Source organism: Tardiphaga sp. 20_F10_N6_6 (genome assembly GCF_052076045.1).
In the GTDB taxonomy this organism is placed as follows: Bacteria; Pseudomonadota; Alphaproteobacteria; order Rhizobiales; family Xanthobacteraceae; genus Tardiphaga; species Tardiphaga robiniae.
The window spans coordinates 4,435,105-4,550,447 of the sequence record NZ_CP197239.1 but is presented as its reverse complement, the minus strand read 5'-3'; the positions used below and the strand labels follow the sequence as shown (position 1 = coordinate 4,550,447).

Below are 115,343 nucleotides of genomic sequence, written 5' to 3'. Positions count from 1 at the left end.
GTCAACGACGCATCGGGCCTGGTGCTGCTGCGCTTCGCCATCGCGGCAGCGCTGACCGGCTCGTTCAGCGCCACTGCGGCCACCGTGAGTTTCTTCTCGGTCGCGATCGGCGGCCTGCTTGTTGGCATCGTCTTCGCCTTCGCCGCCATCCTGGTGATCAAGCGCATCAAGGAAATCGACCTTGCGATTGCATGGACCTTCCTGGTCGCCTGGATCTCCTATATCGCCGCGGAAAAGCTCCACGTCTCCGGCGTGCTGTCCACCGTCGCCTGCGGCATGATCCTCGGATGGAAGCAGCACGAGTTCTTCGGCGCTGCGACGCGCACCCGGGCCACCGCAGCGTGGAGCGTCGTCGTGTTCGTGCTGGAATCTCTGGTGTTTATCCTGATCGGGCTGTCGCTGCGCGGCGTGCTGTATCGCCTCGGCGGCTATGACGCCGTGGTGGCGCTGTTGCCGGTGACGGCTGCTGTCATCGCAGCAGTGATCCTCGCGCGCTTCGCCTGGATGTTTCCGGGCACCTATCTGCCGCGCATGCTGATGCCGAAGCTGCGCGCCCGCGACCCCGCTCCGCCATGGACGGTGCCGTTCATCATGAGCTGGGCCGGTTTGCGCGGCGTGGTGAGCCTCGCTGCCGCATTATCATTGCCGGAGGAATTTCCCGGCCGTGACGTCATCCTGGCGATCACCTTCGCAGTCATCTTGGTGACGGTCCTTGTCCAGGGCTCGACGCTGGCACCGATCGTGCGCCGTCTCATCAAAACTGACAATGTCCGCACACCGCATCACTCCAAACTCAGCGAGGCGCAGGCGCGCGCGCGCGTTGCGGCCGCGCAATTTTCAGCTATCGAGAAGGCGTCACGCAATGATGACGGCACACATCGCCATCCGCGCCTGTTCGAGCAATATACCTATCGCAAGGGCGCCGCAGCGCGCTATGCCGAAGAGGCCGAGGCACTATCGCCGCACCGCATCGACCATTACACGACCGTGCTGGCCGCCATCGAAGCCGGCCGTGCAGAGCTTCTGAAGATGCACCGTGAGGGTGAAATCCACGACAGCGTGCTGCACGCCATCGAGGAAGGCCTCGATCTCGAAGAAGTCAACGCAAGACGCTTCCTGTAAAAGCCACGCTTCCTTTAGCAGCCATTCGCCGTAGCGCCTTCACAGCCGCCACCATCGGCTCTAACCTTGATCGTCAAGCGCCAGCCAAGGCGCAAAATCCGGGAGAAAACAACATGCGACTTCAAGGCCTATCCACCATCGTCACCGGCGGCGCATCGGGTTTCGGCGCCGAGATCGCACGATCTTACGCGCGCGAAGGCGCCAAGGTCGTCATCCTCGATCTGAATGCCGATGGCGCGAAGAAGGTTGCGGCCGAGATCGGCGACAGCGCAATCGCCCTCGGCGGCAGCGTCACCAGCAAGGCGGATGTTGATGCCTCGGTGAAGCTCGCGGTCGAAAAATTCGGCAAGCTCGACGTCGTCGTCAACAATGCCGGTTGGACCTTTCGCAACAAGCCCTTGCTCGAAGTGACCGAAGAAGAATTCGACAAGGCGTTCGACATCAATGTGAAATCGATCTTCCTGATGACCAATGCCTGTGTGCCGGTGATGAAGAAGCAGAAGAGCGGTCGCATCATCAATATCGGCTCGACAGCCGGCGTCCGGCCGCGTCCGGGCCTGACCTGGTACAACGCCACCAAAGGCGCGGTGAACCTGATGTCGAAATCGATGGCCGTGGAACTGGCGCCCGATGGCATCCGCGTCAATTGCATCGCGCCGGTGATCGGCGAAACCGCGCTACTGGAATCCTTCATGGGCGTGCCGGATACACCGGAGAACCGCGCCAAATTCATCGGGACGATCCCGCTCGGCCGCATGTCGCGCCCCTCGGATATCGCCAATGCCTGCGTGTATCTGGCAGGCGAGGAATCCGAGTTCCTCACCGGCGTGATCCTGCCGGTCGATGGCGGGCGAACAATCTAGAACGAGGAAATTCATAAACCATCGAATCCGGTCAGATTCGATTTACCACTCGCGTTAAGCAGTTCACCGGTCATTCATGCGATGGTCGCGTCATGATCGAGGGACACACCTCGGCAGGGAAGGCGTCAGGGTCAGGCCGGTCAACGGTCTGACCCCTCTCTTTGGGGATCATCATGGCAGCAAAGAAGAAACCGGCTCCGCGCAAGAAAAATGCTGCGCCCGATGTGGCTCACCCCGCTTCTGCAGTCGTGACAATGGCAGCCCGTAATCTGATCAATATGGCGATTGTGTCTGCATCCTGCGCAACCACGTTGTTGACGCTGATGGCCGTGCTCAAGTTCCAGACCGCCTGAGCGGTCACTTCATCTCGTTGAGCAGTGTCGGGATCAGTTCCGACACTGTCGGATGGATCGGCACCGCCCATTGCAACTGGGTATAGTCGGCGCCGGCATTCATGATGTCGAGGATGCCATGGATCGCCTCGTCGCCTCCGGTACCGAGGATGGCGGCTCCCAAAATCTTCTTCGTTTCAGCATCGACCACAACCTGCATCATGCCCGCGGTCTCGCCCTTCTCGACGGCACGGCCCACATGGGTCATCGGCCGGTTGCCGATCAGCAATTTCTTTCCTGTGGCCTTTGCCTGAGTCAGCGTCATGCCGACGCGGCCAAGCGGCGGATCGATGAACAGCGCATAGCCGGGAAGCCGATCGCTGACGCGGCGGCTTGCGCCATCGAGCAGATTGGCGGCGATGATCTCGAAATCGTTGTAAGCCGTATGCGTAAAGGCGCCGCGACCGTTGCAATCGCCCATCGCAAAAATGCCCGGCACATTGGTAGCGAGACCGTCATCGACCTTGATATAGCCCCGCGCGTCCACAGCGACGCCAGCCTTGTCGAGACCGAGATCGTCGGTATTCGGCCGTCGCCCGACGGCGAGCAAAACATCACTGCCGATGATCTCCGGCGCGCCTTCGGTGCAGTCGACACCGACAGTCACGCCATCGGGATGTGGCTTGAAGGTGATGCATTCGGCATTGGTTCGGATATGGATGCCCTCGGCGAGCAGGATATCGCGGATCGCCTCTGAAATCTCCACATCCTCGCGCGAGACCAGATGCGCGCCTTTCTCAACCACCGTCACTTCGGCGCCGAAGCGGCGATACATCTGCGCAAATTCGAGCCCAATATAACTGCCGCCGATGACCACCAGATGTTTCGGTACCCGGTCGAACTGCAGGATGCCTGTATTGGTCAGATAGGTGACGTCGTTGATCCCCGGCATATCCGGCACGACGGCCCGCCCACCGACATTCAGGAAGATCCGCCGAGCCGTCAGCAACTCATCGCCGACGCGGATCGTATCCGCAGATTCGAAGCGCGCATGGCCGTTGATGACCGTGCATTTGTCCATGCCGCGCAACCAGCTTTCGACGCCATTGCGCGAGTCGCGGATCACCTCGTCTGCCCTCGCCTTCACGCGAGCCATATCGATCCGCACGGGCGCGTCAATCATCACGCCATAGTCGCTGCCGCGGCGCGCAAGATGCGCAGCATAGGCGGAGGCGACCAGCGTCTTGGTCGGTTTGCAGCCGGTATTGACGCAGGTGCCACCAAACAGATGACGTTCGACGATCGCGACCGACATGCCTGCGGATGTGAGCCGACCCGCGAGTGAAGGTCCGGCCTGCCCAGCGCCGATGATGATAGCGTCGAAGCGCATGATTTCAGCTCCCAACCGGCAGAGCCAATGCTCCACCGCGGCGAGAGACTAGCGTTGGAAACGGCATCAGCCAACGGATGACCGAAGTTCCAGCGCCGCCAGCTCCCGAGCCGCTTAGGGCTTGCCGGCAACCGCAGGGCCGCGCCAACGCGCCCAGAGTCGTTCAAACAGCGGCAACAGCCCGCGCGGCGTCACCAAAATCACCGAGATCACCACGATGCCGTAGATGAAATAATGCAGGCCGGGCAGCGTGCTGCCGAGCTTGCCGCGCAGGATTTCACCAAGTGGCACCAGCAGCAATGCGCCAAGCGCGGGGCCATAGGCGCGGCCGAGCCCGCCGACGGTTGCAAACAGCACGATCTCGATGGTGATGACGGGCGAGATCAGCAGATAGGGATCGGCAAAAGTGAGATAGCGCACATAGGCGGTACCAACGACGGAGGCGAGCATCGCCGAGATCACCATCGCGGTGATCTTGTAGCGCAGGATGTTGACGCCAATCGCCTGTGCCGCCTTTTCGTTGTCGCGGATGGTGCGCAGATAATAGCCAAGCGGCGAATTGAGGATCGCAACATTGACCAGCACGCAGATCGCCGCCAGCCCCAGCATCATCCAGAACGCACCGTGACCGCCGCCAAACTGGAACGCCAGGAAATTACCCGTGTCCTTCGGCAGCAGCAGCCCGGACGCGCCGCCGAGGAAGTCCCAGCCCTCGACAACGATGCTGCCCATTTCCGCGAAAGCCAGCGTGATTAGCACGAAAGAGAGATGGCCGAGCTGAAAGCGGAAATCGATCCAGGCAATCACGGCGCCCAGGATTCCGGAGATCACCGCCGAGATCACGAGACCCAGCCACATATTGATGCCGAGCTTGAGCAACAGCGCGGCCGAGAACATCGATCCGATGCCGATAAACAGGCTGTGCGCCAGCGAGATCTGCCCGGCCATGCCGCCGACGATGTTCCACGACGAAGCCAGTGCCACATAGACCAGCGCCAGCGTGAGAATGTGGACGTAATAGCTCGACAGCACGAACGGCATGATGGCGGCGATGACCAGCGCGCCCCACCAGATCGGCGATGCGAGCGTCTTGTAGAATTCGTCTCTCATCGTGCCGAGCTCCAGGTCAGGCCCTTCGGGAGAAACAGCATGATCGCCACGAAGATGATATATGGCAGCAGCAAGCCGATCGGGCCGTCGAGATAGATCGTGCCGAAAGCTTCGGCGATGCCGATGATCAGGCCGCCGAGCATGATGCCGACGAAATTGGTCATGCCACCGAGCACAACGACCAGCAGCGTGATCACGGTGTAGCGCAGACCCTGGGTCGGCTGGATCGGAGTGCCCGGCAGCAGCAGTGCGGCAGCCAATGCGAGAATGCCGATGCCGAGCGCGAAAGTGAGCACCTGGACGCGGCCGACATTGATGCCCATCAGGGCCGCGGCATGGGCATTCTGGTGCACGGCACGGATCGAGCGGCCGAAATCGGTCGAGCGCAGCATGATGTAAAGGCCGATCGCCAGCGCGAAGGAGACGACGAAAGCCACGATATGCGGCACCCGTAGCACCACGTCACCGAGAATGATCAGCTTGGATTCGACGAAGGAGGGCGTACGTGCCGGCTCGCCGCCGAACACCATCAGGATGCCGTTCTGCAGCACCAGGCTCAGACCGAGCGTAAGCTGCACCACCATCAGGAACTGATGTCCGACCATCGGCCGTATCAGGAAGATGTAGACCAGTGCGCCAATGGCGGTCATCAGCGGCACCGTGATGATGATCGACACATAGGGGTCCATGGCGAAGGCGGAGTACAGCGCGAGGCACATGAACATGCCGAGCGAGATGAAATCGCCATGCGAGAAATTGACGACGCCCGACACGCCGTAGACAAGCCCCATGCCCAGCGCCAGCAAGCCATAGGTGGCGCCGATCAGAAGGCCTTGGGCGAGAGCCTGATAAAGTTCGGTCACATCACTCTCCGATCACAGACCAAGATAGGCGCTGCGGGTGCGCGGATCGTTTTTCACGGTCTCCGCATCGCCCTCGACCGCCACCTGCCCGCGCTCCAGCACGTAGCAGCGCTTGGCGTGGCGCAACGTCAAATTCAGATTCTGCTCCACCAGCAGGATGGTCAGCCCATCGGCATGCAACTTGTCGATGATCTCGAAAATATACTGCACGAACAGCGGCGACAGACCGAGCGAGGGCTCATCGAGCATCAGGAGCTTGGCTTCCGCCATCAGCCCGCGGCCGATGGCCAGCATCTGCTGCTCACCGCCTGACAGTGACCCGGCACTCTGCGTCAGCCGCTCGCCGAGCCGCGGAAACAACCCGATGACTTTTTCCATCTGTTGCGGACGATGCTTGCGCGCGTGCGCATTGATGCCGCCAAGCAGAAGGTTTTCGCGGATGCTCATTTCCGGAAACACCAGACGGCCTTCCGGCACCTGCACGATGCCGAGCTCGACACGCGCCTGCGGCGTCAATTTGCTGATGTCCTCGCCCAGAAACAGAATCCGGCCGGATATCGGCTTGACCATGCCGGACAGCGCATTGATCAGCGTGGTCTTGCCGGCATTGTTGGCGCCGAGCAGACCGACGATCTCGCCCGCAGCGATCTTGGCGTTGATGTCGCGCAGCACCGGCACACCACCGTAGCCTGCAACCAGATTATCGATCTCAAGCATCGAGATGATCTCCGAAATAGGCATCCACGACGCGCTGATCCCGAAGGATCTCGTCGGGCGTGCCCTGCGCGATCTTCTCGCCGAAATTGATAACCACCATACGCTGCGCCAGCCGCATGATGACCGGCATCACATGCTCCACCATCACGATGGTGACACCCTGCTTGTTGAGCTCCTCGATGATCGCGATCGGCGCGGCGGTCTCGGCCATGGTCAAGCCGGCCATCACCTCGTCGAGCAGAATGCAGCGCGGATCGGTAGCGATGCACTTCGCCAGTTCCAGCAGCTTCTTGTCCTGCAGCGACAGTGTCGCCGGCGTCTTGTGCTCCTTGCCGCCAAGGCCGACACGCAGCAGCGCCTGCGCCGCATAGTCGATGGCCTCGCGCATCGGCCGGCGCGTCAACGCTGCGGTCGTGACGACGTCGAGCGCCGTCATGTCGGCAAAGGACTGGACGATCTGGAACGAGCGCATCAATCCACGGCGCACCAGCCGATCCGGCGACACCCCGATAATGCTTTCACCGTCATAAACGACGTCGCCCGCAGTCGGCGGAATGAAGCCGGAGATCACACCGAACAAAGTGGTCTTGCCGGCACCGTTCGGGCCAATGATGCCGAGAATTTCGCCTTTCTCGACGTCGAAGCTCACCGCGTTGAGCGCGACCAGCCCGCCGAACCGCCTGGTGATGTTGGAGACTTCCAGAAATGCCACAGCCGTCCACTCTTTATGTTGCGCCGAGCCTCAGTGCAGGACCGATCAGGACTTCGGCCGCGGCGGCACCTGGGCGAATTCCTTCGGGAATACGACCTGCTGATCCTGCTCGGGAGTCCATTGGATGAACATCGCAGAGCCATCCTTGAGCAGACGGTCTTCCGCGAATTGGAGGCCCTTCGGCTTGGCAATGTAGAGGTTCGGATCGCCTGCCGGAATGTTGACGTTCTTCAGCGCCTCGAGCAATGCATCGCTCTGCAGCGACTTGGCATTCTCGAGCACCTGCTGCAGCACGCGCGCCGCCTGGGCGTATTGCACCGCGCCCTGGCCGATTTTTTCGAGCTTGGCGACATCGCGCAATTCCGAGACGATCTTCTGCATCGACTCGATCTTGGCGCCCGCGCTGAAGCCGGTCATGCCGAACAGGTTCTTCGTCAGCACGGCCTTGCCGATCTCGGGGCCGAGATCCTTCCAGAGCGACAGATCCGAGTAGCCGCCGGTGCCACCGCAGAAGATGCTGCCGTGATAGTTCAGATTGTAACGCGCCTGATGCAGCAGGATGCCGTCGCGCGGCGTCACGAGGCCGACAACGACGTCCGGCTTGAGCGAGCGGATACGAACCATGGCCGCCGTCTGGTCCTGCGCACGAATATCGAGCGCGGCTTCGCCGATGATCTGGATGCCGCTGGCCTTCAGCTTCTCGACCAGGAATTTGTTCGACTGCTGGCCGGCCTCGTAATTCGAATAGGCCATGACGGCAGTCTTGATCGGAAACTTGAAATCATCGCGCAATGAGATGACGAAGTCATGCATGGTCTGCGCATAGCCGCGATCATAGGGATAACCCAGCGTGAACATATAGTTCGACTGCGACCCACCAGCCCAGACCGACAGCGTCGGAATCTTGGCTTCGTCGACCACCGGCGTCAGCGCCAGCATCTGTGCGCTGAGAATGGTGCCGGTCAGAAGCTGCACCTTTTCCTCGGTGATCAGGCGCCGCGCTTCGGCAGCGGTCCGCGCCGGCTGGCTGGTATCGTCCGCCAGCACCAGCTCGATCCTGGCGCCGCCCTTGCTCTTGATGCCGCCTTCGGCATTGATCTTCTTGATGATGTATTCGAAAGCCGGCTGGCCTTCCTGCGCGTAAGCCGCAAGACCGCCGCTCATCGAATTGACCATGCCGATGCGGATCGCCGGCTCGGCAGCGCCTGCGCTGCGAATGAACGGCGCGGCGATCGGCCCCGCCAGAACGGCAGAGGCACCAAGTCCAAATGTGCGGCGGGTCATGGTCATGTCATATCCTCCGATGCGCAACGACGCTGAAGCGGCGCGCTTTCTTGTTCTGTTACTGGGCGCTGGAGTGTCGAACACTGCGTTACAGATTGGGAGTCTGCATATCGCAGTCGGGCAGCGTTTTTCGGACTTAGCCGCGTTTGCGCAGCTGCGTCAAATTGCGGCGCATGGAAATCGCGAATGAGGGCCATGCATCCGTGACGGGGCTTTCACAGTCGCGCAATCGCAAAGCCTGCACGCGGGAAGTGTACAACCGTCGCGCCGAGATCGGGATCCTCACGCCGCAAAGCGATGCTGTCATGACCCGCAGAAACAAACGCACCGATGACGGGATCGAAACCCCAATCGGTCGGCATGACCGATACCATTACGCCTTCCTTAAACGGCAGACCTTGATCATCTGCAATATCGTTATGAGGAGAAGCAGATGTCGCCATAGGCTGACAGAGCCGCGCTATGTCCAGCGCCTGCTCGGGCGACAGCTCCTCAACCATTCCGTGCCCCAGCGCGGCAACCCGGTCCATCCACGCGAGAACGCGCGGATGCTCGGCAAGACCTTCGCTCTCACCGAGATTGCGGCGCGCGTACCAGAGCGGATGGTAGACGGCGATGTCAGCAAGTGATGGCGCGTTGCCGAGCAGGAATGCGTCGCCATGCGCAAGCCAATCGCTGAGCCAGGCTAGATGAATGCGAAACCGGTTGCGGAGCGCAGGAATCTGCTCACGCATCTTCACGCTGTCCCAGCCATCGAACTTGCCTGACGTGAAACTCGCGCGATCGGCATGGAGCTCTGGCGGAAAACGATCGCCGTTCAGGCCGAAGACCAGTCCAAGAGCATTGGCAAAGAGCGCGCAATCGGCCCAGGCCGCGATGATATCGGCCTGACCGCGCGTGCCCGTCGGATAAAGCGTCGTCTCGGGAAAACGCCGCTCAAGCTCCGCAAGAATGCGGCGCGTATCGCAATAGATGTCGGCCCCGACCTGCAGCACCGGAACGCGGCGATAGCCTCCGGTGAGCGCCACGAGCTCTGGCTTCGGCGCGATCCGCGGCTGGATCACTGACTGCCAATGCAGGCCCTTCAATCCGAAGGCGACGCGCACTTTCTCGGCAAACGGCGAACGCGGATAGTGATGCAGAACAAGATCGGTCGCCGTCACTGCATCCCTTGCCTGTCAGCTATGTCGCATGCACCGCAGTCGTCGCGCCGATGGAATACATCGCCTCGAATTCGGCAATCGGATGCGGAAGTCCATCCGGACCGGTGATCTCAACATCCCAGCTGCCGTCATCGAGCAGCTCCCTGGCCTTCTTGACAGCTCCGGCCGCGTTGTCGCGGCGGAGTGAAACAGTCCCTGACGTATCGGTTCCCCTGACGAAAAACGGCAAGTCACGTCCTCCCTGTGTGAGGCGCCCCGCAATGCGAGACCGCGCGCGACGTCTTGATCGCGTCACTCTGCGCATCAGACCACAGGACTCACGGCAATTCCAGCAACTTGCCGTCGCAATCATCATGAACCTGTTATGCAGCCCCGCGCTGCGCTGCGGGACGCGTCAACACGAAGAAGACGAGGGTGCATAGGGTCAGGAATACCGCCATTGAGATTAAAACTGCGGGCAATCCCCAGGCGGCGGCAATCGGACTGGTAGCCGATTGCATCACGGCGGTGCCGAGGAAGAATGACAGGTTTGCTGCAGAGAGCGCTTTGCCAATATTCTCGGCAGCGACGACCTGGCGGATCATCGCATAGACGAGCGGCTGCATCGCGACGAGAAGGCCGACGACCACAAGCAGGCCGGTATCGACTGCCACGGGCATCACTGGCAGGCCGAAAAGCGTGGCCAACGGATAGCCCGGTGCACCGAGCGCCATCACGAGTAGCAACGCGGCGGCGCACAAATGGACCGCAAACAGCAGCATGCGGCGATGACCCAGCTTGCGATCGAGCAGGCCCGACAGCGCCGGTCCGATCACCAGCGCCACCGTAAACAACGCCAGCACATTGCCGGCCTCAATCCGCGACAGTCCCTTGATATTCATCAGCCAAGGGCCGGCCCAAAGGCCACGCAACACAAGCTGAACCGCAAGTGACACGAAAGCAAGGATCACGATACCGCGCACAGCACGTGACACACCGAGTTGCAGAACCGAAACCATCTCGCCCAGAAGCGCGCGCGGCTGGCCTTCGGGACGCGATGCCGGCACCATGACCGCGATCAGCATCGCCACGACAATCGCCGCTGCGGCGGCAATCCAGAATCCGGCGCGCCATCCCCAGCGCTCGACGACGTAAGCAAGCGGACTGGCCGACAACAGCAGCCCCGCATTGCCGAATGACAGAATGATGCCGGACCACAGACCGAACTGCGCTGGTGTCAGCCGCTTGGCCGCGAGTGTCATCGGGCACATCAGCATGCCCGACGTCGCCATGCCGATCGTTGCCTGCGACACGAAGAACGAGAGCGGCCCGGTCGACAGCGCCGCAATCGCCGCGCCGCAAACCGTACCGGCGAACAGTACGAGCGACACCGTACGGATGCTGTAGCGATCCAGCGCGACGCCGACCGGAATCTGCAGGAGCGCGAAGAAAAAATGATAGGCGGAAGTCAGCGCGGCCAGCGTCTGCGGCGTGACGCCGAGATCGGTCGACATCACATCGATCGCGACCGCAGGCGTGGTGCGCAGCATGTTGGACAGTACATGCCCGCAGGTCAGAATGAGCATCGCGGCCACGAGCGCTACGCTCACGGGCGGATCGATGGCAACGCGCTTGAAGGCAGAAGAGTCGGCGGCACTGGTCATGGCGCTCGCCTACGCGGAAACACGGCGCGCATCAACCGCCACGAAAGCCGTGGCGGTCATGCTCTCTCAATGCTGCGGTGCAGCTTAAGCTGCAGATGCCTCGATGCGGATCGGGATCGATTTGTAAGCCGGCGTTCCCGACTTCAAATCGTGCTGGTCGAGCGACACGAGCACATTGGCCTCGGGATAATAGGCCGCTACCGATCCTTGCGGGATGTTGTAAGCCACCGCCGTCACCCGACGCAGTGCGCGCGGTGCGCTGTCTGGACGGTCCAGCACGATGTCGATCAGATCACCGTGGCTGAGCCCGCGGCGGGCGAGGTCCTGCTCGTTGACGAACACCACATCGCGCCGCCCGGTGATGCCGCGATAGCGATCGTTCATACCGTAGATCGTGGTGTTGTACTGGTCGTGGCTGCGCAGTGTGGTCAGCGTCAACGCGGTCTCGGCGGGGCCGTCCTCATAGAGGCCGGAGAAGACCAGGAACTGCGCCTTCTTGCTCGGCGTCAGCCATTCCCGTTCCGAGGCGGCGTTGCGCAGCCGGAAGCCACCCGGCTTCTTGATCCGCGCATTGTAGTCCTCGAAGGCCGGAAAGACCGACTCGATGGCGTCGCGGACCTTGCTGTAGTCGGCGACGTAGTCCAGCCACTTCACCTTGGTATTCGGCAAAGTCGCGATGGCCATATCGGCAACGATCGCAGTCTCGGACTTCAGATGCTCGGACGCCGGCTTCAAGCCGCCGCGCGAGGCGTGCACCATCGACATCGAATCTTCCACCGTCACCAGTTGCGGACCCGTCGCCTGCACGTCGATCTCGGTGCGGCCAAGGCATGGCAGGATGATCGACTCCTTCGCGATCAGAAGATGCGAGCGATTGAGCTTGGTGGCGATATGCACCATGAGATCGAGGCTGCGCATCGCCGGATAGGTCTCCTCGGGATCGGACATCGCGACCGCGAGATTGCCGCCAAGACAGATCAACGCCTTCGAACGTCCATCGCGGATCGCCTTCACCGACGCGACGGCGTCATGACCATGCGCAGTCGGCGGCTTGAAGTTGAAGGTGCGTTCGATGCCGTCGAGCAGCGCAGCGTTGGGTACTTCGGTGATCCCCACGGTGCGATCGCCCTGTACGTTGGAGTGCCCGCGCAGCGGCGAGATCCCGGCGCCGGGACGGCCGATATTTCCGCGCAGCATCAGGAGATTGGCGATCTGCTGCACGTTGCCGGTGCCGTGGCGATGCTGGGTGATGCCCATGCCGTAATTGATGATGACGCTCTTGGCCGCGGCGTAGATGTTGCCGAGGTTTTCGATATCGGCGCGCGGCAGGCCAGACGATTTCTCGATGGCCTCCCATGAGGTCGCGTCGAGATCGGCGAGCAGCGCCTCGATGCCGTTGGTATGTTCGGCGATGAAGGCGCGGTCAAGCACGCCGGGGCCGCCTTCGGCAAGGCTCGCGGCGTCGAGCGCCACGACGGTCTTCATTATGCCCTTCAGCACGGCAATGTCGCCGCCGACCTTGACCTGGTAATAGGTCGACGAGATCTGCGTAGAGCTCAACGTCAGCATTTCCGCTGGATGCTGCGGGGATGTGAATCGTTCCAGCCCGCGCTCGCGCAGCGGATTGATTGAAACGATGGCAGCACCGCGCTTGGAGCATTCGCGCAAGGTCGTCAGCATGCGCGGATGATTGGTGCCGGGATTGTGCCCGATACAGAACACCGCATCCGCATGATCGAAATCCTCGAGCGTCACCGTGCCCTTGCCGACGCCAATGGATTCCGGAAGGCCCACGCTGGTGGCCTCGTGGCACATGTTCGAGCAATCGGGGAAATTGTTGGTGCCGAACTCGCGCACGAACAACTGATACATGAACGCTGCTTCGTTAGAGCAACGGCCCGACGTGTAGAATTCGGCCATGTTCGGATCGGGCAAAGCGCGCAAGCCGGCACCGATCCGCGCCATCGCATCTTCCCATGAGATCGGAAGATACTTGTCGCTGGCCCGGTCATAGGCCATCGGATGGGTGAGGCGTCCCTCATTTTCGAGGTCGTGATCATGCCAGTCCCAGAGTTCACTCACCGTATGGGCCGCAAAGAATTCCGGCGTCGTGCGCTTGGCCGTTGCTTCCCACGACACCGCCTTGGCACCGTTCTCGCAGAATTCGAAGGACGATGTATGCTTTGGATCAGGCCAGGCGCAGCCCGGGCAATCGAAGCCGTGCGGCTGGTTCATCGTCAGGAGGCCATGCGTTTCGTTGACCACCGCCAACTGTCCGCGCACAGCGTCGGCCACTGCTTTCAACGCGCCCCAACCTGCGGCGGCACCTTTGTAGTTTTCGACGCCCTGAACCTGCTTCTTCGCCATCGCGATCCGTCCTTCGTCGTCAGGGCCCATATGGCCCAACCTAATTCCGCCTCGTAGCATTAAAGGCTGTAATACAGCGAATAGATGCCATCAACTTTGATTGACCGACCCCTGCGCTGTATTGAACGATACGAATGCCGCGACACCTGTTCACCAAGGCTATCGCCCGATTGATATTTTGAATGGAGCGCCGATGACCTCTTCTTCCCTGTTCCAGCCGCTGCAAGTTGGCCCGTATCAACTCAGCCACCGGGTTGCGATGGCGCCGCTGACGCGCATGCGGGCCGAGAAGACAACGCTCGCGGCCTGGACCCTCAACGCCGAATATTACGCGCAGCGTGCGACCGAAGGCGGACTGATCATCGCCGAGGCCTCGCAGGTGATGCAGGAAGGCCAGGGCAACCCGAACACACCGGGCATCTATACGAAGGAGCAGATCGCCGGCTGGCGTCAGGTCACTGACGCCGTGCATGCCAAAGGCGGCATCATCTTCCTGCAGCTCTGGCATGTGGGCCGTGCCTCACATTCCTCATTCCAGCCCGGCGGTGGGCTTCCGGTGGCACCGTCAGCCATTGCGATCGACGCTACCACGCGGACGGCTTCAGGCGAGACGGTATCTTACGAAACACCCCGCGCCCTGGAGACCAGCGAGATTCCCGGCATCATCGACGCCTACCGGCAGGCCACGCGCAACGCCAGGGAAGCCGGCTTCGACGGCGTCGAGGTGCACGGCGCCAACGGCTATCTGCTCGAACAATTTCTGCAGACCCGCAGCAATCAGCGTACCGACCAATATGGTGGCTCAATCGAGAACCGCGCTCGCCTGCTGCTCGAAGTGACCAATGCCGTCATCGACGCCTGGAGCACGGATCGTGTCGCCGTCCGCCTGTCGCCTTATGGTGTCTCGAATGACTCCGGCGAAACCAATCCGATGCCGCTCTACAGCTATGTGGTCCGTGAGCTCGACAAGCTCGGCCTCGCCTACCTCCATTTCGTCGAGCCGCGCACCAGCGGCGTCGGCCGCGCGGAAGTGTTTCATAACAATGTGCCTAAAGCCTATGAGCTGTTCCGGCCGATGTGGAGCGGCGTGCTGGTCACGGCCGGCGGCTTCGACGGCACCTCCGCCGAGGAGGCCGTCGCTTCCGGCAATGTCGATATTATCGCCTTCGGCCGCCCGTTCATCGCCAATCCGGATCTGCCGGAGCGTATCAAGCGCAAGGCGCCCTTTACGCCTTATAACCGGGCGACGTTTTACGGCGGCGATGTGGCTGGCTACACCGACTACCCGGTGCTTGGCGCAGGCTAGTCTGCGGATTATTCAATAGAAAGCACTTCTGGCGCGCTATAGGCTGTGTATGGGCCCGTAGCGGGTCAGGAGTATCGCCCCATGGATTCCACCCTATCAGCCGCCGAGCTCGACGATCGCATCGCCATCCTTCGCGACAATATCCGGCAGTTGATCGAGCAGGCCACCGCGGCTTCCGGCGAGAGCAACGAGGAGCGCACCGCGGATCGGCTGGCTCAGCAGAATGAGGAGCTGGACCGGCTGATCGCCCAACGCGACGCCTTGGGCAAATAGCCGAGAGGACTACGGACTGGAAGCCTGCCCGGTTGTCGGGCGGGATGCGTAAAACCGCGGCTTTTCCTCCAGTAAACTTTTGGCTAGCTTGGCTGCATGAACGTTCAAGCCAAGATCGACATCAAGCACTCCACCTGCCCGCATGATTGCCCCTCCGCCTGCGCCCTCGACATCGAGGTGATCGGCGGGAACAGCATCGGCCGGGTCCGCGGCTCCAAGGAGCAAAGCTATACCGCCGGCGTGGTCTGCGCGAAGGTCGCGCGCTATGCCGAGCGCATCCATCATCCCGAACGGCTGATGTATCCGATGCGCCGCACCGGCCCGAAGGGCTCCGGCCATTTCACCCGCATCAGCTGGGACGAGGCGCTCGACGAGATCGCTTTGAGGTTCAACGAGGCCGAGCGCGACTTTGGCGCGGAGTCGGTGTTTCCCTATTACTATGCCGGCACCATGGGCCTGGTGATGCGCGACGGCATCAACCGCCTCGCCAATGTGAAGAAATATTCGCGCTTTTACTCGACGATCTGCGCAACCATTGCCTGGGCCGGCTTTGCCGCCGGCACCGGCAAGGTCGCCGGCGTCGATCCGCGCGAGATGGCGAAGTCGGACCTGATCGTGATCTGGGGTACCAACCCCGTCTCGACGCAGGTCAATGTGATGACCCACGTCTCGCGCGCGCGGAAAGAACGCGGCACCAAGCTGGCGGTTGTCGACATCTACGACAACGACACCATGAAGCAGGCCGATATCAAGATCCTGCTGCGGCCAGGTACAGACGGCGCCTTCGCCGCCGGCGTCATGCATGTGCTGTTCCGCGACGGCCTAGCTGATCGCGACTATCTCGCCAAATACACCGATGCCTCGCCGGAGTTCGAGGCGCATCTTGCTTCGCGAACGCCGGAATGGGCGTCAGACATTTGCGGCGTACCCGCTGCGGAAATCGAAGCCTTCGCGCGCCTGGTCGGCGAGACCAAGCGCAGCTATTTCCGCCTCGGCTACGGCTTCACCCGCAGCCGCAACGGAGCCGCGCAGATGCATGCAGCGCTGTGCGTGCCCACCGTTACCGGCGCCTGGCAATATGAAGGTGGCGGCGCTTTCTTCAACAATGCCGCAATCTGGAAATTCGACAAGACGCTGATCGAGGGCCTCGACGTGCTCGACGAGAGCGTTCGGCGTCTTGATCAGTCGAAGATCGGCCGCATTCTGACCGGTGACGCGGAAGCCTTGCACAACGGCCCGCCAGTGAAGGCGATGCTGATCCAGAACACCAATCCGATGACGGTGGCGCCGGAACAGGCCTTGGTACGGCAGGGCTTTGCCCGCGAAGACCTGTTCGTCGCGGTGCATGAGCAGTTCATGACCGAGACCGCCATGATGGCCGATATCGTGCTGCCGGCGACCATGTTCATGGAGCACGACGATCTCTATTACGCCGGCGGCAACCAGCACATCTCGGTCGGTGCCAAGCTGATCGACGCACCGGAAGAATGCCGCTCGAACCACGACGTTCTGCAGGGCATCGCCACCCGCCTCGGCGCGAAACACCGCGCTTTCGACATGCATCCGCGCGACATCATCGACGAGACGCTGCAAGTCAGCGGTCGCGGTGGCATCGAAGGGCTGGAGGCCGACAAATGGCGCGACATCCAGCCGGATTTCCGCACCTCGCATTATCTCGACGGTTTCGCCCATGCCGACGGCAAGTTCCACTTCAAGGCGGACTGGTCGACAGTGCCGATGCCCAATGCCGGGCTGATGGGGGCGTGGGACGAGATGCCGTCGTTCCCCGACCACTGGGCGGTGATCGAACAGGTCGATGAGGCGCATCCGTTTCGTCTGGCCACGAGCCCGTCGCGCAGCTTCCTCAACACCTCGTTCAACGAGACGCCATCATCGCAGGCCCGCGAGGGTGCACCCAGTGTGATGATGCACCCCGTCGACGCGGCGAGGCTCGGCATTGCCGATGGCGATGCCGTGACACTCGGCAACACGCGCGGCGAGACGACCCTGACCGCGCGTATCTTCGAGGGCCTGCGGCGCGGCGTGCTGATTGCGGAATCGGTGCACCCCAACAAGGCGCATATCGGCGGTCATGGCATCAATATGCTGACAGCAGGCGAAGCCGTCGCGCCCTATGGCGGCGCGGCGTTTCACGACAACAAGGTGTGGGTGAAGAAGGCGGGATAGCCCGCCTTCTTACGCCGTCGATACCTGCACCAGGATGTCGGAGAAGGTCGGCGCACGTCCGAGATCGGCCATCGCCGGCGAAGTCAGCGCATGCACCGTTGCACTCTTGCGGGTCGAGCGTTGCCAATAGCCGCTCGGTGCCACCACCACGCCGGGCTTCACATCCGCCGAGATGGTGACGAGCGCCTCGAACGAGCCGCGATCGTTATAGACACGGATCGGCGCGCCCGCTTCGATGCCACGTACTGCAGCATCGTCGGGATGCAGTAGTACGGCCTGCTCGCCGGCATGATGGAGCTGCTTCGGCATATTGCCGAAATTGGAATTCAAGAATGCGTGGCTCTTCGGCGAGATCAGGCTGAGCGGATATCTCTTCGCCAGCTCGGGATTGGTCTGCGGCGATTCTCGTGGTGGAATATAGGACGGCAACGGATCGACCGGCTCGCCGGACTGTTGGCCACCATAGCCCTGCCGGAACAGCGGCACGACGAAATTGCCGCCGGCGGCGATCGAGGATTTGAATTCGCATTTGCCTGACGGCGTGAAAAAATTGCCTTCGCGATGTGGCGCGTAAGTATCGGATCCCTCGACTTTCAAGCGCGCATAGCCGGTTTGCTTCAATTGCTCGATGGTGATGTTTTCCAGCACGGGACTGGTCCAGTCCATCGAATCCGCAATCATCTCGTCATCGCTGCGGAAGAACGACGGATCGTCGATGCCCATGGCGGCGGCGAGCCTGCGAAACAGCTCAGTGTTCGATACGGCTTCGCCGAGGGGTTCGATCGCCTGGTTGTTGTAGGACAGATAAAGATGCCCCCACGAGAACATTAGATCCTTCTGTTCGAGCTGCGTCGTCGCCGGCAACACGATATCGGCAAAGCGCGCGGTGTCGGTCATGAAGTGTTCGCTGACGACGGTAAACAGATCCTCACGCGCCAGGCCAGCCTCGATCTTGCCCTGCTCTGTGACCATGGCCATCGGATTGGCATTGTAGACGCACAGCGACTTGATCGGTGGATCGAAACCAAGCTCGCCGGTGAGCACCGGGCCGAGTTGCCACAGATTCACGATGCGCAGATCCTCTCCTTGTAGGTCCGGGCGCATCAGCACGTCCCATTTCACCGGAAACGCCCAGATCGGCAGCTGCAGCAGACCGCCGCCGACGTGACGCCAGGCACCGATCAGCGCGGGCAGACATGAGATCGCGCGCACGGTTTGGCCTCCGCCGGCATGTCGCTCGACGGCGACGCCGATGCGGATTACCGCGGGCGGCGTGGTGGCATATTCACGCGCCAGCGTGCGGATGTCGTCCGCCGCGATCCCGGTGATTCCAGACACGTAGTCGGGCGTGTAAATCGCGGCACGTTCGGCCAGCTCGTCATAGCCGATCGAATAGTTGTCGACGTAATCGCGATCGATCAGCCCCTCGGTGGTGATGACGTGGATGAGGCCCAGCGCCAGCGCCGCGTCTGTCCCCGGCCTTATAGCGATGTGCCAGTCCGCCTGCTGCGCGGTCCGCGTCCGCACGGGATCGATGACCACAAGCTTGGCGCCGTTCTTCATCGCCTGCTTGATATAAGGCCAGTGATGCAAGTTGGTGCTGAGCGTGTTGCAGGCCCAGAGGATGATGTATTTGGAATGGACGAAGCTCTCCGGATCGGTACCCGGCGTATGGCCTATCGTCATCAGATAGGCAGTACAGGCGCCGGAATCGCAGAACGTACGTTCGGCCACCGTGGCGCCGAGCTTGTTGAACAGGGGATCGCCGACATTGAGGCCGTTGATGATGCCCTGGGTGCCAAGATAGCTGCACGGCAGGATCGCCTTGGCGCCGTCCTCAGCGATGATCGTCTTCCATTTGCCGGCGATCTCGGACAGCGCGGCACCCCATGAGATGCGCGTAAACTGGCCACTGCCCTTCGGCCCCGAGCGCCGCATCGGATAGAGAATGCGCTGGTCGCTATAGACGCGCTCCTGATAATCGTTGACCTTCACGCAGAGCCGACCTTGCGTGAACGGGTGATCCGGATTGCCCCGCACGGACACGGCACGGCCATCTTCGACCGTCGTGATCATGGAGCAGGTGTCGGGGCAATCATGGGGGCATGCACCAATTACGGTTATCTGGGTCAAGCTGGCCTCCGCTGGCTACCGATCTGGGTCGATGCCGAGCATGCTGAGCTGACGGGCTGTTGGCTTTTCCGAGCCTGCTGTTCTGTTTGCAAATCCTGCTGACCACGCGGCGGGTTCCGCCCCGCGCCCATGGCACAGGAATTGAATGTTAAGCGACGATCATTTCAGCGAGTGGGGGTTGGCTATGACGATTGCAGGCCACGGCGCGGAAAAGTATGTCACCGGACATCTCATCGATGGGTCTCAGGACCGGAATTGGCCCCATCTGCTCGCGGAGCGCTGGAGCCATCGGGCCGGCGATCTACCCTCGGTGCTGCCACGAGATACCGAGATTGCCATGTTCCTGCGCGGCAACTCGGTCGTGGAGCGTCAGGGCGGCGGTATGCGGCAACGGACGTCGGGCCATCGCGGCACCATCTGGCTCTGCCCCGCCGGCATTCGCGAAGAATATATCAACGTCTCCGAACCGGTCGCGGACTGCCTGCACATCTATCTTCCCGGCCAGCCCTTTGAGGACACGCTTCTGCAGGATCTGGAAATCGATCCATCACGTATGACCTTGCGCTATGAGAGCGTCGATCATGATCCATTCATCGAACAGGTCGCCGAGCTGATCCTGCAGGAGCTGAATACGGAGACCTCCGCCGGCCGACTGCTGATTGAAACACTCAGCAGTGCATTGTCCGCACATCTCGTTCACAAATATGCGGCGAACGCGATTCCGCTGAAGCGGCCACCGTCGTCCGACAAGCCATTGGATCAACGGCGGCTGGCGCGGGTAATCGAATTCGTTGACGCCAACATCTCGCGCGAATTCGCGGTCGCCGATATGGCCCGCACGGCCTGTCTCAGCCCGGCGCATTTCGCGCGGGTGTTCAAGGTCCGAACCGGTCTCACACCGCATCAGTTCGTCAGCGAACGGCGGCTGACACTGGCGAAACAAATGCTGGCGGATCTGTATCGACCAATCGTCGATGTCGCCTATACCGCGGGCTTTTCATCTCAAGCCAATTTTACCCGCGCCTTCCGCCGGGCGACCAACATGACGCCCGGCCAGTTCCGCGGCCAGACAGCCGCCTATCGGATGTCCGACGAACTGTAGCGCTGGAGCTCGCAACTGGAGCTACCGCGCATCCTCTAGGATCATATCCGACGCCTTCTCGGCGATCATGATCACCGGCGCGTTGGTGTTACCCGACATCAGGTCCGGCATGATCGATGCATCGATCACGCGCAGACCTTCCAGCCCACGCACGCGCAGGCGCTGATCGACCACCGCTTTCGCATCATTGCCCATCCGGCACGTCGAAGTCGGATGATAGACCGTGCTGCCGCGCTGGCGGCAATAAGCGAGCCATTGCTCGTCGGTCACCGTGCCCGGACCAGGCTCGACCTCCTTGGTCACGAATGGCTTCATCGCCGGCGCGTTCAGCATCTTACGCAGGATTTTCAGGCCTTCGACATTCGCCGTACGATCCGTTTCGGTCGCCAGATAGTTGATGCGGATCGCCGGCGGCACCGAGGGATCAGCGCTCTTGATGCGCAGCGAGCCGCGGCTTTCCGGGCGCAGCTGACAGACCGACGCCGAGAAGCCGGAAAACGGATGCAGTTTCTCGCCCATCTTGTCGGTGGAGAACGGCAGGAAGTGGATCTGGATATCCGGAGACGCCATGCGCGGATCGGTCTTGAAGAAGGCCCCGGTGGTGCCGGCAGCATAGGTCAGCGGACCGGTGCGGAACGCGGCATACTGCAGACCCATCATCGCCCGGCGAACGGGATGATTGACGAAGTCATTGAGCGTGATCTTCTGCGGGCATTCCATCACCATGCGGACCTGCATGTGATCCTGCAGATCACTGCCGACGCCGGGGGCATCAAGAAGGACCTCGATGCCGTGTTCCTTGAGCAGATCGGCGGGACCGACGCCGGAGAGCTGCAGCAGTTGCGGTGAATTATAGGCGCCACTCGACACCAGCACTTCCTTGCGGGCGCGCGCCTTGCGCACCACGCCATGCTGCTTGAATTCGATGCCCACCGCGCGCTTGCCTTCGAACAGGATACGCTGGGCCAGCGCTTCGGTTTCGACGCGGACCTTGCCCTGCTTCTGTGCCGGGCGCAGATAGGCCCGCGCTGTCGAGGCGCGGCGGCCGCCCTTCGTCGTGGTCTGGAACCAGCCGGCGCCTTCCTGCCTCGCGCCGTTGAAGTCATTATTCACCGGAATGCCCGTCTCGGCAGCTGCAGCGATGAAAGCTTCCGACAGCGGATCGGGGCAGCGCGAGTCCGACACCGGCAGCGGGCCGCCAACGCCGTGATACTCGCTCGGCCCACGCGTCTGATTTTCCGCCTTCTTGAAATAGGGCAGCACGTCGTCATAGCCCCAGCCGGTATTCCCGAGCTGGCGCCAGCGATCGTAGTCCTCATGCTGGCCGCGCACATAGAGCAGACCGTTGATAGAGCTGGAGCCGCCGAGCACCTTGCCTCGCGGTTGGAAGACCGAGCGTCCATCGAGGCCCGGTTCGGGCTCGGTCTGGTACATCCAGTTGACGGTCTTTTCCTTGAACAGCTTGCCGTAACCGAGCGGAATGTGAATCCAGATATTGCGATCCTTCGGCCCGGCTTCCAGCAGCAGCACCGAATATTTGCCCGAGGCTGAGAGGCGATTGGCCAGCACGCAACCGGCGGAGCCGGCACCGACGATGATGTAATCAGCCTCAATGGCGTCAGCCGACGCGCGATGCGTCGACGCAGTTTGACCGCTCATGTTTCCCCCGATTGTTTTCAGCAACTGAAAACGGAAATGACGGGGATGTAAATGGGCGCGGCCGGAAGCATGGCACGCATGCGGCTAGAACCGTCGCAATGCGAAAGCCGGAGACTGCTGAGGTAAGCTCCCTCTCACCGCCCTGCGCGGGGAGCGGTTAAGAAAGAGCGTTGCTTCAGTTATAGCGGCTGATCGCCAGATCCTTCACGTCCAGCTCCGGTGCCTTGCCGGAGATCTGGTCGGACAGCACGCGGGCGGTGCCGCAAGCCATGGTCCAGCCGAGCGTGCCATGGCCCGTATTGAGATGCAGATTACCCAGATGCGTCGGGCCGACGATGGGCGGACCATCCGGTGTCATCGGGCGCAGGCCGCTCCAGAAGGTCGAGCGCGAGAGATCGCCGGCGGTCGGAAACAGGTCGGTCACCGACTTGTCGAGCGGCATCCTGCGCGGCGCAGTCGGCACCGGGTGATAATTGCCGACTTCGGCGGTGCCGCCGACGCGGATGCGGTCACCAAGGCGTGTGATTGCCACTTTGTAGCTTTCGTCCATGATGGTCGACTGCGGCGCGACGCTCTCGTCGGTGATCGGAACCGTGAGCGAATAGCCCTTTACCGGATAGACCGGCGCATCGATGCCAAGCGGGCGCAACAACAGCGGCGAGAAGCTGCCGAGCGCCATCACGTAACTATCCGCGGTGAAGACACCCTTGTCGGTCGTCACCTGCGCGACGCGGCCACCCGTCACATCCACCGACTTGATGGTCGTCTCGTAGATGAACTTGACGCCGAGCCCGGCTGCGATCTTTTCCAGCCGCTGCGTGAACAGATGGCAATCGCCGGTCTCGTCCTCGGGCAGGCGCAAACCACCGACGAACAGATCCTGCACGCCGGCGAGGCCCGGTTCATATTTCACGCAACCGGCACGATCGAGTACCTCATACGGCACGCCATATTGCTTGAGCACATCGATATCGCCGCCGGTCGCATCGAGCTGCGACTGCTTGCGGAACAGTTGCAGCGTGCCCTGGCTGCGATCGTCATAGGTGATGCCGGTCTCCGCGCGCAGCGCACGCAAGCAATCGCGGCTGTATTCGGCAATGCCGACCATGCGCGACTTGTTCAACGCGTAACGCGCGCTGGAGCAGTTGCGCAGCATCTGCAGCATCCAGCGCCACTGATGCGGATCGGCCTGCGGTCGCACCACCAGGGGACCGTATTTGTCCATGATCCAGCCGAGCGCCTTCTTCGGCACGCCGGGGCCGGCCCAGGGCGAGGCGTAGCCGGGCGAGACTTCGCCGGCATTGCCGAACGAGGTCTCCAGCGCGGCGCCGGGCTGCCGGTCGATCACCGTCACCTCGTGGCCTGCCTTGGCCAGATAATAGGACGTGGTGACACCGATCACGCCCGCGCCAAGAACCAGAACCTTCATCGCACCGTGCCTCCAGACCGGGCGGTCCACCGCACATCGATCTCATCCGAGTAAATTCTCTCATAGCGCTGACCCAGCGAGGTCAGCATTTCGTAGCCAATCGTGCCCGCGGTTGCGGCCAGCGCATCGAGCGACTGATGCCCACCGATGATCTCCACTTGCGAGCCCCGTGCCAACATGCCGGGCGGCAGATCGCCGAGATCGACGGTCAGCGAGTCCATCGAGACGCGCCCGGCAACCGCCAGCCTCCGCCCGCGGAAATAGACCGCGCCGCCATTGCCGAAGGCGCGCTGCAATCCGTCGGCGTAACCAATGGCCAATGTCGCCAACCGCGTCGGCTTCGTCGCCCGGAAAGTCCAGCCATAGCCGACATGGGCATCGGCTGCGACCTCGCGCGTCTGGATCACCTGCGCGGTGAGCCGCAGCACCGGCAGCATCGGATTGCATTGCGCGGGATTGGGATTGAGACCGTAGAGCGCAGCACCAGGGCGGACGAGGTCGTGATGGTACTCGCGGCCAAGGAAAATGCCTGAGGAATTGGCGAAGGATTTTCGCGCGCCGGGAAAGCGCTTCGCAAGCGCCTGAAACGCCGCAAGCTGATGCGCATTGGCCGGATGCTCCGGCGTATCGGCGCAAGCGAGATGACTCATCACCACCTGGATATCGAGAACTGAGGTGTCCTTGCCGGCGAGGTCGGCGATTTCGCGTGGCGACATCCCCAACCGCGACATGCCGCTATCGACCTGAACGGCCGCTGGCAGAATCCGGCCGCGTTGCCGCGCCTGATCGGACCAAGCCTGAAGCTGTTCGCGCGAATTGAGCACCGGGATGATGCCGGCTTCGGCGCAGTCGCGTTCGCCGCCTGAGGGCAGACCGTTGAGCACATAGATCGCAACGTCGTCGGGCAGATGCGTCTGCAGGTCCACCCCCTCGTCGAGATGCGCGACGAAGAAGGCGCGGCAGCCGGCCCGATAGAGTGCCGGCGCGACGCGATCGGCGCCGAGGCCATAGGCATCGGCCTTGACCACGCCGGAACAGGTGACGCCAGGGCCGACCCGCTCGGCCAATAGCCGGTAATTGCGTGAGATAGCTTCAAGGTCGATGGTCAACACCGCGCTCGCATGCCGCGTGCCCGTTCCGCCTGTCCAAGGTGCCAGCATCACATCCCCCGCCACGAATGATCGCAACGGCAGTATCTCACCTTCCGCATGGCGCTTTACGGCGATTCCGGCCGCTGCTACGGTCATAAATGGTGATTATCGGCGTAAATTTACGTCCCTGTAGAGAAATCCTGCAAAACTTTGGCGAGAACCATGGCAAGCGACCTCGATTCGACCGACCGGAAGATCCTTCGCGAGGTTGTCCGGGATGCCCGGATCAGCCAGATGGCACTGGCAGAGAAAGTCGGCCTGTCACCCACCGCCTGTACCCGGCGTCTCACGGCCCTGGAAAAGAAGGGCGTGATCAAAGGCTATGCCGCCGAGATCGACGCATCCGAGCTCGGCTACATGATGACGGTCCACGTCCACATCACGCTCGACAAGCAGAGCGAGGATGCGCTGTCCGCCTTCGAGCGCGAGATCGCCAAATGCCCGGATGTCGTGTCGTGCTACCTGATGTCGGGCAATGACGACTATCTCGTCCATGTGCAGGCGCGCGACATGGAAGACTATGAGCGCATCCACAAGCAGCACCTCTCGCGGATGCCCGGCGTGGCGCGGCTGCATTCAAGCTTCGCGATGCGCAGCGTGGTGAAGCGCGGCGTCTCGGTGTCCGCGCTGACGGGCTGAACTTGCTTAACCTCTCCCGCGTGCGGGGCGAAGGAAACAGGCGCGCTTAATTCGGATGCAAACCCGGCGCTTCCTGGCCGGTACGTTCGACATATTCAGTATAGCCGCCGCCATATTGCTGGATGCCGTCCGGGGTCAGTTCGAGCACGCGGTTCGACAGCGCCGCGAGGAAGTGGCGGTCATGCGACACGAACAGCATGGTGCCTTCGTAATCGCCGAGCGCCTTGATCAGCATTTCCTTGGTGGCCATGTCCAGATGGTTGGTCGGCTCGTCAAGCACCAGGAAATTCGGCGGATCGAACAGCATCTTGGCCATCACCAGACGCGCCTTCTCGCCGCCTGACAACACGCGGCAGCGCTTCTCGACATCGTCACCGGAGAAGCCGAAGCAGCCGGCGAGCGCACGCAGCGTACCCTGCCCGGCCTGCGGGAATGAGTCTTCGAGATTCTGGAAGATCGTGCGCTCGCCATCCAGCAGATCCATCGCGTGCTGCGCGAAGTAACCGAGCTTGACGCTGCCGCCGATGGTGACGTTGCCGTTGTCCGGTTCGGTCGAACCGGTGACCAGCTTCAACAGCGTCGACTTGCCGGCGCCGTTGATACCCATGACGGCCCAGCGTTCCTTGCGACGCACCGAGAAGTCCAGCCCTTCATAGATGGTGCGGCTGCCATAGGCCTTGTGGATGTTCTTCAGGCTGACGACGTCTTCGCCCGAGCGCGGCGCCGGCAGGAAATCGAACGACACGACCTCGCGGCGTTTCGGCGGCTCGACGCGCTCGATCTTGTCGAGCTTCTTGACGCGGCTCTGCACCTGCGCGGCATGCGAGGCGCGGGCCTTGAAACGCTCGATGAACTTGATCTCCTTGGCCAGCATCGCCTGCTGGCGCTCGAACTGCGCCTGCTGCTGCTTCTCGTTCATGGCGCGCTGCGCTTCGTAGAATTCGTAATCGCCGGAATAGGACGTCAGCGAGCCCGCATCGATCTCCATGATCTTGGTGACGATGCGGTTCATGAATTCGCGGTCATGCGAGGTCATGAGTAGCGCGCCCTCGTAGCCCTTCAGGAACCCTTCGAGCCAGATCAGGCTTTCGAGATCGAGATGGTTCGAGGGTTCGTCGAGCAGCATCACATCGGGGCGCATCAACAGAATACGTGCCAGCGCGACGCGCATCTTCCAGCCGCCGGACAGCTTGCCGACGTCGCCGTCCATCATTTCCTGCGTGAACGACAGACCGGAGAGCACTTCGCGGGCACGACCTTCCAGCGCGTAACCATCGAGTTCCTCGAAGCGGGCCTGGACCTCACCGTAGCGCTCGATGATTGTGTCCATATTGTCGGCCTGGTCCGGATCGGCCATGGCCGTTTCCAGTTCCTTCAGCTCGGTCGCGACCACGCTGACGGGGCCGGCGCCCTCCATCACCTCGGCGACGGCGCTATGGCCCGCCATTTCACCGACATCCTGGCTGAAATAGCCGATGGTGACGCCGCGCTCGACCACCACTTGCCCCTCGTCGGGCAGTTCGCGGCCGGTGACCATGCGGAACAGGGTCGTCTTGCCGGAACCGTTGGGCCCGACCAGACCGATCTTCTCACCCTTCAGCAGCGCGCCGGCGGCTTCGATGAAGACGATCTGATGACCGTTCTGCTTGCTGATATTGTCGAGGCGGATCATGGGAACTACGGGCTCACGAGACAGGGATTGAGGCCTGCCAATAAGGCATCCGGCCCGCTCAAGGAAGGATATTTTGCACCGCAAAAGAGCTAAGTGCCTGCCCGCATCTCGCTCAGGCTCTTCATCAGGATTTCCGCGAAAGTCGCCGCGGCTACCGGTAGCGTGCGACCGCGCAGCTGGCACAGCACCAGATCGGCGGTGGGCACATCGCGGGTATCGATCGGGCGGCCGACCAGCCCCATTCCGAGGTTCCCGGTGGGGGCTCCGATCTCGATCTGGAAAGAGATCATGTTGCAGCGGAACACCAGCCCGCGCAGCATCTCGAAGGAGTTTGACTCCGCGAGCATGTTGAGGCGCAGATCGCGCCGGGTCGTGACCTCATCGAGAATCTGGCGGCCACTCAAAGTCCGATCCGGCAGGGCTGCGGGATAATCGACACAATCGGAGAGGCGCAGCATCTTCTTGGCTGCCAGCGGATGATCCGAGCGGGTGATCACCACAAGACGCTGGGGAAGGCTGGCGATGACGCGCAGTGACGGCCACATCGCCGGACGATGCACCAGAGCGAGATCGACGTCGTAAGCCGCCAGCGCGGCCAGCGCGCGCTCGTGATCCATCACCTTGAGGTCGAACACCACTTTCGGATGCTTCTTCTGGAACGCAGCGACGCGCAGCGCCAGAAAATCCAGCGCCAGCGCCTGGCTGCAGGCGATCTGGATCGGACCGCGCCGCAGACCTCTGAGATCCTCGACCTGCGATCTCATCCGGTCGGCATCGGCAATCTGGCTGCGCGCGTAGCGCACGAACATTTCGCCGGCAGTAGTCAGCTTCACGCCCCGTGGCCGGCGCTCGAACAAAGGCGTGCCGATTTCGGCTTCGAGGTCCTGAATGCGCCGGTTCATCGCGGAAGGCGTCAAGTTGAGCAGTTCCGCGGCGCGGCGGATCGAGCCGGTGCGGGCCACTTCGACCACATGGGTCAGCAACCGCAGATGCCTCATTGCCCTCGCCTCTCAAGTGATGCCTTTTTCACACCGGTCACTGGAAAAGATAGCAGCAGATGTGACCACTCGAATAGGTCTATCCTGATTCACACAGGAAGATAGTCGCGAGAGCGACGTCGCCCACCGACCAATCATGTCACGTTTCGCAACAGGAAAGCATCGATGACCGAACGCCGGGCACTTCGTGGATTACTGACGCTCGTATTAGCCTTGGGCGTAGCCGCAGGAACGTTCACTCTTGCCCAGGCTGCCGGGCCAACCAAGATCAAGTTTACCCTCGACTGGAAAATCCAGGGTCTGCATGCGTGGTACTACTGGGCGAAGGCCAAAGGGTACTTCAAAGATGAAAATCTCGACGTGACGATCGATCAGGGCGAAGGCTCGGCGGCGACCGTTACGCGGATCATGTCGGGCGCTTATGATGCCGGCTTCGGCGATATCAACGCCATCATTCAGAACGCCGCCACCAAGCCGGACGATGCACCGGTGATGGTCTACATGATCTATAACAAGACGCCGTTCGCGCTGCTCAGCAAGGCGGATGGACCGATCAAAACTCTCAAGAATCTCGAGGGATCCAAGCTTGCCTCGCCTTCCGGCAGTGCGTCGCTGAAACTACTGCCGCTGCTCGCCAAGCAGAACGGTATCGATTACAGCAAGATCAGCATTCTGCAGGTTTCGCCGGCCTTGCAGGAACAAATGCTGCTGCAGGGCCAGGTGGATTCAATCGCGGTGTTCGCGGCCACCAGCTATCTCAACCTGGTGTCGCTCAAGGTCGATCCCGACAAGGACTTCCGCTGGAATTTTTATTCTGACGCCGGCCTCGACCTCTATTCCAATGGCGTAATGGTGTCGCAAAAGCTGCTGAAGGAACATCCGGAGGCGGTGAAAGGTCTGCTGCGCGCCATTAACCGCTCGATCAAGGAAACCGTCCAGGCACCGGACGCCGCCATCGACCTGCTCGCCACCGAGGAACCGCTGATCAAGAAGGATATCGAGAAGCGGCGCCTGACCTACGTTTACAACAACTTCATCAACACGCCAGAGGTCGGGGATCTGGGCCTCGGCGAGCTCGATCAGAAGCGCCTGACTTCAGCGATCTCCACCATCGTCACCTCGTTCGAACTGCCGCGCACGCCGAGGCCCGACGACGTGTTCAACAATACGTTCCTGCCGGCCAAGCCCGACCGAATTCCCCCGACCATCGCGCCGTAATGACAACGGCTCGCTCCACCGCCGCGCCGCGTCGCATCACCTGCGCTCATGCGCTTGGCCCGGACGGGCCGATGCCCGGCGCACAGGTGATCGCGCTGCACGACGGCAAGATCCAGTCGATCGCGCTGACAACTGAAGCAGCAGAGCCGATCATGGCGCTGCCCGCCTTGGTCAATGCCCACGACCACGGCCGCGCGGTCCGCACCAGCTCCATCGGCGCCGACGCCAAGCCGCTGGAGTCCTGGATCCACTATCTCGCATTGTTTCCTGCGGTCGATCCCTATGTAGCGGCCTGCGTCGCGTTCGCCAGCAGCGCGCTGGGCGGTGCCGGTATCGTCATGAACCATTACACCCGCGTGCAGGGCTTCACTGATCTGCCGACCGAACTGGCCGAGGTATCGCGCGCGGCACGCGATGTCGGCGTGCGCGCCGGCCTCGCCGTGGCAATGAGAGATCGCAATCCTTTGGTCTACGGTCCCTCGGAACCTGTGCTGGCAGCGCTGCCGCCGGACGTTCGGGCGGAGATCGCGCAGCGCTTCACGCGTCCGCCGCTGTCACCGCGCGATTACATGACGCTAGTGGACGAGATTGTCTCCGCCGCCGATGGCCCGACATTCGATGTGCAATATGGTCCCAATGGCGTGCAGTGGTGCAGCGACGCGCTGTTGCAGGTGACCGCCGACGCCTCGGCACGCACCGGCCGCCGTGTCCACATGCATCTGCTCGAGACCAAGTATCAACGCCAGTGGTGCGACGCCAATTATCCTGGCGGCGTAGTCCGCATGCTGGACGAGATCGGTCTGCTGTCCCCGCGGCTGACGCTGGCACATTGCGTCTGGGCCCGGCCCGATGAACTCGAACTCCTGGCCGAACGGGGCGTCGTCATTTCGGTCAATACCAGCTCCAACCTGCATCTGCATTCGGGTCTGGCTCCCATGACCCGGATGTGGACCGCCGGATGCCGGATCGCCCTCGGCATCGACGGCAAAGCATTCGACGACGACAACGATGCACTGCGCGAGCTCCGATTGTCACATCTGCTCCATGCCGGCAGCGGTTTCGATCAAGTCGTGACCCGCCACCGGGCGCTGCATGAGAGCGTAAGCAACGGCCGTTTCGCCGTCACCAATATCGCCAGCGACGGCGGCCTGCGGGACTGCGCCGATGCGGACATGCTGCTGCTGGACTGGAACGCCCTCAACGACGACGCGCTGCGCAGCGATCTCGACCCGATCAATCTGCTGTTCTCGCGGGCAACCGCGCGCCATATCCGGGAGGTGATCGTCGCAGGCCACACGATCGTGCGCGATGGGCATGTCACCGGGATCGACTTCACGGCCGCGCGGCAGGAGATTCTGGCGCAGATGCGCGCCGGCATGCCCTCTGGCCAGAACCTGGCTGGGGCCCTCGCTGCGCTCGACGGCGTGATTGCCGCAAGCTTTTGCGGATGCTGCTGACGCACCTCCGCCTCACGGTTCTGCAAGCGCCGGCCCGAACAACGCGTTATCTGGACAGCTCCAAGTGAGGCCTTTTTTGCACCGCTTAAGCAAAAAGATAGCAGCAGATAAGTTCACTCGGATGGGTTTAACTTTGCTCCTGAGGGCGGCCGCAGGCAGAAACACCCCACCGGCCGATCGTGTCACTCTTCTCAACAGGAACACACCGATGACCGGACGCCATGCATTTCGTGGATTGCAGACGCTTGCCCTGACACTGATCGTGACGGCCGGATCGTTTGTCGCCGCGCAGGCCGACACCAGGATCAAGATGGTCCTGAACTGGAAGTATGAAGGTCCGCAAGGCATGTTCTTCCTGGCGCAGGATCGCGGCTACTTCAAAGCGGAAGGCCTCGATGTCAGTTTCGACCAGGGTAACGGCTCTGGTGCGGCGGTGCCGCAGGTTGCCAACGGGGCCTATGACATGGGGTTCGGCGACATCAATGCGCTGATCGAACTTGCCGCCAGGAAGCCGGACGAAGCGCCGATCGGCGTCTACCAGATGTACAACCGCCCGCCTTTCACCGTGGCCGTGAAAGCCGACAGCCCAATCAAGACCCCCGCTGATTTCGTCGGACGAAAGCTGGGCGGTGCGGCCAATGACGGCGCGCTGAAGCTATTCCCGGCGCTCTGCGCGGCGACCAAGATCGACTGCACCAAGGTCGAGGTTACCAACATGCAGCCGAACCTGCGCGAACAGATGCTGATGAAGGATCAGGTCGACGGCGTGTTCGGCTACATCACCACCATCCGCTTCAGCGCCAGGCTGATCGGCATCGATCCTAAAAAAGAGATTCGCTTCATCAAGTTCGGCGACTACGGCATGGATCTGTATTCCAACGCCATCATCGTCTCGCGCAAGTTTGCCAAGGAAAACCCCGACGCCGTGAAAGGCTTCCTCAAGGCGCTCAACCGTGGCGTCAAGGATGCCATGGCCGATCCGAAAGCCGCCATCGAGGCCGTGCAGAAGCGCGAACCGCTGATCAAGCCGGAGATCGAACGCGCGCGCCTGGAAGCCACGCTGTCCGACGAAATGACTTCGCCGGAAATTTCAAAGATCGGCCATGGCGACATCAACGACGCACGCATGAGCAAGGCGATCGATATCCTCGTCGGCGCCAAGGAGCTGCCACGCACGCCGAAGGTCGGCGACGTATTCGACCGCAGCTTCATGCCGCCGCTGGCCGATCGCCCAACGGCCATCAAGGCCGCGATGTAACGACGAACCGGCCCCTCAGCATCATCGCCTCTCAACCGTCATTGCGAGCCCTGGCGAATTGGCGAAGCCAATTCGTTGGGCGAAACAATCCAGTCTTCTTCCGCTCGTGGCTTCTGGATTGCCGCGTCGCCTTCGCTCCTTGCAATGACGTGGAGGGGCCAGAGCAAACGACCCAAGAAAGATAACACCATGAAACTCTCCCTCGAAAACCGCGTCGCCATGATCACCGGCCCCGCCAAGGGTATGGGCGCCTCCATCACCCTCGCCTTTGCCGAACAAGGCTGCAAACTGGCGCTGCTGGGCCGCGATACCTCGGCGATTGAGCCGGTTGCCGCCGAGGTGAAAGCCAAGGGCGGCGAGGTGATCGTCATTCCCTGCGATCTCACGAAGTCCGAGCAATGCGAGGCCGCGGCGGAGAAAACCAAGGCGGCGTTCGGCGGGCGCATCGACATTCTTGTCAATGTCGCCGGCGGCTCCGGCCCGATCGGCAAAACGGGGGTGCAGACCACGCCGGAGGAGTTCGACGAGATCGTCACGCTCAACATGAACGGTTGCTTCCACTCCATGCGCGCGGCGTTGCCGACCATGATCGATCAGCGCTACGGCAAGATCGTCAATGTTGGCGGCACCTTCGGCATGCGCGGCCGCGCCGGCCGGATGGCCTACTCGGCCTCGAAATGGGGTCTGCGCGGCATCACCAAGAGCTTCGCGCTCGAGGTCGGCCCGCACAACATCAACGTCAATTGCGTGGCGCCTGGCATGGTCGATGGCCCGCGCTTTCGCGACAAGGTCTGCCGCGACATGGCGCTGAAGCTCGGCATCACCGAACAGGAAGCCGCCGAGCGTCACGCCATGGACTACGCGCTGCGCCGCGTCACCGTCGATGCCGACGTCGCCAATGCCTGTCTGTTTCTGGCCAGCGACGTCTCGCGCCAGATTACCGGCGTCGACCTGCCGGTCGATGGCGGTTGGGCCATGCTGTGAGCGAGGGGGCTAACATGAGCGACAAGGTCGATCTGGTCATCAATGGCGGCACCATCGTATCGCCCGATGCAAGCTACAAAGCCAGCATCGCCATCAAGGACGGCGTGATCCACGCTATCGGCGCGCCGGAGGCGATGCCGCCGGCGACGCAGATACTCGACGCCACGGGCCTTCATATTCTGCCCGGCGCCATCGACGTGCACGTGCATTTCCGCGATCCCGGCTATCCGCAGAAGGAAGACTTTGCCAGCGGCACTGCCGCGGCGGCCTTTGGCGGTGTCACCACCGTGTTCGACATGCCCAACACGCTGCCCACCATCAACAATGCGGAAGCACTGGCCGACAAGCACAGGATCGCCTCCTCAAAAGCCTATGTCGACTACGGGCTCTATGCGGTGCTGGGCGAAGACAGCATCGAACATGTCGACGCGCTGATCGATGGCGGCGTGATCGGCTTCAAGCTCTATATGGGCAACACTTTCGGCCGCATCCCCTCGCCGACCACCGGCGCGATGCTCGAAGCCTTCGAAGTGGTGGCCCCGACCGGCAAGCGCATCTCGCTGCATGCCGAGACCAATTCCATCATGGAGCGCCGCGAAGCGCGGCTGCGTGCCAGCGGACGCATCGAGCCGATCGCGCATCTGGCAGCACGGCCCGCCGTCGTCGCCGTCGAGGCCGTCGCTCGCGCGGCGATCCTCGCCGAATGGACCGGTGCGCGCATCCACGTGCTGCACATTTCCTCCGCTGCCGAATTGCAGCCGCTGGCCGAAGCCAAGGCGCGGGGCGTCGACATTACCGGCGAGACCTGCCCGCAGTATCTGCTGCTGTCGGAGACCGATTACGAAAAATTCGGCGGCGTCGTGCGCGTCAATCCGCCGGTGCGCGAGAAGCCCAACCAGCAGCCGCTGTGGAACGCGCTGATGGATGGCACGATCGACATGATCGCCACCGACCATGCGCCACATGCACCGGACGAGAAGACCCGGCGGGACATCTGGACGGTCGACTGCGGCTTTCCCGGCGTCGAGACCCAGATGCCGCTGATGCTGACCGAGATCAACAAGGGCCGCGCCACCATCAACGACTACGTGCGCTGGAGCGCCGAGAGCCCCGCCAAAATCTGGGGCCTGTATCCACGCAAGGGTACGCTGACGGTGGGGTCCGATGCCGATATCGCCATCGTCGACCTCAAGCGCGAATGGACCGTCGACGACGCGATGATCCAGTCGCGCGCGAAGATTTCGCCGTGGCATGGCCGCAAGGCCTCGGCACTGCCGATCCATACCATCGTGCGCGGCCGCTTCGTGATGAAGGACCGGATCTTGCAAGAGGAAGCCCGCGGCACCGGGCAATCGGTGCATGCGATCCAGCAGATGCCGCCGGCGATGCCGGCCAACACCGACTCGACCATGGCCGCGATCACCTCCGTGCAGAAAGCCTGACCCGATGAACGCACCGCTCGCCCACCCAAAGCCCCGCGCTGTGGACAATGTGATCGAGCTCGAAAAGGTGCTCGTCACCTTCGGCACGGCGAAGAACGCCGTGACCGCGCTGGCCGAGACGTCGCTACGCATAGACAAGGGCGAATTCGTCGCCCTGGTCGGTCCGTCCGGCTGCGGCAAGTCGACGATTCTGAAACTGGTGGCCGGCACGCTGAATGCGACCCAGGGCAACGTGTTCGTTGCCGGCCGCGAAATCGGCGCGGGCGCGGCACGGATCGGCATGGCGTTCCAGAACCCCACGCTGCTGCCGTGGCTGAATATCCGCGACAATGTCATGCTGCCACTGAAGATCGTGCCGCCGTTCAAGGAAAGCTTCAGCGCCAAGCGCAAGAACGAATATCGCGACCGCGTCGAGGCCTCTCTGACGCAGGTCGGCCTCGGCGGCTTCGGCGACAAGTTTCCCTGGCAGCTCTCCGGCGGCATGCAGCAGCGTGCCTCGCTGTGCCGCGCGCTGATCCATGATCCCACGCTGCTGCTGCTGGACGAGCCGTTCGGCGCGCTCGATCAGTTCACCCGCGAGGAATTGTGGGAGATCATGCAAAATCTCTGGATCGAAAAGCGGCCGACGGTGCTGCTGGTCACCCACGACCTCAAGGAAGCCGCCTATCTGGCGTCGCGCATCTGCGTGATGCAGGCGCGGCCCGGCCGCATCGTCGATGACAGCGCGGTGCCGTTCGCGCGGCCGCGCACCATCGACGTGTCGTTCGAGCCGGATTTCGTCACGCTGACCCAGCGCCTGCGCCAGCGCATCGTCGCGGCTCGCGCCGTTCAGGAGATCGTGTCATGAGCGAACGCGTCCGCCGCCAGGTCATGTCCACCGCCTGCATCATCGGCTTCTTCGTACTGTGGGAATTGTTGTGCCTGATGTTCCATGTCTCGGACATCGTGCTGCCGCGGCCGAGCCAGGTGCTTGCGACGCTCTGGACGCGCTTCCCCGCGATCTGGCCGCATGCGCTGCAGACGCTGTACACAACCATGGTTGGGTTCGGCTTCGGCATCGCGATCGGCATTCTCTTGGGCATGCTGATCGGCTCGTCGAAGCTGGCCTATGACGTCGCCTATCCGATGCTGGTGGGATTCTCGTCGATCCCGAAAGTCGCGGTGGTGCCGATCTTCGTACTGTGGTTCGGCGCGGGCACCGTGCCGGCGATCCTCACCGCGATGATCATGTGCATCTTCCCGATCGTCGTGAACGTCGCCACCGGCCTTGCGGCGACAGAGCCCGAATTGCAGGACGTCATGAAGACGCTGCGCGCGACCAAGCTGGAAATTCTGTGGAATGTGGGCCTGCCGCGCACCATGCCGTACTTCTTCGCCTCCCTGAAGGTGGCTGCGACGCTGGCTTTCGTCGGCACGGTGATTTCGGAGACCGTGGCCTCCAATCGCGGCATCGGCAATCTGATGATGATCGCGTCGTCCAGCTTCGATGTGCCGCTGGTGTTCGCCGGCCTGTTCATTCTGGCTGCATTGGGCGTCGGCTTGTATATTGTGTTCTCGCTGATCGAGGCGCGCGTCACCGGCTGGGCCGTGCGCAGCGACAGTTTTGCCGCCGGCGGCTGAACACAGGACATTCCATGACGCAGACACTGCTTCCGAGCCCGACGACCGTTCATTGGGGTTATTTCGACGCCACGCTGAAGCCGATCGCCGCCATCGATCCCGGCGAGACGGTCACGATCACAAGCGTCAGCGGCACGCGCGAGAACCTCCCGACAGAAGCGGGCATGACCATCCGCCCCGAACTTGTCGCCATCCTGGATGCCGTCACGCCAGAACTCGGGCCGCATATCCTCACCGGGCCTATCGCCGTGCGCGGCGCCCAACCGGGTGACGCATTGCGTGTCGAGATCCTTGATGTCCAGCTCGCGGATGACTGGGGCTACACGCTCTTCAAGCCCGGCATGGGCACGCTGCCCGACGACTTCGACTATTTCCGCCGCGTCCATATCGGACTTGATCGTGCCAGCGGCGCGGTAAAGACCCCATGGGGCATCACGCTAAAGGCGCAACCGTTCTTCGGTGTGATGGGTACCGCGCCGAAACCTGCGGTTGGCCGGGTCAGCACGACCATGCCCTCGCATTTTGGCGGCAATATCGACAACAGGGAGCTCGGCGCAGGCTGCGTTCTCTATCTTCCTGTCTGGGCCGAGGGTGGCCTGTTCTCCTGCGGTGACGGTCACGCCGTGCAGGGTGATGGCGAAGTCTGTGTGACCGCCGTCGAGACCGGCCTCACCGGCACATTCAAGATCGATCTCGTCAAGAATACGCAGTTGGAGGCACCTTATGCCGAGACGAAGGATCACCTCATCTCGATGGCCTTCGATCCCGATCTCGACGAAGCCGCGCGTATCGCGCTCCGCCGGATGGTTAGCATGATCGTCGCACGCACAACGCTGACGCCCGACGATGCCTATATGCTCTGCAGTCTTGCGGCCGATGTCCGCGTCACCCAGCTGGTCAATCTCGACAAGGGCATCCATGTGATGATGCCGCATGCGGTTCTGAACCAGTCGAAGCGCTAAACCGCGCGTTCGGCCGGCTCAAACGCGACCCCTTCGTCGTCGATCTTGTCGACGAAGGTTGCCGGTACGAGGCGCTTGCGATTGATGGTCAGATCGAACACGTCGAAACGATTGTAATAGCCGACCACGTCGTGGAACTGCTTCGGCTCGATGCAGCGCCGCAGGTCGAATTCGGCATAGGCGATGCCCTCCTCGTCCTGCAGCATGTCGCCGAGCACTTCGCCGGTCGGGTCGACGAAGAAGCTGGCGGCCCGCTGCGTGCGATCGATCACATCGACCACGTCGGGATCCCGCGCTATCAGGAAGTCGCGCATCGCCTTGTCCATATAGCCGGCGGTGACGATGCCGAAGGCCTTGGCCTCGAACGAATGCGCGCTGGCGCGAATGCGATTGGCTGCGACATTGTTGAAATTGCCGCCGCTGCTCGGGCGGCGCGTCGGCCACATCGGCGGCCAGCTCGAAATGTGAATCTGCTCGGCCTGCGCCATCAGTGTATAGCGGGCCAGCGGATTGGTGTTCTCGCCACAGATGAGATTGCCGACACGACCCACGGGCGTATCGGCGACACGGAGGCCCGCGCCATCGCCGGCAGCCCAGACCAGCTTCTCATAGAACGTCGGCACCAGCTTGCGGTGATGATTGAGAATACTGCCGTCGGGCCCGATCAGGACATTGCTGTTCCAGATCAGGCCGACGCTGACCGGCGAGCTTTCGCTGATGCCCATCGAAACCGTCACGCCAAGCGCCCGCGCCTCGTTGCGCAAGGCGGCCATTTCCGGACCTGTAATCGAGACCGACTGTTCGGCCATCGTCACGAACAGATCGTGATTCTCGATTGGCGCCCATAGTGCCGCCCAGACCGGAAACGCCGGGATATAAGTTTCAGGAAATGCTATCAGCTGCGCACCCGCGGCCGCAGCCTCGCGAATGATCGAAATCGCCTTCGCCGTGGTGGCCGCGCGATCGAGAAATACCGGCGCAGCATGGACCGCAGCGACTTTAACCTGTGACGACATCGTCATTCTTCCTCTTGCATCGATGCAGCGATGTCTCAGGCTCGTCGGAAGGCCCCGAAATGTCGCTGAACCATGTTCGAGGAGGAACCTATCCATTCAGGGCCGCGGGACCACCGGGCATTTCTGCAACCCGGGGTGCACGGACCACCATGCTTCGAGGATCGACCGGGCCTGGCTGGGCGCCTCGCTTCACCACGTCTGGTTTCGGGAGTTGTCGCCGATGCCGTAGCCATAGCTTGTCGGCGCACTCGCATAGGAATCCATCGGCCGCACCGGCGGAGCAACGGAAGGAACCGTCACGCGGGCGGGAGCATGGACACGTCGCTGCTGTACACGGCGGGCTGCGCTGATGTCGGTGGAGAGCCGGGGATCTCCGATCCAGCGATAGGCCTTGTCGGACGCCGCCGAGCTCTCCGCCATGGAGGTCAACATCACGAAAGCCACGGATGCGGGCACTAAGAGCCACCGCCGGGCCGATTTCATCATCGTGTTGCGCGCAGACATTTGAGCGATCCTTTCATAGTGGTTGAGATAGCGAGATATTTTGGGGTGGAGCATTGATGCGAACTATTCGTCAAAGGCGGGGCGATCATGCAAGCGTCCGTGGCCCGCTTCTGGATACTCCCCGAGGAGCATCACTGCTGTGTTGCGAGTGCGGACATCATCATGTTGTCGCGGCGCCAGACGTTGGGGCTGGCCCCGGTCGCGCGGCGAAACTGGCGGCACATATGGGCCTGATCGGAGAAGCCACAATCGATGGCGATCTCGCAGAGTGACTTGCTGGTGGATGTCATCAGCTCCATCGCACGCGTCAGACGGCGGGAGACGATATAGGCATGGGGAGACTGGCCAAAGGTGGTCTTGAACGCATTTGAGAAGTAACCGCAACTCAGGCGAGCGAGACTCGCGAGATCCGATACTTGGATCGCCTCATCCAGATTTGAATCAATGTGGCGCTTGATCCGCTCCGCCTGCCAGCGTGCGAGGCCGCCCCTCGCGGGGCTGACGGGCGACGGTTGGGAGGGCGCCTCGAGCAGCGATGCAGCCTGCCTGATGCAGCGAAGAGCCGCACCGACATCCGATCCAATCGCCTGCCGTGCATCTAGCAGGAGCTGGGCGACCGTCGTAGAACTTGCGTCAGACAATACACCGGCAAACGAGTCAGAATTCTGGGACTGTGAATCGAGCAGCATATCGGTCTCCTTTGGGTGGTGAATGCCATCGACATCGCGATGACTTCGACGATCCAAGGATGAGAGATTCCGGCCGCGCTAACCATTCTACGAGAATAGAGATTCAAGAAACGAAGGTAATCCCGCCCTATACCAAGGTTTATTTCGGGCGAGACGCCACAGACTTCGGACGACTTCACCATTCCCTGCAGGACGCACGCCCTGCTTCCTATTTTGCGGCTCAAATGACCAATTCTGATCGGGTGCACCGCCCCTCACAGCTGCCCATGGCCATTGCGACAGCTATCCTTGCTGCGGGTATTTTCGCGTTCGACGCCTTCAGCACGTTCGAGATCGCCGTCGCGGCGCTTTATATCGTCGTGCTGCTGATGGCGCTCCGTTTCACCAATGTCACGGGCATCATCCTGATCGCTCTGGGCTGCATCGGCCTGACAATCCTCGGCTATCTGATCGGCCACGCGAACGACCCCAATGAGGGAGCAATGCTGCGCGGCGCCGTCAGCGCGCTCGCCATTGCCATCGCCGCCGTGCTCTGCGTCCAGATCAGGATGTCGGACGCAAGGCTTCGGCGGAGCGAAGAGCGCTATCGCAACATCTTTCAGGGCACGAGTGTTGCCATCTGGGAGCAGGACTTCACGGAAGCGGCCAATGCCTGCGCGCCGATCCTGCAACAAGGCATTCCCCGATTGCGCGACTATCTCATCGCCAATGAGGGCTTCCTCAAACATTGCCTGTTTCTCGTCCGGACCCTCGACGCAAATGACGCCGCGAAGCAATTGATCGGCGATCTCGACCAGAAGAACGTTCGGCAGTCCTGGGATGCGGCACTTGAGCCGGAGACTTTGGTCGCCTTTCGCGAAATCCTGCTCGCATTTCTTGCGGGAGAAAGCTCATTCACGATTGAAGCGGCCATCCGTGCCGTCAACGGCGAGTTGCGCACGACCATCGTCACGGCAACCTTCCCCACCGATCGGTCTCGCTCCGTCCTGATCAATTCGCTCGATGTCACCGCCAAGATCGCAGCCGAGCAAGCGCTCCAGCAGAGCATCGCAGAACTCACCCGCGTCTCGCGCATCGCGACATTGGGGGCCCTGACGGCATCGATCGGCCATGAGGTCAACCAGCCGCTTGCCGCCGTGGTGACCAATGCGGAGGCCGCCTTGCGCTGGCTGTCGCGGGAGCGGCCCGATCTCGGCGAGACCACGGCCTGCCTCAAGGAAGTCGTGCAGGAGGGCCGCAGGGCCGGCGACATCATTCACCGGCTGAGGTCGCTCGCCGTGAAGGGCGAGTTGGCGCGCGGCCAGGTCGACGTCAACGCTATCGTCACGCAGGTACTGGCGATGGTTCAGCGCGATCTGGCACAGCACCAGATTTCAGCAGTCCTCGACCTGACACCCGATCTGCCCACCATCGTGGGCGACGAGGTGCAGCTTCAGCAGGTGCTGATGAATCTCGTCAACAACGCCGTCCACGCCATGAAGGCGAGTGCGACGAAGGAGCTGAGGGTGTGGTCGGCACTCGATGCGACGCGGGGAATTCTCGTCTCGGTGCGCGATTCAGGATCAGGTATCCCGGACGACCATATGCAACGCCTGTTCGCGCCGTTCTTCACGACAAAGGCCGAGGGAATGGGCATCGGCCTCTCGATCTCCCGATCCATCATCGAGTGGCATCACGGACGCATCTGGGCGGAACGAAACGAGAGTGGTGGAACCACCTTCCATTTCGTGATACCGACGGCCACCGCAGAAGGATCCGGCAACCTTGCCTAACGACGCAGAAGCACCTTTGGTCGTCGTCGTGGACGACGAAGCCGCCATCCGCACTGCGGTTGGCAGTCTGCTGCGCTCGGTCGGATATGAAGTCAGCTTCGCCTCCTCGGCGGTCGAGCTTCTCGAGAGCGACATTCTCACCAGGGCCAGCTGCCTTGTCCTCGATATTCGGCTGCCGATCGTCAGCGGCCTTGATTTCCAGAAGCGCCTGGCCGATCTCGGCGGCAATACGCCCATCGTCTTCATGACCGGCCATGCCGATGTGCCGATGACGGTGCGCGCCATGAAGGCCGGAGCCGTCGATTTTCTCGCCAAGCCGTTTCGCGATCAGGAAATGCTCGATGCCGTCGCGGGCGCCGTGGAGCGCGACCGCAAGGCGCGGCAAGAGCGCGATGGACTGGCCGATATCAAGGAGCGTTTCGGCACTTTGAGTGCGCGGGAACGCGAGGTGATGGAATTTGCCACCGCGGGGTTGCTGAACAAGCAGATCGCCGCAAAGCTGAACCTCAGCGAAATTACGGTTAAGATCCATCGCGGCAAGATGATGAAGAAGATGGACGCAAAATCCTTCGCCTCCCTGGTGCGCATGGCCGAGGCAATCGGCATGAAACCAGCTCCCGGTACCTCCCGATAAACCTCAGTATGATTTCGCTGCACGGCGTTATTTGACAATATTCTGGGCGAAACGGCTCAACACTGGGGTCGCTGTCAAAGCCGCCGTGTGGAGATTGCGTTGAACTCTGAACATGCCATTGCCATCATCGACGATTCCTCGTCGGTTCGCCGCGCGCTTGAAAGCCTGCTGCGATCGCTGGGCTTTATCGTCCTCAGCTTCGAATCCGCCGAAGCGTTTCTGACATCGCCGTCGGTGCTCGCTACGTCATGCGTAGTGACCGACGTCGAAATGCCGGGCCTCACCGGCATCGACCTCTATGAGCGCATGCGCTCGGACAAGAACCAGACGCCGGTCATTTTCATCACGGCCAATTCCGAAGAGAAAGTGCGCGCGCGACTGGGCAGCACGCCCTGCGTCCTCAACAAGCCGTTCGAAGTCGACGAACTAGCCGCCTGCATCAACCAGGCCATCGCGGCGCCATAGCCGCCCGCACCGCCCCGGTCGTCATGGCGCCGATCCCCCATGAATGACGGGCTCGCATGCCCTGCACGCCGTCACGCGGCGGTTTTAACCCGCGTAGGTGTCGGATAGTGTGCGCGCACTTACATGGGGGAATGACATGAGTTTGTCTGGAGTTTTTGCGCGCGTCGTTGCGGTCATCGGCGGCGCGGCGCTGCAGTGGCGCCGCCTGCAGGGCAATACACACGCGCCCGCCTGGGGCAGCGCGCCCGTTGTGCCAGAGGCCAAGCCGCAAGGCGCCATCCCCACGCTGAAGATGCCGACCGCTCAGGGCTGGGCCGCGGGACAGAAGCCAGTTGTCGCGCCCGGGCTCAAGGTCAATGCCTTTGCCTCCGGCCTGAAACATCCGCGCTGGATCAACGTGCTGCCCAATGGCGACGTTCTGATCGCCGAGGCGACGCAGGTTGCCGGTCCCGTCCGTAACATGTTCGGCTATGCGATGCAGGCCACGATGCGGCGGGCCGCGGCGCTCGGCGTCAGCGCCAACCGCATCACGCTGCTGCGCGACCGGGATGGCGATGGCGTCGCCGAGACCAGCCAGACCTTCATGGAGGGACTGAACCAGCCGTTTGGCATGGCGCTGCTGAACGACACGTTCTATGTCGGCAATGTCGATGGCGTGGTGGCCTTCCCTTATGTGGCGGGCGCTGACAGCATCACCGCGCCGGGCAAGAAACTCACCAATTTCAAGTCGGGCGGCCACTGGACGCGGAGCATCCTGCCGAGCCCCGATGGCAGCAAGCTGTATATCGGCGTCGGTTCGCTGAGCAACATCGCCGAAGGCGGCATGGAGGTCGAAGAAGGCCGCGCCGCTGTCTATGAGCTCGATATTGCGACGGGCAAGAGCCGCATCTTCGGCGCCGGCTTGCGCAACCCCGTCGGCCTCGCTTGGGAGCCGACGACCGGCGCGCTATGGACCGTGGTCAATGAGCGCGACGGCCTCGGCGACGAGACGCCGCCGGATTACCTGACCTCGGTGCGTGACGGCGGCTTCTACGGCTGGCCCTATTGCTACTGGGGCAAGACAGTCGACGACCGCGTGCCGCAGGATCCAGCGCTGGTCGCCACCGCGATCACGCCCGACTATGCATTGGGCGGCCATACCGCCTCGCTCGGCCTCTGCTGGCTGCCCGCCGGCACGCTGCCGGGATTTCCGGACGGCATGGTTATCGGCCAGCACGGGTCGTGGAATCGCAGCACGCTCAGCGGCTACAAGGTCGTCTTCATCCCGTTCGTGAACGGCAAGCCGTCCGGACCGCCGCGGGATATCCTGTCGGGCTTCCTCGCACCGGACGAGAAGGTGTCCTATGGACGCCCCGTCGGCGTCACACTCACCCCGGACGGCGCGTTGCTGGTGGCCGACGATGTGGGCGACGTGATCTGGCGTGTGACGGCCGCGGCCTAAGGGCGCGGAATAGACCGGCAGGCTCGTGGAGCACGCGTTAGTCGCGCGCCCCACGCTCCGACCTTACTTCATTGTCGGCATCACGAATTCCGGACCTTGCGCAATGCTCGTTGGCCAGCGGCTGGTGACGGTCTTGAGGCGGGTATAGAAGCGAACGCCTTCCGGTCCGTGCATCGAGTGATCGCCGAACAGCGAGGCCTTCCATCCACCGAAGGAATGGAACGCCACGGGCACCGGGATCGGCACATTGATGCCGACCATGCCGACGCGGATGCGATGAGCGAATTCACGCGCGACGTCGCCGTTTTGCGTGAAGATGGCCGTGCCGTTGCCGTATTCGTTGTCGTTGATCATGCGCGCTGCCGTCGCATAGTCCGGCGTACGCACCACCGCGAGCACCGGCCCGAAGATCTCTTCCTTGTAGATCTTCATGTCCGGCGTCACGTGATCAAACAGCGAACCGCCGATGAAGTAGCCGCCTTCGTTGGACCGGAAGTCCCGACCATCGACGACCAGCTTGGCGCCCTGTTCGACGCCGGAATCCACATAGCCGCGCACCTTGTCGAGATGCTGCTGGGTCACCAGCGGGCCCATTTCAGATTCAGCATTGAAGCCAGATCCGACCTTGAGCGCACGAATCTTTGGCTCCAGCTTGGAGATCAAGGCATCCGCCATCTTCTCGCCGACCGGCACCGCGACCGAAATCGCCATGCAGCGCTCGCCAGCTGAGCCATAGGCGGCACCCATCAACGCATCGACGGCCTGGTCGATGTCGGCATCCGGCATCACCACCATGTGGTTCTTGGCGCCGCCGAGTGCCTGGCAACGCTTGCCGGTGCTCGTCGCGGTCGAATAGATGTAGCGCGCGATCGGGGTCGATCCGACGAAGCTGATCGCTGCAACATCAGGATGATGCAGTAGCGCATCGACGGCTTCCTTGTCGCCATGTACGACGTTGAACACGCCGGCTGGCAGACCGGCTTCGGCCAGCCATTCAGCAATCAGAAGCGATGCCGACGGATCACGCTCCGAGGGCTTCAGCACGAAGGTGTTGCCGCAGGCCAGCGCCACCGGGAACATCCACATCGGCACCATGACCGGGAAGTTGAACGGCGTGATGCCGGCCACGACACCAAGCGCCTGACGTACGCCGTAGCTGTCGACGCGCGTGCCGACATTCTCGCTGACTTCGCCCTTCAGCAGCTGCGGAGCACCCACCGCGAATTCGACCACTTCGAGGCCGCGCTGGATTTCGCCCTTGGCGTCCGACAGGGTCTTGCCGTGTTCGGAGGTGATCACAGCCGCGAGATCGTCGATGCGATCTTCACAGATGCGCAGGAATTTATTGAGAATACGGGCACGACGCAGCGACGGCGTATCGGCCCAGCTCTCTGCTGCCGCGAGTGCGGCAGCAACCGCGGCACCCACTTCGGACGTGCTGGCGAGGCCCACCTGAGCGGTCTGCTCTCCCGTCGCAGGGTTGAAAACCGGCGACGTCCGGCCGCTGCGACCTGCCACCTCCTGTCCGCCGATATAGTGCTTGATTTCCGAAGCCATCGAACTCTCCTTTGATGCTCCGGCGGTCTTGCGCCGCTTCCCCGGCCCGGACAACGCGAAGTATTGCGGCTTCGATGTGCAGCAAATAGAGTCCAACGATGGATTGGGACAAAGTTCGGATTTTTCTGGAAGTCGCCCGTACCGGCCAGATTCTGGGTGCCGCCAAGCGGCTGAAACTCAACCATGCAACAGTGGCGCGCCAGCTCACCGCCCTCGAAAAAGACCTGAAGACAAAGCTGCTGAACCGGCAGACAACGGGCTCGTCGCTGACACCATCAGGGGTTGCCCTTCTCGCAGCGGCAGAGCGCGCCGAATCCGAACTGCTCAAGGTCGGATCGCAGCTCACATCGGCCGCCGACAAGGTGGCCGGCACGGTACGGATCGGCGCGCCGGACGGGCTCGGCAATTATTTTCTGGCTGACAAGCTTGGCGGCTTTGCCGCAGCCAATCCGGATCTCATCGTCCAGCTCGTGGCGCTGCCGCGCACCTTTTCGCTTGCCAAGCGCGAGGCCGATATCGTGGTGACGCTGGAGCGGCCCGACGAAGGCAAGCTGATCTGCACCAAGCTCACCGACTACACGCTCAGCGTCTACGCGTCTGAGGACTATCTGGCTCGGTCGACGCCGATCCGCGAGCCCGGCGATCTCGCCGACCACCTGCTGATCACTTACATCTACGATATCATCTACAGCCGCGCGCTGGACTATGCATCGACCTTCAGCGAACTGATCACCCGCCGCTTCGAATGCGGCAGCGTGGTCGGCCAGCTTGAAGCAGTTCGTGCGGGCCACGGCGTCGGCATCCTGCACGACTACGCGGCGCAGCTTTATCCCGAGTTGAAGCGCATTCTGCCGGCCAGTCGCTTTACGCGAAGCTACTGGCTGGTGTCACATCCTGACACGCATGATACGAGCCGGGTCCGCGAAGTGCGCCGCTATATCGTCGCCAAGGTGCGCGAGGCGCGCAACCAGTTCATCGTGCAATAGGTCACAGCCGCTGCGCTCAGATTGCGGAAACGACCGCGCCGAATTTGGTGAAGAACTCACCCGCCAGCTTCTTGGCTGTGGAGTCGATCAAGCGCCCACCGAGCTGCGCCAGCTTGCCGCCGATCTGGGAATCGACCTCATAGTACAGGATCGTTTCACTGTCGCTCACCGCATCGAGCCTGATTGCTGCGCCGCCTTTGGCGAAACCGGCGACACCGCCGGAGCCTTCACCCATGATCCTGTAGCCGTTTGGCGGGTCGAGATCACTCAGCGTCACCTTGCCCCCGAAGGTCGCTTTCACCGGGCCCACCTTGATCACGACCGTTGCCGTCATCTCGGTCGGTGACGTCATATCCAGCACCTGACAGCCGGGAATACACTGCTTCAGCACAGCGGGATCGTTGAGCGCGGCCCAAACCTTGTCGCGCGAGGCCGGAAGGGTTTGGCTGTCTTTCATCTGCATGGGAGTGACCTGTCTGCAAGCATGCGCGTCAGACCGCGCAATAACGTTCCTGGATTTCCTTGTCGGCAAGCAATGCCGCCGAGCTGCTCTCGTAAACGACCTCGCCCTGGTCCATGATGATCGCGCGATCAGCAAGGCGCAGCGCCCATTCCACATTTTGCTCGACCAGCAGCAGCGTGACGCCCTGATCGCGCAGCTTGCGGAACAGAACGCCCATCTCTTCGACCAGCACCGGCATGATGCCTTCCGAGGGCTCGTCCAGCAGGATCATCTTGGGTTTGGCGATGGTGGCGCGGGCGATGGCGAGCATTTGCTGCTCGCCGCCGGACATGGTGACGCCTTCCTGATCGAGGCGCTCCTTGAGGCGCGGGAAGCTCTCTGCGATTTCCTCGATGGCTTCGCGCTCGTCGATCTTCCCGCGGTTGGCAACGAGACCAAGCTGGAGATTTTCGCGCACCGTGAGTCCCGGAATGATCCGGCGCTCTTCGGGCACATAGGCAAGGCCGAGCCTGAAACGATCATGGGCGGGCATCGACGTCAGGTCGTTACCGTCGAATGTCATGCCGCCCGTGGTTTTCGACATCAACCCCATGACCGAACGGATCGTGGTGGTCTTGCCGGCGCCGTTACGGCCGACCAGCGCGACGACTTCGCCCTGCGCCACCGAGATCGAGACCCCATGCAGCGTATGGCTGGCGCCGTACCAGGCGTTCAGGTCTTTGGTTTCAAGCATAGCCATCGTTCTGTCCCAGATAGACGCGACGAACCTCGGGGTCCGTCTGAATGTCGTGCGGCGTGCCATCAGCGATCAGCCGGCCATGGTGCAGCACCAGAATCCGGTCGCTGAGGCCGAGGATCATCTTCATCTTGTGTTCAACCAGGAGGATGGTGCGTTCCGCCGCCAGCTTCTCCAGCAGCGCCACCATTTCCTTGGTCTCTTCCGGACCCATGCCGGCGGTCGGCTCGTCCAGCAACAGCACTTCCGGATTGGAGATCAGCGCGATGGCAATCTCCAACGCACGCTGCTGGCCATGGGCTAGAAACTTGGCGGTCTCGTCGCGCTTGGTGACCAGACCGACAGCCTCCAGCGCCGCATCGGCTTTGGCATCAAGCTCTGTGAACTTGTTCCGGTTGGTCCAGATATTGTAGCGCGAGCGACTGGCCTGCGCGGCGACACGAACGTTCTCGTGGACGCTCAGATCGGGAAAGATGTTGGTGATCTGATAGGAGCGCGCGATGCCGCGATGCACGAATTCGTGCTGCTTCGTGCCCTTGAGATCGTCCCCCTTGAAGCGGATCGATCCGCTGGAGGGGGTAAGCACGCCGGACAGCACATTGAAGAACGTACTCTTGCCGGCGCCATTAGGGCCAATGATAGAGGTGACGCGACCCGGCCGGAACTCCGTCGTCACGCCTTGCAGCGCGACGAAGCCGCCGAACCTCACTCCGATATCGTTGACGGCGAGAAGCGGCGCGTTCATCGCATGACCCTTGTGAGAAATGTGCCCCAGATGCCCTTGGGCAGGAACAGCACGAACAGCACGAAGATGGATCCGACGATGATCTGCCAGTGCGACGTCCACAGCGAGAACACGTCTTCCATCACTAGGAACACCAGCGCGCCGATGAACGGCCCGAAGAAGCTGCTGGCGCCGCCGAGCAGCGTCATCATCACGATCATCCCGGAGGACAGGTAGTGCAGCGAATCCAGTGGCACGAAGGCCAGATGCAGCGCCGACATAGTGCCGCCAAGGGCGCAGATCGTGCCTGACAGGGTAAATGACAACAGCTTGGTGCGCTCGACATTGTAGCCGCAGGTCCGCGCACGACGTTCGTTCTCGCGGATCGCCTCGATAGCTGCGCCGAATGGCGAGTTGAGAATGCGCGAGACGAGCCACAGCGCTAGCGCTGCGAATACCATCAGCACGTAGTATTTGTTGACCGGGTCGAGAAAATTGATCTCGAATCCGAACAGATTGATCTTGTTGACAGTGAAACCGCGCAGTCCGTTCTCACCACCTGTCCAGGACGGTGTCTGGAGCGCCACGTAATAGACCAGCTGCGCGAGCGCGAGCGTCACCATCGAGAAGTAGATGCCGCGCGTGCGCGTGGACAGCGCGCCCATGACGAAGGCCAGCAGCGCACCGCCAATAACACCCATCAGCACCGCGAGATACCAGGGCACACCGAACTGGCCGATGGCGATGCCGGTGATGTACGCCCCGGTGCCGACAAAGGCCGCGTGGCCGAACGACAGCAAACCGGTATAGCCGAATAGCAGATTATAGCCGACGGCGACCGTGCCGTAGATCAGGACGTTCACCGCCAGCGCCTTGGACGGCAGCAGCCACGGCAGCAGGCATAGCGCGAGGATCGACAGCGGGACGCGATATTTGGTCACGAGCGATTTGAAGCGCGCAGGCTTTCGCGCACTGGCGGAAGGAGAAACGGCGAGCGCCGGTGATGTCATGGTCCGCTCCGTTACGCGAGTTTGCCGAACAGGCCCTGCGGCCGGATCAGAAGAACGATGGCCATCAATGCGAACATCACGATGGTCGCCATTTCCGGTGCGAACAGCGCGGTCATGCTGATCACGACGCCGACCAGAAGACCCGCGATGATCGAGCCGACCAGCGAGCCGAGGCCGCCGATGACAGTCACGACGAAGGCTTCGGCCAGCACCAAGGCGCCCATTTCCGGATTAACTGACCGCATCGGCCCGGACAGCACGCCGCCGAGCGAGGCGAGACCGACACCGAGCCCGAACACCAGCAACCAGACCTTGCTGATATCGACGCCGAGCACCTTCATCATGGTCGGATCGCGCGCGCCGGCGCGCACGATCAGGCCGAATTTGGTCTTCTCCAGCCCCATCCACAGCAGCACCACGACCAGGAAGACGACGCCGACGACGAAGATGCGGTAGATCGGAAAGAAACCGACGCCGAGATCGACCACCCCGGTCAGTGATGACGGCGTCGGGAATGGAATGCCGTCACTGCCGAATACGATCCGCACGCCTTCCACCAGCACGTAGCTGAGACCGAAGGTGAGCAGAAGCGGATCGTCGATCGAACGGCCGTAAAGCGGACGTATCAGGACATATTCGATTGCCATCCCGAACACGCCGATCATGATGGGGGCAACGAGCAGCCCCCACCAGAAACTGCCGGTCAATGAGGCGACCCATAGCCCGGCATAGGCGCCGACCATGAACAGCGCGCCATGCGCGAAGTTCACCACACCGAGCATGCCGAAAATGATCGACAAGCCGAGCGCGGTGATCACGAGGATCGCACCGAGGGCAACTCCGGAGAAGAGTTGCATCAGAATGAGTTCTGTATCCATGGACGACGAATGCCTTCGTTAGGCCGGGAAGCCGAGTTCAGTGCAGCTGCGCAGCACGTTTTCCGAAGCCGGCTCATTGGCCACGATGCTGAACAGATCGCTGTCGCCCTTCATATCGGCCTTCTTTTTGGACTCGAGCACGAGGACCGACTGGACCGACTGGTGATCACATTTGCGATAATATTGCGGGCCCTTGGCGACATCGTATTTCAGGCCTTCCAGCGCCGCGATCACCTTGTCGGTGTCGGTACCGCCAGCCACCTGCATCGCCTGCAGCAGCGACGAGACGCCGGTATAGCCATAGGCGCCGTAGTCGGTCGGGATCGCGCCGCCATTGGCCGCGCGATAGGCGTCGTTGAACGCCTTTGCGCTCGGCAACTGGCTCTCAAGGCCCCAATAGTAATTTGAACCGCCAACGACACCTTCGAACACTTCCGGGCTCACCGCCAGCCGCTGGTTATGCAGCAACACTGGCACGACGATCTTGGCCTGCTGCTTGAGGCCGAAATCCACCGCCTGCTTGATCGAATTGGCCTGGTCGCGGCCGAAATTGCTGATGCACAGGATATCCGGACGCATCGAGCGCAGACGCGGCATGAAAGTCGAGTAATCCGCAGCACCGAACGGGTGCATGATCTCGCCAACGGTCTCGGCGCCGATTGCGGCCTGCGCACGCTTGAAGCCGCGCAGCATTTCATGGCCATAGGCATAGTCGGCCACGAGATGCGCGACCTTGGTGCCCTTCTTGAACGCATGGCGCGCCACGGCACCTGCGGTCATGGTTGGGTTGAGAGCTTCATGGAAGGTGTATTTGCTGAAGTCCTTGACCTCATTGATGGTGTCGGACTGGCTGATGGAGACATAGAGCACGCCGCGGGCACGCGTCACTTCATTGACCGCGAGCTGCACCGCGCTGGACAGCGATCCGACGATCGCATGGACCTTGTCTTTTTCGATGAGCTCAAGCGTGCGCGTTGCCGCCTCGCCGCCATTGAGCTTGTCATCGCGCACCAGCAGCTCGATCTTGCGACCGTTAACGCCGCCCTTGTCGTTGAACTGCTTGACGGCGAGCTCTGCGCTCTTGACCTGATCCTTGGCTTCCGCCGCGAACGGGCCGGTCAGCGGTGTCGGAAAGCCGATGCGGATCGTGTCATCGGCAGCGCGTGCGATCCACGGCATGGCGACGACGCTCGCGCCGGTGCCGAGCGCGGCCAGCACGTGGCGGCGCGAAATATGATTGCGTTTGGTGTCTCGAATGTCCTTCGTCATGATGTCCTCCGTTTGATTTCTTTTATGAGTCAGATGTGTCCAAGCGCCTTGAGTATTCGTGCAGGTGTCATTGGCACCTGCGCGAGCGTGCCTCCGAATGGCTTCATCGCATCATTCATCGCATTAAGTGCTGCTGCCGATGCCGCAGCCGTGCCGGCCTCGCCGACACCCTTGGCGCCGAGCTGGGTATCCAGCGTCGGCGTCTCGACATGTCCGATTTCGATGTCCGGCATCTCCACCGCCATCGGCACGAGATAGTCGGCGAGCGAGCCATTGGTGAGCTGGCCGTTGTCTCCGTAGACGCATTCCTCGAAGAACGCCGCGCCAAGGCCCTGCACGACGCCGCCGCGGATCTGCTCGTCGACCAGCAGCGGATTGATGACCCGGCCGCAATCTTCGACGACCCATAGCTTGAGTATCTTGACCAGACCTGTCTCGACATCGAGTTCGAGATGGCAGGCCTGAACGCCATTGGTGAAGGCGAAGGGATAGCCCTGCGGCGCATAGTGGTGCGCGACGGACAGCTGCGCTTGGGTGCCGGGCGGCAGTGTATCGGAACGGAAGTAAGCGATGCGCGCGATCTCGGAGAGTTCGATACGCTGCTGGGCGGTCGCGACATCTACGATCCAGCCACTATGAATATCGAGCTTCTCCGGTTCGTCCTGCAGGATCGCCGCAGCCACCGCGAGAACATTGGCTTTTAGCTTTTTCGTCGCTTGCAGCGCCGTCTCGCCGCCAATGCCGGCGCCGCGACAGGCGTAGGTCGCGCCGCCATGTGGGGTAGTGTCCGTATCACCTGTCATCACCTTGATGCGATTGCTATCGACACCGAGATGTTCGGCGACGATCTGCCCGATGATGGTCTCGGTGCCCTGCCCGAGTTCGGTCACTGAAATCGAGCAATGGACATCCCCCGACGGCGTGATCTTGATGATGGCGCCATCCTGCGACGAGATGCGCGCACCGCCGACGCCATAGAAGGCCGGACCGGGATTGGTGATTTCCACAAAGGTGGCAATGCCGATGCCGCGATGAATGCCTTTGGTCCGCAGTTCCACCTGCTCGGCGCGCAGCCGGTCGTAATTCATCATCTCCTTCAGCTTGGCGAGACAGGCATGATGCGACAGTGCTTCGAACTGATAGCCGGTCGGCGACGTGCAGGGATAGGCATCGTCGGGGATCAAGTTGCGGCTGCGGATGTCGAACACATCCTGCGCGGTCTTGTCGGCGATCATGTCCACCAGACGCTCGGTGACGGTGCAGGCCACCGGATGACCGACGGCGCGGTACTGGCTCATCTGCACCTTGTTCTGGAATACCACTTGGAGATCAGCCCGGTAATTCCTGAACGTGTAAGGCGCGCCCATCAGGCGATAGACCTGATTGCCTTCGACCACACTGGTGCGCGGATAGGCCGAGAACGCGCCGATGCCGGTGACATCCTCCACATCCATCGCCAGGATATTACCGTCGATATCCGCCGCCATGCGCGCGCGGACGCGGTGATCGCGCGCATGGATGTCCGACACAAAGGATTCAATACGGTCGGCGACATATTTGACTGGGCGGCCCAGCATCATGCTGAGCCCGACCACCGCCATGTCCTCGTGATACATGTGCAGCTTCATGCCGAACGAACCGCCGATATCCGGTGCGATCACGCGGACGCGGGATTCAGGGAGGCCGTAGTGGCGGGCATAGATGTCCTGGAACTGATACGGCGTCTGCGTCGCATGATGCACCGTCAATTGCCCCTCGCTGGCATCGTAATCAGCGATGATCGCGCGCGGCTCCATGGTGACCGCCGTGTGGCGGCCGAAGTGAAACTCCTCCTCCACCACATGCGCGGCGCCGGCGAAGACATCCTCGACACCACCGGTATCGATCTTGCCATGGAAACAGAGATTGCTGCCGAGTTCCGGTGAAATCACCGGCGCATCCGGTGCGCGCGCAGCGTCGATATCGACAACGGCGGGCAGTTCATCGAACTCGATATACACCGCCTCCGCTGCATCTTCAGCCAGTGCGCGCGCATCGGCCACGACCGCGACAACCGCCTGGCCGGACCATACGACCTTGTCGATCGGCAACGGCAGCTGCGGCGGTGACTTCATGCCCTTGAAGTGATCCATGGTGCCGATCCATGGCGCGCACAGTTTTGCGAGATCCTCGCCGGTAGCCACCAGTCGCACGCCGGGCATCTCGCGCGCCGTCGTCGCATCAATCGAGACGATGCGGGCGTGCGCATAAGGACTGCGCACATAGGCGACATGCAGCATGCGCGGCAGAGTGATATCGGTGACGTAACGGCCGCGGCCGGCGAGCAGCCGCTTGGCGTTCGGGCGCGGCACCGAGCGGCCGATATAGGAATTCGGACGATCGAGTGGAGTCAGCACGCTCATGCGCCAACCTCCTCGGGAGCCGAAGCATTCGCGCCCGCATGACGATCGCGCGCGACCTTCTCGATCGCATCGACGATTGCCTCATAACCGGTGCAACGACAGTAATTGCCCGACAGTGCGTCGCGAATGTCCTCACGCGACGGCACACCTGGCTGCGACAACAGGGCGTGGGCTGTCATCAACATGCCGGGCGTACAGAAGCCACATTGCAGGGCGTTACGCTGATGGAACGCCTCCTGGATGTCCGCAATCACCGCCCGATCATTGAGACCTTCTACCGTCTCGATGGCCGCCCCGCTCGCCTGCACCGCGAAGGTCAGACAAGAATGTACGACGCGGCCATCCAGAATAACCAGACAGGCGCCGCAAACGCCCATCTCGCAGCCGGTATGGGTGCCGGTCAGTTCCAGCGTCTGGCGCAGGAAATCCGCTAGCGTGATGCGCGGCGCGATGCTGCGCGACACCTCAGCGCCATTCACCGTCATGGTGACATTGACGAGATCGCTCATGCGCCCTGCCTCCCGATCTCGCCCAGCAGTCGACCGAGAAGAACGCGCGCAAGATGGCGCTTCATGGCAGGCGGCGCGTGCTCGTCTTCAGGCGGATCGAGATCGTCGCCAACGACGGCCTGCGCCGCAGCGATCGCGGCCTGATCCAGCCTCTTGCCGACCAGACTGTCCTCGGCCTGCCGGGCGCGCAGCGGCGTGCTGCCGACGGAGAAGAACGCAATACGCACCTGTTTGACGACGTCATCGACGAATTCGGCGAGAACACCGCAGCCGACCAACGCAAAGTCGCCACGCCGACGCGCAAGCTCATGAAAGGCCCAGCGATGATTGGGCTGAACCACCGGCACATGAATCGCGACAAGAAGCTCGCCCGGTTCGATCGCTGTCTGAAACAGATCGAGGAAGAAATCGTCGGCCGGCACGCGGCGTACGCCGTCGCGGCTAGCAATTTCGAGCTCGGCGCCCAGCGCCAACGTCATCGCCGGGAATTCCGACGCAGGATCGGCATGAGAGATACTGCCGCCGAGGGTGCCTTTGTTTCGTATAGCCGGATGCGCCACATGCGGCGCGGCTTCGCTGTAGAGCGGCGCGTGCCGGCGGATCAACGGATCGGTCAGCACTTCGTGATGGCGGGTGAGCGCGCCGATGCGCAACCAGTCACCCTGCAGGTCGACACCACGAAGCGTCGAGATATGCGCGATGTCGATCAGCAATTGCGGCGCCTGCAACCGCAAGGCAAGCGCCGGCACGAGGCTCTGGCCACCTGCGATGTAACTCGCATCGTCGCCGGCTTCCTCGAACGCTTTCAAAGCCTCCACCACCGTGGAAGCCCTCACATAGTTGAACGCCCTCGCCTTCAACGTCTTCTCCCTAAACGTCTCGCGGACGTCCAGTTGTGACCATTTGGTCGGAAATCTAGAACACGTCGATTTCCCCGGGTCAACTTAAAATGACCATTTGGTCTCTTTTTCGAATTGAGCTATTCAGAACTCCCGCAACGCGAAGAAAAAATGGCAAAAAAGCCCATCAAATCAGTCGAAAGGCCACCGCGTCGCAACATGCGCGCGGCGGAGCGCGAGCGCTTCATCGTCGATGAAGCCGTGAAATTTTTCGCGGAACACGGCTTCGGCGGGCAGACGCGCGAACTGGCGAAACGCATGGGCATCACCCATTCGGCAATCTATCGCCACTTCCCGAGCAAAGAGGCGCTGATCGAACGCGTCTATGAAGAGATCTATCTCAGCCGCTGGTCGCCGTCCTGGGCCGGCCTGATCCAGGATCGCACGCTGTCGCTGCAGGCCCGGCTGTCGCGCTTCTATCTCGAATATGTCGAGCAGGTCTTCGAATACAACTGGGTGAGAATCTTCGTCTTCTCCGGGATGAAATCGTTCGACATCACCAAACGGTATCTTCAGATCGTCCGCGAACAAATCATCGAGCCCGCCTGTTGCGAACTTCGTCACGAGTTGAAGCTGCCTTCAAGCGATCAGGTCCCGCTGTCGGAGCGCGAAGTCGAAATGTTCTGGGGTTTGCACGGCCGCATCTTCTATATGGCCATCCGGCGTTTCGTCTACGACACGCCGACACCGGAGCGACTGGACGACATCGTCAACGACGCAGTGAGGGTGTTTCTTGATGGCTCAAAACAGCTGATGCCTGAGCTTGTACAATCGGCATCATGACATTTGTAGCACAGCCACGCCGGCAGATTGATCAAGCTGCTCGAGCGCATGAAGTGCAGCTACGGAGCCAGGTTCTGCCGCGGCATTGATGTGACCCGGCACCGGCGCACGCATTTTGCGTCGAAAGAGTGAGATCGCGCCACACCGACATTACGGGCTTTCCGAAGTGCAACGCCCGAAATGGGCACCCGAGGTCGGAGAGAAGCTTGCTGTCGTCGTCACGAGTGCAACTGCAGCAGAGGAAAGCGAAACGCGCGTCACCGAGTATCATTTCTCTCAGCGATACTTATGCGCGCTTGTGTAGTTCCTTCACCGCATCGGGACTATCGAAAAGTACCGCTGCGAACAGATTGAATCGTTACGCACCGTGCTAACACTTCTCTGATACCAGCCTCCAAGTTTTAGCACAATAAACTCACTGTTTCGTCCGGTGCTGCGACAAACTCCCGCCTCAAACGTAAACAAACGTTAATCCATGGGCGCTTCGATCAAAGCTAACGCAGAACTGTAGTTACATACCTGCATTTACTTTTACGAAGATTCTTGGGGGCCTCGTCAACGTACTACAATACAGGGGAACGGTATTGGCAACATTACACTACGCATCAGGCGACAACATCGACGCACAAGGTAACTTCACCCCAGCTCAAGCAGGCTTCAATCTTGCCGACGTTTCGTCGGTGGAGCAAGTGAACGCTTTGCCGGCAGGCGTGAAGGGCCTCGTCTGGCTCGATCAGGGTGACGGCGTCACCCAGAGCTTCATCGACGCTGTGAAACCTTACATCGGTAATCCCAACGTCTACGGTTTCTTCCTTAAGGACGAGCCAGATCCCACGGGGCAGTGGAATACCCTCGTGACCGCTGCAAACCTGAAGGCTGAGTCCGATTGGATTCACGCCAACGTTCCGGGTGCGAAGACGTTCATCACCATGATGAACATGGGATCTTCGGATAATCCCAGCTTCGCGAATACGTACACCCCGGAGAACACCCATATCGACCTCTTCGGAATCGATCCGTATCCGGTGCGGTCGGATAGCTCGACAGTCGACTACAGCATGATTGACAAGGCTGTCGCTGCCGCCAAAGCCGCTGGAATTCCGGAGGCCAGCATCGTCCCGGTATTTCAGACATTCGGCGGCGGTAACTGGGTCACCGATCAGGGTGGTCACTATGTGATGCCGACCGCCGCGCAGGAACAGCAAATGCTCGACCATTGGGCATCTGTCGTTCCCAATCCGGCTTTCGACTACGCCTACGCCTGGGGATCGCAGAACGGAGACGTGGCGCTGGAAAACTCGCAAGCGCTCCAGAACGTATTCCTGCAGCACAATACGAGCACGACGACGGATTCGACGTCGACTGGAAGCACGACTCCGGTTGACACGTCGAGCAGCAACCCGACGACGCCGGTCGATACGTCGCATAGCGGCACCTCGACGGATACGACGTCTTCGAGCGATTCTTCGACGACGCCCACGGCCTCTCAGCCAACGACGACGGCGCCGACCACCGATACCAGCGGCTCCGGGCACAACCACCATCACAAGGCTGACTCCTCCCAGTCGACAGATGGAAGCACATCGTCCGGTTCCGGAGGTGGACACCATCACCACGGATCCGCGGCAAACGCGTCCGTGAGCACTGCAACGGATACCGCTTCCAGCAGCGTTACCGACACAGCGTCGGTCGACACCTCGACTGCGCCCACGACCACCGAGCCAACGACGACGGCGCCGACCACCAACGCCGGCCACTCCGGGCATAACCACCATCACAAGCTGGACTTCTCCCAGCTGACCGATGGAAGCACCTCATCCGGAGGTGGACACCATCACCACGGATCCGCGGCAACCGCGTCCGTGAGCGTTGCAGCGGATACCGCTTCCAGCAGCGTTGTCGACACCTCGACTGCGCCTACGACCACCGAGCCGACGACGACGGCTCCGGCCACCGACGTCGGCAACTCCGGGCACAACCACCATCACAGGCTGGACTTCTCTCATCTCACGGATGGGAACAAATCTTCCTGGGGTGGTCATCATCAGCACGCATCCGCTTCGCCCGCTGCAACCGCAGCAGCGACGGCTGCAACGGATACGGCTTCGAGCGACGTCACCGACGCAACTCTGGCGCCGCATCTGGACCTCGCCAGCCTCCACAACAACCATCACGTGGATCACCATTCGTGGCACTGGTAAACCCGCAGAACTGAGTCTGCGACAAAGAACGACATATGCGCGGTGATCCGCGCATATGAAAGCGACTTGGGGGGCCTTCATGGCCCCCCATTTGGGGATCATCGCGGCCAGTATGGTCGCGAGAGGAATGCCGTCTCGCGCAGTGCGGGATGTGTTGCGTACGAGCCAATTCGCGCTCGCTTCTTCGCATATGGCTTCTCTAACGTTAGCGCCGTCCGATCCGGGCGGCCTGGATGCACACATGTATACTTCAGCAAGACCGCCCGCGCTTGCGGACGCTTTCCGCCAGATACGTCCAGGCCTGCTTGCCGCTGGCGGGCTGTCTATCTTCATAAATCTCTTGGTGTTCGTTTCGCCGCTTTATACGATGCAGATCTACGATCGCGTGCTGACGAGCCGAAACGCGATGACGCTGTTGCTGCTTTCGCTGATCGCGCTCGCGCTTTTCATCAGTTACGCAGCACTCGAGCACTTTCGTAGCCGTGTTCTCGTGCAAACCGGAATTCGCTTCGACCATTTGCTGTCAGGAGAAGCTTTCGAAACGGCTCTCGCACAGGCAGTGCGCACAGGAAGCTCGCATCATGTTCAGCTGTTGCGCGACGTCGACACATTGCGCGACGTTCTATCCGGCGGCGTGATCACGTCTCTGATGGACGCACCCTGGACTCCGATTTTTCTCGGCATGTGTTTTCTGCTTCATCCATCGATCGGCATGGTTGCTCTGACAGGCGCGCTGGTCATCCTTGCGCTCGCCTTTCTCAATGAGCGCGCCACCAAAGCGCCGCTGATGGCGGCTTCGTTCAAGAATCTCCACGCTCTGGACCGATTGACGTCCTCGCTTCGTAACGCGGAAGCGATCCGTGGTCTCGGAATGGGGCCTGCCATACGCGCCGCCTGGGGCGCCACGCATGGACAGGCGCTCGTTGAAAGCGCCAAGGCCGGAGAACGCGGCGGAACGCTGCTCGCAATCTCGAAATTTCTGCGGATGGCGATTCAGGTGGCGATTATGGGCGTCGGGGCTTACCTGGCAATTCATCAGGAGATCTCGGGAGGCGTTCTCTTCGCTGCCTCCTTGATCATGGGGCGCGCGCTCGCACCGGTAGAGGCGGCTGTCGCGCAATGGAGAGCGTTCGTGTCGGCGCGGACGTCTTTTTCCCGCCTCGACGAGGCTCTGCGGACGCGGGCGACGGAAAGACAACCGACGCGATTGCCGCCCCCGGTCGGCAACATCTCCGTCGAGGCTTTGACCGTTATGGTACCGGGATCGCAGCTGGCGGCGATTTCCGATGTCAGTTTCCGGCTGTCACCTGGCGAAGTTGTTGCGATCGTCGGTGCGTCCGGTTCCGGCAAATCTTCCCTAGCGCGCGCGCTGGTTGGAGCCTGGCCAGCCGCACACGGTTGCGTACGCGTCGATGGAAATGACATCCGGCATTTCGAGGCCAGTTTCCTTGGACAAAGTTTCGGTTACTTGCCGCAGGATGTTGAATTATTCGCCGGGACCGTCCGCGACAACATCGCTCGCTTTCGTGACGGCGCGTTGGATGAACAGGTTGTCGAGGCGGCGCAGCTGGCTTCGGCGCATGCCATGATCCAGCGGCTGCCGCAGGGCTACGACACTGTCATCGGGGAAAACGGGGCGGGTCTTTCCGGCGGCCAGCGACAACGCATCGGGTTGGCCCGCGCACTTTTTGGCAGGCCCGTCTTTGTCGTGCTCGATGAACCGAACGCCAATCTGGACGGTGACGGCGATCGTGCTCTGGCTGATGCCATCCAAATGCTCCGTCAACAGCGTGTAACGATCGTGATCATCAATCACAGACCAAATCTCCTTTCATTGGTCGACAAGATTGTTTTCATGCATGACGGACGCATCGGGCGCGCGGGTACGCGCGAAGAGCTTCTTCCCTTGCTTCTTGGTGAGACCGTTGCGCCCATGCGCCGCGAACCGCGGATCGCAACAGAAAGCCACCGAGTTGATGGGGCCTCGCGCCACGCGCCGTTCCCAAGTTCGGTTCGGCCTGTCCATGTCACGAGGCAATGATGAAGATTCCCAAATTGCGAGCAGAGATTGCTGCTCAGGACGAACTGGCGCGACTCCTCAGACGTTTGAGCGATGGTGGCCACGCGTTTCGCAGGCCTGATGTCTTGCAACGATTTGTGGAGATCAAGGCGCAGTTGCTGATCTGGCTATCAAAGGTATGGCTGTCGATATTCCCGAATCGAGACGCCGGGAACGCAAATGGCGATCCATCGGGCGATTGGCGCACTCCGGCGAGACGCGGCTTTGGTATCGTGTTCCTGACCTTCGTAGTGTTTGGTGGTTGGGCTGGCCTGGCCTCCATCGATGGTGCCGTCGTGGCTGCAGGCTCGATCGTCGTCGAGAGCGACCGTAAGTCCGTTCAGCACCTGGAAGGTGGCATCGTCCAAAGCCTGATGGTGAGGGGCGACGCGCATGTCGAACAGGGACAGGTGCTGTTGCGACTCGATCCAACACAGGACCGGGCGCGGGAGGAGATGGCGCGTTCGGCCGTGTATTCGGCAATCGCGGAAGAGGCGCGTCTGCTTGCGGAAGCCGATGGGGCCGATACGATCACGTTTCCATCCGAACTGACGCAGAAGGCCTCCGATCCCTCTGCGCAGCGTGCCATGGGCGACCAGAAGCGGCGGTTCGAGGAACGCCGCGTCGCGCGAAAGATCGAGGTTTCGATCCTTGAAGAAAAGATCGGACAGGCGCAGCGCCAGATCCAGGGAAACGCTGCGCAAAGCAAGGCTGCACGCGCACAGTTCGACAGCATGGCGCAGGAATATACCAAGCTCAAGCCGCTCGCCGACCAGGGGATCGTTCCGTTCGCGCGGATTGCGACTCTGGAGCGTTCCAAATCCGACCTTGAGGGCCGAATTGGTTCATACGACGCCGACATCGCGCGCTTCGGACGGATCATCGACGAAGCACGGTTACAGATCAATCAGGTCGGGCAGAAAGTTCTGGAGGAAGCCACCGGTAAGCTTGCCGACACCCGCGCTCAGCTCGCTGACGCGCGCGAGAAGCTGCGCATGGCCGCAGACGTTCTCGGTCGGATGGACGTTCGCGCATCTCGCTCCGGACGTATCGTCAATCTGAAAGTCCACACGGTCGGCGCGGTGATCAAGCCGGGCGACGTCTTGATGGAGATCGTGCCGGACAACGACGTCCTCGTGGTTGCCGCGAAAATATCCTCTCTCGACGTCAATCACGTACAAATCGGCATGCCCACAGAAGTGCGGCTTCCCTCGTTCAAGGCTCGCTCGACGCCGATCGCCATCGGCGAAGTTCTTTCGGTGGCAGCCGATGCGCTTCGCGACGAAGCCACGCACCAGCCTTACTACGAAGTCAAAGTTTCAGTGCAAGTGACGAAATTTCCCGACAAAATTCGCGAGAAGCTCAAACCCGGCATGATGGCCGACGTCCTGATCGCGACTGGTGAACGCACCGTTCTTGCCTATCTCATGCAACCGATGACCGATGCGATACGGCGTGGCATGCGGGAGGACTAAGGCGGCCAACCGGCGTCGCGACTTGCCGAGGCATCGCCGGCGGCTTGGTTCAGCACAACCATCGTTGCCGCAACGCCTAGACATTGCAGATGTTGGAGCGTTGGATGAACGAGCGGGTGCGAAGGCAGCTGCGCATGCGGCGAGGCGACAGATATGTCGGGCTGGTATCTTCGCAACGGAGGTGAGGGAACTGGTCGCGTTGTCCTGCACTCGTACGCGCGTCGGTCAGGGCGCGGGCCAGTTGCATGCCGTCGCCATCTTGCGTCGGACGGCATTCAAGCCGACCAATTGAAACGTACTTTCATATGGTGGACCTTTCCCAACGTGGACTTTAACGAGAAGCTGGCCACCATCCGGCATTGAGCGGAGCAAGCGAACAACGTCGCCTGGAAAGGCAAGACCTTTCCCCGTTTCTAACGCCCGCCAGCGCTGTTCAACAACTGGCTCTTCGTTGATCCGGTGCGCGACCTTCACCTCGCCATCCGGGACCGGCTTCCAGGATCCCGTTGTGGAAATTATCAACTCCGTGCGATGGGCGCGACAATGGATGGCGAACGCGGAGGCAGCATTTTGCGATGCTGTGCGCGCTGTCATCAGCGCCTCAATCTGCGGCTGATAATCCACCGGAGAGGTGGTCTCGCTGATGATCCAGTTCGGACTTGGAGACGGCGTGGTAGCGTGGGTTTCGGTCATCTCCCCCAACAGCTCATCGACGCACTTCAAGCGCTCCATGCCTTCAAACTGTGAGCAGGTCTTCAGGCGATCTATGGCGCCACCGGTTTGAGCACACACAGTCTGGCTCATAACCAAGAGCACAGCCAGACCGAGAGTACCCGTGTCCTTCATGGGGACCGTCCCGCTGTTACGGCTTGCGGAAGATCAAGCCATTCCTGCGCCGGCTTAAACCGGCCGAGGCTCGGCACGCTGGCCCGCAGATTGACCTCTTTCCATTTCGGATCGAAACCAGGGGACTGCAACCGGTCGAAGCGACCAAACAGGTGATCGACAAGGCGCGCCACGCGCCGGTATCGGTCAGACTGTTGTGGCCAGTTATAGGCCGCAAGAATGGTGGGGACTGCAATCGTCGCTATCCGCTCACCTTTCGGCACCAGACTCGGATAGTCCGCCGCATCGATAGACGATGGAAGATAGTAGTCCTCAAATTTGGCGCCGTATTCGACGGGGAGGAACTTAAATCCGGGATCCCAGCGTCCCTTCAGAAAGGCGTCGACGGGCTTTGACGTCACAAACACAACGGCCGCGATTTCTCCGCGCTTCATTTGCTCCAATGCGACCTGGTGCGGAATGAACATTTTTTCCACGTTTAGTCCCAGCCGACTGAAGATCAGCGGACCGGAATAGGCGGCTGCCGTACCTTGCGTATTGAAATTGACCTTTTTTCCCTTGAGCTCTTCGAGCGACCGGATCTCCGGGCGGACGAATATGTGCAGTTCGGACGGAAAGAGGTTCAGAACGTAAACGATGCGCCGTTCGATAGACGGAACTTGAGCTTTATATTCCTCAAGAGCATCCGTGTTGATGATCGCCGCATCAACGCCTCTAAGATACAGCAGCGAATTGACGTTTTCCGTTGCTCCGCGCGTCACGATCGGGAGGACGTGAAGCTTATCCTCCTCGTTTACGACGCGAGCAATCTCTGCCGCGAGACGAAGCGGAGCCCCTTCAATGAGCCCGCCGGCGAGGCCGACAGTCCATGCATTGATGCGCTCTTTCGCGGCCGTTTCGGTCCTTTTCACCGCCGCCATAGCCTGCGTCTCGCGCGTCGGGAGAGATTGGGCATTGGCAGCCAGTTGCAGCCCGAACGCCGCTAATGCCATAGCAAATGAGAACTTGATGAGCGACATGCGAGTCTCCATTCTCGGAATGACCATCTACGCGTCACGAGCTGGCTGCTATTTCAGCGACTCAATCCTCGCCTTCGCATCCTCAATGCCGCCCGCCTGTGCCTTTTCATACAGTTCGAGTGCCTTTCTGGAATCACCGAGGACCCCACGTGCGCTCCACGATTTCAGCACGCGGGCGTCGTAGGTCTCCGCGAGCATAAAGGCGGCTCGCGCGCTACCATGTCCAAGAGCGTGTTCAAGCAATGGGCGCGCTCCGCTGATGTCAGCTTGCCGGAGCAATGCGTTCGCCCGAACAAGCAGTCTCTGTTCGTCCGCCACAGAATAGGGAGCGACACTCGCCAGCACGGTTGCCTCTGATGCCACGGGGACTTTCGACTCCACACTTGGTACGGCTTCGCGAGCGGTCGACCGTGCTTGCGGTGGCGTTTCCAACACGGACGATCGTTCCGCATATGAAGCGACGGCCTGAGTGGAAGCCCACTGCGGCAAGGCGCTCTTTCCCTCGGTCGTCTTCGCACGGGGCTCCGCCGCGTCTTCGTTCCGGCCAGTAGGGGCGGGTTGGCGCGAAGCGAGAGTCTGAGAAGCACTCACGGCAGCAAGCTGCTGGTTTCGAGCCTCCAGTTGGTTCTTAACAAGAGCAAGCTCCTGTACAAGTGCGTCAGCACGCTCGCGCTCGCTGGCAAGAGCTCGCTTCTGCTCTGCTGCCGTGGTGTTGCTGGCCTCCGTCGCCCGAAGCACCTCAGCGTGTGCCGCCGCGAGACGGCTGGCATGCTCCTCGATCTGCTGACGCGCCGAGGAGAGCTCGCGGGCGACTGCCTCGGTCCGGCTGCGCTCCTTTGCAGATGCGCGCTCTTGTTCGACCTTCGCAGCCTCGACGATCCGCGCAGCCTCCGGCGTCGCGGCACGCGCCGCGTCGAGTTCGGTCCGGAGAGAGATCAATTCACGCTTGAGGGCTTCCGTCCCGTCTTGCTGCTGTTTGAGCTGCTGTTCGAGCGCCTGCTTTTGCTCGATCTCTGCCGCGGTGGCTTTTGCGGCGTCCGAAGCTGCGATCCGCACCGTATCGAGTTCCGCCCGAAGGGAAGCATGGTCATGGGCGGGCGCGTCTGCCTTCCACCGCTCCTGCTGTTCGAGCGCCTGCTCTTGCTCGATCTCTGCCTCGGTGGCTTGCACAGCTTTCGAAATTACGATCCGCGCCGCGTCGAGTTCGGTCCGAAGGAAGGCAAGCTCACGCATAAGGTCGATTGTTTTGTCTCGCTCGTGTTCGAGCGCTTGCGTTTGCCTGATCCCTACCTCGATGGCCTGGGCAGATTCCTTGCCTGCCACCCGCGCCGTCTCGAGTTCCGCCCGGAGGGTCGCAAGTTCACCCGCAAGGGCGTCTGCCCTAGCTCGCTCTTGATCAAGCGCCTGTCTTAGCGTGGTGCTGGTCGCTTCAGCCGTCGACTGGGCCGCATTGAGTTCTGCTCGGGGGGGCGCGACAAGCACAGGTGCAAGGGCTTCAGCCCTGTTCCGCTCCCGTGTTTGAGAAGATTCGGAGGCCTGCGCGCGGAATTGGCTTTCACCGCATAGCCCATCCTCCGCAGCCCCAATGAGGACCCACAGAATGCAAGCTCCTACTGCAGACGAGGCACGCGCAGCGGTTCTGCTTGTTGCGCGGGAGCCCTCAACAGCTTTGGATCGCGGTAGCCAATGCGATGCTACCTCAACTGCCTGTGACCACATCGTGACAACTCAGGTGAGCTTTTATGTGTGTCCATTTTGATGACACAGCCTTCATCGGCCGTTTGTCGATGTAGCAATGGAAGTAGTCACAACGAGGTAGGCGCACCAATCGCGGCAATTAAGTAGATCACGCCTGCATTGTCTGAACCATTCTTGACCCGCCTGTTCGCGCGCGATTACGCTATCGCGCACACTTGAGCCCGCACTCCCAGCACACTCAAGGAAACAACATGAACAGATCACTCGTCGTCTTCGCCAGCATGGCCGCCGTTGGGAGTATCTTGATGCTGAGCACCCAAACCAGCGGCGCTGTAGAAATCAATACGTCTGCCAAGACTTCTGCCAAAATGAACGCCAACGCCAAGGTGACCACTGCCGCCATCCGAATGCAGCCCCATCGGCTCGTTGTACAGGTTGACGTCAATGACCCCGCGACAATCAATCTCGCTCTCAATAATGTCAGCAATGTAGCTCAGCACTACAGCGAGATCGGTCAAAAGGTGGGGATCGAAGTGGTCGTTTTTGGACCCGGACTGCATATGCTGCGAGATGACACTTCTCCCGTCAAAGCGCGCATCAAATCCATGAGCGAAACCATGCCACAGCTGACCTTTTCAGCATGCGGGAACACCCGCGAGAACATGGCAAAAGCTGAGGCGAAAGATATTCCTCTCATCCCGCAGGCCAAGGTCACCAAATCCGGAGTGGTACGGATCATGGAGCTGCAAGAGCGAGGCTGGAGCTACTTGCGACCTTGATCCAAAGGGGCCTTTGCGATCAGCATCGCCTCGTTCCAATCTGTTGGATCTGTTGGTCGAAGATCAGGAACAGGACGACGTGATCGCTCGTTCGATGACCGGTCGGTTGACGGTCAAATGCGGGTCGATCACGAGATCGAGATGGCCGCCAGCAATCGGAATTACCTCCAGTTTTGCAAACAGAGAGTCCCATCCGAGGTGTGCTGGTGACCCTCGCCGGTTGCAAAGGAATAGCGTTCCGGTAATTGGCAAGCGAGATTTGGCACTCGCCACCCAGCGGCCGAATTCCTGCATCCGGAGAATCTCCTCAAGCTCCAACTTGAGCATGAAGCGGGTGCCGGCCAAACGCGTCCAGATCCTCGCATCGAGAATTCGACAGAACTTCACCTCCCAGTGGAGTCGAGCAACACATTTTGCGATAGCGCGACACAGCATTCGGTACATCGTAACCCGGTGTGATCTAACTCGTTGCAGCGTACGTGACAGGGTCTCCCGATAGTCACTCCTGCGGGGGCCGATATTCGTATCCAGAATGCCCAAAAATTTCACCGACCGGCCTTCCGCAATCAGCCGGGCTGCCACTTCAAATGCGACGCCGCCACCCAGCGAATAGCCGATCAGACGTATGTCGCCGCGAGGATGAACGGCGTTAATCTGTTCCAGAGCCAACGTCGCCATGTGGTCGACCGAGCCGCATCCGGTCAGGGCAGACGTCAGATCCGGGTAGCGGATCGGGATCACATGAGCCGTCTTGCTCAGCTGCGCCCCGAACGCCGCCAGACTCGGACCGTAACCTATCGAGCCTGGCAACATCACCAGATGAGGCAGGAATTCCCCGGCGGCTTGTTGCCGCTGCGATCGGCCACCTGCAGCGACGATCTGAATCATATCGGCTGCGCTCATGTCCACCGTGAAAGCTTCCATGTTGAGCTCTTGGCCGACCAGCTCTTCCAGCTCCATCACGCATCGCAGAAGCTTGAGGGAATCGCCACCTGCCTCGTCCCAGCGGCTGGCAACGTCGGTCGTACCTAGGATCCGCGTCCATACCTGCGCCACTATTTTTTCGGCTTGCTTCACTTCACCCGCCCCTGGGGGCTGAGGTGAGGCTGGACCTCTTCGGCTCTCGGTATCCAGCACCTTGAGTTTCGCGACGTCTATCTTTCCGCCGGCGAGCCGCGGAAGCTCTGCGATTTCATGCAATCTGGTGGGATGCAATGCGGTCGGAAGCGTCTGCCTGATGACGTCCCGAACATCAGTCGTGAATGTTGCTTTGGCCTCGACACCTCGCGATGCAAAAATAACCAGCTCGCTTGAATCGGTGACGATGGCGACGGCGTCGCTCACATAGGGAATTCTGCGTACGACGACCTCGAGTTCAGCCGGTTCGACACGCCGTCCATTGATTTTGAGCTGACGCCCCTTTCGTCCCAGCATCTGCATCAATCCGTGCGCATCGACAGTAACAAGGTCGCCTGTCGGGAAGATGCGGCAACGGTCGTCATCTGGATCCGGTAATGCAGGGAGCACCTGACCGTTCTCCCAGTAACCAAGCAGCACATGCATGCTCTTGATGATCAGCTCTCCGACCTCGCCGGTGGGCACAGGCACTCCGTTGTCGTCGACGACGGCAAACGACATTCCGGGAAGCAAATAGCCAACCGGGGGTATGCTGAAATCACTTTCCTTGCAGTCGTCGGGAAGAAACCACTGCGTGCCGGTGGTTTCGGTCGACGAATAGCTGATCTGAATGAAGCAGGAGGGCTTCACGACCTTTCGGACGAGCGCGACATCCGTCCACAGCACCTTCTCGCCGCCGATACGGACAACCCGGAGCGACTCGAAATCACCGGTTTCGCTCGCGGTAATCACTGCCCGCAGAAGAGCGGGAACGATGTAGGTGATCGTTATCTGCTCCGATCGGATCTGACGCAACACGCCGCGAAGGCCAAGGGCCTCGACATCCGCCATATGCAATCTTGCGCCGGTCAGCAAGGCCGTGAGCATCTCTCTGGTGCCCGCAATGGTCGTAGGGCCGCTCAGAGGCATGAAGACGTCAGTGGCGTCTATGTGGCATGCATCCGCATATTGCTGGACGCGCTGGAGCAAGCTGCGCTGGCTATTCACAACACCCTTTGGCTGTCCGGTACTACCCGAGGTGTAGAGCACAAGGGCAGGTGCATCCACCGAGATCGGCTCAAGCGATGGGGCGTCATCGAAAAGTTCGTTCGCGTGCGTAATATCGATCCAACGCAGGCCGTCTTCGTCGATCCATTTGGTTGAGCTACTGTCCCCCTGGCCGATCAGTACAGAAATCTGTGCATTTGCAACGATGTGGGCAAGTCGCTGGTCCGGATCGCGCGGATTGAGCGGCACCAGGGGGCGCCCTGCGGCCATACATGCAAGCATGGCGATCGGATGCCAGATCGAGTGGCGCAACAACAGGCCGACGGCCCGCCCCTCGGGAGCCACCGCTGCAATCGCCTGGGCCAGCGTCAAAACTCTGATCAGAAAATCCGAATATGTGATTTGGCGGGTGTCATCGCTGATGGCTACGTTGTTCGGAAATCTCTTTGCCACCGCATCCAGATGCGTGATCGCGGGCACGCCGGCAAATTCGACGCCCATACGATTGAACGGGCGATCGACAGGCCCGCCCAGGTCGAGGGGCAATTCGGGAGGTTTCATCCAGAGGGCTTGTGCAGGCTCGCTTGAATCTCCGGAAAGTGCGCGCCCGCCAGCGAACGTTTTCGCGCGTTTCGCCAAGGATCCATCGGGAAATCTCTGAAGTTGCATGACGGTACTCACCGTTGCGGGATGGAGATCGTAGGCCACACGTCGGCTATTGACGTCCTTCGAGTGAATGATAGGGCTGCACCAATTTTCCGGCCTCTATCCAATTACCGCGCTATTCAGCGGCGGCGGGCCGACGAAACTCTACAAAGGCAAAGAGCAGGCCGGCCGTCATGTTCACGCGTTTGTAGATGTAGATCGCCATTGCCATGTTCCAGGCTACATTCGTCACGGCCGTCGCAACGGCGGCACCCATCACGCCAAAGAAAGCAATGCCGATCGCACAAGCGACGACGTTCATGACGGCTCCGATCGCCGTGATTGCGGCTGCTGCCCGCTCGTGCCCTGTCATGGTCAGAAGATTTTGCTGGGGACCAGTGGCAGCGGCAAAGATCTGTCCAACGACGAGAATTTGGGCGACCGGAGCTGTCGCAACGAATTCCTCGCCAAAGAAGCGGAGTAACGGTACCGTCAGCAACAAAAGTGGAAGTGCCAGCACGACTGTCCCCGCCAGCGACAGAACAGTCGCTCGGGCAAACAGACTCTGAAGCGCTGCCTCATTCCGATGCGCGTGAAGCTTCGAGACGTTTGGTGAAAAGAAAGTCCCTACTGCCATCCGGGGGAGAACAAGAAAAAGAGCTAAATTCAACCCCAGTGCAAAGATGCCGGCCTCGTGGGCATCGCCGGTCCAGCCGAGGATAATCACGCCGGCGCGGCTCATGAGAACCTCAACTCCAATCAGGATCATGACAGGACAGGCGAGATGCCACCAGTCGCGAGGTGCATAAGCCGGCACCGCCGAGCGTAGTTGTGGCGGCCAAAGCTTCCGCATGCTCAGTCCGACGATGGCCGCTGTGACGGCAGAGCTTGCCATCAAAGCGATCAAAACCGTTGTCGCATCGATTGGCGTGACGTTGAGTGCCACGGCAAGCAGAAGCAGCGCGACCATAAGGCCATCCCGAACGAAGCGTTCGGGCGCAATTGCCGAAATGACGCCACCCAGCGCGCGTACCGTAGCGGAACCGAGAACGTAAAGCGCGACCAATGGGACGGTCGCCATGCCAACCGCCAGACTGATAGTCAGCTCCCGATGAAGCGTCTCCGACAGGAATAGTGCGGTGGCGACTCCGCAGATCGCAATCAACATCCCAACCAACAATGATCGTCCGAATGCAAATTGAATGACCCCGCGCGCCAATGGCCACTTTCCGGTCGCGCTATAGGCCGGCACATATCGTAGCAGAACCGTGTTGAACCCGAGTCCCGCGATGTAAGAGAGAAGGGTCGTCCAGGCCAAGACGTATGAATAGATACCGTAACTCGTCGCTCCTATCGTACGGGCAATGACAAGTTGAGCCACGCACGTCAGCCCGGCGCCGCCAACATAGATAACGAACGCCCACAGACTTGCGCTGGCCATGCGCCGAGCGAGCTCGGGTTGAGCCGGAGCTGTGAAAGCTCCGATTGTCTCGGGCGTCGGCAGGGGTGGCGTGAACTTCTCGGCATAAGGTTCAAAACTTTCCTCCCCTGGGTCGGGTGACGAGCTGACCGCTCCGTTGGGCCTGAACTTACTCGAGACCTCTTCTTCGATACGGTCGAGAGCCCTGGACATCAGGCCGGGATCAAGCGAGTTGATGCAGATCACCCGTTGATGCTCGGCCGCGAGTAATGAGCCAACGTAGTCAGTAATCGGCTTTGCCTTGAGAAAGGTCGCTACGTCAGGCTCGAACCATTTCTCCATGTAGGTTTTTTGGTGTACTCGCTCATGGAGGCGCTTTTCCAACAGCTCCTTCGGAGCATCAAACCGGATCAGCAGATCGGATTGTGTCCTCATGCCGATTGCACGAGCGATCGTCTTCTCGTCTGCTCGGCTAAACAGGGCCAAGGTGCAAACGATCTGCACAAAGCCCTGGTCGAACAAGACGATGCGATCTGACTTGTGCGAATCTCTCCACACGCAGGAGAATCGGACGACGTATTGGCTAAGCCTGATCCTCCAAACGGGATTATTGGGTGGCATTAGTCGGAGCAACTCTTTCGCTAGACGCAACCCTCGGGCATTTGCGATAGGACGGCACAAGATTGCGATGGTGGCGAAGATCGCGAGAGTGACGCGCTGCAGCGCTGGAAGAAATCCACCAAAGTTCAGAAGATGATTGGATAGATGCGGCAACGTAAGTACGAGGTCGACCTCATACCCGCGGTCACGCAGGCGTTGAGCGAGTGCCCGACTAAAGGTTGTTTTGCCAGCGCCTGGTGGACCGAAGGTCTCGATAATCATGCTGCCCTCAATCGCTTCTCAACCAATTGCGGGGGTTCAGTTTGGGTGATCCGGAGCGTTTCAGCTCGATTGCGTCTCCGCGCCACGTTCGCCACGTGATTGCTCTCTTCGACCGCCGGCAGAGTGCGCCCCAAGTCCTCTTGACCAGCTGCTGTGCGCGCTCACCGAACTGGTCCTGCTGTAGCGGCTCGACACGAGTTAAGACCGACGAGAATCTCGTGTTCTGGGCAGGGTTGAGATGTTCTGTCCGAACAAGTTGATGCAGCGCAGTCTGCGCCGCCTCACGATCGGTGCTTCCAGAGTGAATGGCGAGCAAAACGTGGTCAGCCCAACTCGCCAGAAGTCTTGCTTCCGGGGCTTCCAGCAGCGAAGGTCCGTCGATGATCACGAAATCATAGGTGTCGCTCAGCTGTCGGAGCAACGAAGGAATCTTGGGGTCGGCGAGAATCCGAAGCCGATGTCCCCCAAACGATGTGGCGGGCAGGTAGTCAATTCCGGACTCATGGATATGTTCGATCGCGTCTGCAAGTGGACGGCCATACGCCAGTACACTGAGTAAGTTGGCGCTCTCGCCACTCGGTCGACGAGTGAATTGGCCAAAGTCAAGGAGTAGAGTGCGCCACCCGAGCCGGGCAGCGTAAAGACCAAGGCTCCATGCAAGTGTGGTCTTGCCTTCCCCACCGATGCTGGAGCTGACGAGGACAACACGCTGCGATCGTGGGGTTGCCGGGTCGGAGGCCAGTATGGATACCAGAATGGAGCGGATTGCTCTGGCATAGTGGCTCGCAGGCTCCTCCAAAACATAATGCGGCTGCTTGCCTGGCTCCAGTGGAATCGAAGGTATCAGTCCGGCGCATGGAATACGCAGAGCTTCAGCGGCGTCGGCTTCCGTGTGCAGGGTCCGATCGAAGTGATTCAATACGACTGCGAGAACACAAGCCAGCAGAGCGAAGATAATTGCCGCAGGAGGAATCATAAGTAGCGGGTGTAATGAGGTCGGTCGTTCTGGCGGTGTGGCCGTGGCGAGAATACTGACGTCTGATTGCGCGGTCAGACCTTTTGCGGTGAGCTCCTGCCGCCGCCGCAGAAGCGTTTCAAACTGTTGCGCCAGCGTGGTGACCTGCCACTCCAGCGCGGCGTCCCGTGAGGGAGAGGGCAGGCCAAGACGGGAGGCTTTTAGTTCCTCCTCCGCCTTTGCAAGGTCACGCTGAACTTTGGATGATTGTGTCGCAAGGGAGCTCAAAGCATACTCCACATCGCTTTGCTTCTGACGCGCGACCTCGTCGACATACGATTGTGCCACCGTATTGGCGATTTCCGCCGCTCGTTGCGGATTGGCGGCCATAGAAGTAACGGCGATGATTCTGGAGCGCCGCTCCTGACCAACCTTCAAGCTGCGCTTTAGAGCAGCGAGAGCCGACCCGTCATCGGGCTCGTGGTTCTTGCCAAGTAGCAGCTCCTTGGTTGCTGACCATGTACGACCAAAGAGCGTGCGCAAGCTTTGCATCCACGTTCGTGACCCCGTTTCAGCACCGTGCCTCGCATCTTCGAGAGCGCGGAGCGTTGGAAGGAGTCTCCGCAGATAGGCGTCGGAAAGCAGCACCGTGACATGTGTGTCGATGGTGGATTCCTCGGCGGCCGGTGTAGGTGCTGCGGATGCGCCACCGGCATTCAAGGCATCGACTGCGCCGGACTGTCGGACGTCAACAGCAAGTTGTGCCGTCGCCAGATAAGAAGGAGACATAAGAAGGCCGGCTACTCCAGCTAGCAAGGCGCCGACGACAATCATCCTGACGACAAGCCGCCTGTACTTCCGCACGCTATCCAGCACGCGATTCAAAGACTGGAGACCGTCATTTGAAGCCAGGGATTGTTCCGTCAGGCGCCGCCCAAGTTCGTCCTCTGCCATATCCGGCGAAAGAGCCTGCAGGGATCGAATACGTCTTCCTACTAACGCTTCCATAGCTCGCTCCTCTACTGTGCGGGCTCGAGGGTATCTGTCGATCGGCACGTACTCTGTTCAACCATCATTCCTAGCCATGATTGCAACATCAGGACGGCCCATAGCATTCGCGAGTGATCGCGATTGCCACTCAGATGATCCTGCCAGCAGCTCTGGACCCGTTGTACGTCCAGCAAATTCTGGCGGTTAAGGCGTGATTCGGAGAGCAGGTCTGCAGCCCATGAGCGCAGGGGGCCTTTCAACCAGGCGCCGACAGGCACGTCGAAGCCCTGCTTGGGTCGATCTATCAAGTGGCGCGGCAAGTAACGGCTGAGAACCTGCCGCAAGATCCACTTGCCCTGTCCGTCGCGCACCTTGGCCGTGTTCGGCAGCCGCCAGGAGAATTCCACGACGCGATGGTCGAGAATTGGACAGCGCGCTTCCAGGCCTGTCGCCATGCTGGCGCGATCGAGCTTCACCAGAATGTCGCCGGGGAGATAACCGATCATGTCCCGCACAATGAAGTCGGATAGAAGATCGTTCAGCGGCGGCACCTTAGCCGAATCGGTTACCTGCTCCGGGGTCAATTGCAGCTCGGAAAGCCGCATAACTTTCCGGTACATGTCGTCGGCGTCATTGCCTGCAAACAGTTGTGCAAGGCGGTTGACCCGGTCACTTCCGATCATCCGTCGTAGGCGGCCAGGAAGAGGCAACGCGTCAGCGATGTCTTCCCGCAAACCGCGGGCGAGCAATGACACACCCATTGCCGCCGTTCGCCGAAGTGCTCGATTGGAGTTAAGGAGGGGAGCTAGACGGGCGGTCAAAAGATGCCTGGAATATCCAGCAAAACATTCGTCTCCGCCGTCACCGGAGAGGACAACAGTTACATCCCGGCGGGCGAGGCGAGATAGCAGCAGGGTCGGAATCTGCGATTCGTCGGCGAACGGCTCATCCCAAATACGGGGCAGTTCGGGAATGACATCCATGGCCTCCGAGGGAGTGAGACGTAGCTCCGTGTGGTCCGTGCCGAGGTGACGAGCCACGGCCGCGGCACTGGCCGCTTCGTCGAAGGCGGGCTCGCCGAAACCGATAGTGAACGTGCGGACGGGCCGGGTGGATTGGGATTGCATCAGGGCGACGACAGTTGAACTGTCGATGCCGCCGGACAGGAACAGCCCGATTGGCACGTCGGCAACCATGCGCTCACCGACAGCCTCGCGAAGTAGGCCATCAAGATGCGACACGAGCTCGCCATCGTCAGCGGAAACGGGGTTTCTTCGGCCGTGCTTTGCGATGTCGGTCAGCGACCACCAAATGCGCGCCTTTGCCCGAAGCGCTGCAGCATCCCGAGATGCCCGAAGTTCATCGGCGCCGAAAGATAGAATGTTGCCGGGCGGAAGTTTGAAGACATCTTTCCATATACAATGTTCATCCGGTAGCCAGCCGCGGGCGAGAAACTCAGCGACCCCGCGCGGATTGACCTCCGCAACGAAATCGGGGAACGCGTCGATCGCCTTCAACTCTGAAGCAAAGACAACGGCATTTCTCGTTCTGGCGACGTATAGGGGCTTCTTTCCCATTCGATCGCGGGCCAGATGGAGCGTACGGGTCTGCCGATCCCAGAGGCCGATTGCGAACATGCCGTTGCAGCGCGCCAGGGCAGCCTCGAATCCCCATCTCTCGATCATCGCGAGCAAGACCTCGGTATCGCTGCTGCCGATGAAGTTCTGGCCGAGGCGTTGAAGCTCCTGTCGCAACGACGGATGATTGTAGATCTCACCATTGAATGTGACGACGAATCGGCCGCTCTCGGAAAGCATCGGTTGTCGCCCCGCGTCGGTGAGGTCAACGATGGAGAGCCGACGATGCCCGAATGCAATCCCGGCGTCACGATCGCACCACGAACCGTGGGCATCGGGTCCGCGATGGTGCAAACGATTCGTCATTCGGCCGATCGCATCCAGATCGGCGGATCGGGAAGCTTGTGGCATCTGAAGAATTCCGGCGATTCCACACATGATCTAGCTTCCGATACGCGTGTGCGGCGACGGCGGGCGCGCCGATCCGAGGATCAGGCTGAGAGCAAACGCGAACCACACGATGGGATGACGCAAGATGAAATGGCTGATGCTGAAAACGGCCAGCGCAGCGAACAATGCTGCCAGGGCATCGAGCTTCGCGCGGAACATAAGCATGAACGTGCCTGCGAAGAGGCCGCAAACGGCAATCACAGCGAGCAGGCCACCTTGCGTAAATATATCCAGCAGTGTGCTATGGGCTTCGAAAGGAGTTGGAAGCGCCTTGTTATTGGCGACGTTCGGCTTCTCGAGATGCGGGCCTGGCCCCAGCCCGAGCGATCCGGTTTCCAGCCCTCGACGGAGTGCATCTTCCCAGAGTTGCAGTCGCAGGGACGCGGTGCGCTTCGTTGCCTCGCCGCCACGGTCCTTGGCCAGACTGATTGCCAGACCTTCAAACTCATCGGCGGTCGCAACGGCATACGGTGCTAATGCGAGCGCCAGCGGGACGGCGGCGGCGATGACCAGAACCGCGACCACCGACCGGAAATTTAGTCTGTGCTGTGGCGAGGTCAGCCAACTGCGCAAACGCAGCAAAGAAAAGATCGCGGTGGCAATCACCATCGCAACAAGAAATGTATCGCTTTTGGTCAGGCGCCCGACGGCGAAGGTTAGCAGGCAACTGAATGATGCCGCGATGCGGCCAAACCCTTTGGCCGATAGGGCAAGGCTGAGAGACAGCGGCGTCAAAACGGCGCAATAGAGAGCGATCTGATTGGGATTCTCCGCCCAGCCTCGAAATCGATCCCAATACCATGGATCGACCGACGGCAGGCTGATGATGGACCAGCCCGCAGCGATCTGAAGGACCAGTGCGATGTTCCAGAAAGCGAGCAGGAACCATTGGGTTTGACGTAGGGCAGCGTCGGCTTCCATCGTTGCGACGATGAGGCAGGTCAAAGCTGCCACCAACAGATACGCGAAGGTGTCGTGCAACATCGTAGGAAGGTCCAGCTCCTGGCTCAGATAGGCCACGCATGTCCCTATGCTAAGGGCGAGTGCAAGACAGGCCCAAAACGCACCGATTCGGAGCAAAGCTGTCGCGTTGTAAATCTGGCCGGTAACGATGACTCGCAATGAGACGAAGGCTAGCCACAGGACAAGACAGACCTCGCCAACACCCAGCGGAATTCCGGGAAGGCGCAGCTGTGAAGCTGTCGTAAGCACGATGCCAAAAGAAAGAAGCGCATTGGCGATCATGATGATTTCCCGCTGTGCTGGCTAACCCTTCGATCTTCATGGGCGTCGCGAGACAAAGCAGCCGGATCTTCGCTTCGCCTCCCGGTGAAAATCAGCTTCCTGTAAAGATCGGCGTAGCGGTCAGCCACGACGTTCAGGTCGAACTCACGGCGCACGAGCGCGATCGAGCGCTGTCCCATGCTCTTTGCGCGGGCAGGATCCTGGAGAAGATCGAGAATGGCTGCGGCGAGCGCACGCGGGTCCCGGGGCGGCACCAAATGGCCATTGCAGTTCTCCACCACAACATCGCCGCAGCCTGGCATACGCGTGGCGACAATAGGCACACCCGCCAATCCTGCTTCCAGCAGAACACGGGGGATTCCTTCCCGATACTCCGTCGGGAAGGCAAAGACATTCGCGATTCCGAGAAGCGCAGGAACGTCGGATCGCGCACCGAGAGCGATTACGTGTGGTGCGTATCGATCAATCAAAGCCTGATCCACGGCAAAAGGACCTTCGCTCTCCCTTGGACCGACAAGCAAGAAACGAACGCGGGGCCGCGCTTCGCGGACAATCGCCGCCGCATCCAGAAGCGTGGGTATGCCCTTTTGTACGGTCAGTCGGCTCACAGTCATGACGACTTCGTCGTCACCGAGTCCGAGTTCTGTACGAAGTTGTGCGGTGGACGGCGCCTGAGCCCGCGCTGTGTCGAAAGCATCGACATCGATTCCCGAACTTCCGATCAGTACAGCGGGGCTGCTGCCAAGCAGACGATAGCGGCGGAAAAAGTCGCCATCCTCCTTGTTTTGAAATACCGTTGCCGAGGTCCAGCAGGCGGCCAACCGCTGCAGCGCTAGGTAAGCTGGCCTGAATGCAAGAGCTTTCAGCTGTGCCGAGGAGAATACCCAACCCATTCCGTTGATGGTGCGCACAATGGGGACTGCGCCTCTCACCGCAAGAGGAGCAAGCAGATTTGGTTTGGTATCGAACGTTTGAACAACGTCCGGTCGAATGCCACGCACAAGCTGTGAGAGCTGGCCGACAGCTAGGCGGTCAGCAACCCGTGCACCGAATCTATTGAAGTCATAGCGATGATACTCGATGCCGCTATTTGAGAACGGGAGTGCGGCGCCAGTACCGGCAGCGCTCACCCGAAAGCCACGACTGCGCAAAGCTGCCAGAAATGGGATCCGTAGGGCATGATCCTCGCCTCCCACACAAAGCACATGCAACGTCATGCTAATCCTTTCGGTCGCAATCGGAATGCAGCCCAGTCGATCCGGAGAATCGGCTACAGATGAATTTCGATGTCCTCGCGTATGAGCGGACGATGTGAGCTTACGAGGCGATCACAAAGTGTCTTCATTCGTTCGAATGACGGCCGCGTCGGAAGTATTCGGCGATCCTGAAGAATTGAGACATCGACACCAAGAGGATTACTCCGAAGCGCGTTTGGCATCATGCACGCAAGCTGAAGCGTCGTGTCGTCAGATCCAGAATCAGTTCAAACGTCGGAGCAAAGCAGGCCTGTCGGCGACCCGTTTCACTTGCCGCTGTGTTTGTGCCCGGATGAACAAGGAGGCTCGCCTGGGTGCCTATCGTCAGACTCAATTACCGGGAGAAGGCAGGACGGCGACACGCCCGAGTAATGCAACCAGCTCCGCCTGCCGCCGTGTCTGTGTCTTGACGAACAGGGAGGCCAGATGTGAGCGGATCGTCGTCCGGCTCAGCCGTCGGGCGCGAGCAATATCAAGCAAATTATGGCCGCGCGCCAATTCGACTGCAAGCTGGGTTTCCGCGGCTGTGAAGCCGAACAAACACCGGAGCGCTTGGGGCGTCGGCTCCGGATGAGCGTCGAGATCGAGCAGAATGATGGTGCTGGTTTCATCCGTCCAAACATTGACCATCTGGCTTACAAGGCTGGTGACGCCCTCCTTGAAGGAAGTCGCGAGCCATGATGTCGAGCCAACGGGAATTTGGGCTCCCGCGCGGTTCACCAGCTGCTTGACGGCGCTGTAGAGCGTTTCAGGGCTGGTGGTGAGGTTGCATTCGCGTTCCAATATCGCACGTCCGATTGCACTCACGTCAAGCACACAGCCACGCTTGAGCAGAACTTGCCCGCAGCCAATACGCGCCAAAACCGCGTGTAGGACGTCACGTTGCTCGCCAAGGTCGGGCTTCTTGCCTGGGTCAGCGTCTGGCCGGATAGCGGGAGCACGATTCGAAATGTTGAAGATGGATTCCCTGCAGGGATGAAGCGATGCAATTGCGCCGGGCAATGTGGCACTCTGGTTCAAATTCAACATGTCGTCATTCCCTTCGCCTACTACTTCAATCGAATGACAAGGATTGATCGGAGGGAAAGCATTCCAATTTCGATGAGCCATGTAAATGTTCAAGTTGGGGTAATCCGACTGCACATTTGGCTGAGGCAGTCTACTATTCGTGGGGCCTCTAGCGGTCTGAATGACATGGAGGAAATGTCGGCTGGAAAAGCGATGCGCGCCTCAGCGCGCAGTTTTGTGCAGGCGTCCGGCCAGAGGTCGTAAGCGCGGTATCCTTTGTGGGTACCCCCGCTTGTGCCAATGGCTCAGTTAGATGCGCTGGCTACTCCCGAAGGGCGCAGCGCAACTTCGACCACATCTCCCGGCTCTACATCGAAATCAACTGATGCGACGATCCTGTTCCACTGCTGGCCGACCTTTCGTGCGATCGTTACCTCTGCTCGGAGATCGCTGGTTCCGACAGGTAGTGCTCCCGCACCGCCGACAGGCTGCAATTTTTGACTCAACGCCTGCAATTTAACCCGCAAGTCCGCCATGCGAACGGTTGAATCCTTCAACTCGCGCAACAGATTGATGGTTCGCAGATTGGCGACCCGCTCGATCTGGCGCACGAAGTCGTCGCGCTGACGTTGCAGCCGCATGACTTCGACCATCGTCTGAAGACGCCTTGTCGACGACAACAGAAGAGCGCGTCGGCTTTCCGTAACACGGGGGCTTGGCAATGATCCTGCGCCAAACAACTTGGCTACCCGATCCAGCTCATCCTCATCGGCCTGAACACCCTTTTCCTCACCGTCCTGCTGCTTCCTGAGGGTTACGAGCTGAGCCTCCGATTGTTTGACTGCATCCTCTAGAAAGCTTCGTTCCTTACGATAGTCGATTTGCGCGGTCTTTAGCGACGCCGACTCGGATTGCATGATCGACTCGATGACGGAGACCGGCAAAGATACTTCGCTGGGTATCTTCTGATCGAAGCTGTCATTGCCCTGGAGTTCCGCATTGGTGCGGATCACGTGGATATACTCTTTGATGTACTCGGTCGACAAAGATTGGTAATCGCGCAACAGATCCGCCGGATCGATAGCACCGACCTGACCGCGAGAACGCAACAGGCTAAAGCCACCGGCGACTGCAACGGCTTGGCGTACAGTCATGGACGCGCGATACACCAGCTGTCCGGGCGTGAGAACGTCGCCTGTGACGTAGATCGGTCGATATTCCACGACGCTCGTGATCACGTCCCCAGGCTTGATGACGAGCGCCTGCTCGCGCCCATCCGGTGAGCGCTGACGCAGAATCCTGGACTGCAGCAGCGTCTCCATGCGGGTCTGAAGTTCCGACGGGGTCAGACCTGCAACCGGCACCGTACCGACCCCGGGAAGAGCAATGGTGCCGTCAATCTGGATCTGAGCTCTATTGCGCTGTTCAGGCGCTCCACCGACCGACACCTCGACAGTATCGCCCGGCGCGAGGCTGTATTGAGCTCCGAGGCAAGCGTCGCTGCCCGCCAAGACAACGATTCCTGCCCAGAAGCCGATGGAGACATAGCCGAAAGTCTTACTGCGCCTGTTGCCCTTCATGACGATCTCCTTGCGCTAAGTCGTTTCCGCTGTCTCGATCAGCCCAGTCGATGCGGGAAACAAAATCAAATACCGGCCCGCCTCGTTGCCCCCAGTTGCTCGACCAGATGACTTGCGATCCATCAGGAGAAGGTGAGCCATGCGTTTCGCTCCAATAGTCATACGGAGCATTGCGCGTATGCGCGATACGTCGAAATTCGCCACTGCCATCGATTTTAAGTGCGATAACTTCCTGAGCGAACGGTGCCACTTTCTTGCCGCCGGCGGGAGCGAGCGCGGCGCCGGCATAACTCATGAAGACCCAGCCGGGACGGCGTATCGCTCGCATCGATGCATGCTGAGCTTCTCCATAGGGAGCGAGCGCCGTGACCTGTCCGTCTTGGAGTCTCCGTTTGATGACCTGATACTTGTCGGGCGCCGACTTACTGATGCCGACATAAACTTCATCACCGCCGGCATCGACGGTCATGTCGCCGTGGCCGGGCCGGTGATGCTCTGTCCAGCTCTGCAGGAGATCACCCTCAATGCTGAAGACAAATGCTTGATCTGTGAAGTCAATGAGAGACTGCTGGCAGAATATGTACTTGCCCAGCGGCGAGATTCCGCAATAGCTGTTTTTGCCGGGAATTCGCGCCAGCTCAATATCAGGAAATTTCCGGCGATCCGAAAGATCCATCGCAAATGCGACAAGCGTGCCCTGCTGGCCGATGGCGCGCACCACGATACGGTTGCCGTCCCATGAGGGATTGCCTTTGTACGGGCCGAATTGAAGCTCCCGATATACTTCCGTCTCAAGAATTACATCTTCGGCGTTGCTTCGCGGCGACCATCGCGAAATGCGGCGCCCGGCGACACAAATCATGAGCTCTGGATCTTGCGGATGCCATTCGCATTCACCCCCGCGCTGTCGCCGGAACAGTGGAGCATAGGTGTGCCCATCAAGAAAGCACAGTCCATTGCATCCGTTGACAATCAAAAGCAGGCTCTGGTCGGCGTTCCACGCCTGCGCACTCGAATAGCGATGGGTGCAATAGGAACGCTTGCAAACCATGCCGTTTCCCATCGGACTTTCAGGCGTGGTCACACGAACCAAGGTCGTACCTAGGGACGCATCGACGACTGGCGCGAGATAGCCAGGCAAATCCATGGCCGGCGCCGGGAGGAATTGGGCGTTTCCGAGCGATTCCGTTGAGGCGGGTCTTGAGGAAGCGAGCAAGACAAGGGCGCCACAGCACAGGAGAGCTCGGGCATAACTTAGCCGGGCCATCATGTGATGAAATCCCTTTGCCGCCGGACTTGCTTTCCCGATAGGCGATGACGCCACCAGTCAACTGTCCGCTCCAACCCTTCCCGCAGCGTGACCTGCGGTGACCATCCCGTTGCATGGACGAAGCGGGTGCAATCAGCGAGCAACGCGCGCACTTCCGAATTTGTCGGTCGCAGACGCTTCTCATCCTGAAGCACAGGCTTTTCGCTGGAAGTAAGATCGACGATGACATCAATCAGGTCGCGGATCATGATCGCCCGCTGACTACCTGCGTTATATGGCTGGCCGTATTCGATGCCCTCGGCCAGTCCGGCAGCCATGAACGCGGCCGCGGTATCTGCAACGAATGTAAGGTCACGTACGGTTGTTGCATCTCCGATCATGATCGCGGGGCAGGAAGGATCTAGCGCTTGCCGTATGATGGCAGCGATGATCGCCCTTTCGCTCTGTCGTGGCCCAAACGTATTGAATGGCCTGAGGATGACGACTGGTACGCCGAACGATTTCGCAAAAGCCCCTGCCATCATGTCCGCGGCTATTTTGGAAGCGGAATACGGCGATTGTCCCTGCAGCGGATGAGTTTCATCGATCGGCATTGTTATGGCTGTGCCGTAGACCTCGCTGGTCGACGTGTGAATGACCCGCTCGGTGCCGCACTGCCGCGCGGCCTCGAGCACATTCAAGGTGCCGAGCACGTTTGTTTCGACATAGGATTGCGCAGCGACGTAGGAATAGGGGATCGCGATCAGTGCCGCGAGATGAAAGACGATTTCGTGGCCGGGTACGAGACGACCGACGAAAGCCGCATCGCGGATGTCGCCGCGAACCAGGTTGACTTTCTTTCGGGTCGAATCCGGAAGGTCATCCAGCCAACCATGGCTATCGAAGGAATTGTACTGGGCAAGAGCGGTAACGTTGGCCCCTGCCGAAACAAGCGCTTCGGTCAGGTGCGAGCCAATGAAACCGTCGGCTCCCGTGACGAGAATTCTGGCACCAAGGTAATTCATGGCCGTCAATGTCCGGTTTGTTGCTTAGATTCTTTCGATTGATTCTTCCGCGTGTATTCGGTCCACGATCCCACCGCGATTGCCCAGGCCGCACGAACAATCCAGCCGAGATCAGAAGCCAGTGTTCGGCGCGGGAAATAAGCGAGATCGATTTTCGCTTTGGTCGGGAACAGAACTTGTCGATAGAAATCCACAGCCGCAACGTCAGCGGGATAGAGCTTGCTTTCATGTCGAAACATGACCTGGCACGGACCAACAAGACCGGGCTTGTGGTCGAGAAGCTTCTCGAACCCACCGTGAAAGCAGTCGAAGAATGCAAGCGATTCAGGCCGCGGTCCCACGAGCGCCATGTCGCCACGCAAAACGTTCCAGAGTTGCGGTAACTCGTCCAGCTTGCTCGCGGCAAGGATGCGGCCAATCCTAGTCAGGCGGCCGTCTCCCTCCATTGTGAGCGGACATCCATACCGGTCGCAATCCGGCCTGAACTTGCGAAATTTGTACATACGGAATGGTCGTCCATTTTGCCCGAGACGAAGTTGCGAGAACAAAATCGGCCTTCCGCCTTCGATCCAGATAGCAAGTGCTACGATCAGGAAGAGAGGAGCGAGAGAGGCTGTCGCAGCACCGGCAAACAGAATATCAAGGGCGCGCCGCAAGCCCACCTGCGTAACAGGAGTTGACGCCAGGAGCTGGTTCGCTGCCCCGCGCATGGCTACGCGATTGCCCCTAATGGAAACTCCGTGCCAAGTGCGGCGGCAAGAGAATTCACTACCTGTTCCACGTCGGCCGGGTTCATCCGGGGGTGCAGCGGCAGCGTGAGCTCCCGTTGGGCAAACTCCTCGGTGCGCGGCAAGAATGTATCGGGATAGAGTTCTCTGTAGAATGTCAGGTGGTGGACGGCGGGATAGTGAATCGTAGTCTGTATGCCGCGCTTGCGTAGCCGATCGATCACAGGCTGCCGATCGGTTGCCGTCGGCAGGACGACCGGCATCAGATGGTGCGCCGATGGCCAAGGATTCGCGAATGGTATCATCACCGCTGGGCAATGCTCCGCCATCAACTGACGATAGCACAGTGACAGGCGTCGCCTGGTGTCATTCCATTCCGGAAGTTTCTTGAGTTGGGCAAGGCCAACGGCAGCGCGCAAATCGTCCATACGATAGTTGAATCCGAGGATCGTAACGTCGTAGTCGGGACGACGACTGGTGAGGCGCTGTCGCGTGCTGCTTGTCATGCCATGGGACCGTGCTCGCTTGATGGTTTCCCTCAAAGCGCGGCTGCGGGCGATAATGGCGCCGCCCTCGGCGGTCGTCATGTTCTTGTTGCCGTAAAAGCTGAATGCTGCCGCCTCGCCATAGGTCCCAACTGCGGGCAGTCCGGGCGCATGAGCTGCATCCTCGATCAGGAGCAGGCCCTTGCGACGAGCGAAAGACTGCCAAGTGTCGCGATGCGCGAGGTAACCGGCGAAATGGACGAGAATAATCGCTTTTGTTCTCGATGTGCATTTGGCTTCAGCATCATCCAGCGACATCAACGGAATCTCGGCCGAATCGATATCGACGAAAACGGGGCGCGCTCCCACATAGAGAACGCTATTGGCCGTGGCGACGAAGGTCAGCGATGGAACGAGAACTTCGTCGCCCGGCCCAATGCCGAGCGCGTGCAGGATGAGGTGGAGGGCTGCCGTGCACGAGCCGACGGCGATTGAATCCTCGGCCTCATGAAGATGAGCAAACGCTTGTTCGAATTCCCGGACCCGGTCTCCCATCGTAACCCAGCCGCTCTCGATGACAGAGGCTAGGGCTGTTTGCTCGTCCGGACCCAGGACTGGCTCTGATACCAATAACATGTGTTCATCTCCAATCCCGGATTCGACGATACGTTTGAGATTGCACGAGCAGCAGCCGTGACATGCAGCGTCTTCGTCAGGCCGCGACGGTTGCCACGAATGCCGGGGGCGACTGCTCGTCCCATGCAATATCCTGAGCCTTGAGGAAGTCGTCCACCCGCCCGATGTCGAGCCACATGCCGTTGTGCTTGAATACGTTCACGGGTATTTCCTCTTCCAGCATCTGGGCCATCAGATCGTCGAAGCCGAATGGAACACCTGACGGAATGCGGTCCAGCACCGAGGGATCCATGCAGTAGATGCCCATACTCACCAGATGCGACAGTTCGGGCTTCTCACGGAATCCGGTGACGCAACCGCCCGTCTCGTCGATCACGCCAAAGTCCATCTTGGTAGGACGTGTGGCGGTGGCGATGGTGAGGGGACCTTGGTGTCGGCGATGACAGCTCACGAACTGACTGAGATTCAGGTCCGTGAGCACGTCGCCGTTGAGGACCAGAAACGGCGTGTCGAGTTGTTCTCGCAAAAGCGACAGCGGGCCCATCGTTCCAAGCGGTTCCACTTCCTGCGTGTAAACGATCTGCATGTTCCACTGATTGCCGTCGCCGCAAACACTGCGAATAAGGTGGCCCAGATATCCAGTCGTGATGAAGACTTCTCTGATGCCATTTCGCCTGAGCCATTTGAGCAGGAGCTCGAGGACGGGCCGCGATCCGATCGGCATAAGCGGTTTCGGCAAGATGGATGTATGCGGACGCAAGCGCATTCCCTTTCCGCCGCATTGAATGACAGCCTTCATATTATCCTCCTGTGTTACTGAAGCGCGCAATCGTTCATCATATCAACGCGACAGCCCGGCCTGGTGCTGATGGCCAAACCGGAATGCCATTGACGAGAAAACTAGACGCTGACTATCCGCGCGTCTTCGTGCGTTTGCATGAGATGTCGGAATGATAGTTGGATTGCACGCGAGCACTGTATTGCAGCGGCAAAGCTGCAGCTCGCAGTGGTGCATGATGGGACGAGACAGACCGAACCGGACTTCGGCTGCATCGCTGGCGCACGATATCGCGAGGCCCGATTGACATCGCTACGCTTGGAATGACGACAACAGCGCAACGAGCCGGCTTTTCAGAAAGCCTGTTAGAAACTGACGCCCGGCATCCCTCACGCGCGCGAGCGACATCGCACTAACCGTTGCCCAAGATCGGTGGAGTGATTTATTGAAGCGCGTCGCAAGAGCACGCGCGATCGTCAGCGCCTCACGTATCCATGTTCGATCGTTCACCGGCGCGAGCGCCACGCTCCGACGACCACCGGTCGGCGCGACTTGCTCGCCTACGCCAACAATCGCTGACTATTTGCCGACTCGTGCCGCGCCACAGATCTTTCCGTTGATGCCCTTACGGATCAGACCGTCGATGCGCGAGACCTCAATATGATTTGGCTCGTGGTTGATCACACCCAGTGGCACTGGCGTCTCGTTTTTCTTGATCTCGGAGATCATCGCAACGGGATTTGAAAGCCGACCATTCGAATCGCCAGCTAAAGGCGGAGAGTTGCTGTTTGCCGGTTCTGCCAGTGATCCGTTGTTCATCCCCCAAATCGCTGCCTGTGTCCGATTCTGGACACGGAGCTTGCGAAGGATCGCCTTGACGTGGACTTTTACAGTTGCTTCGGCGATATGGATCGTCCGCGCGATGCTTTTGTTGGAGGCGCCTTCAATCAGGCAGTGCAAAATTGATTTTTCCCGCGGAGAAAGCTGCGGCGTGGTCATATCTTCTGTAGCGATAAGAATCGCCTGCGTCTTGTTTTGGTCACGCGACCCCGTCTCGCCTGGGTGACTGCCTTCGGGAGCAAGAACAGATGATAGAAATGCTGGAGGAAAGATCGTTTCACCCATCATTATCAGTTCGATGGACTTTATGAATACATCGCAGGTCATAACGTTGACAAAGTAGCCGTTGGCACCTGCCCGAAACGCAGAAGCCAGTTCGTCCATTCGATAATGATCGGCCACGATCGCAATGCGCCCGCCCGGATGGTAGTCCCTGAAAAGTTCGATTTGTTCAATCGCGGCGTCAAAATCATCGCCGGTGTGAGCAATAAGAAGCAGAGGCTGGTGTGCTTGCGGTTGACCCGGGAGCAAATCATCCACGCTTGATACTGAGGCTAGGATACGAAAATTTGCTGAGCGTAAAATCCTGGCAAGACCTTCTCTGAGTAAAGTATTTTTCCCAACGAGAATTGTAAAAAAAGATTGTTGCCTCCGCATCGCGACCCTCCCAACCATACGCAACTGATTTAAAAAAAAACTGAGCGCTTGAAATTCAGCTCATTCTTGGTGATCTGTCGGCGGTTAAGCCCCGCTTCTTCGGCAGAAATTTTGGCATTGGAATATTTTCAGTCGGCAAGAAACTCTGTCTTTTTAGAAGCATTTCGTCGTCGAATTGAAGACGCCTCCCTTCTCGTTTGCGACGATTTTATGAATGTTAGATGCGAATTCTCGATCTCCCTATATACCTTTAGTTATAGGCGATGGGCCGGTACTGAGGGATGTCGTTCATAATAGTAAACGGGGGATTCACCGCAAACTTCGCAGAGGGAGTGCGTGCTTCGTCATACGGGACGTCTATCCTTGAGTGACAATTTCAGATACGTCCACCCAAAGTTGTTACGTGTTTTCTTTGTTGCGTTGCGATGTAGCGTAACGAATTTGAGCCTCCAGAAAATTAGGCTAAGAAGGGAATATCCGGGGTCGCGTGGAGTTTAAGTTTTGGGGGGCTAGGCTGAGGACCGCCCATGCGTTGCACCAGTGTCGTGATCGCAGACCGCCATCCTGTGGTTCTGCAAGGTTTGACGAGCGTGCTTGAAGCGCAAAACGGCTTCAAGATTGTCGCGTGCTGCAGCACTGGCCCGAGCTGTATCGAAGCGATTCGAAATTTAACGCCGGACATCGCCATTATAGACATCGAAATGCCGGGCCTGACCGGGCTGGAAATCGTTGCCATCGCCAACTCCGAGGGGCTTTCAACGCGGATCGTCTTTTTCACCGCTGTCGTTGAAGATCGCCAACTGGCTTTATCGGCCGCTGCTGGCGCCTACGGTGTCATCCTGAAGGACATGCCGCTCGAAACCCTGATGCAGTCCCTGCGTGAGATCGCGACTGGCCAAAGGCTATTGCCGCTTCCCGCGGTCAATCACGTTATACCTTCCGAACAGAAGAGTATCGCGATCACGGAGAGTGTTCTGGCGGTGCTGACAGAGCGCGAGCGTCAGATCATGCGCCTGGTCTCTGAAGGGTTGTCGAACAAGGAAATTGGGCGGCGGCTGAATATTGCTGACGGCACCATCAAGCAACATCTCCATCACATCTATCAGAAGCTTGAAATCAACAACCGGACAGTGCTTGCGGCGCTTGCCATATCGCACAACGAACGTGGGGGCTTTCTTGAGGATCGGGCTCTGTCGGTTCATTGTGATTGAGCGTCTGCAGTCGCTGCTGACCCGTGCACCACTTCCCGCTGATACGGGCACTGATTGGCGCACAAGCCTCGTCGGCGACATCCACCTCGCCGCCATCGCGGAGGCCGAAAGGACCCTGATGCGTGGCTTCACCACCCTGCCCGACATCGGTGGGCCTTCTTCAGCAAATCGCTGAGGAACCTGCATTGCCAGTCGCGCGGCGCCAAGCCCCGCGGCAATCCGGTCGCAGCGGAAAAGATGCGGGTGAAGTGGCTTTGATCGGCAAAGCCACAAGCCTGTGCAACATCGGCCAACGGCATATCGGTCTTCATCAGAAGATTTCGGGCCAACTCGACGCGCTGGGACAGGATAACTTAGAAAGACGCATTTAGGGTCGCGCTCGCGTCCAAATCATCGCAGATAGCTCGCCAGGTTCAGGCTCTGAACCTTGGCAATCGCGGCATAGGATGCCGTAAGCTGGGCCTGATAGGTCGACTGTTTGGCGGTGACCGCTGCAACGTCGACACTGGTGAGATCGCTGCCGAGCGTCTTGGCATAGGATTGATACTCGGTCTGGTAGGCACTGGCCCGCTCGATTGAGGCCGATGCGTTGGATATCCGCGTCTGCACCACACCAAGCTTGTCGATGGAATCGACCGCCAGATCGAGCGCCTCATTGAGCGTGTCGGTCGAAAGCGGCGAATTGCTCGCTACCAGATTCATGGCCCGCATGATCTGCTCGAAAGCGGTATTGTCCGCCGTGACGCCGTAAGAGACCGTCTGGTTGTCCGAGACGCGTACAGCGCCGAGCTGACTGTCGCCCTGATAATAGCTCGTGTCTGCGGTGGACGGCGACGATGCCGCGGCATAGGTCGCACTCGATATATCCACCGGCGCGGTTTTGGTGGCAGAACCGCCGAACAGATAGCCGCCATTATATTGCGTGTTGAGTAGTGACGCCATCTGCTCCAGCATGTTCTTGGCGCTCTCCGTGACGCTGGCCGCATCCGTGCTCGAAGCGCTCGATGCACCCGTCAGCAGAGTGCGGAACTGTGTCACCAGATCGGACACCGAATTGACGGCCGAGTACATCACCTGGATCTTGCTGTTGGTCTGTGTGGCGGCATCGATATAGGACTGCGCCCGGGTGACTGAGACCTGAAGATTGAGCACCTGCTGCGCCGATGACCCCAACCCGCCAAAATCCGACGAGATCAGCCCCGAAGCCTCCTGGATCTGCTGATTGGCCATGGTGCTTTGCGTGCGCAAAGCAGACGCGATCATCTGGTCGTTGATCGCAAAGGTGGCAACGCGCATCTGCATCAAGTCGGCTCCCGTCAGCTCGCGCTCTGCACGGCGGTCAGCAGCGATGAGAACATCTCGTTGATGACCTGCATGAGCTGCGACGCGGCCGTATACTGATTCTGCAATGTGCTGATCTTTGCGGTTTCTTCGTCGAGATTGACGCCCGACTGCGACGCCAGCGCATTGGCAAATGACGATTGTGCCGTCGACTTTGATGTATAGGTCGTGGCCGCGAGCGTTGCCTTCGACGCGACATTGGCGATGACCGTGGCCGCGTAGTCCGCAAACGAACCGGTCGATGACCCGAGCCCACCTGACGCGCCAAAGGTACGGGAATCCGTGAGTGCCGCGTAGATCGCATCGACCACGTCGGTCACGCCGGCGGTGATTACCTTGGTGCCCGTCGTCAGCGTTGCCGATGCATCGAGGATCGAGACGGCGAACAAACCTGAATTGGCCAGGATGTCGCTGCGCACGGCGATGTTGGATGCCCCGGTTCCGGTCACGAGGTCATTGAGGCCGAGATAGTCGGACAGGCCGATTCCGCTGCTGCCGACGGCGCTCGTCATCTCATTGATGGCGACCCCGTTGCTGCTGCTGGAACTGGCGATCACCACCTTCCCGCTGGCATTGATCGATGCGCTGAGGCCGGAAATGCCGTTGATGGCCGAGACCAGGTCGCCCACCGTCGCATAGGTCGACAGATCGAGATCGGCATAGGCCACCAGACTTCCCGACTGGTCGGCAACAGCAATGCGGACCGTACCGGTCGCATCCAGCGCAGTCGCCGCCGTGACCGTCGTGGTGCCGGTCAGCGTTGTTGGCGGCGGCAACGACGTGCCCTGATTGCTTGCGGCATTCAGGGTGTCTGCCAGCGTATTGGCAAGCTGGTCGAGCTGCGACTGCGCTGCGGGCAAGACGCTATCGCGCAGGCTGAGCAAAGAGCCGATTTCGCCAGATGTGATCTGCGTAGTGACATCGACGCCGTTGACGGAAATGCCGCTGAGCCCGCTGGACGAACCGGCCGAGTAGCTGGCATTGGCCGTCACGGATGATGCCGCCGTGAAGCTAAGCAGATGCGCACTGTTGTCCACGAGCGTCTGGCCTGACGCCGTATAAACCTGCATATCCCCCGTCGATGAAATGAAATAGCTGACATTCATCTTCGACGCGACGGTCTGCAGCGCGACATTGCGCTGATCCTCGAGATCGCCCGTCGATTGGCCAGCAGCCGCCGCCTGTTTGATCTGGGCGTTCAAACTGGCGATGGCCTGCAGGCTGGCATTGACCTGATCGACATCGGAGGAAATCGCGGCATCGGCAGTGCCGCGCAGTTGCTGAATTCCCGAGGACGTCTCGCGCAGTTGCGATGCGAGGCTATCAAGCGTACTCACCACATTGGCTTGCAGCGAGGCACTGCTGGTCGTGCCGGCGAGCGACGATATGGCGGATTCCAGCGATGCCAGCGTGTTCGCGATCGAAGTTCCGGTGTCTTCTGCACTGGTCGTGCTGCCATACAGTGCCTGCAGCCGGTTGAGATAGTCGTTGTTGGTGTTGGCTGCGCCGACTTCCGAGGTTGCGGAGATCAGGGACTTGAACAGCAATTTGTCGACGCTGCTGGTGATCCCGGTGATCGACACGCCGGTCCCGGCGCCGCCACTGGTGGTCGCGACCTGATTGGCGGTCTTGACCGTGTAGCCGGTGGTGTCAGCATTCGAAATATTCGACGAGGCGACGCTGATCTGGACCTGACTGGCCATCAGGCTACTGACGGCGATGCTGCGGGCTATCTCCAGCGACACGATGGCGACCTCATATTATGGCTTGGTTTAGATTCGCACGTTGCGTGCGTAGGATGCCGACTGCGCACTGATGCGACCATTGGCGCCGTAGGGCGCGCTGTCGGATATCTGCTCCCGAATCGCGGCCATCACGGCGTCGATGCGGCGCTGGCTGGCCTCGATCGCGGCGCGCAGGCGGGTAACATTCTCGTCCATCGCGACGCTGAGCTGTTCGAGCCGGGTGAGTACCCGCCCCTGCAACTGGCGATCGGAAGTGCCAAGCAACATGTTCTTGCGACCTACTTCCTTGACCCAGGCCTCGAACAGCTCCGAAAGCTCCAACTTGATCGCCGTGTGCTGCGACTGCGAGGCCGGCAGCCCCATCGCCAGAGCGATATTCTCTTCGGCGACGACGTCGATCAGGCGTTCGATCAGCTCGACCAGATCCTCGAGGCGGGATCCGTCATCGGCGCTCGCGGGCTGCAGCGGCGGGCTTCGGGTCATCATATGGTCACTCCGTGATCGATGGATGGGGCGCGGCTGCCGTGGCGTGCCGCCCGAGCGAGGCTATCCGGGAATATGCCGTCGCCGCTTTGCTACGCGCGCCGGCGATGTTGAGTTTCTGCGCCAACGCGTCACGGCGCTGCTGCAAAGTGGTACGCAGCGTCCTGAGATCGCCTTGCAGCGCCAGGATCATGCGCCGATCGCCACGATCGATCCGCTGCGCGGCGGCCAGCAACCGGTCAAGTCGCCGCATTAGCGCGTCATCGTCTGCCTCGGCCACCATCGCGGTCATCTCATGCTCGAGATCAGGGTATCGAACATCTTGTTGACGGCGGTGATCACCTGCGACGCGGCCGAATAGGCCTGCTGCGCGGAGATCATGCTGCTGAACTGCTCGTTGGTATCGGTGGTGCTGGATTCCAGCTCACTGCCAAAAATGGTGCCGGCGCCGTTGGTGCCGGATTCCTGCAACGCAGCCGTTCCCGATTCTGCCGTTGCCGAATACAGCCCGTTGCTCTGGGCTTCCAACTGATCGGCAGCGGCAAATGTCGCCACCGGGATCTTGTAGATCGCAATGGTCTGACCGTTCGAGTAGGTGGCATTGACGATGCCGTTTTCGCCAACCGAGATGTTGCTCAGTTTACCGAATGCGAGACCGTCGGACTCGATGCGGGTGATGTTCACAGCAGGAGTAGATAGGCCGGAGGCATATTGCGTCAGCCCATCGGTGCCGCCTACGGTGCCGAGGTTGAGCGTAATGTTGCTGTCCGCCGCCCCTGTGGTCCAACCAGTGATCGCCAGCGTTGCCGGACTGGGATTGGTGCTGGCCAGCGAACCGTCGGTATTGAAAGAAACCGACACGGTGCTGGTCGGGGTTGCCGCGGTTGTCGTCGTCGAATCCGACGACAATGTCGGCTGGCCGAAGCTCGCACTCCAGGTATTGTCCGCAGTCTTAGCCCAGGTGACCTGGATCGAGCTCGACGCTCCCAGCGAATCGTAGACCGACATCGACGTGGTGAACGTATCGCCGACCGCGGCGTCCGCCGGCAAATTGGCCGAGAAGGTGGTGGTCGCCGTCGCGCTGCCGCTGGTCTGCGCCACACTCGTATCGATTGTCGTGAGATTTCCGCTGCTGGCGCTGCCAATCACATTGCCGGCCGCATCGGTGCGCCAACCCAGAAGATAGGCACCGTTATTGACGAGATAGCCGTCGGAATCCGTCGTAAACCCGCCGTTGCGCGTGTAGAGCGTCGAGCCGCCGGTCAGCGACGTCGTTACCGGAAAGAAGCCGTTGCCCTGGATCGCGATATTGGTAGAGGTCGATGTTGTCGTCAGCAGGCCCTGCGTCGTGATATTGGACTTCGAGAGCGTCGTCACGCCGCCGGACGAATAGGCCGATGCGCTGGACGAACCCGTCACCAGCGACTCGAACGATGCCGAGTTTGTCTTGTAGCCGACCGTCGATGAGTTTGCGATATTGTCGGAAATCATCGCCAGAGCCGAGCTCTGGGCGTTAAGAGCGGAGATGGCTGAAGACAGCGCGCCGGATAGACTCATAATCAGTACTCCAAAGTAAACTCAGGAAGTGACGCCGATGACGTTGCTGGTGCTCACGGACGTGCTCCCGATATTGAGCATCGGGGTGCCGGACGAGTTGTCGATCGAGGTCACCTTTCCGGTGACGGTCGTGTAGCCGTAGACAGACTGACCAGTGCTATCGGTGGCCGAGACGTTGAGCGTGTACTGGCCGCCGTCGGTCAGCTGGGTGCCGTCCGTCGCCGTGCCGTCCCAGGTGAAGCTGTTGGTGCCCGAGATCGTGGTTCCACTGCCGGTCCACACCGTGTTGCCGGATGAATCCTTGACGCTCAGCGTGACATCGGAGGCGGCGGACTCGAGCGAATAGCCAAACGAGATCTGGCCATCTTTCAGCGTGCCGGTGTCGGTTTTCGCGGTAACAGTCTGGCCGATATAGTTCGACGAATTCAGTGTGAGCAGGCTGTTGAGCGACGACACCAGCGTGCCCATATTGCTGTTCAGCGTCTGCTGCTGATCGAAATTGGCGTAGGACGTGAGCTGATTGATGAAGTCGGTCGAATTGGTTGGGTCGAGCGGATTCTGGTTCTGCAACTCGGTCACCAGCAGGTTCAGAAATTGCTGCGACGTAATGGCAGAGGTCACCGACGAAGACGACGCCGTCGAGGCTGTCGTGGTCGTGGTTGACGTCGTTGCAGCTACAGTCATGGCGCGCTCCGGCGATATCCGCGCGCGCAGCGCTGCGGAATTGCGTCAGTGAGAAGAGTGCTCGTGAAGTCCGTTCCTTATTGAAACGGGTGGTCTCGGCCGTTCAGGCAAAGATTCTTTGCAGGCCGCTCCTGCCCGCGAGCCATCGCGCCCCGTTACAAGAAAGCGCTGTGCCGCGGGGGTTTTCTGAAATTTTTTGGCGCGAGCTATTGGCGCTCAGGCGCGGCAAAAATTGCCCGCTGGGACGGCCGAGGGAGGTTTTGTAGAAGGCCGAAACGGGAGGCAGTCGCGCACGGGATTGTCCGCGGCACTGGCGGGATTAGAGCGACCGTAACGGAAGCGTCAGCTACTTGCTGTCAGGCTTGCTTGCCGGCTTCGCGGGAACCACATCGGATTGCCGGGCCTTCTGCATGATCCGGTCTACCAGGCCATCCGGCGCGCGCACGACGCCCGACGGCAGGGCACGGCGCAGCAATTGCGCCTCGGCCATCGCCGCACGCGCCTGTTCCGACGTCCGCAGCAGTGCGAGCGCGGCGTCCCGCCGGTTATCTGGCCAGGTTGACACGTCTTCACCGTGCCGACCCAACAGGTCTTCAAACTCGGGAATGTCCATTCTGGAAACTCGCCCGGCACGCACCTGATCGTACGCTGCATGTCAGCCCTCGCTCGGACTGGCACGCCAGCGTCCTAAGGCAGACCGGGCCGCGAGGCAATGCTGCCCCGACTTTTCAACCACAAAAAGACATCGAACGATCCTAAACTCTGCAGGTGCAATGAATTCACCGTGCCCGCCGGTGTCGATCTGATCAGGCGGGCTTCGCGGCACTCCGGGCGACGACAATCCAGGCGTCACGAAGCTCGGTCAGGCTCGCAATGATCCGGCCATAGCACTGCGCCGCGTTCGGCTGCCCGAACGACCGCAGGCAGGCCATGATCAGCGTATGATAAGTGGTGTGCAGGCCCTCCGCGACCTCGCCTCCGCGATCGAAATTCAGGTTATGGCTCAGCCCGCGCAGGATGGCAGTCGCCCGGATCATCAGATCGTGGCTCTCCTCGAATTTCTTCTCCTCGGACGCCGTCACCGATTTCTGCAATGCCGTAATCGCCCCATCGATCATCATGACCACCGCCCGCAACGGCGGCACCGCGACCGCCGCCTGTCGATAGGCCTGGGCGGCCTGAAAATTCGCTTGATGATGCATGACTAATCACTCGACGCGTTGAGAAGGGCGGACAGATAATCCAAGGTGGAATTGGCCGACGAGATCGCCGACTGATATTTGGCGTATTGGGTGGTCAGCATTGTACGATAGATCGCGGCGCGCTCGTTGATGTCATCGATCTGCTGCTGCATCCGGTCGTCCTGGGATTGCAAATTGGTAATCAGATCCTGCAGTGAACCGCTGGTCTTGTTCGATGAGGCACTCGCGATCGCGTTGATCTGCGCCGCAATCCCGATGGTCGACGTGATGGTCACCGATGCCGATGACGTACTGCTGTAGCTGAAGGCCATGCCGGAATAGATCGTGCCGGCCTTTCCGATGATCGTTCGGCCAGACACGGTAAACAGCGAACTGTCTCCCCCCACCGAGACCGACAATGCACCGGAGCTATCGACCGCAATATCCATCACAAAGGACGATGGCGGCGATGAACTTGTATTGACAACCGCGAGCGCCGCCGACGAACTCGTGGTCTTGGTGGCGAGGAGCGCGATGACACCGTCAATATTGTCGGCCAGGGTTGTGGCGAGCGTGCTCGTATCGAGCACAAGATCGTTCGTGTCCGAGAACGACAGGCCGAGAGCGCTCATCGACAGATCGCCCACGATGGAGTTCAGGACCTGCTCCATCTGCGTCGTGACGCTACGCATGGTGCCGTCGCCAAACAGCACCGCACTCGTGTCTGCGGTTCCACTCGACGACAGCGTCTGCTGCGTCGTTACGTAGTCGCGCACAGCGTTGTAGGACGTGACGAATTGCTGCAATGCAGTCTGGATCGAACTTGTATCGACATCGATGCTGATCTTGACTGTCGATCCCGATGGCGTGCTTTGCAGCAGACCAAAGGAGACGCCGCTCAGTACGTCGGTGATGTTATTGGTGTCGCGCGTCAGCGTAATGCCGTCGACGCTGAAAATTGCGGGTTGCGATTCCTGCAGCACGTCGGTGAACGCGCCGGAACTATCTGTCACGCCCAGGGTCGTGAGCACATCGTCACCCGACATGACACTGGTGATGATATCCGCATTGTCCTTGGTTGCAGACAGGATCATCTCGTACTGATTGCTCGAGATCTGGATGATCGAGGCCTGGACGTTCGTCGTGGACGTCTGTGCGTTGATCGTATCGACGAGATCCTCCAGCGTCATCCCGCTGGTGGCCGAGATATCGGCACTTGTGCCGCCTTCCAGGCCGATCGAGAAAGTGCCGGCCAGACCGAGATCGGCACTCTTGTCTGCAACTGCGGTGCCGATCACCTTGTGGGCTGTGGCGATCTGGGTCACCGTGAGCGTGTGATCGCCGGTCGCCGCGCCGTTGCTGATGGCCATCGAGACGGCAGAACTGGCGCTGACGTCGCCAGTGGATGTAATGGTCGCCGATCGCGCTCCATAAGCACTCGACGACAGTGAATTGACGATCGACTTGGAGAGCGAGGTCGTGTCGGTCGTCAGCGTCGTAAGCAGCGTCTGCAACTGCTGATAGGCCGAGATCTTGGCCTCATTCGCGGTGATACTGGTCTGGATCGTGGTCGCGGCTGCCGTCTTGGTGGCAACCTGCGCCTCGATCAAGGCGTCCCAATCGACGCTGGTCGTCGTCTTCGTGCCGGAGGTGGTCGTCGCCAAGGCCGCGGTTGCTGCCGCGGAAGTCGAACTCGTCACCGTCGCCATGCCACCTTACTTTCCTGCACGAGAGTGCGAGCCGGCGTTGCCGCCGGCTCGCGATTGCTGCGGCTTAGCCGAGCAGCTTCAGCAGATATTGCGGCATCTGGTTCGCCGACGATTCTGCGGCGACCGCAGCCTGTACCTTGACCTGCGAAGACGACAGCTTGGCCTGCTCGGCTGCGATGTCGACGTCGGTGATCGCGGAATTAGCGGCCTGCAGGTTCTGGGACTGCGTCGAGATCGAGCTGGCGCTGAAATTGAAGCGCGATTCCTGCGCACCGATCGTCGCGCGGGCGGCGGAGACCGTATCGATGGCAGTGTCGAGCGCGTCGATGGCTGCAGTGGCGCCGGCCTGCGTGCTGACATCGAGCGTATCGACACCCAACGTGGCAGAGGTGAGATCGTCGAGTTTCACGGTGATCGTATCGGCCGACGTCGAGCCAACCAGAACGGAAGCGCCCGCGGCGAATGCGCTGGTACCATCCAGCAGGCTCTGCCCGCTATAGCGCGTGCCGGTCGCGATACTGTCAATCTGATCGCTCAATGCGGTAAATTCCGAATTGAGATAGGCGCGACTACTGTCGGTCACCGTCGCCGAGGAGGACTGCGATGCCAGCGACTTCATACGCGAGAGAATGTCGCTGATGTTCGAGGCGCCGCCATCCGCTGTCTGCAGGATCGAGGTCGCCTGTGAGGCGTTGGTTGCGGCCTGCTGCAGCGTGGTGACGTCGGATGAAATGCGCGTCGAAATCGCGAGACCGGCGGCGTCGTCGGATGCCTGGGTGATCTTCGAGCCGCTCGACAGCTTTGAGAGTGAGCTCGACATCTGCGACGAGTTGATATTCAGGTAACGGACTGCAGAATTGGCCGCGGTGTTGGTTGAAATAACGGGCATTAAATTGCTCCTTGAATGTGGCCGCGGATGCGGACCGATCGGGGACCTCTGGACGCAGGCCAGCCCCCGTCCATTCGCTAAACGGAATGGCCCTCACAATTCAGGCGCGGTTTATTTCGGGGCTGATAATTTATAGTTAGCAATCGCTTAACGAGTGCAGGATGTCTGGCTCATGGCGGCGCAGAATTTCGCGCAGCTGCTGCCGCCCGCGCTTGAGCAGCGACTCGACCGCGGACACAGTCGTGTTCATGACTTCGGCGATGTCGCCGTTGCTCATGTTTTCATGGTAGGATAGGATCACCGCGACACGTTGCTGCTCAGGCAGACGCTGCATCGCCGTCTCCAGCAATTTCGCCACTTCATCACGCTGCATCGTGCTGAACGCATCGGGCTTGACGTCGGCTGGCTCCGGCACGGCATCGACATTGTCGGTGCGCGGCCGACGATGCAGGTCGATGCAGCGATTGGTGACAACCCGGTAGAGCCACGTCGAGAATTTTGCGCGGCCCTGCTCCCATTGCCCGCGATGCGTCCAGACCTTCAGCATCGTGTCCTGCACCACATCCTCGGCATCGGCGCGACTGCCCAGAAGCCGAAGCGCAACGCCAAACGCACGATCGATATGACGCTCGACAAGACATCTGAATGCCATCTCGTCATTTGCGGCTAATCTGTCCAGCAGCTCTTCGTCACTATCGCCCGCTGGCTCGCACGCGTCGAGCATCAGAGAATCCTCCGCAGCTTCAAGCTGCACCGGCATTGTTTCGACAGCGTCTGCAATCTGGAGCGCGTACGTCATGCCCTTCTCCCATTTCTCCGCCGACAAACGGCCGTTCTGGTCGACCTCTCACTCTTGAACGGGTGACGCGCGACGATCAGGCGATGAATTTTTCTTATTTTACAAACACTTGATGGGAAAAAGCTGCCTGGAACTAGGCAGAAATTTCTACACTGGCTGTTGCGGCCACGTCGGGCCTGATGGGAACGACTCATCAAAGCATCTCGAGAAATCGCATCGACTGCGGCGAGTGATGCAAAGAATTCTTACGCACACAACGACAACACCTGCAGCGATACGACATCACTCAGCAATCGAAGACCGATGCCGGCAACTTTGCAGCGATGGATCCGGCAGTGGGCAACGTCACACCTTCACTGGGAAATTCTTGCCGAATCGCAATTTGAAAATAGCGGACTGCGTCGTCGGAAAAAGAAAAAACGCTTGCATGCGGCGCTCATCTGCGGCGCATCGCGATCTTTTTTGTTTCAGAACATTGACCGCGTGCATTCAATGCGCACGCGCAATGAAGATACACACAGTAGAAACAAATCGCACCGACCTGAAACATATAGAAGCATATTGCGCTACGCATCGCAGAGATATCCGCCTGACGACGTCGACTCGTTCGTATCAGTCAAAGCATTCAAACGAACGAGACAGGCGGCGATGAACGACAGCTTGGACGATATCCTCCGGCAGCATGCGCGCCCGCCGCGACTGGGCGCGCTTCAACTTGCACGCTTGCGTCAGGTAACGAGCCGGTGCCATGGCATTGTCGACTGGGATGGCGTTAGTGCCGTATCTCAGCCTGGCGCTGCGGTCATTGTGTTCGAAGCGACGCACGCTGTGCGCGTTCAGGCGCTGATCGAATCCCTGCACGAGAATGCAATCGTCATTTTGCTCGTTGGCGAGAGCCCAGCCTTCGACGGCCTGAAGTCGAAATTACACGCACACGGGTCACTCGGCGCCGAGGGCGCGGACGCGCCGCATCAGGTGTGGTGGGGCGGCGTCAAGCCGCTCACGGTGCCGACCGGATTATATCGAAAGCAGGATACGCTTTTCATCTCGTCATTCGAGAGTTCAGACATTCAGGGCGAGGATGCCGGCCTTACTGCAGATCTGAAGCGGTTGGGCCTCGATCACGTCGTAACGCAGATATCACCGAACTGCAGCAAGGCCTGGCAAGGCACGTCGAAAGTCGATTTCATCATCGAGCAGTGGAGCCAGGCATGCCGCCCGGTGTTCTGGATCGACGCTCAGGCGCGGCTCGCCAATCTTCCACTGCTCCCGCAGGCGCTGGGCTGTGACTTCGCAGTCAACCGTCGCCCGAATGGGGTAATGAATACTGGCGCGCTGTTCTTCCATCAGACCGAGCGCGCCGAAGCGCTGCTCGACATCTGGCGGCGCCTCACCTGCAGCCACCCCAATCTGCCGGAGTCCTTCCTGCTGGATCAGGCATGGGCGCTCACAAATGCGCAGCGGGAAATCGAAACCGCCTGGCTGCCGGACACCTACTGGCGAAAAGATGATGTGAAGCCGCGCATCGACAGCACGATCCTCGCTCATGCCTGTAACAATGATGATCATCCATTGGAAAAATTCGCTGAACAAATGCAGTTGGGGCGCAGGTTCGAACGCCATCAGGCTCCGGAAGCTCACCTCGTCATGAAAGGCGTCGCCGGCGGCCGCGGGCTAATCACAGTCGTGATCAGGGACATCCTTGCAGGCAGCACGACGGACGTCGCCGAGTCGGTGGAAGCAGCAGCAGCAGCGTTTGCCGCCGACGATGGCGGATTTTCGCAGATGGAGATTGTGCTCTGCGGCTGGGACGACGAAGTCAGGTCCGTTCTCCAGATCGAGGACTATGCGTGGACACTGATGACCGACGTATCGGAACGTCTGCGGCCGAACTGCTTCAGCACGCTCAAGCGCCGACGCGCCAGGCACGATTTACATGCGCTGGAATACACGTCAGAGGATGAGACAGAGGGCAAGATTGCTTCTGCCATTCAGTTGGTCGATCCGTCACTCGGCGCCAAGCTGAAGCGAAGTGGCACGGCCGACCACATCTTTATTCGGAAACCTGTCTAGGCGCGTCCTATCGTTAGAGGTCCCCAGCGTAAATTAAGCCGGCTCGACCTTGAACAGACAATGATCGTGAGCGCCTTCAGCCTCGCAGTAGACCTCCTGCGCCCGCAACCTGACCTCACGACCGGCACTTGCGGCAACATATTCGAGCGAGCCTTCGAGCCAAGACGCAAACATGTAACACACCTTGCGGCCACTGTTGCGGCGCTCGCCATCAACCATTGCCGAATTTCGCAAGCGCACTGTCGCCGTCCCTGCTTCCGGCGACACGTCGAGCACATCAAATTGGCCCCATCCGCGCTGCGTGATGCGGCGCATATAGTGACGGAACACATCGACGCCGGACATGCCGTGGAATTCGGCTTCCTTCTCGCACCAGTAATAGGCCGAGCGATGGCCGGCCGGCCGCAGAATGCGCTCCAGCTCCGCAGCTCCCACCGCCGCCTCGATGGCGAAGTGGTTGTTCATATAGAAATGCTGCGGCACCAAGATCATATTGGTCGCATCGACCGACCAGCGCCCGGTCTGGTCATCGACATTGATGTCAACCTGCGGCTTCCCCATCTCAGGCCCCCCAGACGGTCTTCAGGAGATTGACCCAATTCTTGCCAATGACGGCCTCGATGCGTGAGGCTTTCCAGCCGCGCTTTTCCATGGCGGCGGTAAGGTTCGGCCATTCGCCTATGGTCTTGATGCCTTCGGGATTGATGACGTCGCCGAAATTGGTGAGGCGGCGGCCATATCCCTTGTCATGGGTGATCCAGTCGAAGAATTCCTGGCCATAGCCCTGCGTGAAGTCGGTGCCGATACCGACGCTGTTTTCGCCGCAGATATCGATGACGTATTCTATTGCCTCGACATAATCGTCCACAGTCGATGCCGGACCGCGCTTCAGGAAAGGCGGGAACATGGTGACGCCCACAAAGCCGCCGTGATCGACGATGAAGCGCAGCTGCTCGTCGGACTTGTTGCGCGGATGCTCCTTCAAACCGGCTGGCAGGCAGTGCGAATAGGCAACCGGCTGCTTGGAGGCGAGGATGACGTCTTCGCTGGTCTTCGATCCGACATGCGACAGGTCGCAGAGGATGCCGAGACGGTTCATCTCGGCGACAACCTCGCGGCCGAAGTCGGACAGGCCACCGTCCTTGGACTCGTAGCAGCCGGTGCCGACCAGGTTCTGCGTGTTATAGGCCATCTGGATGATGCCGACGCCGAGCTCCTTGAACAGGCCGAGATAGCCGATCTGATCCTCGATACCGGTGACGTTCTGCCAACCCAGGATGATGCCGGTCTTGCCTTCCTCTTTGGCCTTCAGGATGTCAGCGGTGGTGTAAACTTGCTTGAGGATGTCGTCGTTGTCTGCGAACCAGCGCTTCCACTTGACCACATTGCGCATGGTGGCTTCGAAGCCTTCCCAGACGCAGCAGGTGCAGTTGGCGGCTGTCAATCCGCCCTTGCGCATGTCCTCGAAGACCGGGCGCCCGAAATCCGAGATGATCAATCCATCGACGACGATGGCGCTTTCATGGATGGTTGAGGACATGACGTTTCCTTTCAGATGATAGTCTGACTTTTCGTTATGATGCGGCAGCCATATCAGCTAGCGCGACGTTCTTTCTGATCAGTGCGCCCCACCGAAGTAGGCGCTTTGGACTTCCTCGTTCTTTGCCAGCATCTCGGAGTCGCCCTGGACGATGATCTTGCCTTGCGACAGCACATAGCCGTAGTGGGCGATGGCGAGGGTCTGGTTGACGTTCTGCTCGACCAGGAGGACCGTCACACCGGTTTCGTTCAACCGGCGCACGATGTTGAAGTTCTCCTGCACGAATAGCGGAGACAGGCCCAGCGATGGCTCGTCGATGATCAGAAGCTTGGGATCCGTCATCATTCCGCGGCCGATCGACACCATCGCCTGTTCGCCGCCGGACATGGTGCCGGCAAGCTGCTTGGCGCGCTCTTTCAGGCGCGGGAACACCTCATACACCTTGCCAAGGCGCGCTTTGACCGTCTTCTCCGCATTGACGAGATAGGCGCCAACCCGAAGATTCTCTTCGACCGTCATCTTCGCGAAGATCCGGCGCCCTTCGGGAATGCAGGCAATCCCGAGACCGACGATCTCGTGGGTCGCCATCTGATCGAGCGTCTTGCCTTCGAAAGCGATCGAGCCGGCGCGCGGCGGCGTCAGTCGCAGGATTGAGCGGATCAGCGTCGACTTGCCGGCACCATTGGAACCGAGGATACAGGTGATCTTGCCCGGCTGCACGTCGATGGAAATGCCGGACAGCACGTCGGCCCGATCATAGGCGGTGAAGATGTTCTCGACTGTGAGATGACCGCTCATGCTTGCCCCAGATAGGCTTCGCGGACCACAGGATCAGCCGCGACATCACGGAATTTGCCTTCGCAGATCTTCTTGCCGTAGTTCAGCACGACACAGCGATCGGTGACGCGTTCGATCAAGCCCATCTCGTGCTCAACAATGATGATCGTGAGCCCGCCAAGCGATTTGCGGATGCCGAGGATTTCATCCACCACCTGATCCGTCTCGTCATGGGTCATGCCGGCAGACGGTTCATCGAGCAGCACAAGCTTTGGCTTGCCTATCAATGCGCGGCAGATCTCAACCCTGCGCCGATCGATCATGCCGAGCGAGATCGCCGGATCGAACAGCTTGTCCGGCAGCGCGGGATTGAAGACATGCAGCAGCTCGCGGGCTTCATCCGCGATTTTCTGCGCTTCCGCGGCGAATGATTTCCGCTGCACGATATTGTGCCAAAGGCCATTGTTCAGCGTTCGCTGCGCACCCAGCGCAATATTGTCGAACACCGACAGCGACAGGCATAGGCGCGATCGTTGGAACGTGCGCGACAGGCCATAAGACGAGATGTTGTGAGCCTTCTCGCGGGTGATGTCGATGTCACCCAGCAAGATCTTGCCTGCACTTGCGGAATAGACGCCGCTGATCACATTGAGGAACGTGGTCTTACCGGAGCCGTTCGGCCCGATCAGTCCGAGCACTTCGCCATTGCGGACGTCGATGTTCAGCTCATTAAGTGCGAACAGGCCGCCGAAACGGACCGTCAAGCCGCGGCTCTCGAGCAGCACGTCGTTAGACAAGCTCGTCATGCGCTTGCCTCTGTATGCAGTTTCCGGACCCGGCGCGCCACGAGGCCGTCCGGACGCATGGTCAGAATCGCGATGACCAGGACGGCGTAGAAGATGAGCCGGTATTCCTGGATGAATTGAAGCTTCTCGGGCAGCAGGACGACGATCAACGCCGCTGGCAGAACGCCCCAACGATTGCCGATGCCGCCCAGGATCACGATGGACACCATCACCAGCGAGTCGCCGAATGTGAAATTCGCCGGCGCGATGAACCCCGTCATTTTCGCATAGACCGCCCCCATCAGGCCGGCCAGGAAGTTGCCTATCGTGAATGCCAGCACTTTCCAGTAAGCTATCTTTAGTCCGAAAACGGATGCTGCGGTCTCATCGAGGCGCACCACATCGAACCAGACACCGACCCATGAGCGGTCCAGCAGTCCGACAAAGATCATCGCCAGCGCCGTCAGAATACCGGTCAGGATCACATAGTTCACATAGGACGACAGCACGAGGCCGAAGATGTGGATGTCATTGGTGAAGTCCCAGCCGAACAGATTGATGCCGGGAAGCTTCAGGCCCTGCGGACCGCCAAAGAAGTCATTCGCATCGAGAAAGACGTTGAACATCACGCCGAACGCCATGGTCGTCAGTGCGCCGTAATGTCCGCGGGTGCGCAGCACCGGGAGGATGAGCAGCGAGCCGATGAAGACCGCGACCAAGCCGCCGCAGACCAAAACCAGCGCATCGGGTAGACCGCCCTGCTGTCCCAGCATCGCTGCGGTATATCCGCCGGTGCCGGCGAAAGCTGCGGCTGCAAAGTTGGTCAGGCCAGCATAGCCCATCTGCACAGTGAGGCCGAGGCAGATCGTCGCGTAGATCAGCACCGTTGCCAGCATCAGCAGGCCGAAATTGTCGTCGCGCAGCACGAAGATGACAGCGAGCGAGGCCACCGTTATCAGGCCACGCAGCAGCCAGGGATTTTCCGAAGCGGCGACTTCCGTCGCGGCGACGCCTCCGAACCGAGCGGCGCAGAAGCAGACCGCAGCCGTGATCGCCAATGCGACGCCCAGCAATTTCTGGTTTTCGATCAGGACCAGCGCCGTGAGCGCCACTGCAGCGAAGGCCACAGCAACAAACAGCGGCCACACCGGCACCCGTACAAGCGTCCGAGAGGTCGGCGTCATACCCGCTCGCTCCCGCGTTCGGCGAGAAGCCCGGTCGGTCGCCAGGTGATGAGGACGATGATCAGCACGAAAGCGAACACGTTCTTGTAGTCGCTCATCGACGGCATCGCGGCAACGACGAAAGTCTGCAGCCCTGCGAACAGATAGCCGCCGATGATCGCGCCCCAGATATTGCCGAGACCGCCCACGATCGCAGCCGTGAAGCCGATTACGGCCAACAGCAGGCCCATGCTGTAATTGATCTCGCTGTAATACAGCGCATAGATCATGCCGGCGAAGCCTGCGGTGATGGAGCCCAATGCAAAGGTCAGCGGGATGATGCGACCGAAATTGATCCCCATCACACGTGCCGTTTCGGTATCTTCGGCCACCGCCCGCATCGCGAGGCCGAATTTGGAGTGGTTGATAATCCAGTAAACGGCGCCGATCGAGGCGGCGCCGGCAATGATCAGAATAATCGCGTCGGTGCGAAAGAACGACGGACCGATATTGAAACCACCGGCCGGCAGCAGTTCCGGAAAGCGCTGCGGATTGGTGCCGTTCGGAAAGAACAGCCGGATGGCTTCACGGATGGCCGTACCGACCATCATCGTCATCAGCAGCATATTAAGCGGCGGCGCATTGCGCAGCGGCATGATGAGGAAATGCGAGATGCCGGCGCCGACCACCGCGGTCAGTGCCATTGCCACGCACAGCGCGACAATGAACTGCAGCGGCACCGACAGTCCCAGCGCATTCGCCGCCCAGACGGCGACGAGGCCTCCGAAGGCGCCGAGCGTGAGCACGTCCCCGTGCGAGAACTTGATCACGTTCATGACGCCGAAGAAGATGGTGAACCCCATGGCGACGAGGCCATAGATCGTTCCTTGCATCAAGCCGTTCAGCAGGTGTTGACCGATCATACCCATGGGATGTCCCGACGATCCGCGCTTACGGCAGGTTCTTGAGCTTGCGCTTGCCGGACACGTATTCGCTTTCTTCCCAGACCACCCACTTGCCGTCCTGGACGACATAACTCGTGGTCAGCGGCGTGATGTTCTGACCATGGTCGTCGAAGGTGACCGGACCGACGATGGATGGACGGTCCTTCACATCGCCAAGGTCGGTGGTGACCTTGGCGCGATCCGGCCCGACCTTCTCGATGGTCTCCATGACCAGACGGGTGGCGACATAGGCGAACGGTCCATAAGCTTCCGGCGGTTCGGAATAGCCGGCAGCCTTGTAGGCATCCGAGAACATCTTGCCGCCCGGCATCTTGGACAGCGGCGGGCTGTCGAAGAAGGTCAGCGTGCCTTCGGCGAGCTCCGGACCAGCGGCGTTGACGAAGGCATCGCCCATGATGCCGGAATTGCCCTCCAACTGCGCGTTGATGCCGAACTTGGCCATCTGCGTGCGGAGGCGTGCGCCGAGCGGTGTCAGGCCACCAAAATAGATGACCTCCGGATTGAGCTCCTTGATCTTGGTCAGCTCGGCCGACAGATCCTGCTGATCCGGCGGGACCGAGAAGCTGCCCAGGATTTCATTACCGTTCTCGAGCGTGAACTGGGTGAAGTACTTGTTCATCGACTTGCCGTAGTCGGTGGAGTCGGCGAAGGACACGAACTTCTTGTAACCGCGTGCCTTCATGAACTGCGCGCCGATGCGGTTCTGGCCGATCAGGATGCCGCTGACGCGGTGCACTTCGGGATATTTCTTGGCATAGGTAATTTCGGGCAGCACTGCCGCCCACACGACCATCGGCATCTTGAAGCGATTGAAGATATCGACGGTGGCAATCGCGGTGGCGGAACAGTAATGCGGGATCGCGGCAATGATCGAACGATCGGACGCGATCTTGGTGACGACCTGCACGCCCACGTTGGGCTTGCATTCGTCGTCAAGCACGACGAGCTCGTACTCATATTTGGTGTTGGGCTCGGCATTCATCAGCTTCACGGCCAGTTCGGCCGAGTTGCGTCCGCCAATACCGTGAGGCGAAATAGCGCCGGTCAGCGGACCCACGAAGGCGATCTTCACCTTGTCCTTGGCGAAGGCCGCGCTGAAGCTACCAAAGGCCAGTGGCAACACACTCGCAACGGCCAATGCGGCCAAACCACGCTTGCTAATCGTCCCCATCGCTGATCCTTCCAGGTTGATCCAGCCTGCAACGCTAGTGGTCCGGGAATACGGCAGATAGGATGCACGCGCGCTGTTGCTTGTAGAATTGCGTCATAACTACCGAATATCGACTGCCTGTACTTGGTTGGCGCGCCGACTGCTCGTCGGGGCTATTTTGCGCAGCAAACACAATGATTTCGCTGCGCTGCAAAATTCATCGCGAAGATTAAATCTTGGCCTGTCGATGCTTTTCAAACGAGCATTCGTCGTCGCATTGCCGGCGCTAGAACACCACCGTCTTGCGTCCATTCAAAAGGACACGACGCTCGAAATGAAGCCGCACCGCGCGCGCCAAAACTCGCGACTCGATGTCGCGCCCAACGGCGACAAGATCGTCCGAGGACGACGCGTGCGTCACCCGTTCGGTCTCCTGTTCGATGATCGGGCCCTCATCGAGATCCGGCGTCGCGTAATGCGCGGTAGCGCCGATGATCTTGACACCCCTGTCGTGGGCCTGGTGATAGGGCCGCGCGCCCTTGAAGCTCGGCAGGAAGGAATGGTGGATGTTGATGACATGACCATAGAGCTTGCTAGACAGATCGTCCGACAGTATCTGCATGTAACGTGCAAGAATGACCAGATCGGCGCCTTCTCTCAGATACAGCTCGTAGAGTTGCCGCTCCTGCTCCGGCTTGGTCTCGTTGCTGACGAGCCAGTGATAGTACGGGATCCCTGCCTTCACAGCGATCGCTTCGCAATCGCGGTGGTTTGACACGATCGCGACGACCTCGGCTTTCAGCCAGCCGACTTTGACCTGATACAGCAGCTGCTCGAGACAATGGTCCGACTTGGAGACCATGATGATCACCCGGGGACGAGACGCTGCATCGACCAGAACGGCGTTCATCTCGAATCGAGACAATACCGGATTGAGCACCGATTCCAGTGTCTTTCGACTGATCACATCCGGCGTCTCGAAAGCAATACGCATGAACAGGCGGTTGGTCGTCCTGTCCCAGAATTGCGCGCTTTCCAGGATGTTGCTATCGACATCGGAAATCGCCGTCGTGACGGTCGACACGATGCGCGGGCGATCCTGGCAATAGAAGGTCAAGATCCAGTTCTTCTTCACCATCTTGCTTGTCTCGGTGGTGGATCGATCGCGCGGCTGCGATCGCCATGGGCTGAAAACATGTTGGTGTGACTGCCGCGCAACGGGATCCGCAGACGCCCGCATCACGCGATCCGACGATGCCTGTCGGCGCAGTGTCGCGTCAGCCTTTTGCCGACACCTTCGAAGATCGCCGTGATCGGCGCCTGCGGCTTGTGGACGGTGACACGCACGGCGCTGGCGCGCGTGAACATTCAGCCCTTGGATGAATATCCCGTCCGCCAGCAGCCCCTCTCCGACACGCTCCATCAAGCGGCCTGATCAGGACCGATAGATCGGGAACGACGCAACCAGCTCGGCGACGCGGCCACGTACCTTTGCCTCGACCTCCGGCGCTCCCTGGTCCGGCGCGCTGGAATTCGCATCCAGGACGGCGGCAATGAGCTTGCCGACTTCTTCGAATTCACCGACGCCAAAACCGCGCGACGTCGCGGCCGGCGAGCCGAGCCGGATGCCCGACGTGATGGTCGGCTTCTCCGGATCGAACGGGATACCGTTCTTGTTGCAGGTGATGTTCGCCCGCCCAAGCGCCGCCTCGGCGAGCTTGCCGTTCAGGTTCTTTGGCCGGACATCGACCAGCATCAGGTGATTGTCGGTGCCACCGGTGACGATCGGATAGCCGGCCTTTGAGAGCGTGTCCGCCAACGCGCGCGCATTGGCGACGACGTCAGCCGCATATTGACCGAACGAGGGTTGCAGCGCTTCGCCGAACGACACGGCCTTGGCGGCGATGACATGCATCAGCGGCCCGCCCTGCAGTCCCGGAAAAATCGCCGAATTGATCTTCTTGGCGATGTCCTCGTCATTGGTCAGGATCAGTCCGCCGCGCGGTCCGCGTAGCGTCTTGTGGGTGGTCGAGGTCACCACATGCGCATGCGGGAACGGCGACGGATGAGCGCCGCCGGCGACGAGACCAGCGAAATGCGCCATATCGACGAACAGATGGGCTCCGACCGCATCCGCGATGCGGCGGAACGCGGCAAAATCCCAGAACCGCGAATAGGCCGAGCCGCCGGCGACGATCACCTTCGGCTTGTGCTCCACTGCCAGTTTCTCGAGCTGCTCCATATCGATGATGCAGTCGTCGCGGCGAACGCCATAGCTGACGACGTTGAACCACTTGCCCGACATGTTCGGTTTGGCGCCATGGGTGAGATGACCGCCCGCCGCAAGATCGAGGCCCATGAAGGTGTCGCCGGGCTTCATCAGCGCCATGAACACCGCTTGGTTGGCCTGGCTCCCGGAATTCGGCTGCACATTGGCATAGCCGCAGCCGAACAGCGTCTTGGCGCGCTCGATCGCCACCTCCTCGACTTCGTCGGCGAAGCGACAGCCGCCATAGTAGCGCCGGCCGGGATAGCCTTCGGCATATTTGTTGGTCAGCACCGAGCCCTGCGCCTGCAGCACTGCACGCGATACGATGTTCTCGGATGCGATCAGTTCGATCTCGTCACGCTGCCTGCCGAGTTCTCCGGCCAGCGACGACGAGATGGTCGGATCTGCTTGGGCGAGATCGGCTGTGAAGAATGCCTCGCGTTCGGCTTGGGTCATGGTCTTCCCTCAACATTCTGCCAGATTGACAGCGAGACCTCCCAGTGAAGTCTCCTTGTATTTCGATTGCATGTCGCGCCCGGTCTCGCGCATCGTCGCGATCACCTTGTCGAGCGGCACCACATGGGTGCCGTCGCCCTGCAACGCGAGCGAGGCCGCATTGATCGCCTTCACGGCACCAAAGGCGTTGCGCTCAATGCATGGCACCTGCACCAACCCGCCGATCGGATCGCAGGTCATGCCGAGGTGATGCTCCATGCCGATCTCGGCCGCGTTCTCGATCTGCTCATTGGTGCCGCCGAGCACCGCCGCCAGCCCCGCCGCTGCCATCGAGCAGGCCGAGCCGACCTCGCCCTGGCAGCCGACTTCCGCGCCGGAAATCGACGCATTCATTTTAAACAGCGCGCCGATAGCCGCGGCAGTCAGTAGGAACACGCGCATGTTTTCCGGTGACGCCTCGCGGCAATGGTCGCGGAAATAGCGAAGCGTGGCCGGGATGATGCCCGCCGCGCCGTTGGTCGGTGCCGTCACCACCTTACTGCCGGCCGCATTCTCCTCGTTGACCGCGATCGCATACAGGCTGACCCAATCCATCACCTCATGCTGGGTGCGGCTGTTCGAACTTGCAGCGGCGACAAGGCGCCGATGCAGTGAGGGCGCGCGGCGCTTGACGTTCAGTCCGCCCGGCAGCTGCCCCTCTTTGGTCATGCCGCGATCGATGCAGTCCATCATCACCTGGATGATGCGATCGAGCCGTTGCTCGATCTCGTCCGCCGGGAGCGACGACATCTCGTTGGCCATGACAATCTGCGCAATCGACAGACCGGTTTTCGCACCGATCTCAAGCAGCTGCCTGCCCGACCTGAAAAGATGCGGGACGGGAACGTCCTCGACAATGCCGACGACGCCGACCTGCGCTTCCGGAACGACAAAGCCGCCGCCGACGGAGCACCAGCGTTCATCGTGAAGGACATGACCGGCCGCATCGAAGGCGGAGAGCGCCAGCGTATTCGGATGGTTTGGCGGCTCGGTCACACCGTCGAAGATGATGTCATTGGCGAAGTCGAACGGAATGTTGCGCCGCTCGGCAACCCGCAGCGTGCCCGCCGCGCGGGCGCCATCGACCAGCGTCTCCGCTTCTTCTGGATCGATCGTTTCCGGAAACTTGCCGGCAAGCCCGAGAACGACCGCCTTGTCGGTGCCATGACCGCGGCCGGTCCAGGCCAGCGAGCCGAACAGCTCGACCTTCACGCGCGCGAGATCCTTCAGCAGACCACGCTCCGCAAGCTGGCTGGCAAACAGCGCCGCGGCCTTCATCGGTCCCATCGTATGCGACGACGACGGCCCGATGCCTATCTTGAAGAGATCGAACGTTCCAATCATCGCGCGGTCTCCAGGGCGCAGCCGGGCTGCTAGGACAGGCTTCGCGCTTCGTCGAGGAATTGCCAGACATAGGGCGCAAACGAACGCCATACATCCACGTGGAACACGTGCTCTTCAGAACGTGACAGCAGAAGTGATGTCTTGCCCAGCACCGTGCGCGTGCACATCCCGACCGGGAACGCCTTGAGGGACAGATCCAGCGGACAGCCATGGTTCAGCACCAGCGCCGCCGTCGGACCTGCAACCGCGATGCCATCCGAACGATGACTGACATCGACCAGCGAGCAGGCCTGCGCCTGCAGCGCTACCGACATCCCGCCGAAGACTTCGATCGGATCCTCGTTCACCGCCTGGAACAGCCATTCGTCCGGCCCCAACCAATAGACCGACCGGCCGCCGACCGCCGCGAAGCGGCAAGCCTCAAGGCTCGGTTTGACGCCAAAATGCGCCCCGGCAGCCTCGATCGCCTCGGTCTTGCCGCGAAACACCAGCTTCGCCGCATCGGGAAGAATCGAGAGCGTCGTGGCGAACGCAGCAGTGGTGCCGGATGACTGCATTGGGGACAACGCGTTCGAACGCATGATCGCAGGACTAAGCATTCAAACGTTCCCCCTTCGGATCGAACAATATCGAGTCGACGACTTTCGCTTTGATCACGCCGTCCGGCATCGGGATCGAGAGCTCCTCACCCATCCGCGAGCGACCGCCGCGAACGAGTGCCAGCGCGATCGAGCGGTTCAGCGTCGCGCTCCAGTAGGCGGAGGTGACATGTCCGATCATCGGCACCGGGATCGGATGGGTCGGATCAAGCACGATCTGGGCGCCCTCTTCGAGAACCACCTTGGGATCCGTCGTCAGCAACCCGACCAGTTGCTTGCGGTCTTCCCTGACCAGCGCCGGCCGCGACAGCGAGCGCTTGCCGACGAAATCCCGCTTCGCCTTGCCGACAGCCCAGCCGAGGCCGGCGTCATCGGGCGTCACCGTGCCGTCGGTTTCCTGACCGACAATAATGTAGCCCTTCTCCGCGCGCAGCACGTGCATGGTCTCGGTACCGTAGGGCGTGATCCCGTAAGGCTTGCCCGCCGCGAAAATCGCTTCCCAGACCGCCCGGCCATAGCCGGCGGGGACGTTGACCTCGAAGCCCAGTTCGCCAGTGAACGACACCCGGAATAGCCGCGTCGGCACGCCGCAGATACGTCCTTCCCGGACGCTCATATGCGGCATGGCATCGGCCGACAAATCGATGCCCTCGACCAGCGGCTCCAGCACCTTGCGCGCATTCGGTCCCTGCAAGGCAATGACCGACCACTGCTCGGTAGTCGAGGTGAGCCACACTTCGAGGTCCGGCCATTCGGTCTGGAGGTAGTCCTCCATCATGGACAGCACGCGGGCCGCACCGCCGGTCGTCGTGGTAACGTGGAAACGATCCGTCGCCATGCGGCCGACGACGCCGTCATCCATGATGAAGCCGTCTTCGCGCAGCATCACGCCATAGCGCAGCCGACCGGGCTCGAGCTTGGTCCAGGCATTGGTGTACATGCGATTCATGAATTCGGCAGCGTCCTTGCCGACGATCTCAATCTTGCCAAGCGTTGAGGCATCGAAGATGCCGACCGACTCGCGCGTCGCCTTGCATTCGCGCGCGACGGCGGCATTCATGTCCTCGCCCACCTGCGGGAAATACCAGGCGCGCTTCCAGACGCCGACATCCTCGAACCGTGCGCCCTGGGCTTCGGCCCATGGATGGATGCTGGTCTTGCGCACGGGATCGAACAGATCACCACGCGATTGGCCGGCAAAGGATCCGAAGGTCGTCGGCGTATAAGGCGGCCGGAACGTGGTCAGGCCGACCTTCGGCACCGCGACATCGATCTGCTTCGACACGACACCGAGGGCGTTCATGTTGGACAGCTTGCCCTGGTCGGTGGCCATGCCGGTGGTCGTATAGCGCTTGACGTGTTCGATCGACCGAAACCCTTCGCGGGTCGCGAGCCGGACATCCTTGGCCGTCACGTCGTTCTGGAAATCGACCCAGGCGCGTTTCTCCGCCTGATGATCGGCCATCACGGAGCCGATGAACGCATCGGCACCCACCGACTGCGTGGAGACCGTATAGCTGCGCTCGCCGCGCGGGGAGAAGCCGGCCTTGGCCGCAGCGTCCCGACCACCCTTGGCACCGCTTTCGATGGCGCTTTCGAGCGCGAACAGTCCCTTGCACGCCCCGACCGACCGCTCACGCTCGACAGACTCGCCAGGCACATAGGCCCGCAGCTCTTCGCTGTAGCTGAGCTTGCCGCGGCTCTGCGAGAACAGATGCACCGACGGCGTGAACCCGCCGGACATCAGGATAAGATCGCAAGCCACCGTCTCGGCATCGCCGCCTTGCGCGTTGGAGATCTGCGCCGACTTTACCCGCAGCCAGCCCGACGTGCCGCGAACGATGCTGTCGGAGCGAACCTTGATGCCTTCGGCGCGTGCCTTGTCGACCCAATAGCCCGACACGCTCTTGCGCAGATCCACGATCACCTGGATCCTGGCACCGGCTGCCTTGAGGTCCAGCGCCGCGCGATAGGCGCTGTCGCAGGCGGTGAATACGACCACCTGCTTGCCCGGCACCACGCCGTACCGATTCACATAGGTCCGGGCAGCACCGGCCAGCATGATGCCCGGCCGGTCATTGTCGGTGAAGACGAGCGGCCGCTCGATCGCGCCGGCGGCCAGCACGACTTCCTTAGCCCTGACCTGCCAGAGCCGCTCACGCGGCTGGTTCGTCGCGGGATTGCTGAGGTGGTCGGTGACGCGCTCGTTGAGACCGACAAAATTGTGCGGGTACCAGCCGAACGCCGTCGTACGCGACATCAGCTTCACGTTGGGGCGCTTGCGCAATTCATCGAGCGCCGCACGCGCCCAGTCGGCGGCCTGCATGCCGTCGATCGATGCCGAACGATCAGACAGCAGCGAGCCGCCCATCTCTGCCTGCTCGTCGCACAGGATCACGGTGGCATCGCTGTTGCTGGCTTCGAGCGCTGCGGCAAGACCCGCAGGTCCGGCGCCGACGATCAGCACGTCGCAATGCGCAAACACCTGCGTATAGCGATCGGCATCCGGCTCGGCTGGCGCTTTGCCGAGACCCGCCATCCGCCGGATTACCGGCTCATAGAGCTTCTTCCAGGCCGTGCGCGGCCACATGAAGGTCTTGTAGTAGAAACCCGCCGGCAGGAAGGCCGAGAAATATTCGTTGAGGAAGCCGGCATCGGTCTCGAGCGACGGCCAGCGATTCTGGCTTTCGGCCACCAGCCCGTCATAGATCTCGACCTGGGTCGCGAGCAGGTTCGGTGTATAGCGCGACTGGGTCGCGCCGACACCGACCAGCGCATTCGGCTCTTCCGAGCCCGCCGAGACGAAGCCGCGCGGCCGATGATACTTGAACGAACGCCCGACCAAATGCACGCCATTGGCGATCAACGCGGAGGCGAGCGTGTCGCCGGTCAAACCCTGATACGACTTTCCGTCGAACGTGAAATGAACTGCGTTGCGGCTTTCAGCGACGTCACCGCGCCGCACGCGATACGTACCCGTCATGGCTTGGCACCCTGATGTTCGGCTTCGGGGCGCTCGCCCATGCGATAGGTGCGCTTGATGACGTCCGTGGTCGTGTCGCGGCTGGCATTGAAGAAACGGCCGCAGCCATTGGCGTGCCGCCAACGCTCGTGATGCAGCCCCTTGGTATTGTCGCGCATATAGAGATAGGCGGCCCACTCGTCGTCAGTGAGGCTCATCGGGTCGGCCGGGCGGGCGATATGCGCCTGCCCGCCATTGGCGAATTCGGCCTCCGGGCGCGGCCCGCAATAGGGGCAATTGATCAAGAGCATCTCGTTTTCCCCGCTATCAATGCGCCACGGCGGCCGCAGCCGCTTCGTCGATCACGGCACCATCGCGGAATCGCTCGATGGTGAACGGCGCATTGATCTTGTTCGGCTCATCCTTGGCGATCGTACTGGCGAACACCTCGCCCGATCCCGGCGTCGCCTTGAAGCCGCCGGTACCCCAGCCGCAATTGACGTACAGCCCGGATACCGGCGTCTTCGCCACGATCGGCGAACGATCCGGCGTGACGTCGACGATGCCGCCCCAGTTGCGCAGCATGCGCAGGCGCCGGAACGCCGGCACCAGTTCGCAGATCGCATCCAGCGTATGATTGACGATGTGCAGGCCGCCACGCTGCGTATAGGACGTGTAGACGTCCGTTCCCGCCCCAATCACCATCTCGCCTTTGTCCGACTGCGAGATATAGGCGTGGATCGTGTTCGACATCACCACGCAGGGGAAGATCGGCTTGACCGGCTCGCTGACCAGCGCCTGCAGCGGGAAGCTTTCCAGCGGCAGACGCACGCCGGCCATGTTCATCACCGTGCTGGTATTGCCGGCCGCGACGACGCCGATGCGCTTCGCATTGATGCTGCCGCGCGTTGTATCGACGCCCACCACCTCGCCGGTCGGCGCGCGGCGGATGCCAGTGACTTCGCAATTCTCGATGATATCCACGCCGAGCGCGTCGGCAGCGCGGGCATAGCCCCAGGCCACAGCGTCGTGCCGCGCCGTGCCACCGCGGCGCTGCAGCGCGCCGCCGAGGATCGGATAGCGCATGGACCCACCGACGTTCAGCGGCGGACAGAATTCTTTGCATTCCTCCGGCGACAGCCATTCATTGTCGATGCCGTTGAGACGGTTGGCATGAACGTGTCGCTTGAAGCTCTGCACATCGTGAATGTTGTGCGCCAGC

Annotated in this window: 100 protein-coding genes (2 of these 100 only partly in view); 28 read left to right on the top strand and 72 right to left on the bottom strand. The window is 60.6% G+C overall.

Features of this window, described 5'->3' with window-relative positions:
- The 3 genes from AB7813_RS21870 to AB7813_RS21860 all read left to right on the top strand — a co-directional run.
- Positions 1–1,122: the 3' portion of a Na+/H+ antiporter gene (locus AB7813_RS21870; RefSeq protein WP_439065610.1), read on the top strand. Its footprint begins 462 nt before the window's first position; 1,122 of the gene's 1,584 nt are visible here — the last part of the coding sequence; its start codon lies beyond the left edge, outside the window; it ends in the stop codon at positions 1,120–1,122.
- Positions 1,123–1,235: 113 nt separating this feature from the next.
- On the top strand, positions 1,236–1,985 hold the full coding sequence (locus tag AB7813_RS21865; protein WP_093758024.1) for a glucose 1-dehydrogenase: 750 nt from the start codon (positions 1,236–1,238) through the stop codon (positions 1,983–1,985).
- Positions 1,986–2,158: 173 nt separating this feature from the next.
- Complete coding sequence (locus tag AB7813_RS21860; RefSeq protein WP_439065609.1) at positions 2,159–2,338, top strand: hypothetical protein; 180 nt, start codon at positions 2,159–2,161, stop codon at positions 2,336–2,338.
- A 4-nt stretch (positions 2,339–2,342) separates the two neighbouring features.
- Here the strand turns inward: AB7813_RS21860 and AB7813_RS21855 are convergent, their stop codons facing one another.
- From AB7813_RS21855 to AB7813_RS21810, 10 genes are all read right to left on the bottom strand, one after another.
- Complete coding sequence (locus AB7813_RS21855) at positions 2,343–3,707, bottom strand: FAD-containing oxidoreductase (protein ID WP_439065608.1); 1,365 nt, start codon at positions 3,705–3,707, stop codon at positions 2,343–2,345.
- Between the two features lie 114 nt (positions 3,708–3,821).
- A complete protein-coding gene (locus tag AB7813_RS21850) occupies positions 3,822–4,817 on the bottom strand; it encodes a branched-chain amino acid ABC transporter permease (RefSeq protein ID WP_231078435.1) in 996 nt (331 codons plus the stop codon).
- Entirely contained in the window at positions 4,814–5,680 is an 867-nt protein-coding gene (locus AB7813_RS21845; RefSeq protein WP_068737690.1) for a branched-chain amino acid ABC transporter permease, read from the bottom strand. The genes AB7813_RS21850 and AB7813_RS21845 overlap by 4 nt, the downstream gene beginning before the upstream one ends.
- Before the next feature lie 12 nt (positions 5,681–5,692).
- Positions 5,693–6,397, bottom strand: coding sequence for an ABC transporter ATP-binding protein (locus AB7813_RS21840; protein WP_089266697.1), 705 nt, complete (start codon positions 6,395–6,397; stop codon positions 5,693–5,695).
- Positions 6,390–7,109, bottom strand: a complete 720-nt coding sequence (locus AB7813_RS21835) for an ABC transporter ATP-binding protein (RefSeq protein ID WP_439065607.1) — start codon at positions 7,107–7,109, stop codon at positions 6,390–6,392. The genes AB7813_RS21840 and AB7813_RS21835 overlap by 8 nt, the downstream gene beginning before the upstream one ends.
- Positions 7,110–7,154: 45 nt before the next feature.
- Positions 7,155–8,399, bottom strand: coding sequence for an ABC transporter substrate-binding protein (locus AB7813_RS21830; RefSeq protein ID WP_439065606.1), 1,245 nt, complete (start codon positions 8,397–8,399; stop codon positions 7,155–7,157).
- A gap of 209 nt (positions 8,400–8,608) precedes the next feature.
- Complete coding sequence (locus tag AB7813_RS21825; protein WP_441228373.1) at positions 8,609–9,556, bottom strand: glutathione S-transferase family protein; 948 nt, start codon at positions 9,554–9,556, stop codon at positions 8,609–8,611.
- A gap of 19 nt (positions 9,557–9,575) precedes the next feature.
- Entirely contained in the window at positions 9,576–9,785 is a 210-nt protein-coding gene (locus tag AB7813_RS21820) for a hypothetical protein (RefSeq protein WP_439065604.1), read from the bottom strand.
- 133 nt (positions 9,786–9,918) lie between these two features.
- Complete coding sequence (locus tag AB7813_RS21815; protein WP_441228372.1) at positions 9,919–11,199, bottom strand: MFS transporter; 1,281 nt, start codon at positions 11,197–11,199, stop codon at positions 9,919–9,921.
- An 84-nt stretch (positions 11,200–11,283) separates the two neighbouring features.
- The gene (locus AB7813_RS21810) at positions 11,284–13,566 is read right to left on the bottom strand and encodes an FdhF/YdeP family oxidoreductase (protein ID WP_439065602.1); all 2,283 of its coding nucleotides are present in this window, start codon (positions 13,564–13,566) and stop codon (positions 11,284–11,286) included.
- A 193-nt stretch (positions 13,567–13,759) separates the two neighbouring features.
- On the opposite strand from AB7813_RS21810, the gene AB7813_RS21805 reads away from it, so the two are divergent.
- The 3 genes from AB7813_RS21805 (at position 13,760) to AB7813_RS21795 (ending at position 17,332) form a co-directional block, all read left to right on the top strand.
- Positions 13,760–14,872, top strand: a complete 1,113-nt coding sequence (locus AB7813_RS21805; RefSeq protein ID WP_439065601.1) for an alkene reductase — start codon at positions 13,760–13,762, stop codon at positions 14,870–14,872.
- 81 nt (positions 14,873–14,953) lie between these two features.
- Complete coding sequence (locus AB7813_RS21800; protein ID WP_081422070.1) at positions 14,954–15,145, top strand: hypothetical protein; 192 nt, start codon at positions 14,954–14,956, stop codon at positions 15,143–15,145.
- Between the two features lie 96 nt (positions 15,146–15,241).
- Positions 15,242–17,332, top strand: coding sequence for a molybdopterin-containing oxidoreductase family protein (locus AB7813_RS21795; protein ID WP_441228371.1), 2,091 nt, complete (start codon positions 15,242–15,244; stop codon positions 17,330–17,332).
- A 9-nt stretch (positions 17,333–17,341) separates the two neighbouring features.
- Here the strand turns inward: AB7813_RS21795 and AB7813_RS21790 are convergent, their stop codons facing one another.
- Positions 17,342–19,465, bottom strand: coding sequence for a molybdopterin-containing oxidoreductase family protein (locus AB7813_RS21790; protein WP_441228370.1), 2,124 nt, complete (start codon positions 19,463–19,465; stop codon positions 17,342–17,344).
- Positions 19,466–19,649: 184 nt separating this feature from the next.
- Between AB7813_RS21790 and AB7813_RS21785 the strand changes: the two genes are divergently transcribed.
- Positions 19,650–20,567 (top strand): helix-turn-helix domain-containing protein, encoded by a 918-nt coding sequence (locus AB7813_RS21785; protein WP_441228369.1) that lies wholly within the window; start codon positions 19,650–19,652, stop codon positions 20,565–20,567.
- 21 nt (positions 20,568–20,588) lie between these two features.
- Here the strand turns inward: AB7813_RS21785 and AB7813_RS21780 are convergent, their stop codons facing one another.
- From AB7813_RS21780 to alr, 3 genes are all read right to left on the bottom strand, one after another.
- Positions 20,589–22,226, bottom strand: coding sequence for a GMC family oxidoreductase (locus tag AB7813_RS21780; RefSeq protein ID WP_441228368.1), 1,638 nt, complete (start codon positions 22,224–22,226; stop codon positions 20,589–20,591).
- A gap of 175 nt (positions 22,227–22,401) precedes the next feature.
- Positions 22,402–23,655: a D-amino acid dehydrogenase gene (locus AB7813_RS21775; protein WP_441228367.1), complete on the bottom strand. Its 1,254-nt coding sequence runs from the start codon at positions 23,653–23,655 to the stop codon at positions 22,402–22,404.
- A complete protein-coding gene (gene alr / locus AB7813_RS21770; protein ID WP_441228366.1) occupies positions 23,652–24,815 on the bottom strand; it encodes an alanine racemase in 1,164 nt (387 codons plus the stop codon). The genes AB7813_RS21775 and alr overlap by 4 nt, the downstream gene beginning before the upstream one ends.
- A 153-nt stretch (positions 24,816–24,968) precedes the next feature.
- Here alr and AB7813_RS21765 point away from each other — a divergent pair, with 153 nt between their 5' ends.
- Entirely contained in the window at positions 24,969–25,445 is a 477-nt protein-coding gene (locus AB7813_RS21765) for an Lrp/AsnC family transcriptional regulator (protein ID WP_068737711.1), read from the top strand.
- A gap of 46 nt (positions 25,446–25,491) precedes the next feature.
- Here AB7813_RS21765 and AB7813_RS21760 read toward each other — a convergent pair whose 3' ends face one another.
- Both AB7813_RS21760 and AB7813_RS21755 read right to left on the bottom strand, forming a co-directional pair.
- Complete coding sequence (locus AB7813_RS21760; RefSeq protein ID WP_441228365.1) at positions 25,492–27,117, bottom strand: ABC-F family ATP-binding cassette domain-containing protein; 1,626 nt, start codon at positions 27,115–27,117, stop codon at positions 25,492–25,494.
- 89 nt (positions 27,118–27,206) lie between these two features.
- Positions 27,207–28,115, bottom strand: coding sequence for a LysR family transcriptional regulator (locus tag AB7813_RS21755; protein WP_089266676.1), 909 nt, complete (start codon positions 28,113–28,115; stop codon positions 27,207–27,209).
- 165 nt (positions 28,116–28,280) lie between these two features.
- On the opposite strand from AB7813_RS21755, the gene AB7813_RS21750 reads away from it, so the two are divergent.
- The 8 genes from AB7813_RS21750 (at position 28,281) to AB7813_RS21715 (ending at position 37,056) form a co-directional block, all read left to right on the top strand.
- Positions 28,281–29,333: an ABC transporter substrate-binding protein gene (locus AB7813_RS21750; protein WP_441228364.1), complete on the top strand. Its 1,053-nt coding sequence runs from the start codon at positions 28,281–28,283 to the stop codon at positions 29,331–29,333.
- Positions 29,333–30,790 (top strand): amidohydrolase family protein, encoded by a 1,458-nt coding sequence (locus AB7813_RS21745; RefSeq protein WP_441228363.1) that lies wholly within the window; start codon positions 29,333–29,335, stop codon positions 30,788–30,790. Before AB7813_RS21750 ends, AB7813_RS21745 begins: the two co-directional genes overlap by 1 nt.
- A 208-nt stretch (positions 30,791–30,998) precedes the next feature.
- Positions 30,999–32,048 (top strand): ABC transporter substrate-binding protein, encoded by a 1,050-nt coding sequence (locus AB7813_RS21740; RefSeq protein WP_441228362.1) that lies wholly within the window; start codon positions 30,999–31,001, stop codon positions 32,046–32,048.
- Positions 32,049–32,237: 189 nt separating this feature from the next.
- Entirely contained in the window at positions 32,238–33,032 is a 795-nt protein-coding gene (locus AB7813_RS21735; protein WP_439065592.1) for an SDR family NAD(P)-dependent oxidoreductase, read from the top strand.
- Positions 33,033–33,046: 14 nt separating this feature from the next.
- Positions 33,047–34,474 (top strand): allantoinase AllB, encoded by a 1,428-nt coding sequence (allB, locus tag AB7813_RS21730; protein ID WP_439065591.1) that lies wholly within the window; start codon positions 33,047–33,049, stop codon positions 34,472–34,474.
- Positions 34,475–34,478: 4 nt separating this feature from the next.
- Positions 34,479–35,321, top strand: coding sequence for an ABC transporter ATP-binding protein (locus AB7813_RS21725; protein ID WP_439065590.1), 843 nt, complete (start codon positions 34,479–34,481; stop codon positions 35,319–35,321).
- Entirely contained in the window at positions 35,318–36,094 is a 777-nt protein-coding gene (locus AB7813_RS21720) for an ABC transporter permease (protein WP_068737726.1), read from the top strand. The genes AB7813_RS21725 and AB7813_RS21720 overlap by 4 nt, the downstream gene beginning before the upstream one ends.
- 14 nt (positions 36,095–36,108) lie before the next feature.
- Positions 36,109–37,056 (top strand): acetamidase/formamidase family protein, encoded by a 948-nt coding sequence (locus AB7813_RS21715; protein WP_439065589.1) that lies wholly within the window; start codon positions 36,109–36,111, stop codon positions 37,054–37,056.
- Here the strand turns inward: AB7813_RS21715 and AB7813_RS21710 are convergent.
- From AB7813_RS21710 to AB7813_RS21700, 3 genes are all read right to left on the bottom strand, one after another.
- Positions 37,053–38,072, bottom strand: a complete 1,020-nt coding sequence (locus AB7813_RS21710) for a carbon-nitrogen hydrolase family protein (protein WP_439065588.1) — start codon at positions 38,070–38,072, stop codon at positions 37,053–37,055. The genes AB7813_RS21715 and AB7813_RS21710 overlap by 4 nt on opposite strands.
- Before the next feature lie 189 nt (positions 38,073–38,261).
- Positions 38,262–38,576, bottom strand: a complete 315-nt coding sequence (locus AB7813_RS21705; RefSeq protein WP_231078455.1) for a hypothetical protein — start codon at positions 38,574–38,576, stop codon at positions 38,262–38,264.
- Positions 38,577–38,707: 131 nt separating this feature from the next.
- Positions 38,708–39,265 carry a helix-turn-helix domain-containing protein gene (locus AB7813_RS21700; RefSeq protein WP_439065586.1) on the bottom strand — a complete coding sequence of 186 codons (558 nt, stop codon included), beginning with the start codon at positions 39,263–39,265 and terminating at the stop codon, positions 38,708–38,710.
- A 266-nt stretch (positions 39,266–39,531) separates the two neighbouring features.
- Between AB7813_RS21700 and AB7813_RS21695 the strand changes: the two genes are divergently transcribed.
- The 4 genes from AB7813_RS21695 (at position 39,532) to AB7813_RS21680 (ending at position 43,577) form a co-directional block, all read left to right on the top strand.
- Entirely contained in the window at positions 39,532–41,037 is a 1,506-nt protein-coding gene (locus tag AB7813_RS21695; RefSeq protein WP_439065585.1) for a sensor histidine kinase, read from the top strand.
- Complete coding sequence (locus AB7813_RS21690; RefSeq protein ID WP_089266657.1) at positions 41,030–41,671, top strand: response regulator transcription factor; 642 nt, start codon at positions 41,030–41,032, stop codon at positions 41,669–41,671. Before AB7813_RS21695 ends, AB7813_RS21690 begins: the two co-directional genes overlap by 8 nt.
- A 99-nt stretch (positions 41,672–41,770) precedes the next feature.
- A complete protein-coding gene (locus AB7813_RS21685) occupies positions 41,771–42,136 on the top strand; it encodes a response regulator (RefSeq protein ID WP_158596738.1) in 366 nt (121 codons plus the stop codon).
- Between the two features lie 136 nt (positions 42,137–42,272).
- A complete protein-coding gene (locus tag AB7813_RS21680; RefSeq protein WP_439065584.1) occupies positions 42,273–43,577 on the top strand; it encodes a PQQ-dependent sugar dehydrogenase in 1,305 nt (434 codons plus the stop codon).
- A 63-nt stretch (positions 43,578–43,640) separates the two neighbouring features.
- On the opposite strand, the gene mmsA is transcribed toward AB7813_RS21680, so the two are convergent.
- Positions 43,641–45,134, bottom strand: coding sequence for a CoA-acylating methylmalonate-semialdehyde dehydrogenase (gene mmsA / locus AB7813_RS21675; RefSeq protein WP_439065583.1), 1,494 nt, complete (start codon positions 45,132–45,134; stop codon positions 43,641–43,643).
- A gap of 98 nt (positions 45,135–45,232) precedes the next feature.
- On the opposite strand from mmsA, the gene AB7813_RS21670 reads away from it, so the two are divergent.
- Positions 45,233–46,120, top strand: a complete 888-nt coding sequence (locus AB7813_RS21670) for a LysR family transcriptional regulator (RefSeq protein ID WP_439065582.1) — start codon at positions 45,233–45,235, stop codon at positions 46,118–46,120.
- A 16-nt stretch (positions 46,121–46,136) separates the two neighbouring features.
- Here the strand turns inward: AB7813_RS21670 and AB7813_RS21665 are convergent, their stop codons facing one another.
- From AB7813_RS21665 to AB7813_RS21625, 9 genes are read right to left on the bottom strand one after another with little or no spacing between them, the layout of a single operon-like run.
- Positions 46,137–46,583: a CoxG family protein gene (locus tag AB7813_RS21665; RefSeq protein ID WP_439065581.1), complete on the bottom strand. Its 447-nt coding sequence runs from the start codon at positions 46,581–46,583 to the stop codon at positions 46,137–46,139.
- A gap of 28 nt (positions 46,584–46,611) precedes the next feature.
- Positions 46,612–47,316, bottom strand: coding sequence for an ABC transporter ATP-binding protein (locus AB7813_RS21660; RefSeq protein ID WP_439065945.1), 705 nt, complete (start codon positions 47,314–47,316; stop codon positions 46,612–46,614).
- Positions 47,309–48,064 carry an ABC transporter ATP-binding protein gene (locus AB7813_RS21655; protein ID WP_175369530.1) on the bottom strand — a complete coding sequence of 252 codons (756 nt, stop codon included), beginning with the start codon at positions 48,062–48,064 and terminating at the stop codon, positions 47,309–47,311. The genes AB7813_RS21660 and AB7813_RS21655 overlap by 8 nt, the downstream gene beginning before the upstream one ends.
- Positions 48,061–49,053, bottom strand: coding sequence for a branched-chain amino acid ABC transporter permease (locus AB7813_RS21650; protein WP_439065580.1), 993 nt, complete (start codon positions 49,051–49,053; stop codon positions 48,061–48,063). Before AB7813_RS21650 ends, AB7813_RS21655 begins: the two co-directional genes overlap by 4 nt.
- 11 nt (positions 49,054–49,064) lie before the next feature.
- Positions 49,065–49,931 (bottom strand): branched-chain amino acid ABC transporter permease, encoded by an 867-nt coding sequence (locus tag AB7813_RS21645; protein ID WP_089266642.1) that lies wholly within the window; start codon positions 49,929–49,931, stop codon positions 49,065–49,067.
- A gap of 18 nt (positions 49,932–49,949) precedes the next feature.
- Positions 49,950–51,200, bottom strand: a complete 1,251-nt coding sequence (locus tag AB7813_RS21640; protein WP_441228361.1) for an ABC transporter substrate-binding protein — start codon at positions 51,198–51,200, stop codon at positions 49,950–49,952.
- A gap of 29 nt (positions 51,201–51,229) precedes the next feature.
- Positions 51,230–53,602, bottom strand: coding sequence for a xanthine dehydrogenase family protein molybdopterin-binding subunit (locus AB7813_RS21635; RefSeq protein WP_439065578.1), 2,373 nt, complete (start codon positions 53,600–53,602; stop codon positions 51,230–51,232).
- On the bottom strand, positions 53,599–54,111 hold the full coding sequence (locus AB7813_RS21630) for a (2Fe-2S)-binding protein (RefSeq protein ID WP_439065577.1): 513 nt from the start codon (positions 54,109–54,111) through the stop codon (positions 53,599–53,601). Before AB7813_RS21630 ends, AB7813_RS21635 begins: the two co-directional genes overlap by 4 nt.
- Entirely contained in the window at positions 54,108–54,971 is an 864-nt protein-coding gene (locus tag AB7813_RS21625; RefSeq protein WP_439065576.1) for an FAD binding domain-containing protein, read from the bottom strand. Before AB7813_RS21625 ends, AB7813_RS21630 begins: the two co-directional genes overlap by 4 nt.
- A gap of 150 nt (positions 54,972–55,121) precedes the next feature.
- On the opposite strand from AB7813_RS21625, the gene AB7813_RS21620 reads away from it, so the two are divergent.
- The 4 genes from AB7813_RS21620 to AB7813_RS21605 all read left to right on the top strand — a co-directional run bounded on the left by AB7813_RS21620 (position 55,122) and on the right by AB7813_RS21605 (position 61,528).
- The gene (locus AB7813_RS21620; RefSeq protein WP_439065575.1) at positions 55,122–55,793 is read left to right on the top strand and encodes a TetR/AcrR family transcriptional regulator; all 672 of its coding nucleotides are present in this window, start codon (positions 55,122–55,124) and stop codon (positions 55,791–55,793) included.
- A gap of 584 nt (positions 55,794–56,377) precedes the next feature.
- Positions 56,378–57,994 (top strand): calcium-binding protein, encoded by a 1,617-nt coding sequence (locus AB7813_RS21615; protein WP_439065574.1) that lies wholly within the window; start codon positions 56,378–56,380, stop codon positions 57,992–57,994.
- Positions 57,995–58,235: 241 nt separating this feature from the next.
- On the top strand, positions 58,236–60,035 hold the full coding sequence (locus AB7813_RS21610; protein ID WP_184512812.1) for a type I secretion system permease/ATPase: 1,800 nt from the start codon (positions 58,236–58,238) through the stop codon (positions 60,033–60,035).
- Positions 60,032–61,528, top strand: coding sequence for an HlyD family type I secretion periplasmic adaptor subunit (locus tag AB7813_RS21605; protein WP_441228360.1), 1,497 nt, complete (start codon positions 60,032–60,034; stop codon positions 61,526–61,528). The genes AB7813_RS21610 and AB7813_RS21605 overlap by 4 nt, the downstream gene beginning before the upstream one ends.
- Before the next feature lie 225 nt (positions 61,529–61,753).
- Here the strand turns inward: AB7813_RS21605 and AB7813_RS21600 are convergent, their stop codons facing one another.
- From AB7813_RS21600 to AB7813_RS21590, 3 genes are read right to left on the bottom strand one after another with little or no spacing between them, the layout of a single operon-like run.
- Positions 61,754–62,374, bottom strand: a complete 621-nt coding sequence (locus AB7813_RS21600; RefSeq protein WP_439065573.1) for a hypothetical protein — start codon at positions 62,372–62,374, stop codon at positions 61,754–61,756.
- Positions 62,371–63,393 carry a TAXI family TRAP transporter solute-binding subunit gene (locus AB7813_RS21595; RefSeq protein ID WP_089266912.1) on the bottom strand — a complete coding sequence of 341 codons (1,023 nt, stop codon included), beginning with the start codon at positions 63,391–63,393 and terminating at the stop codon, positions 62,371–62,373. Before AB7813_RS21595 ends, AB7813_RS21600 begins: the two co-directional genes overlap by 4 nt.
- Positions 63,394–63,441: 48 nt before the next feature.
- Entirely contained in the window at positions 63,442–64,716 is a 1,275-nt protein-coding gene (locus AB7813_RS21590) for a hypothetical protein (protein ID WP_439065571.1), read from the bottom strand.
- Positions 64,717–65,342: 626 nt separating this feature from the next.
- Here AB7813_RS21590 and AB7813_RS21585 point away from each other — a divergent pair.
- Positions 65,343–65,870, top strand: a complete 528-nt coding sequence (locus AB7813_RS21585; protein WP_089266626.1) for a DsrE family protein — start codon at positions 65,343–65,345, stop codon at positions 65,868–65,870.
- 63 nt (positions 65,871–65,933) lie between these two features.
- Here the strand turns inward: AB7813_RS21585 and AB7813_RS21580 are convergent, their stop codons facing one another.
- The 14 genes from AB7813_RS21580 to AB7813_RS21515 form a co-directional block, all read right to left on the bottom strand.
- Positions 65,934–68,702, bottom strand: coding sequence for an AMP-binding protein (locus AB7813_RS21580; protein WP_441228359.1), 2,769 nt, complete (start codon positions 68,700–68,702; stop codon positions 65,934–65,936).
- A 73-nt stretch (positions 68,703–68,775) separates the two neighbouring features.
- Positions 68,776–70,941, bottom strand: coding sequence for an oligosaccharide flippase family protein (locus AB7813_RS21575; RefSeq protein ID WP_439065568.1), 2,166 nt, complete (start codon positions 70,939–70,941; stop codon positions 68,776–68,778).
- 7 nt (positions 70,942–70,948) lie between these two features.
- On the bottom strand, positions 70,949–72,904 hold the full coding sequence (locus tag AB7813_RS21570; protein WP_439065567.1) for an AAA family ATPase: 1,956 nt from the start codon (positions 72,902–72,904) through the stop codon (positions 70,949–70,951).
- An 11-nt stretch (positions 72,905–72,915) separates the two neighbouring features.
- On the bottom strand, positions 72,916–74,901 hold the full coding sequence (asnB, locus tag AB7813_RS21565; protein WP_441228358.1) for an asparagine synthase (glutamine-hydrolyzing): 1,986 nt from the start codon (positions 74,899–74,901) through the stop codon (positions 72,916–72,918).
- 3 nt (positions 74,902–74,904) lie between these two features.
- Positions 74,905–76,158 carry an O-antigen ligase family protein gene (locus tag AB7813_RS21560; RefSeq protein WP_441228357.1) on the bottom strand — a complete coding sequence of 418 codons (1,254 nt, stop codon included), beginning with the start codon at positions 76,156–76,158 and terminating at the stop codon, positions 74,905–74,907.
- Positions 76,155–77,375 carry a glycosyltransferase gene (locus AB7813_RS21555; protein ID WP_441228356.1) on the bottom strand — a complete coding sequence of 407 codons (1,221 nt, stop codon included), beginning with the start codon at positions 77,373–77,375 and terminating at the stop codon, positions 76,155–76,157. Before AB7813_RS21555 ends, AB7813_RS21560 begins: the two co-directional genes overlap by 4 nt.
- Positions 77,376–77,744: 369 nt before the next feature.
- Positions 77,745–78,536 (bottom strand): helix-turn-helix transcriptional regulator, encoded by a 792-nt coding sequence (locus tag AB7813_RS21550; RefSeq protein WP_147421590.1) that lies wholly within the window; start codon positions 78,534–78,536, stop codon positions 77,745–77,747.
- A 191-nt stretch (positions 78,537–78,727) separates the two neighbouring features.
- Entirely contained in the window at positions 78,728–80,002 is a 1,275-nt protein-coding gene (locus AB7813_RS21545; RefSeq protein WP_309941003.1) for a polysaccharide biosynthesis/export family protein, read from the bottom strand.
- Positions 79,980–81,149 carry a hypothetical protein gene (locus AB7813_RS21540; RefSeq protein ID WP_439065562.1) on the bottom strand — a complete coding sequence of 390 codons (1,170 nt, stop codon included), beginning with the start codon at positions 81,147–81,149 and terminating at the stop codon, positions 79,980–79,982. Before AB7813_RS21540 ends, AB7813_RS21545 begins: the two co-directional genes overlap by 23 nt.
- A gap of 119 nt (positions 81,150–81,268) precedes the next feature.
- Positions 81,269–82,276 carry an SDR family NAD(P)-dependent oxidoreductase gene (locus tag AB7813_RS21535; RefSeq protein ID WP_089266613.1) on the bottom strand — a complete coding sequence of 336 codons (1,008 nt, stop codon included), beginning with the start codon at positions 82,274–82,276 and terminating at the stop codon, positions 81,269–81,271.
- Between the two features lie 5 nt (positions 82,277–82,281).
- Positions 82,282–82,938, bottom strand: coding sequence for a sugar transferase (locus AB7813_RS21530; protein WP_439065944.1), 657 nt, complete (start codon positions 82,936–82,938; stop codon positions 82,282–82,284).
- A gap of 50 nt (positions 82,939–82,988) precedes the next feature.
- Entirely contained in the window at positions 82,989–84,125 is a 1,137-nt protein-coding gene (locus AB7813_RS21525; protein ID WP_089266610.1) for a DegT/DnrJ/EryC1/StrS family aminotransferase, read from the bottom strand.
- Between the two features lie 76 nt (positions 84,126–84,201).
- Entirely contained in the window at positions 84,202–84,924 is a 723-nt protein-coding gene (locus AB7813_RS21520; RefSeq protein WP_089266608.1) for a sugar phosphate nucleotidyltransferase, read from the bottom strand.
- Positions 84,925–85,482: 558 nt separating this feature from the next.
- Complete coding sequence (locus tag AB7813_RS21515; RefSeq protein ID WP_439065560.1) at positions 85,483–86,400, bottom strand: LuxR C-terminal-related transcriptional regulator; 918 nt, start codon at positions 86,398–86,400, stop codon at positions 85,483–85,485.
- A 527-nt stretch (positions 86,401–86,927) separates the two neighbouring features.
- Here AB7813_RS21515 and AB7813_RS21510 point away from each other — a divergent pair.
- Positions 86,928–87,611, top strand: a complete 684-nt coding sequence (locus AB7813_RS21510; RefSeq protein WP_439065559.1) for a LuxR C-terminal-related transcriptional regulator — start codon at positions 86,928–86,930, stop codon at positions 87,609–87,611.
- A gap of 128 nt (positions 87,612–87,739) precedes the next feature.
- Here AB7813_RS21510 and AB7813_RS21505 read toward each other — a convergent pair whose 3' ends face one another.
- The 12 genes from AB7813_RS21505 to AB7813_RS21450 form a co-directional block, all read right to left on the bottom strand.
- Entirely contained in the window at positions 87,740–87,958 is a 219-nt protein-coding gene (locus AB7813_RS21505; RefSeq protein WP_256461314.1) for a helix-turn-helix domain-containing protein, read from the bottom strand.
- A gap of 43 nt (positions 87,959–88,001) precedes the next feature.
- Positions 88,002–88,913, bottom strand: coding sequence for a flagellin (locus tag AB7813_RS21500; RefSeq protein WP_441228355.1), 912 nt, complete (start codon positions 88,911–88,913; stop codon positions 88,002–88,004).
- Positions 88,914–88,927: 14 nt separating this feature from the next.
- Positions 88,928–90,697 (bottom strand): flagellar hook-associated protein FlgK, encoded by a 1,770-nt coding sequence (gene flgK / locus AB7813_RS21495; protein ID WP_439065557.1) that lies wholly within the window; start codon positions 90,695–90,697, stop codon positions 88,928–88,930.
- A gap of 27 nt (positions 90,698–90,724) precedes the next feature.
- Complete coding sequence (locus AB7813_RS21490) at positions 90,725–91,183, bottom strand: flagellar protein FlgN (protein WP_441228354.1); 459 nt, start codon at positions 91,181–91,183, stop codon at positions 90,725–90,727.
- Between the two features lie 4 nt (positions 91,184–91,187).
- Positions 91,188–91,472: a hypothetical protein gene (locus tag AB7813_RS21485; protein WP_439065555.1), complete on the bottom strand. Its 285-nt coding sequence runs from the start codon at positions 91,470–91,472 to the stop codon at positions 91,188–91,190.
- Positions 91,469–92,737, bottom strand: coding sequence for a flagellar hook protein FlgE (gene flgE / locus AB7813_RS21480; RefSeq protein WP_441228353.1), 1,269 nt, complete (start codon positions 92,735–92,737; stop codon positions 91,469–91,471). The genes AB7813_RS21485 and flgE overlap by 4 nt, the downstream gene beginning before the upstream one ends.
- 21 nt (positions 92,738–92,758) lie before the next feature.
- A complete protein-coding gene (locus tag AB7813_RS21475) occupies positions 92,759–93,421 on the bottom strand; it encodes a flagellar hook assembly protein FlgD (protein ID WP_441228352.1) in 663 nt (220 codons plus the stop codon).
- 346 nt (positions 93,422–93,767) lie between these two features.
- Positions 93,768–94,034, bottom strand: a complete 267-nt coding sequence (locus AB7813_RS21470) for a hypothetical protein (protein WP_439065552.1) — start codon at positions 94,032–94,034, stop codon at positions 93,768–93,770.
- 193 nt (positions 94,035–94,227) lie between these two features.
- Positions 94,228–94,623: a flagellar protein FliS gene (locus AB7813_RS21465; protein WP_439065551.1), complete on the bottom strand. Its 396-nt coding sequence runs from the start codon at positions 94,621–94,623 to the stop codon at positions 94,228–94,230.
- A 2-nt stretch (positions 94,624–94,625) separates the two neighbouring features.
- Positions 94,626–96,311 carry a flagellar filament capping protein FliD gene (gene fliD / locus AB7813_RS21460; protein WP_441228351.1) on the bottom strand — a complete coding sequence of 562 codons (1,686 nt, stop codon included), beginning with the start codon at positions 96,309–96,311 and terminating at the stop codon, positions 94,626–94,628.
- A 64-nt stretch (positions 96,312–96,375) separates the two neighbouring features.
- On the bottom strand, positions 96,376–97,200 hold the full coding sequence (locus AB7813_RS21455) for a flagellin (protein ID WP_089266590.1): 825 nt from the start codon (positions 97,198–97,200) through the stop codon (positions 96,376–96,378).
- Between the two features lie 136 nt (positions 97,201–97,336).
- Positions 97,337–97,999 carry an RNA polymerase sigma factor gene (locus tag AB7813_RS21450; RefSeq protein ID WP_120287831.1) on the bottom strand — a complete coding sequence of 221 codons (663 nt, stop codon included), beginning with the start codon at positions 97,997–97,999 and terminating at the stop codon, positions 97,337–97,339.
- 303 nt (positions 98,000–98,302) lie between these two features.
- Between AB7813_RS21450 and AB7813_RS21445 the strand changes: the two genes are divergently transcribed.
- Entirely contained in the window at positions 98,303–100,072 is a 1,770-nt protein-coding gene (locus tag AB7813_RS21445) for a hypothetical protein (RefSeq protein WP_439065549.1), read from the top strand.
- Positions 100,073–100,105: 33 nt separating this feature from the next.
- Here AB7813_RS21445 and AB7813_RS21440 read toward each other — a convergent pair whose 3' ends face one another.
- The 14 genes from AB7813_RS21440 to AB7813_RS21375 form a co-directional block, all read right to left on the bottom strand.
- Positions 100,106–100,633 (bottom strand): DUF5943 domain-containing protein, encoded by a 528-nt coding sequence (locus AB7813_RS21440; protein WP_320446282.1) that lies wholly within the window; start codon positions 100,631–100,633, stop codon positions 100,106–100,108.
- Between the two features lies 1 nt (position 100,634).
- Complete coding sequence (locus AB7813_RS21435) at positions 100,635–101,612, bottom strand: dipeptidase (RefSeq protein WP_439065548.1); 978 nt, start codon at positions 101,610–101,612, stop codon at positions 100,635–100,637.
- 78 nt (positions 101,613–101,690) lie between these two features.
- Positions 101,691–102,410 carry an ABC transporter ATP-binding protein gene (locus AB7813_RS21430; protein ID WP_089266582.1) on the bottom strand — a complete coding sequence of 240 codons (720 nt, stop codon included), beginning with the start codon at positions 102,408–102,410 and terminating at the stop codon, positions 101,691–101,693.
- Entirely contained in the window at positions 102,407–103,195 is a 789-nt protein-coding gene (locus tag AB7813_RS21425) for an ABC transporter ATP-binding protein (protein WP_439065547.1), read from the bottom strand. The genes AB7813_RS21430 and AB7813_RS21425 overlap by 4 nt, the downstream gene beginning before the upstream one ends.
- Positions 103,192–104,358: a branched-chain amino acid ABC transporter permease gene (locus AB7813_RS21420; protein ID WP_439065546.1), complete on the bottom strand. Its 1,167-nt coding sequence runs from the start codon at positions 104,356–104,358 to the stop codon at positions 103,192–103,194. The genes AB7813_RS21425 and AB7813_RS21420 overlap by 4 nt, the downstream gene beginning before the upstream one ends.
- Positions 104,355–105,266, bottom strand: coding sequence for a branched-chain amino acid ABC transporter permease (locus AB7813_RS21415; RefSeq protein WP_068737795.1), 912 nt, complete (start codon positions 105,264–105,266; stop codon positions 104,355–104,357). Before AB7813_RS21415 ends, AB7813_RS21420 begins: the two co-directional genes overlap by 4 nt.
- A 22-nt stretch (positions 105,267–105,288) precedes the next feature.
- Entirely contained in the window at positions 105,289–106,473 is a 1,185-nt protein-coding gene (locus tag AB7813_RS21410) for a branched-chain amino acid ABC transporter substrate-binding protein (RefSeq protein WP_120287824.1), read from the bottom strand.
- A 265-nt stretch (positions 106,474–106,738) separates the two neighbouring features.
- Entirely contained in the window at positions 106,739–107,590 is an 852-nt protein-coding gene (purU, locus tag AB7813_RS21405) for a formyltetrahydrofolate deformylase (protein ID WP_441228350.1), read from the bottom strand.
- A 297-nt stretch (positions 107,591–107,887) separates the two neighbouring features.
- Positions 107,888–109,177 carry a serine hydroxymethyltransferase gene (glyA, locus tag AB7813_RS21400; protein ID WP_441228349.1) on the bottom strand — a complete coding sequence of 430 codons (1,290 nt, stop codon included), beginning with the start codon at positions 109,175–109,177 and terminating at the stop codon, positions 107,888–107,890.
- A 9-nt stretch (positions 109,178–109,186) separates the two neighbouring features.
- On the bottom strand, positions 109,187–110,560 hold the full coding sequence (locus AB7813_RS21395) for an L-serine ammonia-lyase (RefSeq protein ID WP_439065545.1): 1,374 nt from the start codon (positions 110,558–110,560) through the stop codon (positions 109,187–109,189).
- A gap of 29 nt (positions 110,561–110,589) precedes the next feature.
- On the bottom strand, positions 110,590–111,159 hold the full coding sequence (locus AB7813_RS21390) for a sarcosine oxidase subunit gamma (RefSeq protein WP_439065544.1): 570 nt from the start codon (positions 111,157–111,159) through the stop codon (positions 110,590–110,592).
- Positions 111,152–114,142, bottom strand: a complete 2,991-nt coding sequence (locus tag AB7813_RS21385) for a sarcosine oxidase subunit alpha (protein WP_441228348.1) — start codon at positions 114,140–114,142, stop codon at positions 111,152–111,154. The genes AB7813_RS21390 and AB7813_RS21385 overlap by 8 nt, the downstream gene beginning before the upstream one ends.
- Complete coding sequence (locus tag AB7813_RS21380) at positions 114,139–114,432, bottom strand: sarcosine oxidase subunit delta (protein WP_068737808.1); 294 nt, start codon at positions 114,430–114,432, stop codon at positions 114,139–114,141. The genes AB7813_RS21385 and AB7813_RS21380 overlap by 4 nt, the downstream gene beginning before the upstream one ends.
- 16 nt (positions 114,433–114,448) lie before the next feature.
- Positions 114,449–115,343 carry the 3' portion of a sarcosine oxidase subunit beta family protein gene (locus tag AB7813_RS21375; RefSeq protein WP_231078505.1) on the bottom strand. It continues 359 nt past the right edge of the window, so 895 of the gene's 1,254 nt are visible here — the last part of the coding sequence; its start codon lies beyond the right edge, outside the window; it ends in the stop codon at positions 114,449–114,451.

Excerpts from the sequence above, each read along its gene's own strand:
- AB7813_RS21865 (WP_093758024.1), top strand. The coding sequence starts at position 1,236 with ATGCGACTTCAAGGCCTATCCACCATCGTCACCGGCGGCGCATCGGGT.
- AB7813_RS21860 (WP_439065609.1), top strand. The coding sequence starts at position 2,159 with ATGGCAGCAAAGAAGAAACCGGCTCCGCGCAAGAAAAATGCTGCGCCC.
- AB7813_RS21855 (WP_439065608.1), bottom strand. The coding sequence starts at position 3,707 with ATGCGCTTCGACGCTATCATCATCGGCGCTGGGCAGGCCGGACCTTCA.
- AB7813_RS21850 (WP_231078435.1), bottom strand. The coding sequence starts at position 4,817 with ATGAGAGACGAATTCTACAAGACGCTCGCATCGCCGATCTGGTGGGGC.
- AB7813_RS21840 (WP_089266697.1), bottom strand. The coding sequence starts at position 6,397 with ATGCTTGAGATCGATAATCTGGTTGCAGGCTACGGTGGTGTGCCGGTG.
- AB7813_RS21830 (WP_439065606.1), bottom strand. The coding sequence starts at position 8,399 with ATGACCATGACCCGCCGCACATTTGGACTTGGTGCCTCTGCCGTTCTG.
- AB7813_RS21815 (WP_441228372.1), bottom strand. The coding sequence starts at position 11,199 with ATGACCAGTGCCGCCGACTCTTCTGCCTTCAAGCGCGTTGCCATCGAT.
- AB7813_RS21810 (WP_439065602.1), bottom strand. The coding sequence starts at position 13,566 with ATGGCGAAGAAGCAGGTTCAGGGCGTCGAAAACTACAAAGGTGCCGCC.
- AB7813_RS21805 (WP_439065601.1), top strand. The coding sequence starts at position 13,760 with ATGACCTCTTCTTCCCTGTTCCAGCCGCTGCAAGTTGGCCCGTATCAA.
- AB7813_RS21800 (WP_081422070.1), top strand. The coding sequence starts at position 14,954 with ATGGATTCCACCCTATCAGCCGCCGAGCTCGACGATCGCATCGCCATC.
- AB7813_RS21795 (WP_441228371.1), top strand. The coding sequence starts at position 15,242 with ATGAACGTTCAAGCCAAGATCGACATCAAGCACTCCACCTGCCCGCAT.
- AB7813_RS21785 (WP_441228369.1), top strand. The coding sequence starts at position 19,650 with ATGACGATTGCAGGCCACGGCGCGGAAAAGTATGTCACCGGACATCTC.
- AB7813_RS21780 (WP_441228368.1), bottom strand. The coding sequence starts at position 22,226 with ATGAGCGGTCAAACTGCGTCGACGCATCGCGCGTCGGCTGACGCCATT.
- AB7813_RS21775 (WP_441228367.1), bottom strand. The coding sequence starts at position 23,655 with ATGAAGGTTCTGGTTCTTGGCGCGGGCGTGATCGGTGTCACCACGTCC.
- alr (WP_441228366.1), bottom strand. The coding sequence starts at position 24,815 with ATGCTGGCACCTTGGACAGGCGGAACGGGCACGCGGCATGCGAGCGCG.
- AB7813_RS21765 (WP_068737711.1), top strand. The coding sequence starts at position 24,969 with ATGGCAAGCGACCTCGATTCGACCGACCGGAAGATCCTTCGCGAGGTT.
- AB7813_RS21760 (WP_441228365.1), bottom strand. The coding sequence starts at position 27,117 with ATGATCCGCCTCGACAATATCAGCAAGCAGAACGGTCATCAGATCGTC.
- AB7813_RS21755 (WP_089266676.1), bottom strand. The coding sequence starts at position 28,115 with ATGAGGCATCTGCGGTTGCTGACCCATGTGGTCGAAGTGGCCCGCACC.
- AB7813_RS21750 (WP_441228364.1), top strand. The coding sequence starts at position 28,281 with ATGACCGAACGCCGGGCACTTCGTGGATTACTGACGCTCGTATTAGCC.
- AB7813_RS21745 (WP_441228363.1), top strand. The coding sequence starts at position 29,333 with ATGACAACGGCTCGCTCCACCGCCGCGCCGCGTCGCATCACCTGCGCT.
- AB7813_RS21740 (WP_441228362.1), top strand. The coding sequence starts at position 30,999 with ATGACCGGACGCCATGCATTTCGTGGATTGCAGACGCTTGCCCTGACA.
- AB7813_RS21735 (WP_439065592.1), top strand. The coding sequence starts at position 32,238 with ATGAAACTCTCCCTCGAAAACCGCGTCGCCATGATCACCGGCCCCGCC.
- allB (WP_439065591.1), top strand. The coding sequence starts at position 33,047 with ATGAGCGACAAGGTCGATCTGGTCATCAATGGCGGCACCATCGTATCG.
- AB7813_RS21725 (WP_439065590.1), top strand. The coding sequence starts at position 34,479 with ATGAACGCACCGCTCGCCCACCCAAAGCCCCGCGCTGTGGACAATGTG.
- AB7813_RS21720 (WP_068737726.1), top strand. The coding sequence starts at position 35,318 with ATGAGCGAACGCGTCCGCCGCCAGGTCATGTCCACCGCCTGCATCATC.
- AB7813_RS21715 (WP_439065589.1), top strand. The coding sequence starts at position 36,109 with ATGACGCAGACACTGCTTCCGAGCCCGACGACCGTTCATTGGGGTTAT.
- AB7813_RS21710 (WP_439065588.1), bottom strand. The coding sequence starts at position 38,072 with ATGTCGTCACAGGTTAAAGTCGCTGCGGTCCATGCTGCGCCGGTATTT.
- AB7813_RS21705 (WP_231078455.1), bottom strand. The coding sequence starts at position 38,576 with ATGTCTGCGCGCAACACGATGATGAAATCGGCCCGGCGGTGGCTCTTA.
- AB7813_RS21700 (WP_439065586.1), bottom strand. The coding sequence starts at position 39,265 with ATGCTGCTCGATTCACAGTCCCAGAATTCTGACTCGTTTGCCGGTGTA.
- AB7813_RS21695 (WP_439065585.1), top strand. The coding sequence starts at position 39,532 with ATGGCCATTGCGACAGCTATCCTTGCTGCGGGTATTTTCGCGTTCGAC.
- AB7813_RS21680 (WP_439065584.1), top strand. The coding sequence starts at position 42,273 with ATGAGTTTGTCTGGAGTTTTTGCGCGCGTCGTTGCGGTCATCGGCGGC.
- mmsA (WP_439065583.1), bottom strand. The coding sequence starts at position 45,134 with ATGGCTTCGGAAATCAAGCACTATATCGGCGGACAGGAGGTGGCAGGT.
- AB7813_RS21670 (WP_439065582.1), top strand. The coding sequence starts at position 45,233 with ATGGATTGGGACAAAGTTCGGATTTTTCTGGAAGTCGCCCGTACCGGC.
- AB7813_RS21665 (WP_439065581.1), bottom strand. The coding sequence starts at position 46,583 with ATGCAGATGAAAGACAGCCAAACCCTTCCGGCCTCGCGCGACAAGGTT.
- AB7813_RS21660 (WP_439065945.1), bottom strand. The coding sequence starts at position 47,316 with ATGCTTGAAACCAAAGACCTGAACGCCTGGTACGGCGCCAGCCATACG.
- AB7813_RS21655 (WP_175369530.1), bottom strand. The coding sequence starts at position 48,064 with ATGAACGCGCCGCTTCTCGCCGTCAACGATATCGGAGTGAGGTTCGGC.
- AB7813_RS21650 (WP_439065580.1), bottom strand. The coding sequence starts at position 49,053 with ATGACATCACCGGCGCTCGCCGTTTCTCCTTCCGCCAGTGCGCGAAAG.
- AB7813_RS21645 (WP_089266642.1), bottom strand. The coding sequence starts at position 49,931 with ATGGATACAGAACTCATTCTGATGCAACTCTTCTCCGGAGTTGCCCTC.
- AB7813_RS21640 (WP_441228361.1), bottom strand. The coding sequence starts at position 51,200 with ATGACGAAGGACATTCGAGACACCAAACGCAATCATATTTCGCGCCGC.
- AB7813_RS21635 (WP_439065578.1), bottom strand. The coding sequence starts at position 53,602 with ATGAGCGTGCTGACTCCACTCGATCGTCCGAATTCCTATATCGGCCGC.
- AB7813_RS21630 (WP_439065577.1), bottom strand. The coding sequence starts at position 54,111 with ATGAGCGATCTCGTCAATGTCACCATGACGGTGAATGGCGCTGAGGTG.
- AB7813_RS21620 (WP_439065575.1), top strand. The coding sequence starts at position 55,122 with ATGGCAAAAAAGCCCATCAAATCAGTCGAAAGGCCACCGCGTCGCAAC.
- AB7813_RS21610 (WP_184512812.1), top strand. The coding sequence starts at position 58,236 with ATGTATACTTCAGCAAGACCGCCCGCGCTTGCGGACGCTTTCCGCCAG.
- AB7813_RS21605 (WP_441228360.1), top strand. The coding sequence starts at position 60,032 with ATGATGAAGATTCCCAAATTGCGAGCAGAGATTGCTGCTCAGGACGAA.
- AB7813_RS21600 (WP_439065573.1), bottom strand. The coding sequence starts at position 62,374 with ATGAAGGACACGGGTACTCTCGGTCTGGCTGTGCTCTTGGTTATGAGC.
- AB7813_RS21595 (WP_089266912.1), bottom strand. The coding sequence starts at position 63,393 with ATGTCGCTCATCAAGTTCTCATTTGCTATGGCATTAGCGGCGTTCGGG.
- AB7813_RS21585 (WP_089266626.1), top strand. The coding sequence starts at position 65,343 with ATGAACAGATCACTCGTCGTCTTCGCCAGCATGGCCGCCGTTGGGAGT.
- AB7813_RS21575 (WP_439065568.1), bottom strand. The coding sequence starts at position 70,941 with ATGATTATCGAGACCTTCGGTCCACCAGGCGCTGGCAAAACAACCTTT.
- AB7813_RS21570 (WP_439065567.1), bottom strand. The coding sequence starts at position 72,904 with ATGGAAGCGTTAGTAGGAAGACGTATTCGATCCCTGCAGGCTCTTTCG.
- asnB (WP_441228358.1), bottom strand. The coding sequence starts at position 74,901 with ATGTGTGGAATCGCCGGAATTCTTCAGATGCCACAAGCTTCCCGATCC.
- AB7813_RS21560 (WP_441228357.1), bottom strand. The coding sequence starts at position 76,158 with ATGATCGCCAATGCGCTTCTTTCTTTTGGCATCGTGCTTACGACAGCT.
- AB7813_RS21555 (WP_441228356.1), bottom strand. The coding sequence starts at position 77,375 with ATGACGTTGCATGTGCTTTGTGTGGGAGGCGAGGATCATGCCCTACGG.
- AB7813_RS21545 (WP_309941003.1), bottom strand. The coding sequence starts at position 80,002 with ATGAAGGGCAACAGGCGCAGTAAGACTTTCGGCTATGTCTCCATCGGC.
- AB7813_RS21540 (WP_439065562.1), bottom strand. The coding sequence starts at position 81,149 with ATGGATTTGCCTGGCTATCTCGCGCCAGTCGTCGATGCGTCCCTAGGT.
- AB7813_RS21535 (WP_089266613.1), bottom strand. The coding sequence starts at position 82,276 with ATGAATTACCTTGGTGCCAGAATTCTCGTCACGGGAGCCGACGGTTTC.
- AB7813_RS21525 (WP_089266610.1), bottom strand. The coding sequence starts at position 84,125 with ATGTTATTGGTATCAGAGCCAGTCCTGGGTCCGGACGAGCAAACAGCC.
- AB7813_RS21520 (WP_089266608.1), bottom strand. The coding sequence starts at position 84,924 with ATGAAGGCTGTCATTCAATGCGGCGGAAAGGGAATGCGCTTGCGTCCG.
- AB7813_RS21515 (WP_439065560.1), bottom strand. The coding sequence starts at position 86,400 with ATGCGGAGGCAACAATCTTTTTTTACAATTCTCGTTGGGAAAAATACT.
- AB7813_RS21510 (WP_439065559.1), top strand. The coding sequence starts at position 86,928 with ATGCGTTGCACCAGTGTCGTGATCGCAGACCGCCATCCTGTGGTTCTG.
- AB7813_RS21500 (WP_441228355.1), bottom strand. The coding sequence starts at position 88,913 with ATGCAGATGCGCGTTGCCACCTTTGCGATCAACGACCAGATGATCGCG.
- AB7813_RS21490 (WP_441228354.1), bottom strand. The coding sequence starts at position 91,183 with ATGATGACCCGAAGCCCGCCGCTGCAGCCCGCGAGCGCCGATGACGGA.
- AB7813_RS21485 (WP_439065555.1), bottom strand. The coding sequence starts at position 91,472 with ATGACCGCGATGGTGGCCGAGGCAGACGATGACGCGCTAATGCGGCGA.
- flgE (WP_441228353.1), bottom strand. The coding sequence starts at position 92,737 with ATGAGTCTATCCGGCGCGCTGTCTTCAGCCATCTCCGCTCTTAACGCC.
- AB7813_RS21475 (WP_441228352.1), bottom strand. The coding sequence starts at position 93,421 with ATGACTGTAGCTGCAACGACGTCAACCACGACCACGACAGCCTCGACG.
- AB7813_RS21470 (WP_439065552.1), bottom strand. The coding sequence starts at position 94,034 with ATGGACATTCCCGAGTTTGAAGACCTGTTGGGTCGGCACGGTGAAGAC.
- AB7813_RS21465 (WP_439065551.1), bottom strand. The coding sequence starts at position 94,623 with ATGCATCATCAAGCGAATTTTCAGGCCGCCCAGGCCTATCGACAGGCG.
- fliD (WP_441228351.1), bottom strand. The coding sequence starts at position 96,311 with ATGGCGACGGTGACGAGTTCGACTTCCGCGGCAGCAACCGCGGCCTTG.
- AB7813_RS21455 (WP_089266590.1), bottom strand. The coding sequence starts at position 97,200 with ATGCCCGTTATTTCAACCAACACCGCGGCCAATTCTGCAGTCCGTTAC.
- AB7813_RS21450 (WP_120287831.1), bottom strand. The coding sequence starts at position 97,999 with ATGACGTACGCGCTCCAGATTGCAGACGCTGTCGAAACAATGCCGGTG.
- AB7813_RS21445 (WP_439065549.1), top strand. The coding sequence starts at position 98,303 with ATGCCGGCAACTTTGCAGCGATGGATCCGGCAGTGGGCAACGTCACAC.
- AB7813_RS21440 (WP_320446282.1), bottom strand. The coding sequence starts at position 100,633 with ATGGGGAAGCCGCAGGTTGACATCAATGTCGATGACCAGACCGGGCGC.
- AB7813_RS21435 (WP_439065548.1), bottom strand. The coding sequence starts at position 101,612 with ATGTCCTCAACCATCCATGAAAGCGCCATCGTCGTCGATGGATTGATC.
- AB7813_RS21430 (WP_089266582.1), bottom strand. The coding sequence starts at position 102,410 with ATGAGCGGTCATCTCACAGTCGAGAACATCTTCACCGCCTATGATCGG.
- AB7813_RS21425 (WP_439065547.1), bottom strand. The coding sequence starts at position 103,195 with ATGACGAGCTTGTCTAACGACGTGCTGCTCGAGAGCCGCGGCTTGACG.
- AB7813_RS21420 (WP_439065546.1), bottom strand. The coding sequence starts at position 104,358 with ATGACGCCGACCTCTCGGACGCTTGTACGGGTGCCGGTGTGGCCGCTG.
- AB7813_RS21415 (WP_068737795.1), bottom strand. The coding sequence starts at position 105,266 with ATGGGTATGATCGGTCAACACCTGCTGAACGGCTTGATGCAAGGAACG.
- AB7813_RS21410 (WP_120287824.1), bottom strand. The coding sequence starts at position 106,473 with ATGGGGACGATTAGCAAGCGTGGTTTGGCCGCATTGGCCGTTGCGAGT.
- purU (WP_441228350.1), bottom strand. The coding sequence starts at position 107,590 with ATGGTGAAGAAGAACTGGATCTTGACCTTCTATTGCCAGGATCGCCCG.
- glyA (WP_441228349.1), bottom strand. The coding sequence starts at position 109,177 with ATGACCCAAGCCGAACGCGAGGCATTCTTCACAGCCGATCTCGCCCAA.
- AB7813_RS21395 (WP_439065545.1), bottom strand. The coding sequence starts at position 110,560 with ATGATTGGAACGTTCGATCTCTTCAAGATAGGCATCGGGCCGTCGTCG.
- AB7813_RS21390 (WP_439065544.1), bottom strand. The coding sequence starts at position 111,159 with ATGCTTAGTCCTGCGATCATGCGTTCGAACGCGTTGTCCCCAATGCAG.
- AB7813_RS21385 (WP_441228348.1), bottom strand. The coding sequence starts at position 114,142 with ATGACGGGTACGTATCGCGTGCGGCGCGGTGACGTCGCTGAAAGCCGC.
- AB7813_RS21380 (WP_068737808.1), bottom strand. The coding sequence starts at position 114,432 with ATGCTCTTGATCAATTGCCCCTATTGCGGGCCGCGCCCGGAGGCCGAA.